The sequence below is a fragment of the Collinsella sp. OM08-14AT genome (assembly GCF_003438115.1).
Lineage (GTDB): Bacteria > Actinomycetota > Coriobacteriia > Coriobacteriales > Coriobacteriaceae > Collinsella.
Genome location: NZ_QSTE01000001.1, coordinates 8,713 through 124,055 on the forward strand (window position 1 = coordinate 8,713; position 115,343 = coordinate 124,055).

98 protein-coding genes, 4 tRNA genes, 1 other RNA gene and 1 riboswitch (1 of these 104 running past the window's edge) are annotated in these 115,343 nt (G+C 59.3%); of the genes, 83 read left to right on the plus strand and 20 right to left on the minus strand.

Annotated features, from left to right (window positions below):
* Positions 1-136 precede the first annotated feature (136 nt).
* The 23 genes from DXC18_RS00035 (at position 137) to DXC18_RS00145 (ending at position 23,754) form a co-directional block, all read left to right on the plus strand.
* Positions 137-571, plus strand: a complete 435-nt coding sequence (locus DXC18_RS00035) for a division/cell wall cluster transcriptional repressor MraZ (protein WP_117715966.1) — start codon at positions 137-139, stop codon at positions 569-571.
* Positions 572-591: 20 nt separating this feature from the next.
* Entirely contained in the window at positions 592-1,557 is a 966-nt protein-coding gene (rsmH, locus tag DXC18_RS00040) for a 16S rRNA (cytosine(1402)-N(4))-methyltransferase RsmH (protein ID WP_117584231.1), read from the plus strand.
* Between the two features lie 90 nt (positions 1,558-1,647).
* On the plus strand, positions 1,648-2,118 hold the full coding sequence (locus tag DXC18_RS00045) for a hypothetical protein (protein ID WP_117584230.1): 471 nt from the start codon (positions 1,648-1,650) through the stop codon (positions 2,116-2,118).
* Positions 2,119-2,378: 260 nt separating this feature from the next.
* Positions 2,379-4,001, plus strand: a complete 1,623-nt coding sequence (locus tag DXC18_RS00050) for a penicillin-binding protein 2 (RefSeq protein WP_117584229.1) — start codon at positions 2,379-2,381, stop codon at positions 3,999-4,001.
* 128 nt (positions 4,002-4,129) lie between these two features.
* On the plus strand, positions 4,130-5,554 hold the full coding sequence (murF, locus tag DXC18_RS00055; RefSeq protein WP_117715967.1) for a UDP-N-acetylmuramoyl-tripeptide--D-alanyl-D-alanine ligase: 1,425 nt from the start codon (positions 4,130-4,132) through the stop codon (positions 5,552-5,554).
* A 3-nt stretch (positions 5,555-5,557) separates the two neighbouring features.
* Positions 5,558-6,577, plus strand: a complete 1,020-nt coding sequence (gene mraY / locus DXC18_RS00060; protein WP_006234262.1) for a phospho-N-acetylmuramoyl-pentapeptide-transferase — start codon at positions 5,558-5,560, stop codon at positions 6,575-6,577.
* Between the two features lie 9 nt (positions 6,578-6,586).
* Positions 6,587-7,993: a UDP-N-acetylmuramoyl-L-alanine--D-glutamate ligase gene (murD, locus tag DXC18_RS00065; protein WP_089571580.1), complete on the plus strand. Its 1,407-nt coding sequence runs from the start codon at positions 6,587-6,589 to the stop codon at positions 7,991-7,993.
* Between the two features lie 36 nt (positions 7,994-8,029).
* Positions 8,030-9,523 (plus strand): putative lipid II flippase FtsW, encoded by a 1,494-nt coding sequence (gene ftsW, locus DXC18_RS00070; RefSeq protein WP_117715968.1) that lies wholly within the window; start codon positions 8,030-8,032, stop codon positions 9,521-9,523.
* A complete protein-coding gene (gene murG, locus DXC18_RS00075) occupies positions 9,513-10,628 on the plus strand; it encodes an undecaprenyldiphospho-muramoylpentapeptide beta-N-acetylglucosaminyltransferase (protein WP_117584227.1) in 1,116 nt (371 codons plus the stop codon). The genes ftsW and murG overlap by 11 nt, the downstream gene beginning before the upstream one ends.
* Positions 10,629-10,725: 97 nt before the next feature.
* Positions 10,726-12,144, plus strand: coding sequence for a UDP-N-acetylmuramate--L-alanine ligase (gene murC / locus DXC18_RS00080; RefSeq protein WP_117584226.1), 1,419 nt, complete (start codon positions 10,726-10,728; stop codon positions 12,142-12,144).
* Between the two features lie 5 nt (positions 12,145-12,149).
* The gene (murB, locus tag DXC18_RS00085) at positions 12,150-13,061 is read left to right on the plus strand and encodes a UDP-N-acetylmuramate dehydrogenase (RefSeq protein WP_117584225.1); all 912 of its coding nucleotides are present in this window, start codon (positions 12,150-12,152) and stop codon (positions 13,059-13,061) included.
* Between the two features lie 370 nt (positions 13,062-13,431).
* Positions 13,432-14,274, plus strand: coding sequence for a cell division protein FtsQ/DivIB (locus DXC18_RS00090; RefSeq protein ID WP_055251672.1), 843 nt, complete (start codon positions 13,432-13,434; stop codon positions 14,272-14,274).
* A gap of 199 nt (positions 14,275-14,473) precedes the next feature.
* Positions 14,474-15,628 carry a cell division protein FtsZ gene (gene ftsZ, locus DXC18_RS00095; RefSeq protein WP_055251674.1) on the plus strand — a complete coding sequence of 385 codons (1,155 nt, stop codon included), beginning with the start codon at positions 14,474-14,476 and terminating at the stop codon, positions 15,626-15,628.
* Positions 15,629-15,838: 210 nt separating this feature from the next.
* Positions 15,839-16,639, plus strand: coding sequence for a polyphenol oxidase family protein (locus tag DXC18_RS00100; RefSeq protein WP_117715969.1), 801 nt, complete (start codon positions 15,839-15,841; stop codon positions 16,637-16,639).
* Positions 16,636-17,472 (plus strand): phosphate ABC transporter substrate-binding protein, encoded by an 837-nt coding sequence (locus DXC18_RS00105; RefSeq protein WP_099431531.1) that lies wholly within the window; start codon positions 16,636-16,638, stop codon positions 17,470-17,472. Before DXC18_RS00100 ends, DXC18_RS00105 begins: the two co-directional genes overlap by 4 nt.
* Before the next feature lies 1 nt (position 17,473).
* Positions 17,474-18,400 (plus strand): phosphate ABC transporter permease subunit PstC, encoded by a 927-nt coding sequence (pstC, locus tag DXC18_RS00110; protein WP_117584223.1) that lies wholly within the window; start codon positions 17,474-17,476, stop codon positions 18,398-18,400.
* Positions 18,401-18,403: 3 nt separating this feature from the next.
* On the plus strand, positions 18,404-19,309 hold the full coding sequence (gene pstA, locus DXC18_RS00115; RefSeq protein WP_055251684.1) for a phosphate ABC transporter permease PstA: 906 nt from the start codon (positions 18,404-18,406) through the stop codon (positions 19,307-19,309).
* Between the two features lie 12 nt (positions 19,310-19,321).
* Positions 19,322-20,125: a phosphate ABC transporter ATP-binding protein PstB gene (gene pstB, locus DXC18_RS00120; protein WP_089571588.1), complete on the plus strand. Its 804-nt coding sequence runs from the start codon at positions 19,322-19,324 to the stop codon at positions 20,123-20,125.
* A 92-nt stretch (positions 20,126-20,217) separates the two neighbouring features.
* Positions 20,218-21,075 (plus strand): PhoU domain-containing protein, encoded by an 858-nt coding sequence (locus DXC18_RS00125; protein WP_117584222.1) that lies wholly within the window; start codon positions 20,218-20,220, stop codon positions 21,073-21,075.
* 119 nt (positions 21,076-21,194) lie between these two features.
* Positions 21,195-21,932, plus strand: coding sequence for a YggS family pyridoxal phosphate-dependent enzyme (locus DXC18_RS00130; protein ID WP_117584221.1), 738 nt, complete (start codon positions 21,195-21,197; stop codon positions 21,930-21,932).
* 60 nt (positions 21,933-21,992) lie between these two features.
* Positions 21,993-22,715 (plus strand): cell division protein SepF, encoded by a 723-nt coding sequence (locus DXC18_RS00135; RefSeq protein ID WP_089571591.1) that lies wholly within the window; start codon positions 21,993-21,995, stop codon positions 22,713-22,715.
* Positions 22,716-22,772: 57 nt separating this feature from the next.
* Positions 22,773-23,018: a YggT family protein gene (locus DXC18_RS00140; protein ID WP_227790178.1), complete on the plus strand. Its 246-nt coding sequence runs from the start codon at positions 22,773-22,775 to the stop codon at positions 23,016-23,018.
* A gap of 61 nt (positions 23,019-23,079) precedes the next feature.
* A complete protein-coding gene (locus DXC18_RS00145; protein ID WP_006234242.1) occupies positions 23,080-23,754 on the plus strand; it encodes a DivIVA domain-containing protein in 675 nt (224 codons plus the stop codon).
* A gap of 165 nt (positions 23,755-23,919) precedes the next feature.
* On the opposite strand, the gene DXC18_RS00150 is transcribed toward DXC18_RS00145, so the two are convergent.
* The 3 genes from DXC18_RS00150 to DXC18_RS00160 form a co-directional block, all read right to left on the minus strand.
* Entirely contained in the window at positions 23,920-24,450 is a 531-nt protein-coding gene (locus DXC18_RS00150; RefSeq protein ID WP_117715970.1) for a nitroreductase family protein, read from the minus strand.
* A gap of 283 nt (positions 24,451-24,733) precedes the next feature.
* Positions 24,734-25,357 carry a DUF47 domain-containing protein gene (locus tag DXC18_RS00155; RefSeq protein WP_117584219.1) on the minus strand — a complete coding sequence of 208 codons (624 nt, stop codon included), beginning with the start codon at positions 25,355-25,357 and terminating at the stop codon, positions 24,734-24,736.
* 67 nt (positions 25,358-25,424) lie between these two features.
* A complete protein-coding gene (locus DXC18_RS00160; protein ID WP_117584218.1) occupies positions 25,425-26,474 on the minus strand; it encodes an inorganic phosphate transporter in 1,050 nt (349 codons plus the stop codon).
* 286 nt (positions 26,475-26,760) lie between these two features.
* Between DXC18_RS00160 and DXC18_RS00165 the strand changes: the two genes are divergently transcribed.
* The 4 genes from DXC18_RS00165 (at position 26,761) to DXC18_RS00180 (ending at position 29,862) form a co-directional block, all read left to right on the plus strand.
* Positions 26,761-27,063, plus strand: coding sequence for a hypothetical protein (locus DXC18_RS00165; protein WP_117584217.1), 303 nt, complete (start codon positions 26,761-26,763; stop codon positions 27,061-27,063).
* Positions 27,064-27,147: 84 nt separating this feature from the next.
* The gene (locus DXC18_RS00170; RefSeq protein WP_117584216.1) at positions 27,148-27,843 is read left to right on the plus strand and encodes a Bax inhibitor-1 family protein; all 696 of its coding nucleotides are present in this window, start codon (positions 27,148-27,150) and stop codon (positions 27,841-27,843) included.
* Between the two features lie 141 nt (positions 27,844-27,984).
* The gene (locus tag DXC18_RS00175) at positions 27,985-29,124 is read left to right on the plus strand and encodes a TIGR02452 family protein (protein ID WP_117584215.1); all 1,140 of its coding nucleotides are present in this window, start codon (positions 27,985-27,987) and stop codon (positions 29,122-29,124) included.
* Positions 29,125-29,202: 78 nt separating this feature from the next.
* The gene (locus DXC18_RS00180; RefSeq protein ID WP_117584214.1) at positions 29,203-29,862 is read left to right on the plus strand and encodes an SGNH/GDSL hydrolase family protein; all 660 of its coding nucleotides are present in this window, start codon (positions 29,203-29,205) and stop codon (positions 29,860-29,862) included.
* A gap of 252 nt (positions 29,863-30,114) precedes the next feature.
* On the opposite strand, the gene thiD is transcribed toward DXC18_RS00180, so the two are convergent.
* Together thiD and thiC are read right to left on the minus strand one after the other, a co-directional pair.
* On the minus strand, positions 30,115-30,945 hold the full coding sequence (gene thiD / locus DXC18_RS00185; RefSeq protein ID WP_117584213.1) for a bifunctional hydroxymethylpyrimidine kinase/phosphomethylpyrimidine kinase: 831 nt from the start codon (positions 30,943-30,945) through the stop codon (positions 30,115-30,117).
* Between the two features lie 178 nt (positions 30,946-31,123).
* Complete coding sequence (gene thiC / locus DXC18_RS00190; RefSeq protein ID WP_099431544.1) at positions 31,124-32,458, minus strand: phosphomethylpyrimidine synthase ThiC; 1,335 nt, start codon at positions 32,456-32,458, stop codon at positions 31,124-31,126.
* A riboswitch (TPP riboswitch) is annotated at positions 32,451-32,566 on the minus strand. (Overlaps the previous gene by 8 nt.)
* 63 nt (positions 32,567-32,629) lie before the next feature.
* On the opposite strand from thiC, the gene DXC18_RS00195 reads away from it, so the two are divergent.
* The gene (locus tag DXC18_RS00195; protein WP_117584211.1) at positions 32,630-33,151 is read left to right on the plus strand and encodes a hypothetical protein; all 522 of its coding nucleotides are present in this window, start codon (positions 32,630-32,632) and stop codon (positions 33,149-33,151) included.
* A 23-nt stretch (positions 33,152-33,174) separates the two neighbouring features.
* Here the strand turns inward: DXC18_RS00195 and DXC18_RS00200 are convergent, their stop codons facing one another.
* Positions 33,175-33,984: a YaaA family protein gene (locus tag DXC18_RS00200; RefSeq protein WP_117584210.1), complete on the minus strand. Its 810-nt coding sequence runs from the start codon at positions 33,982-33,984 to the stop codon at positions 33,175-33,177.
* 103 nt (positions 33,985-34,087) lie between these two features.
* Positions 34,088-35,485 (minus strand): aminopeptidase, encoded by a 1,398-nt coding sequence (locus DXC18_RS00205; protein WP_117715972.1) that lies wholly within the window; start codon positions 35,483-35,485, stop codon positions 34,088-34,090.
* 166 nt (positions 35,486-35,651) lie between these two features.
* Between DXC18_RS00205 and polA the strand changes: the two genes are divergently transcribed.
* Positions 35,652-38,402 (plus strand): DNA polymerase I, encoded by a 2,751-nt coding sequence (gene polA / locus DXC18_RS00210; RefSeq protein ID WP_117715973.1) that lies wholly within the window; start codon positions 35,652-35,654, stop codon positions 38,400-38,402.
* Positions 38,403-38,613: 211 nt separating this feature from the next.
* Here the strand turns inward: polA and DXC18_RS00215 are convergent, their stop codons facing one another.
* Both DXC18_RS00215 and DXC18_RS10505 read right to left on the minus strand, forming a co-directional pair.
* A complete protein-coding gene (locus tag DXC18_RS00215) occupies positions 38,614-39,441 on the minus strand; it encodes a Cof-type HAD-IIB family hydrolase (RefSeq protein ID WP_117629407.1) in 828 nt (275 codons plus the stop codon).
* On the minus strand, positions 39,401-39,859 hold the full coding sequence (locus tag DXC18_RS10505; RefSeq protein WP_199412147.1) for a hypothetical protein: 459 nt from the start codon (positions 39,857-39,859) through the stop codon (positions 39,401-39,403). Before DXC18_RS10505 ends, DXC18_RS00215 begins: the two co-directional genes overlap by 41 nt.
* 136 nt (positions 39,860-39,995) lie before the next feature.
* Between DXC18_RS10505 and DXC18_RS00220 the strand changes: the two genes are divergently transcribed.
* The 4 genes from DXC18_RS00220 (at position 39,996) to ndk (ending at position 43,964) form a co-directional block, all read left to right on the plus strand.
* A complete protein-coding gene (locus tag DXC18_RS00220) occupies positions 39,996-41,222 on the plus strand; it encodes an argininosuccinate synthase (RefSeq protein WP_055251721.1) in 1,227 nt (408 codons plus the stop codon).
* 233 nt (positions 41,223-41,455) lie between these two features.
* Positions 41,456-41,626: a hypothetical protein gene (locus DXC18_RS10370; RefSeq protein ID WP_158551645.1), complete on the plus strand. Its 171-nt coding sequence runs from the start codon at positions 41,456-41,458 to the stop codon at positions 41,624-41,626.
* A gap of 118 nt (positions 41,627-41,744) precedes the next feature.
* Positions 41,745-43,175: an argininosuccinate lyase gene (gene argH, locus DXC18_RS00225; protein ID WP_117715974.1), complete on the plus strand. Its 1,431-nt coding sequence runs from the start codon at positions 41,745-41,747 to the stop codon at positions 43,173-43,175.
* A gap of 384 nt (positions 43,176-43,559) precedes the next feature.
* Positions 43,560-43,964, plus strand: coding sequence for a nucleoside-diphosphate kinase (ndk, locus tag DXC18_RS00230; protein ID WP_117715975.1), 405 nt, complete (start codon positions 43,560-43,562; stop codon positions 43,962-43,964).
* A gap of 175 nt (positions 43,965-44,139) precedes the next feature.
* Here ndk and rpiB read toward each other — a convergent pair whose 3' ends face one another.
* The gene (gene rpiB, locus DXC18_RS00235; RefSeq protein WP_117629409.1) at positions 44,140-44,607 is read right to left on the minus strand and encodes a ribose 5-phosphate isomerase B; all 468 of its coding nucleotides are present in this window, start codon (positions 44,605-44,607) and stop codon (positions 44,140-44,142) included.
* Positions 44,608-44,877: 270 nt separating this feature from the next.
* On the opposite strand from rpiB, the gene DXC18_RS00240 reads away from it, so the two are divergent.
* A complete protein-coding gene (locus DXC18_RS00240) occupies positions 44,878-46,197 on the plus strand; it encodes a serine dehydratase subunit alpha family protein (protein ID WP_117629410.1) in 1,320 nt (439 codons plus the stop codon).
* Here the strand turns inward: DXC18_RS00240 and DXC18_RS00245 are convergent.
* Complete coding sequence (locus DXC18_RS00245) at positions 46,194-47,105, minus strand: HAD family hydrolase (RefSeq protein ID WP_370445782.1); 912 nt, start codon at positions 47,103-47,105, stop codon at positions 46,194-46,196. The two genes, DXC18_RS00240 and DXC18_RS00245, sit on opposite strands and share 4 nt — an antisense overlap.
* Before the next feature lie 162 nt (positions 47,106-47,267).
* Between DXC18_RS00245 and rpsA the strand changes: the two genes are divergently transcribed.
* The 3 genes from rpsA (at position 47,268) to DXC18_RS00260 (ending at position 49,971) form a co-directional block, all read left to right on the plus strand.
* Positions 47,268-48,434, plus strand: coding sequence for a 30S ribosomal protein S1 (gene rpsA, locus DXC18_RS00250; protein ID WP_022095232.1), 1,167 nt, complete (start codon positions 47,268-47,270; stop codon positions 48,432-48,434).
* Between the two features lie 323 nt (positions 48,435-48,757).
* An RNA gene (gene rnpB / locus DXC18_RS00255) (RNase P RNA component class A) lies at positions 48,758-49,119 on the plus strand.
* Positions 49,120-49,332: 213 nt separating this feature from the next.
* Positions 49,333-49,971: a YigZ family protein gene (locus DXC18_RS00260; protein WP_195403962.1), complete on the plus strand. Its 639-nt coding sequence runs from the start codon at positions 49,333-49,335 to the stop codon at positions 49,969-49,971.
* A 67-nt stretch (positions 49,972-50,038) separates the two neighbouring features.
* On the opposite strand, the gene DXC18_RS00265 is transcribed toward DXC18_RS00260, so the two are convergent.
* Entirely contained in the window at positions 50,039-50,485 is a 447-nt protein-coding gene (locus DXC18_RS00265; protein ID WP_117715976.1) for a C-GCAxxG-C-C family protein, read from the minus strand.
* Between the two features lie 233 nt (positions 50,486-50,718).
* Here DXC18_RS00265 and DXC18_RS00270 point away from each other — a divergent pair, with 233 nt between their 5' ends.
* The 4 genes from DXC18_RS00270 (at position 50,719) to DXC18_RS00285 (ending at position 54,648) form a co-directional block, all read left to right on the plus strand.
* Complete coding sequence (locus tag DXC18_RS00270) at positions 50,719-52,002, plus strand: O-acetylhomoserine aminocarboxypropyltransferase/cysteine synthase family protein (protein ID WP_117715977.1); 1,284 nt, start codon at positions 50,719-50,721, stop codon at positions 52,000-52,002.
* Positions 52,003-52,143: 141 nt separating this feature from the next.
* Entirely contained in the window at positions 52,144-53,448 is a 1,305-nt protein-coding gene (locus tag DXC18_RS00275) for an MFS transporter (protein WP_117715978.1), read from the plus strand.
* Between the two features lie 157 nt (positions 53,449-53,605).
* Positions 53,606-54,184, plus strand: coding sequence for a xanthine phosphoribosyltransferase (locus DXC18_RS00280; protein ID WP_117715979.1), 579 nt, complete (start codon positions 53,606-53,608; stop codon positions 54,182-54,184).
* Positions 54,185-54,267: 83 nt separating this feature from the next.
* Positions 54,268-54,648, plus strand: a complete 381-nt coding sequence (locus DXC18_RS00285; RefSeq protein ID WP_369831813.1) for a peptide chain release factor-like protein — start codon at positions 54,268-54,270, stop codon at positions 54,646-54,648.
* An 87-nt stretch (positions 54,649-54,735) separates the two neighbouring features.
* On the opposite strand, the gene DXC18_RS00290 is transcribed toward DXC18_RS00285, so the two are convergent.
* Positions 54,736-55,698, minus strand: coding sequence for a diacylglycerol kinase family protein (locus DXC18_RS00290; protein ID WP_117715980.1), 963 nt, complete (start codon positions 55,696-55,698; stop codon positions 54,736-54,738).
* A gap of 86 nt (positions 55,699-55,784) precedes the next feature.
* On the minus strand, positions 55,785-57,206 hold the full coding sequence (locus DXC18_RS00295; protein WP_199412150.1) for a chloride channel protein: 1,422 nt from the start codon (positions 57,204-57,206) through the stop codon (positions 55,785-55,787).
* 196 nt (positions 57,207-57,402) lie between these two features.
* On the opposite strand from DXC18_RS00295, the gene glp reads away from it, so the two are divergent.
* From glp to DXC18_RS00430, 28 genes are all read left to right on the plus strand, one after another.
* Positions 57,403-58,680 (plus strand): gephyrin-like molybdotransferase Glp, encoded by a 1,278-nt coding sequence (gene glp / locus DXC18_RS00300; protein ID WP_233508955.1) that lies wholly within the window; start codon positions 57,403-57,405, stop codon positions 58,678-58,680.
* Positions 58,681-58,690: 10 nt separating this feature from the next.
* Positions 58,691-59,170: a molybdenum cofactor biosynthesis protein B gene (locus DXC18_RS00305; protein ID WP_117715981.1), complete on the plus strand. Its 480-nt coding sequence runs from the start codon at positions 58,691-58,693 to the stop codon at positions 59,168-59,170.
* A gap of 202 nt (positions 59,171-59,372) precedes the next feature.
* The gene (gene modA, locus DXC18_RS00310; RefSeq protein ID WP_117715982.1) at positions 59,373-60,245 is read left to right on the plus strand and encodes a molybdate ABC transporter substrate-binding protein; all 873 of its coding nucleotides are present in this window, start codon (positions 59,373-59,375) and stop codon (positions 60,243-60,245) included.
* A 245-nt stretch (positions 60,246-60,490) separates the two neighbouring features.
* Positions 60,491-61,756: a molybdate ABC transporter permease subunit gene (gene modB, locus DXC18_RS00315; RefSeq protein ID WP_233508956.1), complete on the plus strand. Its 1,266-nt coding sequence runs from the start codon at positions 60,491-60,493 to the stop codon at positions 61,754-61,756.
* A gap of 3 nt (positions 61,757-61,759) precedes the next feature.
* Entirely contained in the window at positions 61,760-62,830 is a 1,071-nt protein-coding gene (locus DXC18_RS00320; RefSeq protein ID WP_117715984.1) for a sulfate/molybdate ABC transporter ATP-binding protein, read from the plus strand.
* A gap of 429 nt (positions 62,831-63,259) precedes the next feature.
* A complete protein-coding gene (locus DXC18_RS00325; RefSeq protein ID WP_117584066.1) occupies positions 63,260-64,543 on the plus strand; it encodes a double-cubane-cluster-containing anaerobic reductase in 1,284 nt (427 codons plus the stop codon).
* A gap of 150 nt (positions 64,544-64,693) precedes the next feature.
* Complete coding sequence (locus DXC18_RS00330; RefSeq protein WP_117715985.1) at positions 64,694-65,857, plus strand: double-cubane-cluster-containing anaerobic reductase; 1,164 nt, start codon at positions 64,694-64,696, stop codon at positions 65,855-65,857.
* A gap of 154 nt (positions 65,858-66,011) precedes the next feature.
* The gene (locus DXC18_RS00335) at positions 66,012-66,776 is read left to right on the plus strand and encodes an acyl-CoA dehydratase activase (protein ID WP_117715986.1); all 765 of its coding nucleotides are present in this window, start codon (positions 66,012-66,014) and stop codon (positions 66,774-66,776) included.
* Positions 66,777-66,846: 70 nt separating this feature from the next.
* Positions 66,847-67,896, plus strand: coding sequence for a selenide, water dikinase SelD (selD, locus tag DXC18_RS00340; protein WP_255413447.1), 1,050 nt, complete (start codon positions 66,847-66,849; stop codon positions 67,894-67,896).
* A gap of 59 nt (positions 67,897-67,955) precedes the next feature.
* Positions 67,956-68,582, plus strand: coding sequence for a sulfurtransferase-like selenium metabolism protein YedF (gene yedF / locus DXC18_RS00345; RefSeq protein WP_117715988.1), 627 nt, complete (start codon positions 67,956-67,958; stop codon positions 68,580-68,582).
* A 19-nt stretch (positions 68,583-68,601) separates the two neighbouring features.
* Entirely contained in the window at positions 68,602-68,853 is a 252-nt protein-coding gene (locus DXC18_RS00350) for a DUF3343 domain-containing protein (RefSeq protein ID WP_022095212.1), read from the plus strand.
* Complete coding sequence (locus tag DXC18_RS00355) at positions 68,850-69,989, plus strand: aminotransferase class V-fold PLP-dependent enzyme (RefSeq protein ID WP_117715989.1); 1,140 nt, start codon at positions 68,850-68,852, stop codon at positions 69,987-69,989. The genes DXC18_RS00350 and DXC18_RS00355 overlap by 4 nt, the downstream gene beginning before the upstream one ends.
* 76 nt (positions 69,990-70,065) lie before the next feature.
* Positions 70,066-71,424 carry a branched-chain amino acid transport system II carrier protein gene (gene brnQ, locus DXC18_RS00360; protein ID WP_117655109.1) on the plus strand — a complete coding sequence of 453 codons (1,359 nt, stop codon included), beginning with the start codon at positions 70,066-70,068 and terminating at the stop codon, positions 71,422-71,424.
* Between the two features lie 91 nt (positions 71,425-71,515).
* A tRNA-Pro gene (locus tag DXC18_RS00365) sits at positions 71,516-71,592 on the plus strand.
* A 6-nt stretch (positions 71,593-71,598) separates the two neighbouring features.
* Positions 71,599-71,672: transfer RNA gene (locus DXC18_RS00370), tRNA-Gly, on the plus strand.
* Between the two features lie 316 nt (positions 71,673-71,988).
* Complete coding sequence (locus tag DXC18_RS00375; RefSeq protein WP_117715990.1) at positions 71,989-72,825, plus strand: formate/nitrite transporter family protein; 837 nt, start codon at positions 71,989-71,991, stop codon at positions 72,823-72,825.
* Between the two features lie 184 nt (positions 72,826-73,009).
* The gene (gene selA / locus DXC18_RS00380) at positions 73,010-74,467 is read left to right on the plus strand and encodes an L-seryl-tRNA(Sec) selenium transferase (protein WP_158551901.1); all 1,458 of its coding nucleotides are present in this window, start codon (positions 73,010-73,012) and stop codon (positions 74,465-74,467) included.
* On the plus strand, positions 74,464-76,434 hold the full coding sequence (gene selB, locus DXC18_RS00385; RefSeq protein WP_117715992.1) for a selenocysteine-specific translation elongation factor: 1,971 nt from the start codon (positions 74,464-74,466) through the stop codon (positions 76,432-76,434). The genes selA and selB overlap by 4 nt, the downstream gene beginning before the upstream one ends.
* Before the next feature lie 214 nt (positions 76,435-76,648).
* Positions 76,649-76,745 (plus strand) — tRNA-Sec (locus DXC18_RS10375).
* Positions 76,746-77,007: 262 nt separating this feature from the next.
* Positions 77,008-78,363 (plus strand): NADP-specific glutamate dehydrogenase, encoded by a 1,356-nt coding sequence (gdhA, locus tag DXC18_RS00390; RefSeq protein WP_117715993.1) that lies wholly within the window; start codon positions 77,008-77,010, stop codon positions 78,361-78,363.
* 167 nt (positions 78,364-78,530) lie between these two features.
* Positions 78,531-79,433: a xanthine dehydrogenase family protein subunit M gene (locus DXC18_RS00395; RefSeq protein WP_199412151.1), complete on the plus strand. Its 903-nt coding sequence runs from the start codon at positions 78,531-78,533 to the stop codon at positions 79,431-79,433.
* A complete protein-coding gene (locus DXC18_RS00400; protein ID WP_117715995.1) occupies positions 79,433-82,264 on the plus strand; it encodes a molybdopterin cofactor-binding domain-containing protein in 2,832 nt (943 codons plus the stop codon). Before DXC18_RS00395 ends, DXC18_RS00400 begins: the two co-directional genes overlap by 1 nt.
* Before the next feature lie 140 nt (positions 82,265-82,404).
* Positions 82,405-82,488: transfer RNA gene (locus tag DXC18_RS00405), tRNA-Leu, on the plus strand.
* An 88-nt stretch (positions 82,489-82,576) separates the two neighbouring features.
* Positions 82,577-83,878 (plus strand): trigger factor, encoded by a 1,302-nt coding sequence (gene tig / locus DXC18_RS00410; RefSeq protein ID WP_233508957.1) that lies wholly within the window; start codon positions 82,577-82,579, stop codon positions 83,876-83,878.
* A gap of 163 nt (positions 83,879-84,041) precedes the next feature.
* Positions 84,042-84,662 (plus strand): ATP-dependent Clp protease proteolytic subunit, encoded by a 621-nt coding sequence (locus DXC18_RS00415; RefSeq protein WP_022095182.1) that lies wholly within the window; start codon positions 84,042-84,044, stop codon positions 84,660-84,662.
* A gap of 1 nt (position 84,663) precedes the next feature.
* Positions 84,664-86,070 carry an ATP-dependent Clp protease ATP-binding subunit ClpX gene (clpX, locus tag DXC18_RS00420; RefSeq protein ID WP_117715997.1) on the plus strand — a complete coding sequence of 469 codons (1,407 nt, stop codon included), beginning with the start codon at positions 84,664-84,666 and terminating at the stop codon, positions 86,068-86,070.
* Positions 86,071-86,357: 287 nt separating this feature from the next.
* On the plus strand, positions 86,358-89,054 hold the full coding sequence (locus DXC18_RS00425) for a valine--tRNA ligase (protein WP_117715998.1): 2,697 nt from the start codon (positions 86,358-86,360) through the stop codon (positions 89,052-89,054).
* 279 nt (positions 89,055-89,333) lie between these two features.
* Positions 89,334-90,677, plus strand: a complete 1,344-nt coding sequence (locus DXC18_RS00430; RefSeq protein WP_117715999.1) for a folylpolyglutamate synthase/dihydrofolate synthase family protein — start codon at positions 89,334-89,336, stop codon at positions 90,675-90,677.
* 349 nt (positions 90,678-91,026) lie between these two features.
* On the opposite strand, the gene DXC18_RS00435 is transcribed toward DXC18_RS00430, so the two are convergent.
* The 4 genes from DXC18_RS00435 to DXC18_RS00450 all read right to left on the minus strand — a co-directional run bounded on the left by DXC18_RS00435 (position 91,027) and on the right by DXC18_RS00450 (position 95,815).
* The gene (locus DXC18_RS00435) at positions 91,027-92,115 is read right to left on the minus strand and encodes a Xaa-Pro peptidase family protein (RefSeq protein WP_117629441.1); all 1,089 of its coding nucleotides are present in this window, start codon (positions 92,113-92,115) and stop codon (positions 91,027-91,029) included.
* 467 nt (positions 92,116-92,582) lie between these two features.
* Positions 92,583-92,981 (minus strand): DUF1667 domain-containing protein, encoded by a 399-nt coding sequence (locus DXC18_RS00440; RefSeq protein WP_117629442.1) that lies wholly within the window; start codon positions 92,979-92,981, stop codon positions 92,583-92,585.
* Positions 92,982-92,985: 4 nt separating this feature from the next.
* Complete coding sequence (locus tag DXC18_RS00445) at positions 92,986-94,335, minus strand: NAD(P)/FAD-dependent oxidoreductase (protein WP_370445783.1); 1,350 nt, start codon at positions 94,333-94,335, stop codon at positions 92,986-92,988.
* Between the two features lie 16 nt (positions 94,336-94,351).
* On the minus strand, positions 94,352-95,815 hold the full coding sequence (locus DXC18_RS00450) for an NAD(P)/FAD-dependent oxidoreductase (protein WP_117716001.1): 1,464 nt from the start codon (positions 95,813-95,815) through the stop codon (positions 94,352-94,354).
* Positions 95,816-96,601: 786 nt separating this feature from the next.
* Here DXC18_RS00450 and DXC18_RS00455 point away from each other — a divergent pair.
* From DXC18_RS00455 to wecB, 13 genes are all read left to right on the plus strand, one after another.
* A complete protein-coding gene (locus tag DXC18_RS00455; protein WP_055251579.1) occupies positions 96,602-97,033 on the plus strand; it encodes a zinc ribbon domain-containing protein in 432 nt (143 codons plus the stop codon).
* A gap of 252 nt (positions 97,034-97,285) precedes the next feature.
* Positions 97,286-99,049 (plus strand): threonine--tRNA ligase, encoded by a 1,764-nt coding sequence (gene thrS, locus DXC18_RS00460; protein ID WP_055251577.1) that lies wholly within the window; start codon positions 97,286-97,288, stop codon positions 99,047-99,049.
* A gap of 326 nt (positions 99,050-99,375) precedes the next feature.
* Complete coding sequence (locus DXC18_RS00465; protein ID WP_117716002.1) at positions 99,376-99,966, plus strand: hypothetical protein; 591 nt, start codon at positions 99,376-99,378, stop codon at positions 99,964-99,966.
* 99 nt (positions 99,967-100,065) lie between these two features.
* Positions 100,066-100,848, plus strand: coding sequence for a sugar transferase (locus DXC18_RS00470; RefSeq protein ID WP_233508958.1), 783 nt, complete (start codon positions 100,066-100,068; stop codon positions 100,846-100,848).
* On the plus strand, positions 100,841-101,485 hold the full coding sequence (locus tag DXC18_RS00475) for a sugar transferase (RefSeq protein WP_117716003.1): 645 nt from the start codon (positions 100,841-100,843) through the stop codon (positions 101,483-101,485). Before DXC18_RS00470 ends, DXC18_RS00475 begins: the two co-directional genes overlap by 8 nt.
* Positions 101,482-102,600 carry a glycosyltransferase family 1 protein gene (locus DXC18_RS00480; RefSeq protein ID WP_199412152.1) on the plus strand — a complete coding sequence of 373 codons (1,119 nt, stop codon included), beginning with the start codon at positions 101,482-101,484 and terminating at the stop codon, positions 102,598-102,600. The genes DXC18_RS00475 and DXC18_RS00480 overlap by 4 nt, the downstream gene beginning before the upstream one ends.
* Positions 102,600-103,826 (plus strand): glycosyltransferase family 4 protein, encoded by a 1,227-nt coding sequence (locus tag DXC18_RS00485; RefSeq protein ID WP_117716004.1) that lies wholly within the window; start codon positions 102,600-102,602, stop codon positions 103,824-103,826. The genes DXC18_RS00480 and DXC18_RS00485 overlap by 1 nt, the downstream gene beginning before the upstream one ends.
* Positions 103,819-104,940, plus strand: a complete 1,122-nt coding sequence (locus DXC18_RS00490; RefSeq protein WP_158551903.1) for a glycosyltransferase — start codon at positions 103,819-103,821, stop codon at positions 104,938-104,940. Before DXC18_RS00485 ends, DXC18_RS00490 begins: the two co-directional genes overlap by 8 nt.
* 221 nt (positions 104,941-105,161) lie before the next feature.
* A complete protein-coding gene (locus DXC18_RS00495) occupies positions 105,162-106,265 on the plus strand; it encodes a hypothetical protein (protein ID WP_199412153.1) in 1,104 nt (367 codons plus the stop codon).
* Complete coding sequence (locus tag DXC18_RS00500; RefSeq protein WP_117716007.1) at positions 106,228-107,202, plus strand: nitroreductase family protein; 975 nt, start codon at positions 106,228-106,230, stop codon at positions 107,200-107,202. Before DXC18_RS00495 ends, DXC18_RS00500 begins: the two co-directional genes overlap by 38 nt.
* A 44-nt stretch (positions 107,203-107,246) precedes the next feature.
* Entirely contained in the window at positions 107,247-108,362 is a 1,116-nt protein-coding gene (locus DXC18_RS00505) for a polysaccharide pyruvyl transferase family protein (protein ID WP_117716008.1), read from the plus strand.
* Between the two features lies 1 nt (position 108,363).
* Positions 108,364-109,662, plus strand: a complete 1,299-nt coding sequence (locus tag DXC18_RS00510; protein WP_158551905.1) for a flippase — start codon at positions 108,364-108,366, stop codon at positions 109,660-109,662.
* Positions 109,662-110,756 (plus strand): non-hydrolyzing UDP-N-acetylglucosamine 2-epimerase, encoded by a 1,095-nt coding sequence (gene wecB, locus DXC18_RS00515; RefSeq protein WP_117716010.1) that lies wholly within the window; start codon positions 109,662-109,664, stop codon positions 110,754-110,756. The genes DXC18_RS00510 and wecB overlap by 1 nt, the downstream gene beginning before the upstream one ends.
* 193 nt (positions 110,757-110,949) lie before the next feature.
* On the opposite strand, the gene DXC18_RS10380 is transcribed toward wecB, so the two are convergent.
* A complete protein-coding gene (locus tag DXC18_RS10380) occupies positions 110,950-111,456 on the minus strand; it encodes a transposase (RefSeq protein WP_158551907.1) in 507 nt (168 codons plus the stop codon).
* Between the two features lie 1,125 nt (positions 111,457-112,581).
* On the opposite strand from DXC18_RS10380, the gene DXC18_RS00525 reads away from it, so the two are divergent.
* A complete protein-coding gene (locus DXC18_RS00525; protein ID WP_199412155.1) occupies positions 112,582-114,687 on the plus strand; it encodes a hypothetical protein in 2,106 nt (701 codons plus the stop codon).
* 382 nt (positions 114,688-115,069) lie between these two features.
* Here the strand turns inward: DXC18_RS00525 and DXC18_RS00530 are convergent, their stop codons facing one another.
* On the minus strand, positions 115,070-115,343 hold the 3' portion of the coding sequence (locus tag DXC18_RS00530; RefSeq protein ID WP_158551909.1) for a transglutaminase domain-containing protein. Its footprint extends 1,160 nt past the window's final position; only the last 274 of its 1,434 coding nucleotides appear in the window; the start codon falls outside the window, past its right edge; the stop codon is at positions 115,070-115,072.

Sequence of the window (115,343 nt, forward strand, 5' to 3'; positions counted from 1 at the left end):
AATGGTGGGGAGGGGTGGGGGAAGGGGTGGGGAAAGGTGTTGAAAAATGGGGCGGTTCCCCATATTATTGATGACGTCGACAGGCGGGGTGGTTCCCCGCGTACGTGCCATCTGAGTAACCGAGGGGAGGGCGCACATGGGAATGACTGGTGCATATGAGCGCAATCTCGATGCAAAAGGTCGTCTGTCCCTGCCTGCACCCCTTCGCGAGGAGCTTGGAGAGCACGTTCGCGTGTTCAAAGCCCTGGATGTCGATGCTCTGTACGTGTTCTCTGCCGAGGCCTTCGATAAGTGGGTCGAAGGACTCTTCGCGGGTCGTGAGGGCCACGAGGGTTTTAACCCGCGCGACATCAACGACCAGAAGCTCATGAGGGCGATCAACAAGCGCACCACGTCGATGGACGTGGACAGCGCCGGTCGTATCTGTCTTTCTGAGTCTCTCCGCAAGCAGGCGAACCTCGACCGCGAGGTCACGGTTGTGGGCAACTACGACCACCTTGAGGTTTGGGATCGCGCCGCGGCCGATGAGGACGATGACGATGAGGCCCTGCTGGACCTCTTCTTCTCGTAAGGGCAAGGCACGGGTAACGGATGGAGCGTGGGATCTTGACACAAGAATATCGGCATGAACCTGTCATGCTCGGCGAAGTGCTTGAGTCGCTGCAGCTAAAGAGCGGCTCCGTCGTCTGCGACTGCACCCTTGGCGGTGCCGGCCATTCGGTAAAGATGGCCGCGCAGGTGGGGGAGACCGGCCTTTTGCTCGGCGTCGATCAGGACGACATGGCCCTCGAGGCCGCTGGCGCCCGTCTGGACCGCGAGGTTCCCGGCGTACCGCACCAGCTGCTGAAGGGCAACTTCGGCGACTTGGACGAGCTGCTTTGCTCGGCCGAGGTGCCCGGGGTCGATGGCTTCCTGTTCGATTTGGGCGTTTCGTCACCGCAACTCGATATCCCTGGCAGGGGCTTTTCGTATAACGAGGACGCCCCATTGGACATGCGGATGGATCCGGGCAATAACACCTTAAACGCAGCTGAGGTCATCAACACCTATAACGAACACGACCTCGCCCGGATTCTACGCGTCTACGGCGAAGAGAAGTTCGCCTCGCAGATCGCGCGCGAGATCGTGCGCCGCCGCGAGCAAGAACCGATCGAAACCACCGGCCAATTTGTCGAGATCATCAAGGCGGGTATCCCAGCTGCCGCTCGTCGGCATGGTGGACACCCGGCCAAGAAAAGTTTCCAGGCCATTCGCATCGAGGTCAATCACGAGCTCGATGTGCTCGAACGAGGGCTTGATGCCGCCACCAGGTGGCTCAACCCGGGCGGACGTATCTGCGTCATTTCGTATCACTCGCTCGAGGACCGTATCGTAAAGAACCACTTTAAGGAGATGAGCCAGGGGTGCACGTGTCCGCCGGAGATTCCGGTGTGCGTGTGCGGCAACGTGCCGATACTCAAGGTCATCACCCGCAAACCCCTGGTTGCCCAGCCTGATGAGGTTGAGCGCAACCCTCGGGCGAGATCAGCCAAAATCCGCGTGGCGCAGCGTCTGTAGGCGCGACCGCGCGATATTGGACCTCCCGCTCGCACCATAAACGAAGCTTAAACACACTACCAACGTACTCGGGATGGGAGGCGGCATATCATGGGCTACAACACTTCAAACGCAGCACTCGCCTATGATATGAACGCCATGCCCGCCTATCGTGAGACGCCGCAGGCCCCAGTTGCTCCCCGTGAGCAGCGCACGCCGCGCTTTGATGTCTACACGGGCGCGGGCCGTCAGGCAAACCAGGCGGTAAGCCCGGTTTTCATGAGCGTTCTTAAAACGTTTTGCATCATTGCGGCTATCTTCATGACGATCGGCGTCGCCCGCGTGGCGCTCGCCGGCGTTACGGCCCAGGTGCTCAACAGCAACGCCGAGCTTACCAACACGCTCGAAAAGGCGACCGATGAGAGCTCCGACCTGGAGGTCATGCATTCGGTCTATGGCGCCGACACGCGCATTCGCGACCTTGCGGGCGCTTATGGCATGGTGGAGCCCAGCGAGAGCGTTACACTTGACTTTTCGCAGGATGCAGCCGCGGGCGCCAACGCGACCGCGACCGCTCAGTAGCAAGACGGTAGCTGAGTATGACAAATGACTATCGCCGCGGTTCCGATGGGGGCCGCGGTTCTGGACGTCCCTCGTCGCGGGGACGTTCTGGTTATCAAGGAACGGGTCGGCAATCTTACAACGCCGGGCAGTCCCGTGGCAACGACCCGGCGTCGCGACTTCGCGGCTCGGGCGGCCCTCAAGTGCATAACACTAGGTCGCGCAAGAGTTCGTCGACCGAATGGCTCACAGGCACGCCGCTGCCTCGCCGCAAAGCCGTCATGGGATTCATTGGGCTTGGCTTGGGCTTGGGCGTCTTTCGCCTTGCCGACTATCAAATTGTCGAAGCCGATAAACTGCGCGAGCGTGCCGATGCGCGTCGCCTGCTTGCGCAGACCCTCTATGCCAAACGTGGCACCATCTACGACCGCAACGGTAACGTGCTGGCGTCGTCGGTCGAATGTCGCAACATCGCTGTGAACCCGCAGCTTGTCGAGGATGTTGACAAGACGGTGTCGGCGCTGGTCAAGGCAACTGGAATCGATAAAAAGACCTGCCGCAAGCTCGTTGAGTCCGATGGAACCTGGGTGTATATCAAGCGCCAGGTGGACGAAGACGATGCTGTGGCGCTGGAGAAGAAGAACCTGCCCGGCGTGCTTTTTGAGCAGGCCATGAAGCGCGTATATCCATACGGCAATCTGGCATCGCAGGTGCTGGGTGTAGTGAATGTAGACAACGACGGCTTGACTGGTCTCGAAAAGCAATACAACAAGCTTCTAACCGGCACGAACGGTTCTCTCGTACGCGAGCGCGCGAGGGACGGCAGCTATATCGCGGGCGGTGCCTATAAAAAGGTGGCTGCGGTCGACGGCGTTGATCTCGTGACGACGCTCGACGTCAATATCCAGCGTGCGGCCGAGGATGCCCTGGCAGAGGCTGTCGAGAAGACAAAGGCCAAGAACGGCTCGGCGCTGGTCACCGATCCTACGACAGGCGAGATCTTGGCAGCCTGCTCGTATCCGACCTACGACCAGACCAATTTGGAAAACGCCAAGACCGAGGATATGAACCTGCGCCTGGTCACCGACGCCTACGAGCCCGGCTCGGTCTTTAAGACGCTCGTGGCGGGCGCCGGCTTCGACTTGGGTGTCGTGCGGTCGAGTACGTCGTTTGAGGTGCCGGCGAGCATCAAGGTGGGCGACGATACCGTCACCGATGCCGACAAGCGCGACTACGCCATGACCATGGATGTGCGCGAGATGATGCGCCGTTCGTCCAACGTGGGATTTGTCCTGGTGGGGCGCAAGATCGGTGCCGACGACTTTGCCGCCTATGTGGACAAGTGGGGCATCGGTCACAGCTCTGGTGTCGATTTTCCGGGCGAGAGCCTGGGCATCGTCAAGGAGCGTGACCAGTATGACGGCGCCACGCTGGGCTCGATGAGCTTTGGACAGGCGCTGTCTGTCTCACCGATTGAGATCGCACGTGCCGTGGGCGGCATCGCCAACGGCGGCGTGATGATGACCCCGCACTTCTATAAGTCCAGCAAAGGCGACGAGAAGGACTGGGGCGAAGGCGAGCGCGCGATTTCGGAGGACGCCGCATCCCAGGTGACATCGTGCATGCAGACGGTCGTGTCGGAGGGAACGGGCGTTGGCGGCGCGGTTGACGGCTATGACGTGGCGGGTAAGACCGGTACGGCCGAACGTGCCGACGAGAACGGCGGCTACCTCAAGGAGAACTACATGTCGTCCTTTATGGGCTTTGCACCGGCACAATCGCCCAAGGTGCTGTGCTATATCACGCTCGACGGAACGCCGAGCGGCTCAGATGCCGCTGCGGTGCCGTTCCAGTCCATTATGGCCAACGCGCTCGACGTGCTGGGTATCCCACACACGAAGTAGGGGGTTACAATCTTTGGGGCGTGGTTTGTTGTCCCATATGAGGGGTGTTCACATGCCCTGCACCACGCATGCGCGGCGCTGGGATACAATACGCCGATAGCATTATTTAGGTTTACAGGGGAGCTGCAATGATAGAGATCGCCGTCAACAACCTCGCGGCCGCAACAGGGGCCCGAACCGTGACGGGAGAAGTCGATCGGGTATGCCGCGGGTGCGTTATCGACTCGCGCCAGGTCGAGGAAGGGACGATTTTCGTCGCCTTTCCCGGTGAAAACGTCGACGGCAATGATTTTGCTTCCCGTGCCGTCCAGTCGGGTGCCGGCGCCGTCGTGATGACGCGTGAGCCCGAGGCCGAGCTGGTCTCGCTGGCGCAGGACAAGGGCTGTGCCATCTTGCTGACCGATGATCCCGAGGAGTTTCTGCTGCGTTTGGCGCACGCGTATCGCCTGGAGCTTGGCTGCCTGGTCGTTGGCATTACCGGTTCCATCGGCAAGACGACGACCAAGGACGTTCTCGCCGCTGTGCTCGCCAAGCGCTATCGTGTCTGGGCCACCAAGGGCAATTTCAATAACCTGATCGGCATGCCGCTCACGGTGCTTTCCGCTCCGGCCGATACCGAGGTCCTGGTGCTCGAGATGGGCATGAATCATTTCCACGAGATCGAGCGCCTGTCCCAGTCCGCCAATCCCAACCTTGCCATCGTGAGCAAGATCGGCACCTCTCATATCGGCATTTTGGGCAGCCGCGAGAACATCGCCCGCGCTAAGGCCGAGATTGTCCAGGGCATGTGCGCCGCCGGCGACTATTTGCCGCTGCTGGTTTTGGGCGGCGAGGACGATTTTACGCCGTTCATTCGCGATACGTTCGCCCAGCCTGCTGGTATCGACGTGATGCTGGCCGGTGTCTCTGACGATGATGAGGTCCGCGCCCGCGACGTTCGCGTTGATGACGAGGGCCGTCCGGTCTTTACGCTCGATTTTGGTCAGGGCGAGACAATCGATACCATGCTTGCCATCCACGGCGTGCAGTCCGTTCCTAATGCCGTTAAGGCCGCCGCGGTTGCCTATCGCCTGGGCGTGACGCCCGAGCAGATCGATGCTGCCTTTAGGGGTCTTACGATCACCGGGCACCGCCAGGAGATCAAGCGCGCCAAGAGCGGTGCACGCATCATCGACGATTCCTATAACGCCAGCGCCGAATCGATGGCAGCCGGCCTCGATCTGCTGTGCTCGCTTTCATGCACGGGGTCTCGCATGGCGATCCTGGGCGAGATGGGCGAGATGGGCGATGAGGCTCCTCGCATGCATGAGCTCGTGGGCGCCTATGCCGCCGCCAAGAAGCTCGACATGCTGGCGTGCGTGGGTGGTGAGCTGGCCCAGCTTATGGCCGATGCCGCGCGCATGATGGGCATGGACGAGGACCGCATCCAGGTGTTCTCCGATTATCAGCAGGTGCTCGACCGCATGGGCGGCGCGCTTGAAAAACATGATGTTGTACTGGTCAAGGGTTCCCGCTTTGTTGAGCTCGACCGCTTTGTGGAAGGTGTGTGCTAGCCCATGTTCGGCAATCCCTCGTATCCAACGTATCAGGCTTTTTTGGGGCTTGGCATCGCCGCAGCCATTGCGCTGCTGCTCATGCCGTGGTGGATTAAGCTGCTCAAGGTCGAGGGTATCGGCCAGCAGGTTCGTGCCGACGGCCCCAAGCGTCATTTGGTTAAGCAGGGAACGCCCACCATGGGTGGCGTTGTCATCCTCGTCGCGATCTCGCTGACCTGCCTGCTGATGGGCAAGCTCACCACCGAGCTCGTGCTCGTGCTGCTCGCCACGCTGGCGACCGGCGTGCTGGGCCTGATCGACGATCTGACCTCCGTTACGCATGGGCGCTCGCTCGGTCTGACGCCGCATGCCAAGATGATCGGCCTAACCATTATCTGTGTCACCTTTACGGTGCTTGCCGTCAACTGGTGCGGCGTCGCCCCCGAGATTCGTTTTCCCGGCGGCCTGACGATCGACCTTGGCGTGCTTTCGACCACCATCTGCGGCCTTTCGTTCCCGTGGCTCTATATTGTCTTTTGCTGGCTGATGATCGCTGGTCTTTCCAATGCCGTGAACCTGACCGATGGCCTTGACGGTCTTGCTGGCGGCACCTCCATGATTGCCATGCTCGCCATGGCTGCCATGGCGTTTTTGCACGGAGACGTGAACCTGTCCATCTTCTGCACCGCGTGTGCCGGTGCCTGCTTGGGCTTTCTGTGGTTCAACTGCTATCCGGCGAGCATCTTTATGGGCGATACCGGCTCGCTTGCTCTGGGCGCCGCGTTTGCCTGTACGTCCATCATGACTAACACCGAGGTCGTCTCCCTCATCATCGGCGGCCTGTTTATCGTTGAGACTCTGTCGGTCATGATTCAGGTTGTCTACTTCCACTTTACGCACAAGCGCGTCTTCCTTATGGCGCCCATCCATCATCATTTCGAAAAGAAGGGCTGGGCCGAGACCAAGGTCGTCATCCGTTTTTGGATTATCGCTGCGGCCTTTGGTGCCGTTGGCCTTGCTCTGTTCTTCCAGTTGGGATAGTGGTCTTTCATGCCTCTTGCTGATGTCTTTAGCCTGCTCGTTTTGGGTCAGGGCAAATCCGGTCTCGATGTCGCCCGCTGGGCGCTGGCACATCCAGAGCGCGTAAGCGCCGTTACCGTGTATGGCGGCGGCACCTCTGAGCCCAATGACGCCACGCGTGCGCTCGAGGCTGCTGGCGCGTCGTTTGTCTATGGGACCGAACAGGTCGAGGGCGCCTATGACGTATGCGTGACGTGCCCGGGCATCTCGGAGTTCTCGGGCTTCTTTAAGGCCGGGCGCGAGCATGCCGCCCAGATTATGGGTGAGCCCGAGTTTGCCTATCGCCTGTCGCCCGATAACTGGATTGCCATCACGGGCACCAACGGCAAGACGACCACCACGTCGCTGACTGATTATCTGCTCAAGGCTGCCGGCGAGGCCAGCGTAGCTGTCGGCAACATCGGCGAGCCGCCGGTCAACGAGATTGACGGACGAGCCCACAACGAGTGGTTTGTGGCTGAGCTCTCGAGCTATCAGATTGCTACGACCACCGAGCTCCACCCTCGCGTGGCGGTGCTGCTCAACATCACTCCCGACCACTTGGGCTGGCATAAGAGCCATAAGAACTATGCGCTTGCCAAGATCAAGCTGTTTGACAATATGGTCGATGACGATCTGGTGGTTGTCGACGTCGAAGACGCCGGCATTCACGAGTTCGATGAGTACATCTATACGCCGGGTCGCCGCATCTGCAAGGTCGCTTTTGACGAGCCCGAGGGTGCAGATGCCGCCTTTGTGCGCGACGGCAAAATGGTCGTGCGCCTAAAGGGCGTCGAGACTCAGCTTGTCGCCACGTCCGAGCTCAAGATCTCGGGCCATCACAATGTCATCAATGCCTTATGTGCCGCCACGGCTGCTCTGGCCGTCGGTGCCGATGTCGATGGTGTCCGCCGCGGTCTGGCCTCGTTCCAGCCGCTCGAGCATCGCGTGGAGCCGTGCGGCGAGATTGACGGTGTGCGCTACGTCAACGATTCCAAGGCGACCAACACCGACGCGGTCGAGAAGGCGCTGACGGCATTTCCCGATGACGACGTGATCTTGCTGCTCGGCGGCCACGATAAGGGCACGCCGCTCACGGACTTCGCGCGCGTTGTCATGGATAACGTGCGCTCGGTCGTCTGCTTTGGCGATGCGCGCGAGCGCTTCACCGCCGCTATGGACGAGGCCGATGTCGATGGCGATGTGGATATCGCCCAGGCGGATGACCTACGCGATGCCGTGGACGTTGCTCGTTCGCTGTCGAGCCGTGGCGACGTGATCTTACTTTCTCCTGCCTGCTCTTCGTTCGATGAGTTCTCGGGCTATGAGGAGCGCGGCCGCGTGTTTAAGGACTATGTGGCCCAGCTTGCCGCTGCAGCGAAATCGCAAATGGAATAGGGGTTGCCGGTGAGAGAGGAGAGCCCCCGACAAGGTATGAGGAGGCCCGACTCGGACCGTGCTTCCTCGCGGCGTAGCACACCGCGTTCCGGTCGCGGCGGGCAGTCGTTTAGCGAACGCTATATTGCCGGCGTTCCCGCCCGCATCATGCGCCCCCGTCTGATATTCATGGCCTGTCTGTTTATCTTGGTGTGTTTTGGCCTGCTGATGGTGTACTCGGCGTCTTCGGTCGAGGCGCTGCACGAGAATGGCTCAGCGACGTTTTTTCTGGGTCGACAGGATGCGTTTGCCGTGGTCGGTGTTCTGGCGCTGATTGCCATCGTGCGCGTTTTGCCGGACAGCTGGTTTGGGGAGGATGTGCTCAGGATCTTCCTCATAGGCATGATAGGGCTACTGTTTCTGGTGTTCTTGGTGGGCAGCGGCAGCCGTGGCGCCACGCGCTGGCTCAACATCGCCGGCATTCAGTTCCAGCCTTCCGAGTTTTTAAAGCCATTTGCCATTGCGTATTCGGCCATCATGCTTGATCGCTTTTTTTCGCCCGGTGGCAACATCAACGAATTCCTTCGCAAGATGGGCATCTACCTGGGCATTCCGCTCTTTCTGATCTTTATCCAGCCCGATTTCGGTACCGTCCTGATCATCCTGCTGACCCTCATGTGCATGGCGTTGTTTGCGGGTCTCGACCCCAAATTTATCATCGGCGTGATAATCTTCGGCATTCTCGTGATCGTGATTGCGCTTGTTGCAGAGCCGTACCGTATGGTGCGTATTCAGGTTGCCTTGAACCCTTGGGCCGACGAGTATGGTGACGGCTATCAGGCCACGCTTGCCATCATGGCCTTTGCCTCGGGCGGTCTGTTCGGCCGTGGCATCGGCAACTCAACCATGAAGTACTCGTATCTGCCCGAGGCGCACAATGACTACATCCTGGCCATCATTGGCGAGGAAGTCGGTTTTGTCGGAACCGTGCTGTTCTTCTTGGTGTTTGCGATGCTGATCTACTCGGCGTTTCGCATTGCCGAGCAGGCGACCGATCGTCGGGGCGCGCTCATGGCGTCTGGCTCCGCGGTCATTCTCGCGGTGCAGTTTTTGATCAATGCGCTGGGCATCCTCAACGTGTTTCCCATGACGGGCAAACCGTTGCCGTTTATTAGCTACGGCGGTTCGTCGATTATTGTGTCACTTATGCTTGCCGGTCTGATCCTGCGCGTTTCGTACGAGAGCGCCCGTCGCGATGAGTACGACCGTCGCCGCGAGAGCTTTGCCGTTATGGATGAGAGTACCGCCGGCGTGCCCCACGTACGCGGCGAGCGATCTTCGCGTAACGGCTTTACCGTTCTGGATGGCTCTGCGACCGAGCCGGCAGCCCGTCCGCGTCAGCGAACGGCGCCGCAAGGTCGTCCGCAGCGCCCCAGCCCTCGCAGCGCGGGCGGCGGATATAATCGAATCGATTTGAACTCGGACCCGTCGGCGCGTTTGCGCACCGACGACCAGGGACCGCGTGTACGAAGGGACTACCATGACCGATAAGATGACCGTTGCTATTGCAGCCGGCGGCACGGCAGGACACATTAACCCCGCGCTCGCTTTGGCCGAGGAGCTGCATGACCGTGGCCACCACGTTGTGTTCGTGGGCCAGTCGCGCAAGCTCGAGGGTCGTCTGGTCCCCGAGGCTGGGTTTGATTTTGTGCCCATTACGGTCACGGGCTTCGACCGCTCCCGTCCCTGGACGGCGCTGACCTCGCTGTGGCGTGTCAACAAGGCCAAGCGTGCGCTCGCCAGTCATTTCTCAAAGGTCGGCAAGCCCGATGCTGCCATCGGTTTTGGTGCCTATGTCGAGGTTCCGCTGCTGGGGTGGTGCAAGGGCGCAGGCGTTCCGTATCTGCTACATGAGCAGAACTCTGTTCCGGGCCTGGCCAACAAGATGATGAACTCCCACGCCGCTCGCGTGTGCATCTCGGTGCCGGCAGCGCGCTCGGTCTTTGAGCGCGAAGGTGACCCTGACCACGTGCTCATGACCGGCAACCCCGTACGTCGCTCGGTGATCGAGGGCGATCGCGCTCGCGGCCGCAAGGCACTTGGCGTTCCCGAGGACGCTACGCTGCTGCTCGTCTTTGGCGGTTCACTCGGCGCCCAGCACCTCAACGAGCGCGTGGCTTCGCTCAAAAACGAGCTGCTTTCGCGCAAGAACCTCTATGTGTTGCATTCGACGGGTGCCGACGGCTTTGAGGAGACCGAGCGCGCTTTGGCGCTGACGCTCGAGGAGGCGAAGCGTTACCGCGTCCAGCCTTACATCGACAACATGGGCGACATGCTGGCTGCTGCCGATTTGGTGCTATCGCGTTCGGGAGCATCGAGCGTGGCCGAGATCGCTGCGCTCGCCGTGCCTTCGGTGCTCGTGCCGTACCCGCATGCGACGGCCGACCACCAAACCACCAATGCCCGTTATCTGGTCGACGCCGGGGCCGGCGTGCTCTGCGCCGATGCCGATATCGACGGTTCTGCCTTTGCCGATGAGCTGCTGCACCTGGTCGATGACGCGGCGGCGCGCGACGCCATGCGTCAGGCGGCGCGTGGTCTGGCTCAGGATAGAGCCGCCGCTCTTCTGGCGGATGCAGTAGAGGGTTTGCGTTAGTTAGACGGGATATCTTCGGTCGCCCTCGCGCTGATGCGGTAGGTGCGGTACAGTTAACGGGTTACAGGCAGTGTTTACGCAAGGAGTACACGAGCACATGGCTGATTCCCAGACTGCAACCTCCGCGCCCGAGTTTAAGAGCGCCCACTTTATCGGTATCGGCGGCGCCGGCATGAGCGGCATCGCCCTCGTTCTGCACGAGCGCGGTTATGCCGTTACCGGCTCCGACCTTAAGACGTCACGTTATATCCGCCAGCTTACCCGCGCTGGTGTGAAGGTGCATGTGGGCCATGAGGCCGCCACGATCGACGAGGTCAAGCCCGACGTGGTTGTTGTCTCCACCGCTATTCCGGAGTCCAACCCTGAACTCGTGCGCGCTCGCGAGCTTGGTATTCCCGTGTGGCCCCGTGCCAAGATGCTCTCTGCTTTGGGTCACGGCTACACCACCGTCGCTGTTGCCGGCACGCATGGCAAGACCACCACGTCTTCGATGTGTGCCACCATGCTCGACCGCATGGGTCTGGATCCGAGCTTCCTGATCGGTGGCATCGTCGAGGGCTATGACACGAACGGCAAGAACGGCTCGGGCGACTACTTTGTCGCCGAGGCCGACGAGTCCGACAGCTCCTTCCTGTTCCTGAACCCCAACGTAGTCATTGTGACCAACGTCGAGGCCGACCACCTCGATCACTACTCGGGTATCGAGGAGATCGAGGCAACTTTCGCCAAATTCATGAGCCTGGTGGGCGAGGACGGCACCGTCATCGTCTGCGGTGAGGACCCGCATCTGGTCGAGCTCGCCAAGTCGACGGGCCGTCACGTGCTTTCCTACGGCTTTGCCGAGAGCAACGACATCGTCTGCATGCACCCGGATGTCAAGGGCATCCAGAGTGACTTTATCGTTCGCTTTGAGGACGGCACTGAGCGCGCTGTGGAGATCAAGAGCAATCCCGGTCGCCACAACATGCTCAACGCCACGGCGGTGCTCACCGTCGCCCATGTCCTGGGCCTTGACATCGACGCCGCCGCCAAGGCGCTCTCGAGCTTTGAGGGCGTCCGCCGTCGCTTTACCCACGTGGGCGATATCAATGGCATCACCGTGGTCGATGATTACGGCCATCACCCCACCGAGATCAAGGCGACGCTTGCTGCCGCTTCGTCGCTGGGTTACAAGCACGTCGACGTCGTGTTCCAGCCGCACCGCTATTCGCGCCTGCAGGCCCTGTGCGAGGACTTTGCCGATGCATTTGCCAATGCCGATAAACTGCTGCTGATTGATGTGTTCTCGGCTGGCGAGATGCCCATTCCGGGTGTCACCTCTAAGATGCTCGCCGATACCGTGCGCGCCAAGCATCCTGGCAAGGAGGTCGTGTACTGCTCCAGCCGTCTTGAGCTCAATCAGGAGCTCGAGCAGATGGTGGGCGAGGGCGACCTGCTGCTCACCATGGGTGCCGGCGACGTTACGACCGTCGGTCCCGAGTTCATTGAGTATCTGACTGCCAAGAAAGACGCTTAAGTCTAATGGGTCTGTTTAACGCCGTCATGGCGCTCTCGGGCATGATCGACACGGATGTGATCGAGGACGAGCGCCTTGCGCGTCATACGAGCTATCGTATCGGCGGCAAGGCCGACCTCTTTGTGACGTGCCATAGCTATCATGCCCTCCGCCGCGCCGTGGCGGTGCTCGATCGCGAGCAGGTGCCGTGGGTCATCATCGGCAAGGGCTCCAATCTGCTGGTTGCCGATGGCGGTTATCGCGGTGCCGTCATTTCGCTCGGACGTGAGTTCCAGCGCACGGTTGTTGCCGATGACGGTTGTACGCTGACGGTCGGTGCGGGCGTGATGTTTGCGCGCCTGGTCAACGATGCCCTGTCGCGTAGCCTCTCGGGCCTTGAGTTTGCCGTTGGCATTCCTGGTTCGGTCGGCGGTGCGATATCTATGAATGCCGGCACGCGGACCGAGTGGATTGGCTCGCTGGTTGAGGATGTCGTAACGTTTGACCCGGCATCCGGTATCAAGCATTATGCGGGGTCCGAGATCTCTTGGGGCTACCGCGAATGTAGCCTTCCCCGCAATGAGATCATCCTCGAGTGCGTGCTCAAGCTTAAACCGGCGCCCAAGGCCGACATTCGCGAGCGCATGGAGCGGTACCTTACAAGGCGCAAGCGTACGCAGCCCATGGGTCGCGCATCCTGCGGGTCTGTCTTTCGCAACCCGCCCGATGCGAGTGTGGGCAAGCTTATCGAGGATTGTGGATTAAAGGGTTTTTCGATTGGCGGCGCGGAAGTTTCGCCCGTTCACGCTAATTTTATCGTTAATAACGGAACTGCCACGGCCGATGACGTTGCCGCGGTTATCAGACATGTGCACGGAAAGGTGAGGGAGGCGTATGGCATCGAGCTCAGACCGGAAGTTAAATTCCTCGGCTTCTAGAGCATCGAAACCCACCTTCCGCCGCGCCGGAGGGCGTTCCGGCGCGCCTGCCAAACCTCAACGCAATACCGTCGCGCACTCTAAGTCTGTCAGGCATGCTCGACAGACCAGTCGTCCGGTCGTCGGCTCGCAGCTCGGTAATCGTCCGGCCGCAAAAAAGTCCTCGCGTCCCTCGGTGACGTCAAAGCCTGTTATGGGCGCCAAGCCTGCCCGTCCCATGGCAGCTCCCAAGCCCTCGACGGGAACTAAAGCGGCGCGTCCAGGTCTCACGCTGGGCGCATCGAAACCGCGCTCGCTGACATCGGTGCCGGCTACCGCCAAGAAGCCTTCGAGTAAAAAAGGTTTCAACCCGTTATCTTCACTTGGAGCGATGGCAAATAAAACATCAGATGCCGCTTCTGTCGTTACAGGCAAAGGCAAAATCGTGGGCGGCGTTCTGGCCGTCTTGGCCGTGCTCGTCGTCGTTGCCATCGTGGTGATCAACTCTGGACTGTTTACTGCCACTGATATTCAGATTCAAGGCAGCGAGCATGTGACGAAGCACGATGCTATCCAGCTGATCGACTTGCCCGAGGGAACGTCGCTTTTTAACGTCGATCCCGACCAGATTACCGAGGATCTCAAGCAGAACCCGTGGGTTTCGGGCGTGGATGTCCAGCGCCAGTTTCCCCATACGCTTATCATCACGCCGACGGAGCGTAAAGTTATCGCCATTGCGTATATCAGCTCCGACGACCTTGCCTGGGCTATCGGAGACGATGACACCTGGATCGCCCCGCTGTCGACGTCGGTCGAAGTGGACGACCAGGGCAACGTCATCACGACAGGGCAGGGCTCAAATACCTTGACCGGAATCGATGCCGCGCTGGCGCTCGCCAAGCATTATGGCGCGGTGTTATTGACTGATGTCTCGGCGGATGTCGCTCCGGTTTCCGGCCAGGCGGTGAACTCCAAAGCCGTTAAGGCCGGCCTGGATTATGTGCGTGGTTTTTCGAGCGAGTTCTTGGGACAAGTCAAGGATATTTCCACGCCTTCGGTCGAAGCCATCTCGGCAAACCTCAATAACGGCATTGAGGTGTCGCTGGGCGATTCGGACGATATCGCCAAGAAGGAACGCGTAGTCACCAAGTTGCTTTCGCAGGTAGAGGGCGTAACGTATATCAATGTGCGCTCTCCGGGCAACTACACATTTAGGAATGCTCCGACCTCGTAGCGCTGGTTGATGCTTTGTTGAGGGGCCATACCACGCCGTTTATCTGGTTTGTTTGGTTTTCACGGTCAATTATTTGACTGATACGTTCATAATGTGCAAACATAATACGGTTTACCTTTGCATTTACTTTCAACCTGAAGGTTAATGTGCGCAGGGGTCGACCCATGCTATGGCTATAACCTTTGTTCGGAGGACCGACATGCACGAGACAGAGATCAACAACTACCTTGCCGTCATTAAGGTGGTCGGCGTCGGCGGCGGCGGTACCAACGCGGTCAATCGAATGATCGAAGAGGGCATCCGCGGCGTCGAGTTTGTTGCCATCAACACCGATGCTCAGGCACTCGCGATCTCTGATGCCGATATCAAGGTGCACATCGGCACCGACCTTACCCGCGGCCTGGGCGCCGGCGCCAATCCCGAGGTTGGCCGCAAGGCTGCCGATGAGTCCCGCGACGACATCGCCGAGGCGCTCGCTGGCGCCGACATGGTGTTTATCACCTGCGGCGAGGGCGGCGGCACCGGTACCGGCGCTGCTCCCATCGTTGCCGATATCGCGATGAACGAGGTCGGCGCACTGACCGTCGCCGTCGTGACCAAGCCCTTCACCTTCGAGGGCCGCAAGCGTAAGAAGAGCGCCGAGGAGGGCATCAAGACCCTCTCCGATTGCGTCGACACCATGATCGTCATTCCTAACGATAAGCTGCTCGACATCGCCGAGAAGAAGACCACCATGCTCGAGGCCTTCGCGATTGCCGATGGCGTCCTTTCCCAGGGCACCCAGGGCATCACCGACCTCATCACCGTCCCCGGTATCATCAACCTGGACTTCGCCGATGTTAAGACCATCATGAAGCAGGCCGGTACCGCCATGATGGGTATCGGTACCTCTTCTGGGGATACTCGTGCCGTCGACGCTGCCCAGCAGGCCATCTCCAGCCCGCTGCTCGAGAGCTCCATCGATGGTGCCACGCGCGTGCTGCTCTCCATCGCCGGTTCCAAGGACCTGGGCATCCAGGAGATCAGCGACGCCGCCGACGTTGTCGCCAACGCCGTCGACCCCGAGGCCAACATCATCTTCGGTACCGTTGTCGACGAGTCCCTGGGCGATCAGGTGCGTATCACCGTCATCGCTACGGGCTTCTCCGACTCCAACGTCAACCGTCAGGATGAGCTCTTTGCTGCTCAGCAGTCTCAGAGCAAGGCCGCTGCCTCCGCTGAGCCGCAGCGCACCGCCCCGGCTGCCAGCCCGGCTCAGGCAGCTCCGACCCGCAACGTCGGTGGTACCGAGCTGCCCAACTTTGGCAACGACCAGTTCGAGCTTCCCGACTTCCTGAAGCGCGGTAGCTTCTAGTTCGTTTTTCTCAACGACCTGCACGGGGTGTGTCCATTTGGATGCACCCCGTTTTGTTTCTCGTTTGTAAACGAAAGCCTCCAATCTCCTTACGTTCCCTTTACGTTTGGTCCCTACCGCTGCGGGTATCCTTTTAAGGAAGTATGACAGCCGTATAAACGCGGACTGCGCGGCGACGCCGCGGTACTTGTGTTATTAGGAGGCTTTAGTATGGCAGCACGTGCGGACAACGTTTCGCGTGTCGACCATGATGGAGTTACGTTGGTGGAGGGCGCGACATCCGATGTCCGCTTTGCCTTTACCGAGCGCACCGGTGGCGTTTCTGAAGATGCGTACTCCTCGCTCAACCTGGGCTCGCATGTAGGCGATGACCCCTTTGCTGTTCAAGAAAATCGTCGTCGAGCGCTCGAAGCTATGGGCGCCACTGAGTGCGAGCATAATCTGCTCGTGCCCAATCAGGTACATGGTGACCATATCGTTACGGTGACTTCGAACGGTGCCGACGATCTTGAGGCTGTTCGCGAGCAGATTGCCGAGGGCTGCGATGCCATCGTCTGTACGGCTCATGACGTGCCCGTGCTGCTCTGCTTTGCCGACTGCGTTCCCGTGGTGCTGGTGGCCCCTGGCGGATTTGCCGTGGTGCACTCCGGTTGGAAGGGCACGATTGCACGTATTTCTGCCAAGGCGTGCCAGGCGCTTTGCGATGCTGCCGGCTGCGATGCGAGCGACGTTTCCGCCTATATCGGCCCCCATATCTTGGCTGACGAATATGAGGTATCCCAGGAACTCATGGACCGCTTTGCCGCCGAGTTTTCGTGCATCGATGCGGGCGCTTCTCGCATGCTCGATCTATCTGCCGCCATTCGTGAGGCGTTGGTAGATATCGGTGTGGACGCGGATATTATCGTGGATACCCAGCTTTCGACTGTGCGTCAGAACGACCGCTTTTATTCCTACCGTAACGAGGACGGCACCTGTGGGCGCCATGCTGCGATCGGCGTGATGCTATGAGAAAGATCGTATCGGTCCTGAGCGCCGCTGTGCTTACGCTTACGCTGTGCGCCTGTTCTTCGGGATCTTCTACCTCTTCCATTACCGTGGCCGGCTCCACGACCTGCCTTCCTATCGCCGAGATTGCGGCAGAGGGCTTTAAGGAGGAGACCGGCATCGACGTGCTCGTTTCCGGTTTGGGCTCTTCCGCTGGCATCGAAGCCGTCAGCGCTGGCACGGCCGATATCGCCAGCTCCTCCCGTGGACTCAATGCCGACGAACAGGATCTGGGCCTGACTCCCATCGTCATTGCCCACGACGGTATCGCGGTCATCGTGAACGACGATAACCCGGTCGATAACCTCTCGACCGAGCAGCTCCGCGATATCTATGCCGGCAAGATTACTAATTGGAAAGAGGTCGGTGGCGAGGACCTGAAGATTCAGGTCATCAACCGAGACGAGGCGTCTGGCACGCGTGAAGCATTCCGCACCATCGTGATGGACGGCACCCCGTTCGATCGCCGCTCCGCCGTTCTTTCGGGCACGGGCCAGGTGCGCGACGTGGTATCTCGTTCGCGCGGTGCCATTGGCTACATTTCGCTGGGCTTCGTCGATAGCCTCAACGCCAAGACCTCGGTCAAGGCCGTCTCGGTCAATCATGTTGAGGCGTCCGAGAAGACGGTCGCGAGCGGCGGCTATCCCATCTCACGCGACCTTTACTTCTTTGTGAAGGGTGCGCCTTCGCAGCAGGCGCAGGATTACATCGACTATGTGACGTCCGAAAAGATGGACAAGCAGATTCGCGAGGCGGGCTTTATCCCCGTCACCAACGACGAGAAGGGGAGTGAGTAGCATGGAAGCACAGGAAAACTCCCAGACTGAGCGGAATGTTCAGACGCCCAAGAAGCGCGAGCTGGCGCTCGTATCGCGCAGTACCTATATCAAGGAGAAGGCGCTGCAGTGGATCTTCTTTGCCTGCGCGTTCTTGGCGGTCGTTACCGTCATCCTGATTTTTGTCTTTACCACGTACTCGGCGCTGCCCGTCTTTACCGACATCGGTCTGGCGGACTTCTTTAGCTTTACGTGGGCGCCCTCTGAGGGTCACTACGGCATCGTGTCGCTGCTTGCCGGCTCGGGTCTGGTGACCGTCGGTGCACTCGCCATGGGTGTGCCCCTAGGCGTGGGCACGGCCGTGTATCTGGTCGAGATCGCCAGCAAGCGCGTGCGCAAGCTCATCAGCCCTGCCGTTGACCTGTTGGCCGGCATCCCTTCTATCATCTATGGCTTCTTTGGCATGATCATCATCCGCCCGTTTATCGCACAACTGACCGGCGGTCTTGGTTTTGGCGCGCTGACGGCGTGGTTCGTGCTCGCCATTATGATCGTGCCCACCATCACGACGCTTACCATCGATGCTCTCAATTCCATTCCCATGGGCATTCGCGAGGCATCGTATGCCATGGGCGCCACCAAGTGGCAGACTATCTATAAGGTCGTGTTACCTGCCGCCAAGCTGGGTATCGTGGATGCCATCGTGCTGGGTATGGGCCGTGCCATCGGCGAGACCATGGCCGTGCTCATGGTCGTGGGTAACGCCCCGGTTATTCCCGACAGCATTGCGAGCCCCATCTCGACGCTCACGAGCCAGATTGCGCTCGACATGAGCTATTCCTCGGGTCTGCATCGCTCGGCGCTGTTCGGCATGGGCGTGGTCCTGTTTATCATTTCCGCCACGCTGGTGGGCATCGTCCGCCTGGTTTCCAAGAAGAAGAGGGGGTAGGCTATGTCCGATTCCGTTGACACGACGGTCGATACGACCTCGTCGCGCGAGCGCATCAAGCGTGCCCTTTCCCACGGCAAGAAGGGTCGCATCAACAAGGACCTGTCCAACAAGATCATGCTCGGCGTATTCCGCGCGGCTGCCTACATCACCACGCTGGTGCTGGTCGCTATCATTGCCTATGTGGTCATTAACGGCCTGCCGCATATCTCGCTCGACTTTATCTTCGGTTGGCCCCAGGGCGTCAACGCCGAGGGCGGTATTTGGCCCACGATCGTCTCGACCGTCTATGTGACGGCGCTCGCCATGCTTATCTGCACGCCGATCGCTGTGCTGGCAGCCGTCTATCTGGCCGAGTACGCCAAGCAGGGCAAGATCGTCGAGCTCATTCGCTACGCTGCTGACGCTTTGGCCTCGGTGCCCTCCATCGTTATGGGCCTGTTTGGCTACGCCTTGTTTGTCGAGGCTATGGGTCTGGGCCTTTCGATGGTCTCGGCCGCTCTGGCGCTTGCGCTCTTGATGCTTCCCATCGTCATGCGCACCACCGAAGAGGCCATTCGCGCCGTTCCGCGCTATATCCGTTGGGGCGCGTATGGCCTGGGCGCCACCAAGTGGCAGGTTGTCTCCAAGATCGTGCTTCCTTCTGCCTTTGGCCGTATTGCCACGGGCATTGTCCTTGCCATCGGCCGTGCCATTGGCGAGACCGCCGTGGTGCTCTACACCATGGGCCAGGCCATCAATCTACCTATCTCGCCGCTCGATTCCGGCCGCCCCATGACCGTTCACCTGTACCTGCTTGCCAACGACGGCATCAACATGAACGCAGCCTACGGCACCGCGCTCTTGCTGATGGTGATCATTCTGGCCTTCAACCTGTTTGCGCGCTTCCTGTCGCGCAAGCGTCGCTAGTTAAGGAGTCCCATGTCCGTTTATCAGTCCGCTCCCACGCTGGAGCAAGCGGCCATTACGGCCAAGGATTTCAACTTTTGGTACGGTGACTTTCATGCGCTGACGGGGCTCGACCTCAACATCGCCAAAAACGCCATCACCTCCTTCATTGGCCCTTCGGGCTGCGGCAAGTCGACGTTTTTGCGCTGCATCAACCGCATGAATGACCTGATCGAGGGTACGCGCGTCGAGGGCACCATGACGCTCGACGGCAACGATATCTATGCCGAGGGCGTCGACCCGGTCGACCTCCGTCGCCGCGTGGGCATGATTTTTCAGCAGCCCAACCCGTTTCCCAAATCCATCTACGAGAATGTCGCCTTTGGCCCTCGTCTGCAGGGCGTGACTAGCAAAAGCGACCTCGATGACATCGTGGAAGAATCGCTCAAGCGCGCGAACCTCTGGAAAGAGGTATCCAATCAGCTCAACAAGGATGGTTTGGCGCTCTCGGGCGGTCAGCAGCAGCGTCTGTGCATCGCGCGCGTGCTTGCGGTGCAACCCGATGTCCTCCTGATGGACGAGCCCTGCTCCGCCATCGACCCCACGTCCGTCTCTAAGGTCGAGGATTTGATGGCCGAGCTGGCGCCCGAGATGACGATCATCATCGTCACGCATTCAATGCAGCAGGCAGCTCGTATCAGCGACTACACCGCATTCTTCTTGCAGGAAGTTGCCGGTGAGCCTGCCACGCTCATCGAGTATGGTCAAACCGACGCGATCTTCACCAGCCCGGTGGACTCGCGGACGGAAGACTATATCACCGGCCGCTTTGGCTGATCGGTGCGACTAGTCCCAAGCCGATCGGACCTGGTCCGGTGCGTATTCACTGTGCGGGCGGCATGACCGCACCCAACTGATTGGAGTGAACCATGCGTAAACTGTTTTCCCGTCAGCTCATCGAGGCCCGCCACGAGATGCTGAGCATCTACGAGGCCGTCGATCTGGCCCTCCACGATGCCGTTAAGGCCTATGTGACCGACGACCGCAAGCTCGCCACCAAGACCAAGAAGCGCACGCTTTCGATTGACGCACGCTGCGCCAACCTGGAGGCCGTCTGCTACAACCTGATTGCCACGCAGTCACCGGTCGCCTCCGACTTCCGCCTGCTTCAGACGATCATCTACGTCGACTTTAACCTGCAACGCATGACCGATAAGGTCCGTCAGATCTGCCGTGCCACGCGTCATATGATCAAGGCCGACATCTCGCTGCCCAAGGAGCTTGTCGGCACGGTCGAGGCCGAGGCTGAGGCCGTCTACCAGGTGCTGGGCTCTTCGCTTTCTGCGCTCGTCACCAACGACATGTCCATCATCTGCAACTTGGCCGTCGAGGACGAGCCAGTGCACGCCGCCTACGAGAAGTTCTTCCGCACCTTTAACCGTATGGATACGGGCGACTTTATGGACGACGACAGCAACTATGACGACCTGCGCCGCGCCATCATGGTTTCGCGCTACCTCGATCGCATCGCCTCGATTTCCATCGATGCCGCCTGCCGCCTGACCTTCCTGCTGACTGGTCAGCGCATGAATGCCGGCGATATCGCCCGCACGGACGAGGACGAGCTCGAGAGCATGCGCGTGCCTTCGGGCGAGGGCGTCATCATGAGGCCCGCCGTCGATGCGCGCTACGTTGCCAAGGTGCCCGTTAACGAGGTCAGCGAGGGACTTCGCTACCTGCTCGATCATCTTGAGGACGAGGACGATGACGAGGACGACGAGGAGTAAGTAATCCCGTTCGTCGAAAGATTGTAAATACCTAAGTGAGCGCGGCCTTGCACATGCGGGGCCGCGCTCTTGCGTTAGCATGGGACTACTTGTTTGGCCGTCAGCGGAGGCGATTGGCAATGGATAACTATTTGGACTTGATGCGCGCTCGCCGCGAGCAGATTCTGGAACGTTTTTATGCGGCGCTCGATCGCGCAGGCCGTCCCCACGACGCCGCGAGCCTCATTGCCGTGTCCAAGACCGTTGGTGTCGATGAGACCGTTGCCGCCATCCAGGCGGGGTATCGCCATTTTGCCGAGAACCGCCCGCAGGAGCTGGTTCGCAAGCTCACGGGTCTGGCGGAGCATCCGGAGCTGCCCGAGGTGCGCTTCGATATGATCGGCAACCTGCAGACCAATAAGATCAATGCGGTGCTGGGCTCAGCCGAGCTGATTCACTCGGTGGGTTCGCTGCATCTGGCGCAGGCGATCTCGAGCCGTGCTGTCCGCAAGATTGAGGCAGGCGAGCTCGCCGGCCCCCAGCGTGTGCTCATTGAGGTCAATGTGAGTGGTGAGGAGTCGAAGGGAGGCTTTTCGCCCGATGAGATTCGCGCCGCCGCGGGTGAGCTTGCGGAACTTGAGGGAATTTGCGTGCAGGGGCTTATGACTATGGCGCCCCGGGGGAATAAGGATGTGGCACGCCGCACCTTTGCGGGGCTTCGTGAGCTGAGGGATGAGCTGGAGGCGGCGCATCCCGATTTGAACCTGCCTGAGCTTTCCTGCGGCATGAGCGAGGACTTTGAGCCTGCCCTTGAGGAGGGCTCTACGCTCGTTCGCCTGGGCAGGGTAGTATTTAGCCCGGAGTTTGCAGTAAAATAAGGCTCTGAAGTGCGCACTGATTATCGGGGCGCCTGCACTAAACCGCGAGAGGACACAACCATGGGCTTCCTTGACGAGATTAAAAATAAGATGCACCTGGGCGGCCAGCAGGGTTACGACCAGGGTTATGGCCAGGACGACGACTACGGCTACGATGACGGCTATGACGATAGTTATCAGGGCAACGGCTACGGCGGTGCTTCGGGCGAGGGCTTCTACACCCAAGACGAGCCGAGCAACGGCCTGCTTGGTCAGACGCGCCGCGGTGAAGCTGAGTCGGTTGCCGTGTATACGCGCTCCGGTCAGCTGGTCGGCGATGACTCCCGCCATGCCACGACGTATAACCCGCCTTCGCGCTCGCAGGACAGCGTTGCGAGCGGTTATCGTCCTGGTGCCTATGACACGCCGTCGAGCTACGCCGAGAACACCCGCGCCCGTGCCGCCGCTGCACCCGCGCCTGCACCGAGCGATGCCTCGGCCTATGCGAGCAATATCATCAACGCCACGCCGCAGCTGCCGGCCTATGTCCTGCGCCCCGAGAGCTATGACGACGTGGAGACCGTGGTGCGCCGCGTTCGCACCAAGCAGCCTGTCGCACTGATTTTTGTGGGCGTACGCACCGAAGTTGCCAAGCGCGTCTTGGACTTCTCTTACGGCTTTGCCTGCGGTCTGGGCGCCACGGTCAAGGAGGTGGGCGACCGCGTGTTCATGGTGCTGCCCGCCGGTTGCGAGGTCAAAGATTCCGATCTCAAGAAGCTTCGTGCCGACGGCTACCTTAAGTAAAGACAAGACGAGGAGATTCCCATCAACATCTACACTATCGTCCAGCTGGTCAACACGCTGTTCAACTTCTATTCCACGCTCATTGTCGTCTACTGCTTTATGACGTGGATTCCCATGAAGCAGGGTGGTTTGCTTCAGGATATTGCTGCGGTGCTCGATAGCGTGTGCGGTCCGTGGCTCAACCTGTTCCGTCGTTTCATCCCGCCGATGGGCGGTATCGATTTTTCGCCGGTCGTTGCGATTATTGCGTTGCAGTTGGTGCAGAGGCTGGTTCTGCAGCTTCTTATAGGTATACTCGTATAGAACTGACTTAGTAACTTACGTCGGGCGTGTAGCGCCGAGGCGATGAAAAAGGAGACTTGTTATGGCTATTACCCCTGCAGACATCCAGGCTCAGACTTTCTCTGAGGCCAAGCGTGGCTACGATCCCGCCGAGGTCGACGTCTTCTTGGAGACGCTGTCCTCCGAGGTTGACGCTATGCTCGCTAAGATCGTCGACCTTAAGGGTCGCCTGACTGCTACCGAGCAGCAGCTTGCCGATGCGCAGGCTCAGCTTGCCCAGGCTCAGGATGCCACCGCCCAAGCCGTTCCTGCCGCCCCCGTGGCTGCTCCCGCCCCTGACTTCTCCGCTCAGGAGCGCCAGATTTCCGCTGCCCTGATCGCTGCCCAGCAGACCGCTGAGACCATCGTCAACGATGCCAACGAGAACGCTGAGCGTATCCGCAACGAGGCTGACGCTAAGGCCCGCGAGGTTATCCGCCAGGCTCTGACCGAGAAGCAGGCCGAGCTCGAGGAAATCGATCGTCTCAAGGCTTCCCGCGAGGAGTTCAAGGCCGAGTACCTCAAGCTCATCCAGCACTTCATGGACGATGCCCAGAACTCCTTCCCGGCCGACCTCATGGCCTCCACGCCGGTCGGTTCTGCCGCTTCTCCTGCGGTGACTGTTCCCGCTGAGCCGCTGCCCGTCGCTGACCCGGTTGTCCCCGTGGCCGATCCCTTTGCCCCGATCGACAACTTTGCTGCCGACGACCTGGACTAACATTCGGCCTACAATTTAGTGCCTAGAAAGGACCCGCAGCTTGCGGGTCCTTTTTTATGACTGTGCCGGGGTGCGTAACATAAAAAAACCGAGCCCTGCACATAGTGGCGCAGAACTCAGCGACGGGTGAGCGGTCAAGGGTAGATTTTAAGGTATGTCCAAAAACTACTTGAGGAGGAAGTTGGAGAGGGGAACAGTGCGGGCCTCGCGATGCTCGGGATCGGCGATGTGGTCGGCGGGATAGCCACAGACGAGCATGTGATAGGGATAGACGCCCTTGGGCAGATTGAACTGCTCCTGTGCCACCTCAGGCTTAAAATGGCATACCCAGCACGTTCCTAGGCCCTGCTCGGTGGCCTCCATCATCATCTGATCACACACGATGGACGTATCGATTTCACTGGAATTCATCTGGTCATACGGGCGTACCCAAGCATCATCGGTAACGCAGCAAATAAGGAAGATGAGCGGAGCGCCAAAGATAGACCCATCACGAGCAAACCGAGGCTGACAAGCAGCAGCCTTCTCCAACAGCTCAGGCGTATCCAGCACCATCACACGGGCTGGATGATTATTACAAGCAGAAGGAGCAATACGCCCAGCCTCAACAATGGCATCCACCACAGCCTGCTCAACAGGACGGTCCTCAAAAGAACGACAAGAATACCGACCACGAGCCAGATCCAAATAAGACATACAAGCCCTCCTAAAATTAAAAATCAAACAAACCAAAAGTAACCCAAAGAGTACCCAAAGCAGCAATCAGCCAAACGCTCATCAAGGGCCAAAGTGTCCGAACGGATACCAAAGGTCCCTTCAGCCAAACCCCCATCGCGCTAAATCTATCAGCCAAAGTTCCCAATGGTGGTACGTAAGGCGAAGGGCCGGCCACGGTTTACTTTCGAACGACTCTGCAAAGCAGCCGGAGTGAGAAAGCAAACCGTGGCCGGCCCTTCGCCGCCGGGACACGTACCCCCAATTAACTGTTCTTCATGACAATCGAATCCACGACATCGGCCACATTCTCGCAGCAGTCGGCGCAGTACTCCAGGAAGGCGTACACGTCACGCCAAGCGATGACCTCGAGCGGGTCCTTGCCGTTAACGTGCAGGTTACGCATGGCGTTGATATAGAGCTCGTCGGCCTCGGACTCGATGGTGTTGATCTGGATGACGAGCTCGCGCAGCGTTTTGGACTTGCGGTAGTTAGGCAGCTCGACCATCAGGTCTTTCATGGCGCGGCAGGCGTCGGTCACCTTGTGGGCGATCACGATGGCATCGGGATGGATGCTCTGGATGTTGGTGAAGTAGACGCGCTGCACGACGCCCTCGATACGGTCGAGCACGGTGTCGAGCGAGCAGCTCATCAGGTCCAGATCCTCGCGCTCAAGCGGGGTGATAAAGGCGGTGAGCAGGGCGTCCTCAAGCTCATGGTGCTTCTTGTCGGCCGCATGCTCGATCGCATGCATCTTGTCGAGCATATCGTGAATCTTTGCGGGATCGAAGTTCTCGAAAATCTTGATGAGCAACTCTGCGGCCTGGACAGCAAGGTCGGCGCAGGCGACGTAGTTGTCAAAGTAGAACGAATCGGGTTTCTTTGCCATGGGTGGGTCCTTTCGAGGTGAAGACGGGTGGGCGAAGTGTTGCGGTCCAGATGGACGTTCGGTTTGACTAGAGGAACATCATGAACAGCTTGGCCATGACAAAGCTGATGAGTCCGCAGGCGGGGAAGGTGAAGAACCAGGTGAACATCATGTCCTTGACGACGCCGAAGTTGATGGCCGAGAGGCGCTTGACGGCACCGACGCCCATGATGGCGCAGGTCTTGATGTGTGTGGAGGACACGGGGATGCCGGTAAGGGTGGCAAGCAGCAGGTTCGCGGCGCCCGCCAGGTCGGCGGAGAAGCCCTGGTACTTTTCGAGCTTGACCATGCTCTGGCCAACGGACTTGATGATGCGCTCGCCGCCCACGCTGGTGCCGATGCCCATGGTGGCCGAGCATAGCAGCATAATCCAGATGGGGATGCCGGCATCGCCGACGCTCGTCTGGCCGCTGGCAAAGGCCACGCCTAAAAAGAGCACGCCGATGAACTTCTGTCCATCCTGCGCGCCGTGCATAAAGCTCATGGCCGCAGCGCTCGCGATCTGAGCGTATTTAAAGAAGACATTGGCACGTCGCCTGTTGGCGGCGGCGAAAAGAATCGAGACGAGCTTGCACAGGACCCAGCCCATGACAAAGCCCAGACCGATGGAGAGCGCCAGGCCGTAGATGACCTTCATCCACTCGTGGACGTTGACGCTGCTCGCACCGCCGAGGGCGATGGCGGCACCGGTCAGGCCGGCGATAAGGCTGTGGCTTTGCGAGGTGGGGATGCCAAAACGCGACGCTGTGGCGCCGTAGACGACGATGGAGAACAGCGCCGCGCACAGACAGGCGAGCGCCATGGTGCTGTTTCCTCCAAAGTCGACAATATGGGAGATGGTGTTGGCGACGCTCGCGTTAAAGTGCGTCATGATGAGCACGCCAAGGAAGTTGAATGCGGCACTCATGAGAATAGCGGCGCGGGCGGGCATGCAACGCGTAGTGACGCAGGTCGCGATGGCGTTGGGTGCGTCGGTCCATCCATTGACGAAGATGGCGCCGAGCGCGAGGATCACGGTGACGGCAAGGACTGGGTTCGACACAAGTTGGCCGAGGAAGGTTGAGAACGTTACGTCCATATATGGGCTTTCTCGAAGTTTGCAGGCACGTTACAGAAACATGATAAATCGTATCACCTCCTGCGGGTTTCTTTACCGAGTTCTGATGGGAGCAGTGAATTTTTTGGCACTAAAAATGAATATTAGCCCTGTTGACCGTGGGTGTTCTTTTTGCTAACACACCATGAGGACACGTGCGCGCGCCCCAACACCCCAAAACCACAGCCTGTTCGCTTTACAACATGCAAACATGCGTTCGATAATAGGAGGCATGGAATATCGACAGACAGATGGCAAAACTCGGCGCGTGCACAAGCAGTATGTGGACGTCGTGGCTCGCATCCTCGCGGGCGGACAGGTCGTGCCGGTCACCGTCTGCTGGGTCGACGGTCGTTGCTTTACGATTGACGAGATTGTCTCGACCACTGGGTTTGGCCTGACGGTTCACGGCATTCGTACGGCAACCTATAAGGTGCGTTTTGGCGGGCACGCGACCGAGTTGTATCTGGAGGACCAGGCGCGCGAACGGCCGGACGGCTCGCAGGCCCACGTGATGCGTTGGTGGGTCTGGGCGTTTGACCGCACGCTCGAGGGCGAGCGCCGTAGGTAGGGACGCACGGCGTTCGGGTACAATGGTAGGAATCTTGTCATCTGCTGCGCCGTCATTCGCGGCGCTTTTTGAAAGGACGAAGCTATGAACGATATCCAGGGCTATCAGAACGGCCCCGTCGAGACCGGCGCAAGCCGCGCCAAGGAGATGTCGCCGCGCGCGTACAATCTCGCCATGTCTGCCCTGATCTTCTTGGGCTTTTGCGCCATGGGCGCCGGCGCCTACTTTACGAGCACCATGTCGTTTGCGCGCATGATGATGAGCGGGGCCGCCCTGCCGCTGGTTTTTGGCTCGTTTATCCTGACCATTGTCGGCATCGTCATGATGTCAGCTGCCGCCAGCAAGCAGTCCGTGGGCCTGTCCCTTGTGGGCTACGTAATCTTTGCGAGTACCTTTGGCCTGACCGCGTCGTTTGGCCTTGCCAACTACGACCTGCCCACCATCAACACTGCCTTTATCGCCACGGCCGCCATCACCTTTGTCTTTGGCGCCTTGGGCGTGACGTTCCCCAAGTTTTTCCAGCGCGTATATGGCATCGGTTTTGGCATTCTGCTCGCCACGATTCTGGTTGAGATCGTGCTGATGTTCATGGGCGTCTCGCAGACCATCACCGACCTGATCGTGATCGTGGTGTTCGCCGGCTTTATTGGTTACGACACCTATGTTGCCACGACGGTGCCACCCACGCTGCCCAATGCGGTGCTCATGGCGTCCAACCTGTTCGTGGACATTATCAACGTGTTCCTGCGCATCCTGAACATCCTCGGTCGTCGCGACTAGCGCGGGGGATTGCAGCGTTTCTTGTCGGACGCGGTAAAACGATGCGAAAGGCGGTCCTGCGGGGCCGTCTTTTTTGTGCGCGGCGGGGTATCATGGATGGGAAAAAGCCGATAGCGGCAGCGACAGGAAAGGTGGCCACGTATGGCAGACGTCGACAACAGGAACCGTAACCGCAGGCCCAACCGCGCGGGACAGCCCAACCCCAAGCGCGAGGCCCGCGCCAAGGCCGCCGAGCGTCACGTGGCAACTGTGTCCGAGGCGTGTGCCAAGGATATCGAGCGCTCGCTTGCCGGCGTTCGCGAATTCGACGGTATGCCTGCCGGCTTTGTCGCGGCGATGAAGGCCAAGGCCCAGAAGGCTGCGGCTGCCGAGGAGCCGGTTGCCGAGGAGTCTGAGTCCGCTGAGGTTGCGTCCGCCGAGGCTGAGGTTGCGTCCGCCGAGGCTGAGGTTGCGGCTGAACCTGCGCCCGCAGAGGAGACCGACGAAGTCGAGTCCGCGCCTGCTGCTGAGGAGCCCGCTCCGGTCCTGCCCGAGGTCACTGTGCTTGATGCCTCCGCCACGCAGGCAATCCTCGATAACGGTCGCGGCTATGCGCAGTTCTGCGACATGGCCGTGCTCGCCTTTGCCTCGTTTACCAATCCGGGCGGTGGATATATTCAGGGTTATCTGGGCCAGGAGGCCACGCTGTGCGCCGATTCGTATCTGTACAACGTTCTCGATAAGCAGCGTAAGTGGTACGGCGAGAACCGTCGCCGCAACATCAACTGCGAGCTCTACCGCAACCGTGCGCTGGTGGTGCCTGCGGTGCGCTTCGACCGCAACCACGTGCATGCATACGCCGACGTGATCGTGGCCGCCGCGCCCAACGTTAGGCGCGCCCGCCAGGAGTATCGCGTGAGCGACGATGCTCTGCTGGATGCCCTGCGCGACCGCATCCGCTTTGTCCTTGCCATCTGCGATGAGCTTGGTCGCGAGAAGCTCGTGCTGGGTGCTTGGGGCTGCGAGAACAACGGCTTTGATGCCGAGGCCGTGGCCGAGCTCTTCCGCAAGGAGCTCGCGTCGGGCGACTTCAAGGTCAAGCAGGTCTTCTTTGCCGTGCCCTCTACGCGCTGGGATGAGGACTTTGCCAAGTTCGAGCACGTGCTGGCAAACTTCCCCGAGCGCAACGAGGAGTCCTATGCCCAGGTTGCCGCCCGCGCCGCAGCCGCTCGCGCCGCCGAGCAGGCCCAGACAGCGGTCGAGGATGATGAGGACGAGGATGACTGGCGCAAGTACCTGTAAGCGGTGCGCGCGATGTGATATGCCAAGCCGACGGGAGGGGTTGCCCCCGTCGGCTTTTTACTGAATGAGGAGCTCAAGATGAAAAACGTTCTGTGCTTTGGTGACAGCAACACCTATGGCTATGATCCGGCGGGCATGCGCGACGGTACCGCGGTGCGCTATGCGCAGGATGTGCGCTGGTGTGGCGTGGTCCAACGTGACTTAGGCGAGGGCTGGCATGTAATTGAAGAAGGCCTCAACGGCCGCACGACGGTACGCGACGACATGTGCCATCTGGACACTAACCTCAACGGCATTCGCGCGCTTCCGATGCTGCTCGAGGCCCATAAGCCGCTGGACGCCATTGTGATCATGCTGGGCACCAACGACTGTAAGACGGTCTTTAACGTGACAGCTTCCGATATCGCCCGTGGCGCCATGGCGCTGATTCGCGCCGTCCGCGCGTTTCCGTGGACCGACGCTGCGCCTTGCCCGCGCATCCTGCTGATGGCTCCTATCAAGATCAAGCCGCAGATCGCCGATGTATATATGACCGATTTTGACGAGCGTTCCGTCGAGGCGTCTGAACATTTTGGCGAGTACTATGCGCACGTGGCCGAGCAGTTTGGCTGCGACTTTTTGAATGCCGCCGAGTTTGCCGAGCCGGGCGATATCGACTATCTGCATATGATGCCCGAAAGCCACGAGAGCTTGGGACATGCCGTGGCAGCCAAGCTCCAAGAGATGCTCGGTGAGTAGCACGGCCCCAAACCACCACAGAGTTCCCCTTGCGGGGGCTTGTTTCGTTTGTTTGTCTTGATCTGTAACAGTTCCAAGGCCGAAAACGGGCTAGATGTTACAGATTAAGATTATTTAGGTCGATATCGATTGTTTGTCTTGATCTGTAACATCTAGGGTCGATTTTGCCGAGTTACTGTTACAGATCGAGATGTTTGTGGGAGCCACCGCAAAGGTGCCTGTCCCCTTTGCGGCGGTTTTGGGCTGCGAATCTTAATATTGCCACATGTGATTGACGGGGCCGGAGCCTTTGCCCATGTTCAGGCCGGCGGCCAGAGCGCCGGTTAGGTAGGCCTTGCCGCCGTTGACGGCGTCGGCAAGATCCATGCCCTGGGCCAGCGCGCAGGCGATGGCGGACGAAAGCGTGCAGCCGGTGCCGTGTGTGTTGTCGGTCTCGATGCGCTTGTGGCGGAACCACGTGGTGAGCGGATCGCCCAGATGGTTGCCCTCGTCATCGAGTGGCGCGGGTTCGGCCAATACATCGTTAGCCTCGTTGACAAGATGCCCACCCTTAACGAGGGATGCGCAACCAAAGCGGCGGGTGAGGAGCATGGCAGCATTTTGCTGTGTGCGCTCGGAGTCGACCTCGTAGTCAAGCAGGGCCATGGCCTCGGGAATATTGGGCGTGATGACGGTTGCTAGTGGGAACAGGCGGCGGGTGAGCGCCTCGGCGGCATCTTCGGTAATCAGCCGTGCGCCCGAGGTGGCTACCATGACGGGGTCGACGACCACGTTTGTCGCGTTCCAGGCGCTCAGGCGGTCGGCGATAACCTCGATAATCTCGGCAGAGGAAACCATGCCGATCTTGACGGCGCTGGGGCGGATATCGTCAAATACGGCGTCGATCTGCGCAGCGACGATATCAGGGGAGATATTCTGCACGGCGGTGACACCGAGCGTGTTTTGTGCGGTGATGGCGGTGATGGCCGTCTCGGCATACAGGCGGTGCGCCGTGATGGTCTTGATGTCGGCCTGAATGCCGGCGCCACCGCTGGAATCGGATCCTGCGATGGACAGGACGGCAGGTACCTTACTGCGATCCATGTTTGCTCCCTTGTTCGGTCGGAATCAAATGGGTCTTTAAGCCAGCATTATAAAGATGCCCGGGCCGACTCTATGTCGAACCCGGGCGGGCGATGCAATCTTTACGCAAATGTAAGCAAATGTTCACACGTCAACAATTGACGAACACCATGTTACCGATTGTGGCTCCGGTGACGAGTTAGTCCTCCATGCCGAGGTCGATCGTCGTGCCTTCGAACACCTTGTTAACGGTGCGGACGGCGCACATCTTGCCGCACATGGTGCAGGTGCCCTCGGTGGCGGCGGGGGATTCTTCGTAGCGTTTCTTGCCGGTGACCGGGTCGAGAGCACACTTCCACATGGCATCCCAGTCGAGCTTGCGGCGTGCCTGGCCCATCTTGTCGTCCATGTCGCGGGCGTGCGGTACCTTCTTGGCGATATCGGCGGCGTGCGCGGCAATCTTAGTGGCCATGAGGCCATCGAGCACGTCCTGGGCGTTGGGCAGGCACAGGTGCTCGGCCGGCGTCACGTAGCACAGGAAGTCGGCACCGGAGCTGGCGGAGATGGCACCGCCGATGGCAGCGGTGATGTGGTCGTAACCCACGCCGATATCGGTCACCAGCGGCCCGAGCACATAGAACGGGGCGTTGTGGCACAGGCGCTTCTGCAGTTTCATGTTGGCGGCGATCTCGTCGAGCGCCATGTGACCCGGGCCCTCGACCATGACTTGGACGCCGGCGGCCCAAGCGCGCTTGCACAGCTTGCCCAGCTCGATCATCTCGGCGGTCTCGGTGGCGTCGTTGGAGTCGTAGAGGCAGCCCGGGCGGCAGGAGTCGCCGAGCGAAATCGTCACGTCGTACTCGTGGCAAATCTCGAGCAGCTCGTCAAAGTACTCGTAGAAGGGGTTTTCGTTGCCGGTGACCTCCATCCAGCCAAACAGCAGCGAGCCGCCGCGGCTCACGATGTTCATCAAGCGGCCGGTCTCCTTAAAGGTCTTGGTGACCGACTTGTTGATGCCGCAGTGGATGGTCATAAAGTCCACGCCGTCCTCGGCGTGCGCGCGCACGACCTCGAACAGGTCATCCTTGGTAAGCTTGACCAGCGGCTTTTCCATGTAGCCGATGGCGTCGTACATGGGGACGGTGCCCACCATGAGCGGCGTCTCGTCGATGAGCTGCTGGCGGAACTGGCGCGTCTTGCCCGAGTTGGAAAGGTCCATGATGGCGTCGGCGCCAAAGTCCTCGGCGATCTTGACCTTCTTCCATTCCTCGGCGGCATCGGCTTTATCGCCCGAGATGCCCAGGTTGACGTTGACCTTAGTAGACAGGCCCTCGCCGACACCAAAGGCGCGCATGCCTTTTTTGATGTGCACGATGTTGGCGGGAATGGCGATGCGGCCGTCGGCCACGCGCTCGCGGATGTACTCGGGGTCGCGATGCTCGCGCTCGGCGACTTCCTTCATCTGCGGCGTGATCTGCCCGGCGCGGGCGAAGTCGATTTGCGTGACGAGCTTGGGCTCGGTCTGTGTGCTCATTGGCACGGCTCCCTTCGTTGGCATTACCCATATCAGGTTTGCGGGTCAGGGCGGGCGCGCCCAGTCTCAGCCTGCCGTCTTGTCCTGCAAGCTCCCCGTTTATGTAATGGGCTCAAGTATAGCTCGAATGGGTACGATTGGCCTAACGAGCGTGCCTGTGGGGAGGCGAACATGGAAGACAAGCATCTATATCGAGAGACGCAATGGGATGTATCGGCCGAGGAAAGCCGTGCGCACCATGGCCTTGTCGCGATTGGTTTTGCGGTGCTTGCCGTGCTGGTGATTGCCTTTTGTATCTGGACGTTTGGCGGTCACGGCGGCGCTGCATGGGAGTTCGAGGCTGATGATAGCCTACCGATTATGACGGTGAGGAGTACTGGCGGTAATGCCAATACGCTCGCCGTTCCAGGCGACTATTGGTATCCGCGCGACGAGTTTGTGCAGCTGCAGTTGAGTGGTGGGTCGATTCCTGGTGAAGAAATCGAACGCGTGACTTACGACGTGGCGCTTAAAACGCTGACGGTGCAGCTCAAAGACCGGGGAGACGTCCCCACGACCATGGATATCGCCCTGACGGAATGGCGTCTGGAGCCTCCTGCGGGTGTTACGGTGTCCGAGGTCGAGCACGTAAAGATTACTTATCAAGATGGCTCGACGAGCGAGATTGCAAAGGCCGATGGCTTGGCGGAGTAACGGGGTGTTTGGAAACGGTGGGCCTATTGTGCCCGCGCGTTCATGAAAACCAGGGAGTCTTTGTCTGAAAGCTCGGGGATGTGACGATAGCCGATGTTGAATGCGGTAAGTTCGCTTGTATCCTCGAGCTTGTTTTCTGCCATCCACCGCACCATGGCGCCGCGCGCCTTTTTGCTGGCGGTCGAGCGCTGGATGGGCTTGCCGTTGCGGATGCCTTCGCCAAAGAGGCATGTGACGACCGTGGCGTCGCCCGCGAGGTGGGGCAGAACGGCTTTGGCATACTCTACGCTGGCGAGGTTGACGATCGTGGTGTTTGAGCCTGCCGGGGCGATAGCCCGCGCGAGCTTGTCGCTCCAAAACGCGTAGAGGTTTCGGGCATCGTCGACGGCGAGCTTCGCGCCCATCTCCAGTCGATACGGTTCAACGGCATGAAAGGGGCGTGCGCATCCGTAAAGGCCCGAGAGGATCCACAGATGGTCTTGCAGCCATGCGAGCTGTGCGGCATCCATGACCTCGGGCGCCATGCTCTGGTATTGAATGCCGTGATAGGACATGACGGCAGGGGAGAGGTGACGGGCGAGTGCGGGATTGTCAAGATCGCCGTTATTCAGGATGGGCCGGAACTCACGCAGGGTGTTGAGGCAAGGTCCCAGCAGTTTGTCACTCACGTTCCACAGCGCCTGCAGGCCGCCGCTGCCTTCATTCCGCTCGATATCTAGCAATGCGCGGTGGAGGCGAGCCGTCTCGTGCGCAGAGGGTGGAATGCCCTGGACTTCAAAAGCATCTTGGGCCGCGCGCATTTGCTTGGCGGGCGAAATGATGACCTGCAGCATGGACTCTCCTCTGCCAAGAAGGAAGTTGCGGTGGAATACGGTCTGTCTTGGCCGTTTATGGGCCAGTTTAGTCCGTATTTCACCGCAACTGATGAAGGGTCGGTTAGGCGCGCTCGAGGAAGGCCTTGTAGCCGCGATAGGCCTCGTAGATATCGGCCTTGTTAGCGACCTCCCACAGGGCGTGCATGGACAGGACGGCAACGCCGGAGTCGATGACGTTCATGCCGTACTCGGCCATGATGTAGGCGATGGTGCCGCCGCCGCCCGCGTTGACGCGGCCGAGCTCGCAGGTCTGGAAGTCAACGCCCGCCTCGTCCATGATGTCGCGGATGAGGGCCACGTACTCGGCGTCGGCGTCGTTGGAGCCGCCCTTGCCGCGGCTGCCCGTGTATTTGTTAAAGCACAGGCCGCGACCCATAAAGGCTGCGTTCTTGGTCTCGAACTTGCCGGCGTAGCCCGGGTCAAAGCCGGCGGACACGTCAGAGGAGAGCATGCGGCTGCGGGCGAGTGCGCGGCGCAGGGCCAGCGGGCTGCTCTCGCCGGCGAGCGTCATGATTTCGGCGACGGTGTTCTCGAAGAAACGGCTCGTCATGCCGGTGGCACCCACGGAACCGATCTCCTCCTTGTCGACGATGAGTGTGATGCTCGTGCGCTCCACGTTGGCGACGTTGATCTGGGCGAGCATGGACGGATAGGCGCAGACACGGTCGTCGTGGCCATAGCCCAGAATCATGGAGCGGTCGAGGCCCATGTCACGGGCGGGGCCGGCGGGCACGACCTCGATCTCGGCGGAGAGGAAGTCCTCCTCCTCGACGTCGTACTGCTCCTTGAGGATATCCAGGAACATCTGCTTGACGGGCTCCTTGGGAGCGTCCTTGTCGTCCTCGTCAAACTTGACGGGGCGGCCGCCCACGATCACGTCGAGGATCTCGGCGTCGACGGCGTCCTTGGCGGGCTTGGCCATCTGCTCGCTCGAGAGGTGGATCAGCAGGTCGGAGACGGTAAAGACCGGGTCGTCGGCCTTGTCACCGATGTTGATGTCGACGGTGGTGCCGTCCTTTTTGCAGATGACGCCCACGAGTGCGAGCGGGGAAGCGACCCAGTGGTAGCTCTTGACGCCGCCATAGTAGTGCGTGTCGAGATAAGCCATGTCGCCGGCCTCGAAGGCGGGGTTCTGCTTGAGGTCCAGGCGCGGCGAGTCCACGTGGGCGCCCAGGATGTTAAAGCCCTGCTCGAGCGGGGCGGTGCCCAGGTTGACGAGCATGAGGTCCTTGCCGTGGTTGGCGGCGTACACCTTGTCGCCGGCCTTGAGCGCGCGGCCCTCGGCGATCACGGTCTCCAGATTGACGTAGCCCGCCTCCTCGGCCATCTTGATACCGGCCTTGACGCACAGGCGCTCGGTCTTGTTCTCACTCAAAAACTGCTTGTAGCCGCGGCAAAGCTCCTCGAGCTCCTCGATCTGCTGTGGCGTGTACTTTTTCCATGCGCAGGGACGCTCCATGACGCAGGCTCCTTTCGGATCGATCGTGCTGGTTGATGTACCGTGAGCCATCGTATCACGCGCGGGCCCGCGGCGGCAGGGAAGCCTGATGTGCGGTGGCCGCGGGGCGGGGAGCGTGTAAACTGGTGTGAGCAAACCGTGCCCAGCCCAAAGCGAGGTATTCAATATGTCTGAAAAGCGCCGTACCTTTGCCGTCATCGACGGCAACTCGCTCATGCATCGCGCCTTCCACGCCGTGCCGCCGACCATGAACGCGCCGGACGGTCGCCCCACCAACGCGATCTTTGGTTTTCTGAACATGTTCCTCAAGATGATCGATGCCTTTAATCCCGACGGCGTTGTCGTGGCGTTTGACAAGGGCAAACCGCGCGTGCGTATGGAGATGCTGCCGCAGTACAAGGCGCAGCGCCCGCCCATGGACCCCGACCTGCACGCGCAGTTCCCCATGATCAAGGAGCTGCTCGCCGCGCTCAACGTGCCCATTTTGCAGTCCGAGGGCTGGGAAGGCGACGATATCCTGGGAACCATGGCGCGCCTGGGCGAGGAGGCCGGCTGCGACATGCTGCTGGTGACCGGCGACCGCGACATGTATCAGCTCGTGACCGAGCACGTCAACGTGGTCTCGACTCGCAAGGGCCTGTCCGACGTGGCGATCATGACGCCCGAGAGCGTGGACGACCTGTATCACGGCATCACGCCGGCGCTCGTGCCCGATTTTTACGGTCTGAAGGGCGATACGTCGGACAACATTCCCGGCGTACCGGGCATCGGCCCCAAAAAGGCGAGTGCGCTCATTGCACAGTACGGCAGCCTGGACGAGGTCATTGCGCACGCTGACGAGGTCAAGGGCAAGATGGGCGAGAACCTGCGTGCACACATCGACGACGCGCTGCTGAGCCGTAAGGTGGCGACCATCCGCACCGATGCGCCCGTCGAGCTCGACTTTGACGCAACGTCCTTCCCGGCGTTTTCTGCCGACGAGGTGTCCGCGGCGCTGGGCACGCTCGGCATCACGGCCATGCAGAACCGTTTCCTCTCGCTGATTGGCGGCGAGGGTGGGGCTGCGGCCGCTGGCAGCGCGTTTGAGATGCCTGCCGTTTCGCGTGCCGCCGCCGGCGATGCCGACGCGCTTGGCGCCGTTGCGGCTGAGGTCTCCCGCGCGATTGATGCCGGCGAGTGGGTCGCCGCCGTGGTGGACGACGACAAGGAAGAGGGCGCGCTCTTTGGACTGACGCGCACGCTGTGGCTGGCGACGTCCAAGGGCCTGTTCGCGCTCGAGGAGGGCGACAGCGGTGCGGCGGCTGAGGTTGAGGGCTTCAACTTCGTCCGCGGCGTGATCGCTGGCGTGCTCGCGCGCCTGTTTATGGAGGGCCGTGTGGCGAGCCCGGATATGAAGGCGCTGCTGCATGAGCTTTCGCCCATTGATTCTTCTGAGCCCGAGCTTATGGATCCGCTGGCCGTCGATTCCACGCGCATCTTCGATACCGTGGTCGCCGCCTACCTGCTGGATTCCGACCGCTCCGAGTTTGATGAGGCGTATCTGGCTGATACCTATCTGCAGATGGCGCTGCCTGCGGCGCGCGGCGCGGAGGGTGCCGGCGAGCACGCTCCTGTTCCCGCTGCCCGCACTGCGGCCCTGACGCTGACGCTCGTGGCGCCGCTGCGCGACCGCATGGCCCGTGAGAACGCTGCCAACGTGTTCGATGGCATCGAGATGCCGCTCGTGCCGGTGCTTGCCAAGATGGAGCGCGCGGGCATGCTCGTGGATCCCGACCGCCTGCGTAATCTGTCCGAGGGCCTGGCGACCCAGATCACCGAGGTCGAGCGCAGCATTCGCGACCTAGCGGGTGATGAGACCTTTAATATTGGCAGTCCCATGCAGCTGTCGCATGTGCTCTTTGATGTGATGGGGCTTCCGACCAAGGGCCTCAAGAAGACTAAGCGCGGCTACTATTCGACCAACGCCAAGGTGCTGAGCGACCTTGCGCGTGACCACGAAATCGTGCGTCTGATCTTGGACTGGCGTGAGAAGTCTAAGATCAAATCCACCTATCTGGACACCCTGGGCCCGCTGCGCCGTGGTGACGGCCGTGTGCACACCACGTACAACCAGACCATCACGGCGACGGGGCGTCTGTCTTCGAGCGACCCCAATCTGCAAAATATTCCGACTCGCTCGGAGCTGGGGCGTACTGTCAAGACGGCGTTTTCGGCAGGCGAGGGAAGCGTCTTTTTGGCGGTGGACTACTCGCAGATCGAGCTGCGTCTGCTGGCACATCTTTCGGGTGACGAGCACTTGGTGCGCGCCTTTAACGAGGGCGAGGACTTCCATGCCGAGACGGCCGCGCGCGTGTTTGGCGTGCCGGTGTCCGAGGTGACGCCCGACTTGCGCAGCCGCGCCAAGGCCGTGAACTTTGGCATCGTGTATGGTCAGCAGGCCTACGGCCTGTCGCAGTCGCTGCATATCTCGATGGCCGAGGCACGCGACATGATCGACCGTTACTACGAGGCCTACCCGGGCGTGCGCACGTTCCTCGACAATGTGGTGGCACGTGCCAAGCAGACGGGCTACGCCGAGACCATGTACGGCCGCCGTCGCCATATTCCTGAGCTCAAGGCCAAAAACCCGCAGCTCCGCGGCTTTGGTGAGCGCACGGCCATGAACCACCCCATGCAGGGTACCGCCGCCGACATCATCAAGATTGCGATGGCCCGCGTGAGCCGCCGTCTGGAAGAAGAAGGCTTTGCCGCTCACATGATCCTGCAGGTACACGACGAACTGGACTTTGAGTGCCCCGTCGACGAAGTCGAGCGCCTAACCACCATGGTCCGCGACGTCATGGAACACGTCGTAGACCTCCGCGTACCGTTGATCGCCGAAGCCAGCACCGGCATAACCTGGGCCGACGCGAAATAGGGAAGCACTCCGTAAGGCAAGCTCGCCCAAGACGCAAGCCCCCACATACTTAAGATTTGGGACAAACACTACTGATTAATTTGTCCCACAGTAACCAAAACAGAGGGGAGCCCCTCCCAACAAGGAGCTCCCCTCTGCTCAAATCATTTCAGCTAAGTATCTAGACACTCAAGACGCCATCTTGGCGCCCGGCTGGGTCCGACGAGCCCCGTTAACGAGCCGCCAAGATGGCGTCGATGAGCGTCAGTACGCCCCCGTCGTTGTTGCTCGGAATGCGCCATTTGGCATGCGCGTTCATGTGCTCCTCGGCATTGTCCACGATAAAGCTATGCCCGACGCGCTCCAGCATGGGGATGTCGTTGTACGTATCGCCCACGGCAGCGGCGTCGGCGATATCGATGCCCAGGCGCTCGCAGAGATGTGCTACGCCCGACCCCTTGTCGACGCCCAGGTTCATAAAGTCGATCCACTCGCGGCCAGCATTGGTGACATAGAGTCGGTCCGAGAATGCCGGGCTGTAGTCCTCGCGAAACGCTGGCTCGGCATCGTAGGCGGGGAAGAAGATCGAAATCTTGTTAGACTCGATGTCAATGCCCTCAAAGCTATCGACGTAGTTGATCGTGTTGTAGTAGACGCTGATCTCGTCGTGGTATTGATGATCGCGGGCAAGTACATAGAACTCGTCGAAGCAGCACAGGACGGGGACAGCGCGCGAATCCTCCGAGGCGCGGCTCAAGACCTGCTGATACAGCGCCACGTCGATAGTGCTCTTATAGATATAGTTGCCGCGGTAGATAACGCACGCGCCGTTATCGGGGCAAAAAGCGATGCGGCTCTTGATGTCCTCAAACATCTCCTCGAGTTTGGGGGCGGGGCGTCCGCTGGCGGGGCAGAACACGATGCCAGCCTCGGCGAGCTTGTCCAGGCGCTCGTCGAGGCCTTGAGGCAGCACGCGCTCGTCGGTCAGTAACGTCTTGTCCATATCGACAGCGAGAATCTTAATGTTGCCGATGTTGGCGTCTGATTCGTAAGTCTGCATAAAACGCGCCTTTCGGTTTCCAGAATGTTTCGGGTGATTGACCCTCTACTTGATAGTCGGGCGTATTTTCGCAGGATTGGCGCATATTTGCATCATCATTCACAAAGTAATGAAAAAACTTTTCAGAAATTTGAATTTGTCGCTTGTACAGCAGGCACTTTAGCGTAATATAGCGACCATCGAAAACGGAGACGGAAAAACAACCGCTTACCGAGGAAAAGGTACCGTTTACGATATTAGAATTGCGCCCGGCGATAGGTGAAAGGAGAGGCAGATGCAGTTCGTAAAGATTATCACTACTGCAGACAATGCCATCCGACGCCAGCGCGCAATTTCCCGACGACGATAACAATCGTCTCTGTCCGCATGGGGCTAAATGCCCCAACAGAGTCATTTTGAGGTCGTTGGGTTTTAGCACGACATTGCTGCATGTTTCTAGGGCATGCTGTGCCGCTTTTTGCTATTTAACCTGATATTGCACGGTTTTTTGACCTCGAAATGACTTGCAACTGACCGATGTTCTAACTAGCTACCAAGGGCGAAAGGAAACAGCCATGAGCAAGGAAAAAGTCGTTCTCGCATATTCCGGTGGTCTTGATACATCCGTATGTGTCAAGTGGCTCCAGGACGAGAAGAATCTCGATGTCGTTTGCGTCTGCGGCAACGTGGGCCAGGAGGAGACCGGCTTGGATGCCAAGAAGCAGAAGGCGCTTGACCTGGGCGTTCTCGATTGCCAGGTGCTCGACCTGCGCGACGAGTTCTCCGATGAGTTCCTGACTAAGGCCATCGCCGCAAACTCCATGTACGAGAACAAGTACCCGCTGCTCTCCGCGCTGTCTCGCCCGCTGCTCGCCAAGAAGCTTGTCGAGGTCGCTCACGAGTTTGGCGCGACCTACGTCGCCCACGGCTGCACCGGCAAGGGTAACGACCAGGTTCGTTTTGAGGCTGCCGTCAAGGCCCTCGACCCCGAGCTTAAGGTTATCGCCCCGGTTCGCGAGTGGGATCTGAAGTGCCGTCCCGATGAGGTTGCCTATGCTCACGCCCACAACGTGCCGGTTCCCGAGGGCGCCAACGACAACCCCTACTCCATCGACGACAACCTGTGGGGTCGCGCCATTGAGTGCGGTCACCTGGAGGATCCCTGGAACGAGCCGCTCGATGACGCCTGGGTTATGACCAAGAACCCCGAGGACGCGCCCGACACCCCGACGTATACCGAGATTGAGTTTGAGGCCGGCAAGCCCGTCGCCGTCGACGGCAAGAAGATGAAGCTCTCCGAGATCGTCATCGCCCTCAACAAGATCTCTGGTGACAACGGCTTTGGCCGTCTCGACCTGGTCGAGGATCGTCTGGTGGGCCTCAAGAGCCGTGAGTGCTATGAGGTTCCCGGCGCCCTGACGCTCATCACCGCCCACAAGGCACTTGAGGACATTTGCGTCGAGGGCGACCTGCTCAAGACCAAGATCAAGCTCGAGCAGGATTGGGCCACCGCCGTGTACAACGGCCAGTGGTACAGCCCGCTCAAGAACGCGCTCGATGCCTTTATGGCCGATACCCAGAAGTTCGTGACCGGTACCGTCCGTCTGAAGTTCTTTAAGGGCAACTGCCATGTCGTCGGTCGCAAGAGCCCGTTTAGCCTGTATGACTACGGTCTGGCTACCTACGACCGCGACACCACGTTTGACGAGAAGGCCAGCGCCGGCTTTATCGAGATCGATACGCTGTCGCTCAAGACGTGGGCAAAGGTCCAGGGTCCCAGCTCCGCTGCCGCCCAGGCCTAGCGCCTCCTTCCCTTGGTATCCGCGCGGCCCATCCGCGTGATACATAACGGGCGCACGGGGTCCCTACCTTTCGTTATGCTTGCTGACACTTCTTAACATCGGTGGCCCCTACGTTCCGCCCGCATAAATGATGCCGCGTCTACGGCTGAGTCCGAGCCCCGCCGGGGTTGTCCAGCGGGGCTCCTTCTATCAATTTGGCGGCTCTGTGCCTATATATATGAGGAGTATCCATTATGTTCAACGCTATCGCGCATGCCTTGCTTGCCCTCGCGCCCGAGTTCGATGCTGCAAAGGTCGAGGATGTTCCTATGAGCCTGAAGGCCTGGATCGATGGTTCGCAAGGCAACATCCGGAGGGAGACGTTGGGCACCAAGTGCCTCGTGCGTCACTTCTTTGCATATTAGCTACATGGCCCCGTGCACGGTGGGGAATGTGTAAAACTTGCGGTTGAAAAATCGCTTTAGCGACATGGCTCATTGCTTTGGGCGCTTGTTTTGGTATTTGGAGAAAGGGGACGGTTCCATGGCTCTTTGGGGCGGTCGTTTTGAGGCGGGAGTGGCCGAGGTCACGCAGGAGTTTGGCGCGTCGCTGCCGGTTGACAAACATCTCTATAAGCAGGATATCGCCGGTTCTAAGGCGCATGCCAAGATGCTGGCGGCCCAGGGCATCATCAGTGCCGAGGACGAGCAGGCGATTGCCGAGGGCCTGACCGGAATCGAACAGGATATCGATGCCGGCAACTTCACCTTCGATATCAACGATGAGGACATTCATATGTCCATCGAGAGCGAGCTGACGCGCCGCATCGGCGAGGCCGGTAAGCGCTTGCATACCGGGCGTTCGCGCAACGACCAGGTGGCGACCGATACGCGTCTGGGCGTCAAGGCGCTGGCCAAGGAACTCATGGAGGCCAATCTTGAGCTGCGCCATGTGCTGGTGGATGCGGCCAAGAAGTACGACAAGGTGATTCTGCCGGGCTACACGCACATGCAGCATGCTCAGCCCGTGCTGCTGTCGCATCATCTGCTGGCGTATTCCTGGATGTTCGCGCGCGACTTTACACGCCTGAAGGCTGCCTTTGATGCCGCTGACAACTGCCCGCTGGGTGCTGCCGCTCTTGCCGGTACGAGCTATCCGCTCGATCGCCAGATGACAGCTGCCGAGCTTGGCTTTGCGGGTGTGATTCCCAACTCGCTCGATGCGGTTTCCGACCGTGATTTCCTGCTCGATTTGCATTACGCCGGCTCCGTCATGGCCATGCACCTGTCGCGTCTTTCCGAGGAGATCGTGGTGTGGTCGAGCTCCGAATTCGGCTTTATCACGCTTTCCGACTCGTATTCCACCGGCTCGTCCATCATGCCGCAGAAGAAGAACCCCGACTTTGCCGAGCTTATCCGCGGCAAGAGTGGCCGAGTCTATGGCAACCTGGTGCAGCTGCTTGTGACCATGAAGGGCCTGCCGCTCGCTTATAACAAGGACTTGCAGGAGGACAAGGAGGGCGCGCTCGATACCGCTCACACGCTCATGCAGTGCCTGTCGGTTATGGCCGGCATGATCTCGACCTGGACTGTCAACGAGGACGCCATGGCGCGCGAGTGTGGTGTGGGCCACTTGGCAGCCACTGATGTTGCCGATTACCTGGCAAAGCGCGGCCTGCCGTTCCGCGAGGCACATGCCGTGGTGGGTCATCTTGTCCTGATGTGTGAGAAGCGCGGCAGCAATCTTGAGGACCTGCCGTTTGAGGTGTTTCAGGAGGCAAGTCCGCTCTTTGAGCGCGACATTACCGAGGCACTCGACATCCCGTCGATTGTCGCCGCGCGCACGACCGAGGGTGGTACCGCCCCTGCTGCCGTTGCCGTGCAGTTGGGAAGCGCCGAGGCGCAGCTCGCGGCCGATGAGGGTGTGTTTGGCTCGTTATCCAAGGTCGTCGAGATGGGCCACGGGGCAAAGTAGAGGTTTGGCTGAAGACGTATTGTCCATTTATTGATAAATCGTTTTAGCTTTACGGGCGTCTGCTGATGCGGGCGCCCCTATTTTGCTGCTATGGGGGAGGGGCTTGTCGAGAACTTCTGTAGGACCTTTGGGCAGGTTGTGAAGGGGGTACGTTCGCGGGTGGCAACCGACCGCCCGCTCTGTTCCATGTGGTTGATGAGCGGTCGGATGGTACTCTAATCGGGCTTCGAAACAGAAGTGACATATATGGAGCGCTTTAATAAATTGCAGCGTTTCAATAAACAGCTTTTTGTTTAACTGCAGCTAAAACTCTGTTACGATGCAGTACAGGCGGGTGCCGGAATGGGACTTGGGCACGCGCGAACCTACTTGAAAGGCTACCTTATGGCTATCGAGAAGACCTTCATCATGATTAAGCCCGACGCGGTGCGCGATCGCAAGATCGGCGAGATCGTTGCTCGTATTGAGCGTAGCGGCCTTGTCATCGAGCGCATGGAGATGACCACGCTCGAGCGCGCTACCGTCGAGGAGCACTACGCCCATCTGGCCGACAAGCCCTTCTTTGGCGGTCTCTGCGACTTTATGACGAGCGGTCCGGTCGTCAAGATGGTCGTTTCCGGTCTCTCCGCTGTTTCCAAGATGCGCACCCTTATGGGCGCTACCAACCCGCTTGATGCTGCGCCCGGCACCATTCGCGGCGACTTCGCTGTCGATGTCAACGCCAACGTGATCCACGGCTCCGACTGCCTGGAGAACGCCGAGATCGAGATCAAGCGCTTCTTTGACTAAACCAGCTTTGACTCCTTAAAGCTGTTAGCGTGTGGCTTGGGCGCCGCGGAATTCCAACCGCGGCGCCCTTTTATTCCGGTAGATTTTTGGTAAACGCATAGAAAACTACTAAAGAGCCCCGTCCGGATGTTTCTTCCGGGCGGGGGCTGGCGCTAGCGTATGGCTTTGTAAGTCTTTAGGCCTCGTCGACAATCTTTAGTCCGCGGGTCTGGTCGATCTCGTTGAGGAGATTGACGCGACGCTCGTGGCGGCCGCCCTCAAACTCGGCGTCGAGCCATTCGTCGACAATCATCTTGGCGAGCTCGGAGCCCACGACGCGGGCGCCAAAGGCCAGCACGTTGGTGTTGTTGTGCATACGGGAGAGCTTGGCGCTGAAGGGCTCGGAGCACACGACGGCGCGTACGCCCTCGACCTTGTTGGCAGCCAGGCTAATCCCGACGCCGGTACCGCAGATCAAGATACCCAGGTCGACGTCACCGTTGGCCACGGCCTTGCCCACCTTGTAACCGGCGATGGGGTAGTCGAAGCTCTCGGAGGTGTCGGTGCCATAGTTCACGACCTCGCAGCCGCGCTCCTTCAGGTGCTCGGAAATGATGTTCTTGAGCTCGACGGCGGCGTGGTCGTTACCGATACCGATCTTCATGAGTGGTTCCTCTCTGGTCCGTGCGGCGGAATTGCTAAAGGTTTTACCGCGTTCGACTGCATGATAGCGCGACTTTTGTGTAAACGCTCGGGCGTTTTTTGGTCAAACGCTTTAGCATGCAACAAGACCTGCTTTTCATGAATGAATGCCGCCAGTTTGTGCTTGAGCGCCGTCCGCCGGAACCGTGGTTGCGGTTTTTGATGCATTGTTATCAAATAAAGGAGCTAACTTTTTTGAGAGTCCAGCCCGTTATGCAAGCAGGAGATACCTATGCCTACCGATTCCATCCGTGATGCCGCGTTTTGCGATGTTTTGAACCGCGAGCTTGTCTGTGCACTCGGCTGCACCGAGCCCATTGCCGTTGCCTATGCAGCGGCGCTGGCGAGCCAGACGCTCGGTTGCGAACCCGATCATATGGATGTTGCCTGCTCGGGTAACATAATCAAGAACGTTAAGAGCGTGACCGTGCCCAACTCGGGCGGTATGCACGGTATTGAGGCCGCGGCCGTGCTGGGCGCCGTGGGCGGTGACGCCAAGAGCGCGCTCGAGGTGCTCGAGAGCGTTAACGATGAAGACCGCGCTCGTGTGGCCGAGCTCCTCGCCGACGCTGGCTACTGCGATGTGTCGCTTGTCGAGGGTGTGCCCAACCTCTACATCAAGGTGACTGCGACGGCCGGGGGCCATACCGCGGTCGTCGAGATTACCGATCACCACACTAATGTCACGTGCCATACGCTCGATGGTATTCCGGTATGCGGCAAGTCGGCGGGGGAGTGCGCCGCCTGCGCCGAGCGCGTGGTGGCCGAGCGTGCGGCAGATAACGCCGATACGCCCATGTCCATTGATTCCATCATCGACTTTATCGAGGACGGTGACATTGAGGGCGCCCGCGCTGCCGTTGAGCGTCAGATTGAGCTGAATGGCGCAATCAGTGCCGAGGGCCTTGCGCACGCTTGGGGCGCCGAGGTGGGTCGTACGCTGCTAGGTGCTCGTGCCGATGACGTCGCCTGCCGTGCCCGTGCCCGTGCGGCCGCCGGGTCCGACGCCCGCATGAACGGTTGCGCGCTGCCGGTCGCCATTGTGTGCGGCTCGGGCAATCAAGGCATTACCTGCGCATTGCCCGTCATGGAGTATGCCGAGTACCTGCGTTGCGACCACGAGCGTCTGGTGCGCGCCGTGATGCTGTCCGATCTTATCGCCGTGCATATCAAGAGCTATATTGGTGCGCTTTCGGCGTTTTGCGGTGCTATTTGCGCCGCGTGCGGCGCCGGCGCTGCGATTACCTGGCTGTGCGGTGGCACGCGCGAGCAGATTGGCGCGACGGTCTCGAATACGCTCGGTAACGTGGGCGGCATCGTGTGCGACGGCGCCAAGGCGAGCTGTGCCGCCAAGATCTCGGCTGCCGTCGATGCAGCGATTCTGGGCCATGATATGGCCATGCAGGGTCGCGGCTTCCGCGCCGGCGAGGGCCTGATCCAAGATACCGTTGAGCAGACAATCGCCAGTATGGGCTACGTAGGCCGTGTGGGCATGAAAGATACCGATGTCGAGATCCTCAACATCATGATCGGCAAAACCCAAGTGTGCTAGGACAGTTCGTCGGCTACTTGGTGTTCGTAGAAGGCTTCTACTACGGCGTTAAAGTCGCGGGCGAAGCCTTCCATGGTTCCGCGCCAGGTGACTCGGTTGGGCTTGCCCTGGCCTACATAGGCAGTCTGAATGCCGCAGGCGGGACTAGGGAAGTCGCGTTTGGGATCGTTGCCCACCATAAGGACCTCGTGCGGTTCGAGTCCCATCACCTGAAGCTGCTCTAGATAGTAGGTGGCATCAGGCTTGCAGCGGGTGGCGTTTCCCATGTGCGTGACGAGCTCAAAGGGGGCGTCGGCCAGGTCGCCCCAACCCATGCGGCACTCGATGGCCCCCTGCGGAAAGCTGGGGTTGGTAAAGAGCGCGCAGCGCAGCCCTGCGTCCTGTACGGTCTGAAGCGCGGCGTGTGCGCCCGGCATGGCATGGGCGTTGATGAGTTCGTCATTCTTGTACGGAAGAACTTCGCGGTCGTAGTAGGTAAACGCCTCGTAGATAAGTGGGTCCGAGAGGCAAATGCCGCATCGGCGCTCGACCTCTTCTTGGTAAAACTCAAGATTGGTGCGATTGTCCGTGCTGCTGCGGCGATTGGCGTTGAGGTCGACCAGGATGGTGCCGAGGCGTGCCATCGTGCCACCGCGGCTGCGGCGCCCGATATCCGCGAGCATCGAAGAGACATCCTTAAAATATCGAAGGATGAACGCGTTGAGGTTGATGCTAAGAAGCGTTTCGTCCATATCGAAAACGACTGCTTTGAGCACGCGGGCACCTTTCTCGAAAAATCGTTCCAGAATCGTTGGCTTGGGATACTTTACTCCAAAGCCGTATGCCCAACTGCTTATCGTCAGCTTGTGGAGACAGTCGTTCACAAGATTGCGAAAAAGTCTCCATACGAGTAAAAAATGGCAGTTCACGCTTGAAATCGAACTCATTTCCCCGTAACCTATACGAACGTGATTGCATAAGCGTCACATTAGTATCTGTCGGCTCCCGAGTGTTCCTAAACGTTGTGTGCTTGTCGCACCCTTCTGTAGGTCCTAGCAATCGGGGCCCCGTAGTTCGAAAGGGGTCCACCTTTGAGTGAGATTCAGAACTCGTCCATTTTCTCTCTTGACGATGTCAACGAGGAGGAGATGAACAACCTCATCGACGGTACGATTACCGACTTTGATGAGGGCGATCTCGTTAACGGCACTGTCGTTAAGATCGAGCATGACGAGGTGCTCGTTGACATCGGATTCAAGTCCGAGGGCGTTATCCCGGTCCGCGAGCTGTCCATCCGCAAGGACGCTAACCCTGCAGACATCGTTGCACTCGGTGATCCCATCGAGGCTCTGGTTCTCCAGAAGGAGGACAAGGACGGTCGTCTGGTCCTGTCCAAGAAGCGTGCCGAGTACGAGCGTGCTTGGAACCGCATCGAGGAGAAGTTCAACTCCGGCGAGAACGTCGAGGGCGAGGTTATCGAGGTTGTCAAGGGCGGCCTGATCCTCGACATCGGCCTGCGTGGCTTCCTGCCCGCTTCCCTCGTCGACCTCCGTCGCGTCAAGGACCTCACCTCCTACATGGGCACCCGCATCGAGGCCCGCGTCATCGAGATGGACCGCAACCGCAACAACGTTGTCCTCTCCCGTCGCGTCGTGCTCGAGGAGTCCCGTAAGGCCGAGCGCTCCGAGATCCTGTCCAAGCTCAAGTCTGGCATGCGTCTCCAGGGCACCGTTTCCTCCATCGTCGACTTCGGCGCCTTCGTCGACCTCGGCGGTATCGACGGCCTCATCCACATCTCCGAGCTCTCCTGGAACCACGTCAACCATCCTTCCGAGGTTGTCAAGGTCGGCCAGGAGGTCGAGGTCGAGGTTCTCGACGTCGATCTCAACCGCGAGCGCATCTCCCTGGGTCTCAAGCAGACCACCGAGGATCCGTGGCGCGCACTGGTCAAGAAGTATCCCGTCGGCGCTATCGTCGAGGGCACTGTGACCAAGCTTGTCCCGTTCGGCGCTTTCGTCGATCTGGGCGAGGGCATCGAGGGCCTGGTGCACATCTCCGAGATGGCCAACAAGCACGTCGATCAGCCTTCTCAGGTCACCCACGTGGGCGACAAGGTTCAGGTCAAGGTCATGGAGATCGACCTCGACCGTCGTCGTATCTCCCTGTCCATGAAGTCCGCTGCTGAGACTCTGGGCGTCGAGATCGAGGTTACCCCGCTGCCTTCCGAGAAGAAGGACGAGGAGACTGACGCCGAGTAAATCGGTTTGACGATCACTTGTTTTAAGGGATCCGTCCGTAATGGACGGGTCCCTTTTTGCATTTGGCACCGAGATGCGCAATGCTGCCGGGCTGTCCACAGGCTATTGAATTGTCGGTGCATGAAAAAGCCGACATCCCGCCTCGGGGAGGAGGCGGGAACGCACCGAGTAGACGGAGGGGTGCGGAGCGCGGTCGCGTCTCGACTGACAACGTTGCCCATCGACGGGATTATTGTAGCGCATGGGCGCTTCTTGGTTTATCGTGTCGAGCGCTTGTGTTGTGCCGTTGCCTGTGGCGGCGGTGTGCTACACTCTTGCACTGCTGAGTGGGCCAGACGGTCGCGCGATGTACTGCTTGCGGTACGCGTGAGGAAAGTCCGGGCTCCAGAGGGCGGGATGCCGGCTAACGGCCGGGCGGAGTGATCCGACGGAAAGCGCCGCAGAAAAGAAGACTCCCACCTGCGTCGCAAGGCGTAAAGGGAAAAGCTGAAACGGTGGTGTAAGAGACCACCAGCGTCGTGGCAACACGGCGGCTTGGCAAGCCCCATCCGGAGCAAGCGCGAATAGGAACGCTATGGGCCGGCCCGGTCCGCGTTCGGGTAGCGTGCGTGGAGCTGCACGGTAACGTGCAGACAAGATAAATGACCGTTCACGACAGAACCCGGCTTATCGGCCCACTCGGCACTTTGTTGACGCTGCGAACCCGTCAGCGCGGCAATCTGCCTTTCAAACCTTCGGGCATGACCATAAGGTCAATGCCCTCGGCTTTCAAGGCACCTTGCTCGCGCTGACGGGTTCTCGCTTTCGTTGACGGAATCATCGGCGTTGCCATTCTTTTTACTAGGGTTATCGTATTATTGAGGCTGTTTGTTGCTGCGCTTTATTTTGTTGAGGGGCTTTGTTGGACAGCTATTTTACTCTGCAATCGAATATTGAGGTTTCGGGCGAGTTTGTGGACCGCAAGAGCCGGTTTATTGCCCAGCTGGTCCATATTGAGTCCGAGGACGAGGCGAATGCCTTTATCGAGATGGTTCGCAAGCGTCATTATGACGCTCGACACAATGTTCCCGCGTGGATTTTGGTCGATGGACGCGAGCGCCAGAGCGATGATGGTGAACCGAGCCGCACGAGTGGTATGCCGACGCTCGAGGTGCTGCGCGGTGCGGGGCTCAAAAATGTTTGCTGCGTAGTGACACGCTATTTTGGTGGCACGCTGTTGGGGCCTGGTGGTTTGGTGCGCGCCTATACCGCGGCGACGCAGGCGGCGGTGGCCGCGGCTCAGGAGGCCGGGCAGATCGTCGAGATGACGAGCGTCGTGCCGGTTGATGTGCATGTGGCCTATCCACAGTATGAGCAGGTGCTTCGCTTGGCGCAGGATTCGGGTGCCAAGGTTTCGGATACCGATTACGCGGATGCTGTGACACTTCACTTGGTGTTTAAAGCGGGGGAGCAAGAGCCGTTTTGCGCTAAGATGCGCGAGCTTATGGCGGGGCGCGAGGAGATTGAGGTCAGCGCTCCCGAGTTTGCTGAGTTCTAACGACGACGGCCGTCGTGCATTTGGATGAATCCCAAGCGCGCCGGCTGTCGTTTTATGTCGCTGCCGTTTACTCGGCGAGCTGCTTTAGTACATCGCAGGCGATTTCGACGGCATCGTCGATGCAACCGGGGCAGCTGCGGAGCGGACCCTTATCCGATCCGACGCCCTTGAGCGTGCCGCAGACGGTCGTCGTGTTCTTCTCGCCAAAACGTTTGGCGATCTCGCGCGACAGTTTGTAGGTCTGGCCCTTGGTCTTGGGGTTTTCCATGCCATCGCTCATTACAAAGCCCATGATGGCCACGGCGCCCGAGATGGCGCCGCAAGTTTCGGTCATGCCGCCCATGCCGGCGCCAAAGCCCTCGGTGAGGGTAAAGGCGACCTGGGGGTCGAGCCCGACGGCGGGCGCGAGCGTGCAGGCGACGGCCTGCGCGCAGTTAAAGCTGCTGGCGTGGTATTCGGCAGCCTGAGCCTGGCAGGTGGCAGTGTTGAGCTGAGTGGTATCAATCTGCTTCATCGGTGTCTCCTTGATTGCGGTGTACCCGCCTATGGTACCCTTGCTGGCGCATTCGCTTATCGAGACCGCAGTGCATATCTCATTGTTTTTCGCCATCGAACACTTTCTTAAGATTTGGGACAAATAAACCTGATTAATTTGTCCCATAACCTATCGGCGGGATGGGTTGAGAGGGGTGCGGGGTAGCGGTATTGTGAACCGAATAAAACAAAACCCAAGTAAGGGAGTTGGATATGTGCGAGCAGACTATCGGTACCACGTGCGTTCAGGGCGGCTATCATCCGGGCGATGCGGAGCCGCGCCAGGTGCCCATCTACCAGTCCACCACGTGGAAATACGACACGTCCGAGCACATGGGCAAGCTGTTTGACCTGGAGGAGTCGGGCTACTTCTACAGCCGTCTGCAGAATCCCACGTGCGATCTGGTCGCCGCCAAGATCTGCGAGATGGAGGGCGGCACCGCTGCGATGCTCACGAGTTCGGGCATGGCCGCGAACTTCCTCGCGATCTTTAACGTGGCCGGTGCCGGTGATCACGTGGTCGCGAGCTCTGCTATCTACGGCGGTACGTATAACCTGCTCGCCCACACCATGGGCCGCATGGGCGTGACTTGCACGTTTGTCGCCCCCGACTGCACCGATGAGGAGCTGGAGGCAGCCTTTGAGCCCAATACCAAGCTCGTCTTTGGCGAGACGATTGCCAACCCCGCCCTTGCCGTGCTCGATATTGAGCGCTTTGCCAAGGCCGCGCATGACCACGGCGTGCAGCTGATGGTCGACAACACCTTCCCGACGCCCGTGATGTGCCGTCCCTTTGAGTGGGGCGCCGACATCGTCACGCACTCTACCACCAAGTACATGGATGGGCATGCGGCCTACCTGGGCGGCGTGATCGTTGACCACGGCCAGTTTGACTGGATGGCCCATGCAGACAAGTTCCCGGGTCTCACCACGCCCGACGAGAGCTATCACGGCGTGACCTATGCCGAGAAGTTCGGTCGCGAGGGTGCCTTCATTACCAAGGCAACCGCTCAGCTCATGCGCGACCTCGGCCCCATGCAGAACCCGCAGGCGGCGTTTTTCCTGAATAGCTCGCTCGAGAGCCTGCATGTGCGTATGCCGCGTCATTGTGAGAACGGCCTGGCCGTTGCTAAGTTCCTGCAGAGCCATCCCAAGGTGCGCTTTGTGAGCTATCCGGGCCTGGAGGGCGATAAGTACTATGACCTGGCTCAGAAGTACATGCCCAACGGTACCTGCGGCGTCGTGAGCTTTGGCTTTAACGGTGGTCGCGCGGCGGCCGAGACCTTTATGAAGAGCCTTAAACTCGCCCAGATCGCCACGCATGTGGCCGATGCTCGCACCTGCTGCCTGCATCCCGCTAACGCCACGCACCGTCAGATGAACGATGAGGAGCTCATCGCCTGCGGCATCTCCGCCGACATGGTGCGCCTGTCGTGCGGCCTCGAGGACACGGCCGATCTGATTGCCGACCTTGAGCAGGCGCTCGAGCAGTGCTAGGCTAGCTTCTCGTATGAAGCGACGGAGCCTCTTGGGGTTCCGGTGACATATAGTTCCGATTCCGTAGGCGGGGCCCCAATCGCGGCTGTTTGCAGGCGATTGGGGCCCCGTTTTTGTGTTGCGCCACTCGAAAGGATGGATATGGAGAAAACCGCAGAGCAGCTGCGCCGCGAGCACATTGCCCTAGAGGGCGATACCCATGGCAAGAACAAATGGGCGATTCTGTTTACCGTGCTCATCATGACGTTTATGGCGTGTCTGGATTCGACCGTCGTGACCGTGGCACTGCCCGTGATGCAAAAGGAGCTGGGCGTGGGCCTCGACCGCATCCAGCTGGTGAGCTCGGTGTATCTGCTTGCGACATGCGTGGCTATGCTTCCGTTTGGCCGTCTGGGCGACGTGCGCGGCAAGGTGGGCGTATTCCAGCTGGGCGTCATCGTCTTTACGGTCGGCTCGCTGCTGTGCGGCCTTTCGGCCTCGCTCGAAGTTCTTATCCTGGCACGCATCGTTCAGGGCGTCGGTTGCGCGGCGGCCATGGCTAACAACATGGGTATCATCACCGAGTCGTTTCCGGCGCGCGAGCGCGGTCGTGCTATGGGTATCCTCGCGACCTTTGTGGCCCTCGGCATGACGTGCGGCCCCGTGCTGGGCGGCATGCTGGTGGCAAGCTTTCCCTGGGAGAGCATCTTCCTCATCAACCTGCCCATTGGCGTCATCTCGTTTATCGTGGGGCTTTACACACTGCCGCATGTTAAGCCGGAGGCCGGCGAGCGCCCCATGTCGCTGGCGGAGGCCGCGCGTCGCTGCTTTGCGAGTTCGGCTTTTACGATTAACTTGGCATGCATGCTTATCGTGTTCATCGGCATCGGTGCATCTGAGTTTGTGCTGCCGTTCTATTTCCAGGATGCCCATGGCTTTAGCTCCGATATTTCCGGACTGCTCTTTTTGGCGCTGCCGATGGTGAATGCCTTTATCGGCCCGCTTTCGGGTACGGTTTCGGACCGTGTTGGCTGCGAGGGTCCCACGGCGGTCGGCCTGGGTGTGTACGTATGCGGTCTCTTTGCGGTAAGCACGCTCAACGAGCATTCCTCCATCCCTGTGATCGTGTGCTGTGTCGCGTTTATGTCGTGCGGCACGTCGATTTTCCAGAGCCCCAACAACTCGCTGTACATGGGCTCGGCTCCGCGCGAGGCACTTGGCTTTGCAGGTAGCTTGGGCAGCTTGGCGCGCTATGCGGGCATGGCGCTGGGTATTACGGCAGGTTCGCATATCCTTTATGGGCAGATGAGCGTGGCGATGGGCGAGGCCGTGACCAGTTTTGTTGCAGGCCGTCCGGATGTGTTCCTATTCGGCTTTCGCTCGGTGTTCTACGTGCTTATGGCTGTGGCCGCTGTGGGCTTTGCGCTTGCCATGGTGCGTTTGGTGAAGATGCGCGCCCGCCATTAGCGTGTTGGGAGGCTGTCTGCCACGATTCGCGCCGTCCCAAAAAGACTGGTTTGTGGTGCGATGCGGCTTGTGGGGCGGGCGGGGGTCGGTCCGTGGTAGACTATCGAACAACGTTTATTAATCGCGCGGTATCGTTGCCGCGAGAAGGGGTTGCGCCATGCAGGAGCTTGAGGATCGTATTCGCCATGACGGCATCGTAAAGGCCGGTAACGTCCTTAAGGTTGATGCCTTCCTCAACCACCAGTGCGACGTTGAGCTGTTCGACCACATGGGCGCCGAGTGGGCCCGTCTGTTCAAGGATGTCGAGATCAACAAGATCCTGACGATTGAGGCTTCGGGCATTGGCATGGCTTGCATCGCAGCTCAGCATTTTGGCGGCGTACCGGTGGTCTTTGCTAAGAAGGCACAGTCCATCAACCTCGATGGCGAGCAGTATGCCACGACCATCTACTCCTTTACCAAGCAGAAGGAGTACCCGGTCATCGTTGGCAAGCGCTTCCTGTCCGAGGTCGACAAGGTCCTGATTATCGACGACTTCCTGGCCAACGGCTGCGCACTCGAGGGTCTTATCAAGATCTGCGAGGCTGCGGGTGCCGAGGTTGCCGGCATTGGCATCGCGGTGGAGAAGGGCTTCCAAGGCGGTGGCGATAAGCTCCGCGAGCGCGGCTTCCGCGTTGAGAGCCTGGCCCGTATCGCCGATATGGACTGCGATACCGGCGAGATCACCTTCGCTTAAGCGCGCAACACAAGCGATTGGTATGCGATGTGACAAAGGGACTGTCCCTTTGTCACATTTTTTGTATGAGGGGAGGTGTTGATATGGATGAGAACAAGATGGGATGGCGCGAGTATGCGCGCTATGCCGAGATGTCGGTTGAGGGGTTGGCACGCGACTGCGAGGTTCAGGTGTTTCGTGCGACGGGCCCGGGCGGCCAGGGTGTGAACACGACGGACTCGGCGGTGCGTATGAAACATATCCCTTCGGGAATTACCGTGACGGCGCGCGAGAGCCGTAGTCAGTTTCAGAATCGCGCGAGCTGCCTGCGTAAGCTGCGTGCAGAGCTTGAGCGTCGTGGCCGTCCGCCGCGCCGTCGCGTCAAGACCAAAGTGCCCCAGCGATCGCGCCAGCGCAGGCTCAACGACAAGCACTTCAATGCGATTAAAAAGGCTAACCGTCGCAAGCCGGGCGGGGAGGAATGATCTTCTCAATAAGTTGCGGTGAAATAGGGACTGTTTCGCGGCTTTAACTGCATAAACAGTCCCTATTTCACCGCAACTTAGGTGGGGTTAGCGGGTTGGGTGCCAGACTTGGAGGGCGCCGGGTAGGATGTCGACTTCGATGCGCGAGGCGACGATGGGCTCGCCGTCGGCCTGGATGGGGTAGTCGGGCTCCTCAAAAGTTAGCTCGGCATGGCGGCAGCGGCGCATGCGAACCGGTGGCAACTTGGTATGGTGGCCGTCCTTGGCCGAAAGGAACATAGGCAGGGCTACCGCGCGAGGGACGGGGCCGCAGGCGTAGCAGACGTCGAGCATGCCGTCGCAGGGGTCGGCATCGGGGCAGATGCGATAGCCCGAGCCATAGGTAGGACCAAGCTGAATCGCCATGATGATCGCCCTCACGCGCTCGGCGGGCGCGCCGTCAAAGCTGACTGTCATAGGATAGTTGCGATAGCGTAGGCCAAACTGCTCAAGTCCCGAGAGGGTGTAGAGCGGCGCGCCCGTCAAGCCGGTCTTTTTGCGCAGCTCGGTGGTGCTAAGGCCGATGGCAGCATCGATGCCGACCGAGAGCGTCTGGTCGTAGTACTCAACGGTAGCCTCGCCGCTGCCGCTCGCAGGGCTCCACGAGCGAATGCGCCCGATATCCTGACGCTGCAGCTCGCAGGTGAGCAGCGCGCCAAAATCCTTGCCGGAGAAATCGTCGATGCCGAGCGTCTGGGCAAAATCGTTGCCGGAGCCCACGGGCAGGACGGCAAGAGCGGGGCGGGCGTCCTCCTTTTGCGTCATAAGCCCGTTGACGACCTCGTGAATCACGCCGTCGCCGCCGAGTGCGATAACGGTGCGATAGCCCTGAGCCTGTGCGGCCAGCTCCTTGGCGTGTCCCATACGCTCGGTCAACACCAGGTCAAACTGGGATGCGCGTGCAGTCATGTCCAAAAAGCGTTGCAGGCGCTCGGCAACTTCGCGTGCCGCACCCGACTGGGCGGCTGGGTTGGCGATGATGAGCGTGCGACCAAAATCAGTTGCGTGCATGGGGCGACTCCCGGCGTGTGACATGACAGTGCGGTCGCGCTCAGGTCGAATTAGCCCCGATTGTGGCTGCACGGCGATTATTACATCTACTCTATCAGGTCGTTGTGGCGCTCGATAGCATCCGCTACCGTACCTCCCTCATCCACAATAAGCGAGCGGCGCTTGGGTGAGATGATGCGCTGGGCGGGGTACACGCCGCGGTGTCCGCCGGTTAGGTAGCTGATAAAGGCCACGATGACAAAGAACCCGGCGGCCGTGCCGTGGAACAGGTCGATGGCCATCATGCAGGTGGTGATGGGCACGTTGAGGCCGGCGCAGAACACGCCGAGCATGCCGAGAGCCGCCAGAAAACTGGGGTCAAGCCCGGTAAGGCAACCGATCCAGCCACCGAGTGCCGCACCGATGCCAAACAGGGGCGTGACCTCGCCGCCTTGGAAGCCCGCGCCCAGGGTAAGCGCTGTGACGACCAACTTGATGGCTGCGTCCGCCAGGGTGGCGTTGCCTGCAAATCCGGCGCTGGAAAGCCACGTGGAAAGGCCGGCGTAGTCCCAGGCGTCAAGGAGGGCATAGGCGGCCAAAACCACGAGTGCGCCCACGAGTGCGCGAGTAAGGTAATTGGTGATAAAGCGACCGTAAAGGCTTTTGACGGTTCGAACCGACCAGGCAAAGAGGCGTGCCGTCAGACCGAAGATAATGGCGCTGATAACAACGATGACAACCGTCCGTGGTGTCATGTTGGGAACGCTGGCGATGACATTCGCCTCGTACTCGGTTCCCAAGGCAAGTGACGTAAAGTAGCCGGTAAACGAGGCGACCAGGCAGTAGATGCCCGCGGTGTAGTCGATCTTGCCGATAAAGCACATCTCCATGCCAAAGAAAGCTCCAGCAAGGGGCGAGCCGAATACGGCGCCAAAGGCCGACGAGATGCCGGCGAGCATGAGGTCGTGGTGGTCATGTTTTTTGAGGTGGGCGAGGTTCGAGATGTTGCTGGCGATGGTGCCGCCAATCTGCACCGCGGCCCCCTCGCGACCGGCAGATCCGCCCGTTAGGTGCGTGAGCGTGGAGCAGACGAAGGTGAGAACGGCCATGCGCATATGGATGAGGCGTGTGCCCAGAGCGGAGTCGATGACCAGGTTGTTACCGCGTTTGGCGGCAAGGCCGTGGTTTTTGTACACCCATGCGGTGGCAACGCCCACAACGGGAAGCAAGGCGTAGACCCATGCATGGTGCTCGCGATAGTCGGTCGCGATATTCAGCGAGGTCAAAAACGCCCAGGCGGCAACGCCCATGGCGAGCGAGACGATGACGACGAGTGTGAGCAACTTGGCGCTCGCGAGTAGGTTGCGGGCGTTGCGGCGCGTGTCGGCGGCCAAGAGATGCTCGGAGCGGGTGAGCTGATGCCTGCCGGCCATGATGACGTCGTTCAGGGAGAAAAAGCCGCCGTCGTCGAGCGACTGAGAATGATCCTGCGCTTCGTTTGCGCTTTCGGGTTTGTCGGTAAAAGTCATACGTTCCTCTTTTGGGTTGCAACACGAGCATTATAAAACGCGGTAAACGCGACGAGCCGGTGGGTTGGTTTTGGTTTTGTTTCGCGGCTTGCGGCCGACAGATGTATTTGCGGGTACAGGCCAAGTCGCGGTCGCGCGTCGAGGGATTATACTGAGAGAAACATAAAGAATCGGCGCTTTTGTTGCGCGCCGCAGCATGCTAGAGGTGTATATGGCTGAGAAACTCATTCCGTTGGAGGACGCGCAGGCGATCGTCTTGTCGCACGTGAATCGCACCGAAGTCGTCGAGGTTCCCGTGTGGCAGGCCGCCGGTCTTCCCTTGGCAGAGGATACGGTGGCCGATATCGACATCTCGCCGTATGCCAACAGCGCTATGGACGGATATGCCGTGCGCTCGTCGGACTTGGCGCAGGCATCTGGCGAGGCGCCGGTGACGCTCGACGTTATCGGACACGAGGCTGCGGGCCATGTGTTTGAGGGCACAATCGGCGCGGGCGAGACGGTCCGCATCATGACGGGCGCGCCGGTACCCGAAGGTGCCGATGCCGTGGTGAAGTATGAGATCGTCGATGTGCTCGTCGGTGACGGCAACGAGGGTTCGCGTGTGAGGTTCTCGGTGCCTGCCAAGGTAGGGGAGAACGTTCGCTCTGCCGCCGAGGAGGCCCATGCCGGCGATGTTGTGATGCACGCCGGCGAGGTCGTGGCTCCGGCGGGCGCCGGCTTGTTGGCGAGCGCCGGGTATGCGAGCGTGAAGGTGCATGCCGCGCCGCGTGTGGGCATTATCTCGCTGGGCACGGAGCTGGTCGCGCCCGGCCAACTGCCGGCGCGTGGGCAGATTCGCGATTCCAATTCCTCGGCGTTAATGGCCGAGGCACTCGATGCTGGGGCCGACCCGGTGTTCTACGGCATTGCGCCCGACGACGAGCGGGCGATTGCCGAGCTGGTGCACCGCGCCGCGCAAGAGTGCGATTTTGTCATTACGAGCGGCGGCGCCTCGGCTGGCGACTACGACTACGTGACGGCGCTGGTTCGGCGCGAGGGCGAGGTGCTGTTCGATCGCATTTCGTTGCGTCCCGGCAAGGCCATTACGTTTGGCCTGCTCGGCGGCAAGCCCTATCTGGGGCTTTCGGGCAACCCCGCGGCGGCCTATGTGGGCTTTGAGATGCTCGCCCGCCCGGCGATTCGCAAGATGCGCGGCTTTGCCGAGGGTGCGCGTCCCGTGCAGCAGGCGGTTCTTACCCACGGCGTGAAGAAGCGACAGGACCGACGCTTCTATGATCGCGCCACGGTTGCGCGCGATGCGCAGACGGGTGAGCTTACGGTCACCGAGGCGCACAGCCAGAACTCGGCGCTGCTCGGAACCATGCAGCGTGCGAACTGCCTGTTGCGCATCAACGAGGGTCCGTGCGATCTTGAGCCGGGCGACGTCGTGGATGTCGTCCGAGTCGATCTGCCCGAGGGCACCGTGCTGTAGGAGGAGTGCTATGGAGTTGAAGATTTCAATCGTGACGTGCTCGGATACGCGCGATCTTGCCCAGGACGAGGCAGGCGCTGCACTCGAGGAGCTCATCGCGGCGCAGGGCTGGACGGTTGCCTCGCATACGGTGGTGCATGACGATGTTGACGAGATCGGTGCTGCCATTGTGGCTGCGGCCGACGATTGCCAGGCCAACGTGGTCATCACCTGCGGCGGCACGGGGCTTTCGATGCGAGACGTGACGCCCGAGGCGACGCGTGCCGTCTGCGACCGCGATGTGCCGGGTATTGCCGAGGCGATCCGTGCATACTCTATGACCAAGACGCGCCGTGCCATGCTTTCGCGCGCCGTGTGCATGCAGCGTGGGGCTGCGCTTGTCATCAACTTTCCGGGATCCACGAAGGCGGCTCGCGAAAGCTGGGAGGCCGTGAGCGACCAGCTGGAGCACGCGGCCCACATGGCGGCGGGCGGTGGACACGCTCGCTAAACTGCTTGCCTGTAGCGGAGTGACCTTATGGGTCGCTCCGCTTTTTTAAGCGGCGACAACGCGAGCGTCTTGCGGCTATCGGTATAAGAAATTATCAAACGATAATTTCTTATCACAAGCATTATTCGCGCTAAAGTATAATTCAATTACAGGATAAAGCCCGCGGCGGGGTGCCCGGGCGTAGCGCTCGAAAGGGTTGAACATGTTCGATATGGTTTCTCGCCGCGGATTCGTCTCGCTTTCTGCTGTCGCCGCTGCCGGCCTTGGCCTTGCTGGCTGCTCGGGCAACAAGACGTCTGAGCCGGCCGGCTCCGATGCGGGTTCTGCCAAGACTTCTTTCAAGAAGGCTGTCGAGCTGCAGGTATTTGCCGCCAACTCGCTCGAGAAAGCTCTGCCCGAGGTTCAGAAGCTCTACACCGATCAGACCGGTACCACCTTTGCCGACACGCAGTTTAAGGCGTCCGGCGACCTTGTCGAGCAGATGCGCGCCGGCGCTGCGGTGGACGTGCTCATCACGGCCTCTAAGGGCACTATGGATAATGCCGAGGCCGCCGAGCTCGTCGATGCCGACACGCGCGAGGACATGTTCGTCAACGACCTCGTGATTATTCGTGCCGAGGGCTCCGACACCAAGGTCGAGGCTATCGCCGACGTCGCGAGCCTGGACGGCAAAATCGCCATCGGCGACGCCAAGACCGTTCCCGCCGGCAAGTATGCCAACCAGGCGCTGGCTTCTGTTGGGCTCTACACCGGTACCGAGGGCGACGACGGTGAGTATGCACCCGAGCTCGCCGACAAGGTGGCTTTGGCCGACAAGGTCGGCACCGCCGCAGCTTACGTCTCTACGGGAGACTGCGTGGCCGGCTTTGTCTACAGCTCCGACATCTTCCGCTACGACGGCATCGAGGAGGCCTTCGTGTGCCCCGAGGATTCGCACAAGCCCATCGTGTATCCGGGTGCCGTTGCCGAGAGCTCCGAGCACGCCGACGAGGCCAAGGCGTTCATCGACTTCTGTCTGACCAACAAGAAGGCGCAGAAGATTTGGGCTAAGTACGGATTTGAGCTTTCCGCGTAGTGCGGCCTGGCGCGATAATTCCATCGTTTTGTGTTTAACTCCGTCCTTGTATTCTCTTGGAGCTTTTCGTGCTTAATAGATTCCGCATGCTTGTCGCCTGTGCTTTGACCTTCGCGCTTTGCTGGGTGCCAGGATTTGCGTTTGCTGGGGAAGCTGAGGACGGGGCTCAGGTTGCTGCGACCGCTCATGGGCTTTCCTATGGGATCGAGGGTTTTGAGCGGTTGGCCAGGGGGACCGCTCGTGCCATGGAGGGCCAGCCTGAGGGCTACCGGTTTCCCGTTGACGAGGACGTGGACCTTGTAGTGGCGCCTGCTGCCGATCGCGTTGTGGTGTGGGTATCGCCCAAGGCGGTCGAGAAGTACGGATTGGATCCGCAGGACAACGAGTGCGCATCGGGTCTCAAGGCTCTCGTCTGTGAACTCGACAGCGCAAACTGCATGGGAGGCGCACGGCTGGAAGACATGGATCTTCCTTGGTATGCCACGACGGAAGCGGCGTTTAATGTCGGTGGGTATACCTATGCCTTTGATGAGCGCGGTGCGAATGGGGACCGCTATGTGGTCATCGCATCAGCCTCGGGTGATGCCAAGGGCGGCGCGCGTTGGCTTGATAGCGCTCAAATCGTGGTAGCATCATCTGTTATGATGCAAGATGAACAGGAGCCCTTGGCGTCCCTTGTCGCCTTTTTGACCGGCATCGACTATCGCCCGCTTTGGGTGTCTATCAAAACGAGTGGCCTTGCCCTGGTGATTGCCTTTGCGCTGGGCCTGTTTGCCGCATGGAAGACTATGGGCACGACGAGCCGCGTGAAGGGCCTGCTCGACTCGGCCTTTACCATCCCCATGGTGCTGCCTCCCACGGTGTGCGGCTTTCTGCTCCTCATGCTGTTTGGCCGCTCGACCGGGGTTGGCCAGTGGCTTATCGCGCACGGCATCTCGATCGTCTTTACCTGGCCAGCGGCGGTGATATCTGCCGTGGTGGTGTCGTTTCCCCTGGTCTACCGCACGGCGCTCGGCGCCTTTGAGAGCCTGGACACGCAGATGCTCGACGCCGCGAGAACCCTGGGGTGGTCCGAGCGCCGTATCTTTGCCAAGCTTATGATGCCACTCGGCTGGCCCTCGATCGCCGCCGGTACGGTGCTCGCCTTTGCCCGTGCGATGGGTGAGTTCGGTTGCACCCTCTTCTTTGCGGGTAACTATGCCGGTATTACGCAGACCATCCCCATCGCTATCTACTTTGAGTGGATGGGTGGCAACATCCCAGTTGCCCTCTTTTGGGTTGTCGTCGTGATTGCGTTTAGTTTCCTGGTCATCCTGTTTATCAACATGTACACCGCGCATTCGCAAAAGTATCGCGAGCGGGGCCTTTCCCGTGCGGAGCGCAAGCGGGCCAAAGAACTCGCCGATACGGACGATTCGCTCGACCCGGTGGGCGGCGATGCCCTGCGTATCGATCGCGAGGCGCTGGCCGAGCTCATGCGCGATGATGCCACTCTGCAGGGAGGTCGATAGGCCATGTCGATCGTTCTGGATATCAAAAAGCGCTATCCCGGGTTTACGCTCGATATGCAGCTTGAGGCTGGAGAGGAGCGCGTGGCGCTGCTGGGCGCCTCGGGGTGCGGCAAGAGCTGTACGCTACGCTGCATTGCCGGTGTGGAGACGCCCGACGAGGGCAAGATCGTCGTCAACGGCGTGACCTTTTTTGATTCGGCGGCGGGCATCAACCTATCGCCCCAGGAGCGTAAATGCGCCCTGCTGTTCCAAAACTATCAGCTGTTTCCCAATATGACGGTGGCCGATAACGTGTGCGCCGGCGTACAGGATGCGGGTGACGTCGCTGCACGCAAAAAGCTCGCCGAGCGCTATCTGGGCATTTTTGGTCTGTCCGATTTTGCCGACCGCTATCCCGCACGCCTCTCGGGTGGTCAGCAGCAGCGCGTGGCGCTTGCGCGCATGGTGGCGGCACACCCGGGCATTTTTATGTTCGACGAGCCCATGAGCGCGCTCGATGCCTACCTTAAGAGCGCGCTCGAGCAGAACATGCTCGACCTGTTCGACGTGTGCAACCGCACCGTGCTCTACGTGAGCCACGATATCGACGAAGCGTGTCGCCTGTGCCAGCGCATTTGCGTGATGCATAACGGGCATGTGGAGGAGATCGGCTCCGTCGAAGATGTGGTCCGCCGGCCGCAAACCTTGGCCGCGCTGCGCTTGACGGGCTGCAAGAACACAAGCCGGGCGTGCAAGATCGGCGACGAAGAAGTTGAGGCTCTCGACTGGGGCATGACCTTTAATGTGGGTCGCGAGGTTCCTGATGATGTGGCGTACCTGGGGATTCGCGCAAGTTACTTCCATGTTGACAACCGTGCCGAGCGGGGTCGTAACAGCTACGACTTACACGTGGCCCGGGTGAGCGATTCGCGCTTTGAGCGGCTGGTGCTGTTGGACGTGCCACGTGTCGATGCACCCACGCGTCTGCAGTGGAAGGTCAACAAGGTGAGCGTGGCTTTCGACGAGCTGCCGCAGGCCGACGAGACCTTGCGCATGCATTTTGATGCGAGCAGGATTCATTTGGTTTGTCGATAGCGCCGGGTAATGCCGTCGGGGATATAGGCCTCGGCGGCTTCGTCTTGCCGTTCGCCGAATGAGGGATGACAAACTCCTATCAATCAAGATAATTATTTATTAAACGACGGCACACGATGCTGTCGTACGAATGTCAACGGTGTTCGCATGGTCGATGACCGTTGATATAGTTGACCTTAACTTGTAAAGGAGGGTGCGCGCATGCCACAGACGACATACATTCGCCGCGTTGCCGCGCGTGCCCTATATATCGCTCGGAGCCGCATATGAGCAGGTATGTTCACGGCTCCGGGAGAGACGACGCACAACTAAATAGTCAACCGCAAAGCAGGTTCCCCAAAATTCCGGGTTTGAGCACGGCAGGGCAATCGCCGCCCGTCGTGCACCGATACCGCTGTTATCCGTTTTTGGTTCGAGAGGGGAACCGTCATGGCTGAAGAATTCGATTTCCATCCGATGTGGGAGAGCCTCGGCATGAATCTTGCCGACCACGACATGCTGCTGGGCGCCGTGGGCCAGATGTACGGCGATATGTTCTTGACGCAGAACAATCGCCCCAAGTCCACGTCCTACCTGGACTTTGTGGCCACCAACATCCACAGCGGCCGTATTAAGGAGATGCTCGACAAGAAGGAGGCCGGCGAGGCCACCAAGATCGTGGGCTCGTTCTGCGTGTACGTGCCCGAGGAGATCGTGCTTGCCTGTGACGGCATTCCCGTTGGTCTGTGCTCGGGCGCCGATTGGGCAACGGATAAGGTCGAGGAGCATCTGCCGCGCAACACCTGCCCGCTTATCAAGAGCTTTGCCGGCTTTAAGCTGGGCGAGGTCTGCCCCTACATTGAGTCGAGTGACTTGGTGGTAGGCGAGAACACCTGCGATGGCAAGAAGAAAGCCTACGAGTTTTTTGCCACGCAAAAGAACATGTACGTCATGGATATTCCCAACGTACACGACGAGTCAACGCTCGTGACCTGGAAGGCCGAGGTCAAGAAGCTCGCCGCCAAGATCGAGGAAGAGTGCGGCGTCACGATTACGCCTGAGCGTCTGAAGGCCGCCATCCACGCCGTCAATGAGAAGCGTCGCGCCCTGCAGCGCCTCGCTGCCACGCGCGCTGCCGACCCTGCGCCCATCAGCGGTCTTGACAGCCTGCTGACCGTTCAGGCCGCCTTTATGGACGACACGCCACGTCTGACCGGAGCCATTAACGATATGGCGGCTGAGTGCGAGCAGCGTGTCGAGGCCGGCGAGGGCGTGGCGCCCAAGGGGACCAAGCGCATTCTGTACACCGGCACGCCCATGGCCGTGCCCAACTGGAAGCTGTTCAACCTTATCGAGAAAGCCGGCGGCGTTGTGGTAGGCGAGGAGTCCTGCACGGGCTCGCGCTACTACAAGGACCTGGTCGACGAGTCCGGTGAGACGGTGGACGAGATGCTCGATGCCATCGCCGAGCGCTACTTTAAGATCAACTGCGCCGTCTTTACGCCCAACGACCAGCGTATGAAGGACATTGTCCAGATGGCCAAGGACCTGCATGCCGACGGCATCGTCGACGTGGCCCTGCAGTTCTGCACGCTCTATGAGATGGAGTCGTTTGCCGTGGAGAAGGCCGCCGAGGAAGCCGGCATTCCGTTTATGCACATCACGACCGACTACGCCGGTGAGGATGCAGGCCAACTGCAAACCAGGATCGAGGCCTTCTTGGAAACCATTTAGGGCTATCCGTCCCGGCGGCTTTCCCAGGCACCCGATCTTGCCGTTCAAACCGTCGCTTGCGTGCGAAAGTACGCGGCGCGCCTCTTTCACGGCAACCTCGGGCACCTGGGAAAGCCGCTTCCTTGGTTGGTTAAAAGGTTTAGGAGTTATATGTCGGAAAATATTGAGCAGCCGTTGCCCAGCACGTTTGAGGAGTTCAACGAGCAGCGCAAGGCCGCGTTTATTCGCGTTAAGGATTATAAGCAGGCGGGCAATCGCCTGGTCGGCTTTTTGTGCAGCTATACGCCGCTCGAGATTATCGATGCCGCGGGGGCCGCAAGTGTCGCTCTGTGCGGTACGTCCGATGAGGTGATCCCCGAGGCCGAGAAAGTGCTGCCGGCAAATCTGTGTCCGCTCATCAAATCGACGTACGGCTTTGCCTACTCGCAAAAGTGCCCGTTTACGTACTTTAGCGACATGATCATCGGTGAGACCACCTGCGACGGCAAGAAGAAGATGTACGAGCTCTTAAACGAGCTTAAGCGCACGCACATTCTGCATCTTCCGCAGGGTCGCGACCGCGCCTACGAGCGCGAGGGCTGGTACGAGGAGTGCCGCCTGCTCAAGGAGGAACTCGAGGGCTTCTACGGCATCACGATTACCGACGATGACCTGCGCGCTGCCGTCCGTCGTCGCAACCGTTTGCGTGCGGCTCAGCTCGAGATGTTTGCGCTGCAGGCCAACCAGCCGGCGGCCATGAGCGGCGTCGACCTGATGAGCACCATGTTCGCTGGTACGTTCAGCTTTGATATCGAGGCCTATACGCAGCAACTGGAGCAAAAGGTTGCCAAGCTGCGCGAGGCCTACGACGCGGGCGAGCGCCCGGTTGCGGCGGATGCCAAGCGCATCCTGATCACCGGCTGCCCCGTGGGCGGCGTGATCAACAAGATCGGTCGCACCATCGAGTCCAACGGCGGCGTGGTCGTGTGTATGGATGACTGCTCGGGTGAGCGCACGGCGGCCATGATGGTCGACCCGGATGCGCCCGACATCCTGCGTACGATCGCCGACCGCTACCTGGATATCAACTGCTCGGTTATGACGCCCAACGACGGTCGTATGGAGAACACGCTGGCCATGTGCGAGAAGTATCACGTCGATGGCGTAGTGGAGAGCGTGCTCCAGGCGTGCCACACCTTTAACGTGGAGAGTGCACGCATGCAGGAGGCCGTCGAGGGTGCGGGTATTCCGTATATGAAGATCGAGACCGACTACAGCAACGGCGACATGGGCCAGATTGAGACCCGCATCGCTGCCTTCATCGAGACCCTCTAGCTTCCTCAGGCACCGGATCTTGCCCCTCAAACCGTCGCTTGCGTACCAAAGTACGCTGCGCTCCTCTTTCGGGGCAACCTCCGGCACCTGAGAAACCTAGAGCTAAGGCGCCTGAATGCGCCGCTGTCTTTGATGTTTGGATTAGGAGAGAGCCATGATAGGGATCGGGATCGATATCGGGTCTACGGCGGCTAAGGCTGCTGTGGTCGATGGCGCGGGTTCGGTGACGTGGACGTGCGTGCAGCCAACCGGGTTCTCCTCGGTCGATGCGGCCGAGCGTCTGCGCGGTGAGCTCGCCGCAGCCGGCTATGACGTGGCGGGCGACGATGCTCGCGTGGTCGCGACTGGCTACGGCCGTGTCGCCGTGCCCTATGCGCATAAGGTCGTGACCGAGATTACCTGCCACGGTACCGGTGCCGTGCACCTGTTTGGCGATCACGGCACGGTGATTGACGTGGGCGGCCAGGACACCAAGGTCATTCAGCTTAAAAGTGGCCGCGTGGCCAAGTTTGCCATGAACGACAAGTGCGCCGCCGGCACGGGGCGCTTTTTGGAGATCATGGCCGACCGCCTAGGCATTTCCCAGCAGCAGATGGCAGACCTCGCCCGCACCGGCGAGCCTACCAAGATCAGCAGCATGTGCACGGTGTTTGCCGAAAGCGAGGTTATCAGCCTGATCGGTCGCGGTGAGCCGCGCGAGAACATTGCGCGTGGCGTGATCGATAGCGTTGTCTCGCGCGTGGCGACCATGGCCGGGCAGGCCGCGGGCGCCCCGTACTACCTGACCGGTGGCCTGTGCGAGAACGCCTTCGTGGTGGAGCGGCTGGCAGCGCTGCTGGGGTCGCCGGTCACCACCTCGCCCCAGGCCCGCTTTGCCGGTGCCATCGGTGCGGCGATTCGCGCACAGGCGCTCAATTAATGCATCCGCTGCAGGCTCGCATTCATGCGTATACTGGGAGAAAATGATTGACCGATGAGAGGAGGTATCGATGGCTGACGATCAGATTAAGCTCACGTCTATGACTGCCGCGAGCGGTTGAGCCGCTAAGTTGGCTCCCGGAGCCCTCGCCCAGGTCCTGGGCGACTTACCCAATGTGCATAACGACAACCTGCTCGTGGGGTTCGATACCTCCGACGATGCGAGCGTTTTCCGCGTTGGCGAGAACTTGGGTCTCGTGCAGTCCATCGACTTCTTCCCGCCGATGGTCGACGATCCCTATCTGTTCGGCCAGATCGCCGCGGCCAACTCGCTGTCGGACATCTACGCCATGGGCGGGCGGCCGAGCCATGCCATGAACTTGCTGTGCATTCCCAATTGCCTGGGCGTTGAGGTTGCCGGGCAGATTCTGGCGGGTGGCGCCGACAAGTGCGTCGAGGCCGGCTGCTCCATCGCGGGCGGTCATACCATCAACGACGACGAGCCCAAGTATGGCCTGTCCGTGAGCGGCTTTGTCGCGCTCGACCGCATGCTCGCCAACAGCGGCGCGCACGTGGGCGATGTTCTGCTGCTGACCAAGGCGGTCGGCTCGGGCATCATCACCACGGCCATTAAGGGCGAGCTCATCGAGCAGGACGAGGCCGCAGCCATGTTTGACTCGATGCGCACCCTCAACGAGGCGCCGATTCGTCTGGCCGAGGGACTTGAGCTTCACGGCTGCACCGATGTCACGGGTTTTGGCTTGATCGGGCACGCGTGCGAGATGGCCGAGGGCTCGGGTGTGCAGATCGAGCTTACGTCGGGGGCGGCGCCGCTCTTTGATCAGGTGCTCGACATGGCACGTCTGGGCATTATCCCCGCGGGTTCCTACCGCAACCAGGACTTCTTTGGCCCGCGTGTGGCTGCCGACGAGGACCTGGAGCCGGGTATGTTAGATGCGCTGTACGATCCGCAGACCTCGGGTGGTTTGCTCATCGCGGCGCCTGCTGCCGATGTGGATGAGCTCGCGCACCGTCTGCATGCTGAGGATCGCATCGCTGCCGTTATCGGTCGCGTATGCGAGGCGGTGCCGGGCGGTCCTGCCGTTCGTGTTGTTCATTAAGGAAAACCGTTTATGCGACCGTCCGTTGTTCTGGGCGGTCCCTTTTGAAAGGAAAAACTATGTCTACCAAAATTGAAGTTAATACCATGGGCGATGCCTGCCCGCTGCCCGTCGTCAAGACGCTCAAAGCTCTGAAGCAGCTTGATGGCGAGGGCGCTGTGGTGACCTCGGTCGACAACGAGACCGCCGTCAAGAACATCTCCAAGATGGCGCAGGAGAAAGGCTGCACGGCCTCGGTCGAGAAGGTTTCTGACGCCGAGTGGCACGTGACCGTGGCGACCTCTGGCGCCGTTGCCGTTGCCGATCCCGAGCAAGATGGCGCTGCCTTCTGTGATGCCAGCGCCGGCAAGGGCAAGCTCGTCATTTCCGTCTACACCGACTGCATGGGCCGCGGCGACGACGAGCTGGGCCACAAGCTCATGAAGGCCTTCATCTTTGCCGTGACGCAGCAGGAGGAGCTGCCCGCGACCATGCTGTTCTACAACGGCGGCGCCAAGCTCACCGTCGAGGGCTCGCCGGTACTCGACGACCTGAAGGGGCTGGCTGAGCAGGGCGTCGAAATCCTCACCTGTGGCACCTGCCTCGACCACTATGGCATTAAGGACCAGCTTGCCGTGGGCGAGGTCACGAACATGTATGTGATCGTGGAGAAGATGGAACAGGCCGTGCGCGTCGTGCGCCCGTAGCGTATTGGTTGGAGTTGCCATGAGGGAGAAGCGCCCAGCGCTTGTCATCACGTTTCCCACCACGGCTGCCGCCATGGGCTGCGAGTCCCTGTGCATCGAGCGCGGCCTTCCCGGGCGAACGATTCCCGTGCCCGGGGAGGTCGCTGCCGGCTGTGGTCTGGCGTGGAAAGCGTTGCCTGCCGATGAGGAGCTGCTGCGCGGCGAACTCGCCGCGGCGGGCGTTCCCACCGAGGGCTATACCGTGATTGATATGTGGGAGGTCGTGCGATGATCTACCTGGATAACGCGGCGACGACCATGCACAAGCCGCAGACGGTCATCGATGCCGTGACGCAGGCGATGTGCTCGCTCGGCAATGCCGGGCGCGGCGCCACGTCGGGTGCCCTCGATGCCGCTCGTACGATTCACGCTTGCCGTGCCAAGCTCGCGCGCCTTTTAGGTTGCCCGAGGGCGGACCATGTGTGCTTTACGTCCAACTCTACGGCGGCGCTCAACACCGCCATCTGTGGCGTGGTGCGCCCCGGCGACCGCGTGGTCACGACGGTGCTCGAGCACAACTCCGTGCTGCGTCCGCTCAACCGCCTGGCAGCGGAGCGGGGTGTGACCGTTGAGCATGCGGGCTGTGACGTAAGCGGCGTGCTCGACTATGACGAGCTCGAGCGGCTGGTCACGCCCGGTACGCGTGCCGTGGTGGTGACGCATGCCTCTAATGTGACCGGCAACGCGGTCGACATTGCGCGCGTGGCGGCCTTGGCACATGCCGCGGGTGCGCTTGTGATCGTCGATGCCTCGCAGTCTGCCGGTACGGCGCATATCGATATGCAGGCCATGGGGCTCGACGTGGTGTGCTTTACCGGCCACAAGGGGCTCATGGGCCCGCAGGGCACCGGCGGCCTGGCCGTGGCGGAGGGCGTCGACGTGGCGCCCTGGGCCATGGGCGGCACGGGCGTGCACAGCTTCGATGCGTTACAGCCCATGGAGTGGCCCACGCGGCTCGAGGCGGGCACGCTCAACGGTCACGGCATAGCGGGCCTTTCCGCAGGCCTTGATTTTATCGAGGCACAAGGCGGGGTGGAGACGATTGCAGCTCACGAACGCGCACTCGCCGAACGTTTCCTCTCCGGCGCTCGCGAAATCCCCAGCATTGTACTTTACGGTGCGTTTGACCAACCTGCGCGCTCGGCGATCGTGTCGCTCAACGTGGGCGATATCGACTCTGCCGAGATCTCGGACGCGCTCATGCAAGGGTGGGGGATTGCGACGCGCTCCGGTGCCCATTGCGCTCCGCTCATGCACCGCGCGTTAGGTACCGAGCGCCAGGGTGTCGTCCGCTTCTCGTTTGGGTATTTCAACACGACCGAAGAAGTCGACACGGCTATCGATGCTCTGCGCAATTTAGTCTGCTAAAGCTGCTGGACCGTTTATACTTGCGGGACGGGTATTTTGCCCGTCCCGTTTTTGTTTCGACCCGAAAGGTGTGCCTATGCCCTCATCTGCACCGCGCGGTCTGCGCTCCGACCATGTCGTCACCGTCGGCATCGCCCTGTTCTCGATGCTCTTTGGCGCCGGCAACCTTATTATCCCGCCGCTGCTGGCGCTGCAGGCAGGCTCTGCCACGCCGGTTGCCATGCTTGGCTTTCTCATTGCCGCCATCGGCCTGCCCGTCATGGGCTTTATCGCCGTTGCGCTTGCCGGAACGGCGCGCGAGCTTGCCGGCCGCGTGCACCCCAAGTTTGGCGAGTTCTTTGTTGCGGCGGTGTATCTGGCCATTGGCCCGTGCCTGGCCATTCCGCGCACGAGCTCCACGGCCTTCGAGATGCTGGTGCCGCTGCTGCCCGAGGGCGTCTCGCTCAGCACGGCACGCCTGGTGTTTGCCGTTGGATTCTTTATCATCGCGTTTGCGCTCACGCTGCGCCCCGGCGTCATCACGCGCGTGCTCGGCCGCATTACGGGCCCCGCGCTCATTGCCCTTATCGTATTGGTCGTGGGTGCCGCTGTGGTCTCGCCGCTGGGCTCCGCTGCCGCGCCGCAGGCTCCCTATAATGCTGGCGCTGCCGTACAGGGCTTTTTGACCGGCTATCAGACCATGGACCTGCTCGCGTCGCTCGCCTTTGGCATCATCATCGCCGAGACCATCCACGAGCTGGGTGTTACCGATGACAAGCGCGTTGCCTTCGAGATTTCGCGCTCCGGCGTGATCGCCGGTGTGCTCATGGCCATCATCTACTGCGGCTTGGGCCTTGCCGGCGCGCAGCTCAGCACCGTGATGCCCGATGCCACCAACGGTGCCGCCATCCTCGCCCGTTCCGCCTCTATGCACTTTGGCCTCGCCGGCACGGTCGTGGTCTTTGCGATCTTCTTCCTTGCTTGCATGAACGTGTGCATCGGCCTTATCAGCTGCTGTTCGCGCTATTTCTGCGAGACGTATGTGGTCAAAGGGGGAGCGGAGGCTTCCGAGGAGGCCATGCGCCGCCCCTTTGCGGCTCTCGCCTTTGTGTTCGCGGCGTTTTCGTGCGTGCTTTCCAACGTGGGCCTCGACGTGATTCTTATGTTCTCGGTGCCCATGCTCAACGCCCTGTACCCCGTCGCCATCGTGCTGGTGCTTATGGGTCTGGTGCACGGTTTTTGCGACGCGCATCCGCAGGTGTGGGTCTGGGTCGGCGGCGTTGTCGCAGTGCAGAGCGTGATTACCTCGGTCCGCGACGCGTTCTTTGCGGGCGCGTGGCTGCCGTTCGATGCGTTGCCGCTGGCGGATATCGGTGCCGCGTGGGCGCCGGTTGCCGTGGTTGCCTTTGTGATCGGTCTGCTCCATAGTCGTTTTGTCGCACATTCGAGGAGCTAAGGCATCAATGCTTGCACAGGCGGGGAGTCTCCCCTATAATTTCCTTCGCTTTGGGACACGCAAGGTTTAGACCTTAGCTGCTCAACACCTTCGGGACGTGGCGCAGTTTGGTAGCGCGCCTGCTTTGGGAGCAGGATGTCGCAGGTTCAAATCCTGTCGTCCCGACCATATCTTGCGGGCGTAGTTCAATGGTAGAACCCCAGCCTTCCAAGCTGATGACGCGGGTTCGATTCCCGTCGCCCGCTCCATAAGATTGGCTAACGGCTTTGACCCCTTTTGGGACCAAAGCCGTTTTCGTAAACGTGTCGGGTGACGGGGATCGAACCCGCCAGGGTGCGAAGCTGAGAAAATGCGTGAGCATTTTCCAGCGCAGCACGCAAGGGCCGAAGGCCCGCAGCGAAACAAGGATTTGTGAAGCAAATCCTTGGACTTCCCGTCGCCCGCTCCATGTAATTTGCAGGTCAGAGGTACGTTTACTTCTGACCTTTTTTGTTTTTGACCATCCGTCGCGGGACACATCCATTGGCAATGCCGGTCCCAAGTCGTAAGAAAGAAGTGGTTGCTATGGCACAGAGCAAGGTAGAATATCCCACCCCCGATTGCCTGGCACCTGCCGCGATCGAGGCCAAGACCGAGGCCGCCGGCGTTACCAAGGCCAACCTGCCGGTCTCGAAGACCTTTTTGCTCGCCATGTTCGCCGGCGCGTTCATCGCCTTCGGTGGCCTGTTCTTCACGGTCTTTCTGAGCGATGCGACCCTCGGTTGGGGCGTTCAGCGCTTATTGGGTGGTCTTTGTTTTTGCCTGGGGCTGGTGCTCGTGCTCATTTGCGGCGCGGAGCTGTTTACCGGTAACTCGCTGATGGTCTGCGCGCTTAAGAGCAAAAAGATCACGCTCGTCAAGATGCTCAAGGCCTGGGCCATTGTGTGGATCGGCAACTTTGTCGGTGCCCTGTTCGTTGTCTTTTTGATTTACATGGCAGCCATTTACAAGCTCAACGGCGAGGCGGTCGCCAACACCATGGTGAGCGTCGCCGCCGGTAAGGTTGCGATCGATGCCGTCACCATCTTCTTTCGCGGTATCCTGTGCAACATCTTTGTGTGCCTGGCCGTATGGACCGGTACCGCCGGCAAGACTGTGGTCGACAAGGTCGTGGGTATTCTGCTGCCCATTGCCGCCTTTGTTGCCTGCGGGTTTGAGCACTGTGTCGCCAACATGTACTTTTTGCCCATGGGTATTTTGATGCGCTCCTGCGGCTATGGAGCCGATGTCTCCGGCGCCGACGCTCTTAACGCGGCGGGCGTGGCGCTCAACCTTTCGGTCGCCACACTCGGCAATATTGTGGGCGGCGCCCTGATCGTGGCGCTGGGCTACTGGTTTATCTACGCCAACAAGGAGGCCTAAAGGTCCCAAGCCATAACCGACCAAAAGGGACAGGTTTATTTTGGCAGGTTTTGGACGAGGCGCTGCGCCGCCTTGCCACGAGCTGCCATAATGGACCTGTCCCTTTTGCGTGCGCGTCGTCATTGTTTGGCAAATGACGACCATGGGGGACCTGCTATTTATTGAATATGTCGAAAGGCTTTCCATGAGCGACTGCGAATCCATGCCCGCCGAGGTGCGCGACCGCCTGCGCTCCATTCCCGCCGTTCATGAGCTGCTGTCCGAGTGGCCGGTCATGAAGGCCGCCGGCGATGCGGGCGACACGATCGTGCGCGAGGCGATTGATGTTGAGCTCGATGCCGAGCGCGCGGCGATTCGCTCCGGCGCCCCCGCAAGGAACAAGCGCGAGCTCGCCCTGGCCATCGAGCGGCGGTGCCACCGCCTGTCGCTGCCGACCCTGCGTCCCGCCGTCAACGCGACGGGCGTTGTGATTCACACCAATCTGGGCCGTGCTCCGCTCGCTCCCGCAGCGGTGCAGGCGGTGACCGACGTTGCCCGCAGCTACAGCACGCTCGAGTATGACGTCGCGACTTGCGCTCGCGGGGGCCGTAAGGAACATGCCGCGCGCCTGCTGCGCACACTCACGGGGGCGCAGGACGCCTTGGTTGTCAACAATAATGCCGCGGCGGTGCTGCTGGTGCTTGCGGCCCATGCGGCTGGTAAAGAGGTCATCGTGAGCCGCGGCGAGCTTGTCGAGGTGGGCGGCAGCTTCCGCATCCCCGACATCATGGCGGCTTCGGGTGCCAAGCTTGTCGAGGTTGGCTCTACCAACCGCACACATCTGGATGATTATCGAAACGCCATCACGCCCAACACGGCGATGATCCTCAAAGTCCATCCTTCCAACTACCGTATCGAGGGCTTCCACGAGGAGGCTTCCGTGGCGGAGCTTTCTGCGCTGGCGCATGAGCATGGGCTGTTGCTGTACGAGGACCAAGGCTCAGGCGCTTTGCTTGCAGACGGGGTGCTCGCCGATGCGGGGGAGAAGCCCACGTCCGCATCCCTTTGCGCCGGCGTTGACGTCGTCTCGTGCTCGGGCGACAAACTGCTCGGTGCTTCGCAGGCGGGCATCATCCTTGGCAACGCCCAGGCAATCGCCGCCTGCGCCTCTCATCCGCTTATGCGCGCGCTTCGCCCCGGTAAGCTCACGCTCGCGGCGCTCGAGGCCACCCTGCGTCTGTATGTGGCCGGTCCCGATACGGCACATCGTGAGATCCCGGTGCTCAACATGCTTTCCGGCGCGCCGGTTCCGCTTGATCGTCAGGCCAAGCGCCTGCACGACCGCATGCTGCGCAAGCTTCGCGACTCTCAGTTCGAGGAGGCGGTGGAGCTGCAGGTTGTCGAGGGCGCCTCTGCCCCGGGCGGCGGGTCGCTGCCGACCGTCGAGCTCCCAACTTTTTGCGTTGCCGTTTGCCCCGTCGATGGGCGCCTGTCCGCCGATGGCCTAAAGCGCGCTATGGTACAGGAGCCCGATACGCCGGTCGTGACGCGCGTGCAGCATGGTCAGGTACTGTTTGACGTTCGCACGCTTTTGCACGATACCGACCTTGATCTGTGCGCGTCCGCGTTGGCCGATGCCGTGCGGGCGGGTTTGCATCGATGACTGCGCGTGAGCTTGTCGAGTGTCCCGTTGTCGTTGGAACAGCAGGACACGTCGACCACGGAAAGTCGGCCCTTATCGAGGCGCTGACCGGCAAAAATCCCGACCGTCTGGAGGTCGAACGCCGCCGAGGCATGACTACGGAGCTCGGCTTTGGCGAGCTCGAGCTTCCCAGCGGCAAGCTTGTCGGCCTGGTCGACGTGCCCGGGCATGCGCACTACCTGCGCGCGATGGTACAGGGTGCCACCGGCGTGGGCGTTGCGTTGCTGGTGGTTTCTGCCGTTGAGGGCGTGATGCCGCAGACGCGAGAGCACGTGTACGTGTTGGAGCTGTTGGGCGTGAGGCACCTCGTGGTGGCGCTCACGATGCGCGATCTGGCCGATGACGAGACGGCGGAGCTCGCCGAGCTCGACGTGATGGACTTCCTCAGCGATACCGTCTTTGCCGATGCGCCCGTGGTGCCTGTTTCCTCGCGCACGGGCGTGGGCATCGAGGACGTTCGCCTTGCCCTCGATGCCGCCATCGACTCTTTCCTGGCCGATGCCGCATCCCGCCCGGTGCGCCCCGGTCTGGCCCCGCGCCTGCCCATCGACCGCTGCTTCACCATCAAGGGATCCGGGACGGTCGTCACGGGCACGCTTCACGATGCCCCCGTAGCGGTGGGCGACGAGCTCGTCTCATGTCCCGCGGGCGTGTGCTGCCGCGTGCGCGCGATTCAGGTGCATGGTGATACTCCTCGGGCGTTGCCCGGACAGCGCGCGGCGCTCAACATCGTGGGCGACGGTGCGGGCGACCTTCCGCGTGGCGAGGTCCTCTGCGGGTCTGGTGCTGAGGGCTCGACGCTCAGGCTCATCGCCCGCTTCACGTATCTGGGGCGCGAGGGCACCAAGCCCGCGCCCTTCGAGTCCGGTACGCGCGTTCATGTGATGGTGGGCACGGCGGAGGTCCTCGGCCGAATCATGCTCATGGAGGGTGAGGGACACATTGAGGCTGGCGAGACCCGCATTGTGCAGGTCCGTCTGGAGGAGCGCCTTCCCGTGCGATCGGGCGACGGCCTCATTGTGCTCGCGTTCTCGCCGGTGGTGCTTATCGGCGGCGGTCGTGTTCTTCTTTCGCGGTGTCGCCGCTCGCGCGTCCTCTCCGCGGGCGAGTGCGCGCTGCTCGGGGCCCTGGATGCCGACGACCGCGCCGCCGCCGTTGCCGCATGGTTGGGGCTGCAGCGCCTGCCCGTGCCTGCCGCGGCCGCAGTCCGTGCTCTCGATCTTTCGGGTGCCGAGGCGGCTGCGCTCCTGCACGGGGCGGTTTCCTCGGGTGACGCCGTGGCGCTTCGTGCCGAGCGCTCGACCGAGGAGCTCTATGCCGCCCCCGCTGTGCTCGATGCCGCCCTCGCCACGCTCTCCGTCGCGCTGGCCGCCATGCACGGGGCCGCGCCCAAGCAGACGGGTTTCACGCCGGGCGAGGTCGCGGGTGCCGCCTGGCCGACAGCGGGCGAAGACATCGCGTCCGCGCTCGTTCTCGAGGGCTGTGCGCGCGGCGTGTGCACCGTCGACGGTGCCGAGGTGTTCGACCCGCACTCTGCCGCTGCGGCGATACGTGTGGTGCGCGAGGCGAGCCAGCGCATCGTGGCCGCCCTCGACGAGGCGGGTCTCGGTGCGGCGACGCTGACCGAGGTGGGTGAGCGTCTGCAGCTCGATCGCGACACCATGACGCGTGCCCTGCGCGAGCTTTCGCTCAACCGCGCGATCGTTAAGATCGAACGCGACGTTGCCTTGTCTGCCGCCGCCGAGGCCCATGCGCGTGAGGTCGTCGCCGCGGCTATCGAGGCCGACGGCGGCGCTGCCACGACGAGCGTGCTGCGCGAGGCCCTAGGCGTGTCACGCAAGCGCGCCATTAGCATCCTGGAACACCTGGATGCGATGCGTTTTACGACGCTCGACAAAGAGGCCGGCGGCCTCAGATCCCTGCGCTAGGGCTCCGAATCGCCGTTCGCCACAAAACCGGCCTATCTACTACGTTTAAGTGACTACCCTCGACCATTTCAAAAACCGCAAAAACAAAACCGCAGGTAGATGACTTGCCGATGTTACGAAAAAGTGGGTATGGCTAACCCTTGCTGGTTAAACGTAGTAGATGGGCCGTTTTCGTGGCGCGACACTGCGCGTTTGGTAAAATACCGCCACGTTTGGGAACGGATGGGCTCCGGTGGGCCCCGCGGTCCTCAAAACCGTTGTGAGGCGTGCAAAACGTCTTGGATGTGTTCGATTCACATACGTTCCCGCCAACGCATCCTGCCAACCACCACAAAGGTGCCTGTCCTCTTTGTGGTGGTATGGACCATGTGGACGAAACAGCTTCGAAACACGCGATTTGTACGCCGGGTGCTCAAAAACGCTTCTACCTGCATCGTAATCAAAACGAAACATCTGCTCGTCGGCTTATGCGAAACTTTGCTGCAACAGTGCGATATTATCCATACTCGATAAAGCTCGCGGCGTATGAGGCGCCGCGAACGACACCTTTCTTTTCCATCAATTGGAGGAAGCATGAGCTACACGCAGAAAGTTCTCGACGAGCTCAAGGCCCGCTATCCCGAGCAGCCTGAGTTCATCCAGGCCGCGACCGAGATTCTCGGCACCATCCAGCCGGCGCTCGACGCCCATCCCGAGTACGAGGAGGCCGCCCTGCTTGAGCGCCTCGTCGAGCCCGAGCGCATCGTTATGTTCCGTGTCCCCTGGGTCGATGACCAGGGCAAGGTTCAGGTCAACCGCGGCTATCGTGTCGAGTTCAACTCTGCCATTGGACCCTACAAGGGCGGCCTGCGCTTTAACCCGACGGTCACCCTGGGCATGCTCAAGTTCCTGGGCCTGGAGCAGATCCTCAAGAACAGCCTGACCACCCTTCCCATGGGCGGCGGCAAGGGCGGCTCCGACTTTGACCCCAAGGGCAAGTCCAACAACGAGATCATGCACTTCTGCCAGTCCTTCATGACCGAACTCTATCGCCACATTGGCCCCAACACCGACGTTCCCGCTGGCGACCTGGGCGTTGGCGGCCGCGAGGTTGCCTACATGTTCGGTCAGTACAAGCGCCTGACCAACGAGTGGACCGGCGTCCTCACCGGCAAGGGCCTCTCCTTTGGCGGCTCGCTCGCCCGTACCGAGGCCACCGGCTACGGCCTGGTCTACTTTGTGGACGAGTACCTCAAGAGCCGCGGCGAGTCCTTCGGGGGCAAGAACGTCGTCGTTCACGGTTCCGGCAACGTTGCTATCTATGCCGTCCAGAAGGTCTCCCAGCTCGGCGGCAAGGTGCTGGCCTGCTCCGACACCCACGGCTGGGTCGAGGATCCCGACGGCATCGACTACACCGTGCTCGAGCACGTCTACAACAAGAAGCGCTCCGGCCACGACAAGGGCGTTACGCTCGCTATGTACGTCGACGAGAAGCCCAATGCCGTGTGGCACGAGGGCGACGGCCGCGGCGTGTGGCAGCTTCCCTGCGACATCGCGCTGCCCTGCGCTCGCGAGAACACGCTGCTGCTTGAGGACGCCCAGGCGCTCGTCGCCAACGGCTGCAAGGTGGTCGGCGAGGGCGCGAACATGCCCACGACCATCGAGGCCACGACCTACTTCCAGGAGAACGGCGTCGTCTTTATGCCCGGTAAGGCTGCCAACGCCGGCGGCGTGCTCGTGTCCGGCCTGGAGATGAGCCAGAACGCCGAGCACCTGTCCTGGACCTTTGAGGAGGTCGACGGCAAGCTCGAGCAGCTCATGCGCGGCATGTTCCACAACGTTGACGACACCGCCAAGGAGTATGGCCAGGAGGGCAACTTTGTCATGGGCGCCAACATCGCCGGCTTCCTGAAGGTCGCCGACGCCATGCTCGCCCAGGGCGTCTGCTAAATCTTCGCTCGATATAGCATCGCAGAAGGCTCCCAGTCATCTTGGCTGGGAGCCTTTTTTGATCCGCATGCGACGGAGGAAAACGGTTCATTTTGTCCCGACACGAGCTATGCCCCCTCGTTTGGTACACTTAAAGGTACTGGACAAGTGAAGAGATGGGGGAGAACGTGCTCAAGTTCGGTACCTACGTCCGTGTTGGAAACGCGGCCGAAGCCTATGAGCTCTTGCAGAAGAACCGCAACAACAAGATTGTGGGCGGCGGCATCTGGATGCGCCTGGGTTCGCGTCGTGTGGCGACGGCGATTGACCTTTCGGCCTGCGGACTCGATCAGATCGAGGAGACCGAGACCGAGTTTCGCATCGGTGCCATGTGCACCCTGCGCCAGCTCGAGCGCCATGCCGAGCTCAACGCGCTTGTCAACAATGTCTTCGAGTTCGCCGTTCACGATATCGTGGGCGTGCAGCTGCGCAATACCGCCACGGTGGGCGGCAGCATCTACGGCCGCTTTGGCTTCTCGGACGTGCTCTCGGCTTTCCTGGCGCTCGATTCCTATGTTGAGCTGACGGGCGCCGGCCGCGTACCGCTTGCCGAGTTCGTGGATATGGGCTACGTGCGCGACGTGATTGAGCGCGTCGTGGTCGTTAAGCACGAGTACCGCGTAAGCTACGAGGCCGTGCGCAAGGCCGCGACCGACTTCCCCTCGTTGAACGTCACCGCCGCCTGGTGGAACAACACTTGGCACGTCACCGTGGGCGCCCGCCCGCTGCGCGCAACCCTGCTGCAGGGCGAGGCGTGTGGTCTCACCAACGAGCAGCCTTCCGAGGACGAGCTGCGCGCCCTGGCTGCGTCCGTGCGCGCGCTGAGCTACGGCACCAATATGTGGGGCTCGGCCGACTACCGCCGACGCATCTCGGCGCCGCTTGCCGTGCAGGCCGTTCGCCGCGCCGCCGGCATCGAGCTTTCGGCCGCGCTTGCCCGCGAGCTCGAGACCGTGCAAGTGCCTAAGTTTGCCACGGACGAGTATTCCTGCCGCCGCGTGCCCGGCGTCGATTCTAGCGAGGTGCGCTAATGGCTGCCAAACTCATCGATCTTTCCTTTACGCTCAACGGCCGCAAGGTCAAGGTTCAGATTGCCCCCGACACCATGCTCTTTGCGCTTTTGCGTGAGCAGGGCTGCGCGTCGGTGCGCTGCGCCTGCGAGACCACCAACTGCGGTCTGTGCACGGTGTGGCTCGACGGCGACCCGGTGCTGAGCTGCTCGGTTCCCGCCGCCCGTGTAGAGGGCCACACCGTCACCACGCTCGAGGGCCTCAAGGCCGAGTCCGAGGCGCTGGCCCGTGCGATGGCTGCCGAAGGCGCCGAGCAGTGCGGTTTTTGCGCCCCCGGCCTCATCATGAACGTGCTGGCGCTCGCCCGCGCCGCCAAGGAGGACCCGAGCCTCGTCGCCACGCGCGAGGAGCTCTCGCGCCAGCTGGCCGGCAACCTCTGCCGCTGCAGCGGCTACGAGAGTCAGCTGCGCGCCATCGTCCGCTTCCTCAACGAGTCCGGCGTGCAGGTGGGCTTTGAGATGCCCAAGCTGCCGGTCAACGACACGAGCTCCGACGGTGTCGTCTACAAGCAGATTACCCACAAGCAGCCCAAGAAGGACTCGAAGGCGCTGCTCGAGGGCCGTCCCGTCTACACGGGCGATATGGTGCCCGCCGGCGCGCTCATCGTCAAACTCAAGCGCAGCCCCTATGCCCGCGCCAAGATCCGCTCCATTGATACGTCGCGCGCCCTGAAGGTGCCCGGCGTGGTGGGCGTTTACACCTATGAGGATGTGCCCAAGCGCCGCTTTACCATCGCCGGTCAGAGCTATCCGCAGCCGAGTCCCTACGACCGCTTGATCCTCGAGAACCTCGTCCGTTACCAAAACGAGGAGGTGGCGATTGTCGCCGCCGAGACCGAGGAGGCCGCCGACAAGGCGCTCAAGCTCATCAAGGTCGACTACGAGGTGCTCGAGCCGCTGCTCGACTTTACCCAGGCACTCGATAACGACATCGTGGTCCACCCCGAGGGCGACGTGACCTTTATGTTCCCGCAGGGCGGCGACGTCCCGCGCAACCTGGTGTGCAGCGGTACCAGTGATTACGGCGATCTGGACGAGGCCTTCGCCCAGAGCGACATCGTCTTTGAGCGCACCTACACCAGCCAGGCCACGCAGACCGCGCCCATGGAGACCTTCCGCGCCTTCGCGACGACCGACGCGTTCGGCCGCATCTCGGTGACCACCTCTACGCAGGTGCCCTTCCACGTGCGCCGCATGGTCGCGCAGTCGCTCGACATTCCGCAGTCGCAGGTGCAGGTCATTAAGCCGCGCATCGGCGGCGGCTTTGGCTCCAAGCAGACGGGCTGCTGCGAGATCTTCGTGGCGTTCGTCACCCAGCAGACTGGCCGTCCGAGCTACTGCTGCTACACCCGCGAGGAGACCATCACTGCGGGCAACTCGCGCCACCAGATGCAGATGACCGTTAAGCTGGGCGCCATGAACGACGGCACCATCACGGCCATCGACCTGCACACGCTGTCCAACGCCGGAGCGTACGGCGAGCACGTCACCACGACGATCGGCCTTTCGGGCCACAAGAGCCTGCCGATTTACAACCATGTAAAGGCGAGCCGCTTTAGCTGGGACGCTGTCTACACCAATACCAACCGCGGCGGCGCGTATCGCGGCTACGGTGCCACCCAGGGCCAGTTTGCCGTGGAGAGCGCCGTCAACGAGCTCGCCGACATGCTGCACATGGACCCCGCCGACCTGCGCCTTAAGAACATCGTGCGCGAGGGCGAGATCATGCCGCAGTACTACAACGAGAAGCTCAACGCCTGCGCGCTCGATCGCTGCCTGCTGCGCGCGATGGACATGATCGGCTGGCGCGACAAGCCGTTGGCCGTGGACCTGGGCGACCGCGTGCGCGCCCTGGGCTGTGCGCTCACCATGCAGGGCTCGGGCATCTCCAACGTTGACATCGCCGGCATCGACATGCGCCTGGAAGAGGACGGCTTCATTACCATCGGCACCGGCGCCACCGATAACGGCATGGGCGTCGACACGATCCTGGCGCAGATTGCCGCCGAGGAGCTGGGCGTTGAAAGCTCGCTGATCGTGGTGCGCGGCGTGGACACCGACGTGTCGCCGTTCGACGCCGGCTCGTACGCGAGCTCGGGTACGTACGTGACGGGCTTGGCCGCCAAGAACGCCGCGACCGAGCTGCGTGAGAAGATTTGCGCCAAGGCCGCCCAGATGTGGGACGTGGACGCCGCCGACGTGGTCTTCGACGGCCAGTACGTGCGTCTGTCCGATGAGCGTGCCGCGCGCGAGCAGAACCGCTACCTCACGCTGCGCGACTTTGCCAACCTGTGCGTCAAGAACATCGCGGGCGGCGACGCGCTGACCTCGCATGCCTCTGCCTGCCTGCCCGTTTCGCCTCCGCCGTTTATGGCCGGCATTGCCGAGGTCGAGGTCGACAAGGCCACCGGCAAGGTGACCGTGGTGGATTACGTCGCGGCCGTCGACTGCGGCACCGTGATCAACGAGGCGCTCGCGCGCGTCCAGGCCGAGGGCGGCATTGCCCAGGGCATTGGCCACGCGCTCTACGAGATTGTTGAGCACGATGACCGCGGTCGTCTGCGCACCGACAACTTTATGAGCTACAAGCTGCCCACGCGTCTGGATATCGGCAGCATTCGCGTGGCCTTTGAGCCGAGCTACGAGCCGACGGGCCCGTTTGGCGCCAAGTCGATCGGCGAGGTCGTCATCAACACGCCGCTCGCCGCCGTGGCCTCGGCCGTGGCACACGCCACCGGCCACCAGGTTCGCTCGCTGCCGATCACGCCGGAGAAAGCGCTGCTGGGGGAGTAGCGGGTCAGCGAACAAGTCGTAATTGGCGGGGCAGGGCAACTCGTCCCGCCTTTTGCACTCGTGGTGAGGTCGTGAGCCTGTAAAACGTGTGCGTGCGCTTGTCGCTCGTATCTGCTATCATTCCTAGTCTGTGCGCTCATGCGGGCGTGGCGGAATTGGTAGACGCGCCAGATTTAGGTTCTGGTGGGATTCCCGTGAAGGTTCGAGTCCTTTCGCCCGCACCAACGCACCCGCGTCGGCTTATGCCCTCGCGACTCTTTGTTGCATAAAGGTACCAGCACCTCAGATAAGCTGGGCAGTATGAGGAGGAACGTGTTGAACATCACCGCTTCTGACGTCAAGGACGCCAAGCTCACCGCTACGGTCACCATCCCGGCCGCCGACGTCGACGCCGCGATCAAGAAGGCCTACAAGGACACCGCCAAGAAGTACCGCTTCCCGGGCTTCCGCGCCGGTAAGGCTCCCCGTCCGGTCATCGACTCCGCACTTGGCGCCGAGGCTACCCTCGCTCAGGCCACCAACGACCTGATCGCCGCCAACGAGCCCGCCGTCCTTAACGAGCTGGACATCGTCCCCACCAAGAACGGTGACTACAAGGAGCTCGACCTCGCCAAGGATCACGAGGACTACACCTACACCGTCGAGTTCTCCCTGCGTCCCGCCGCTGAGCTCTCCTCCTTCGACGCCGTCGAGATCGAGATGCCTCCCGCGGAGGTCACCGAGTCCGAGATCAACAACCAGGTCGAGATGCTCCTCAACTACCGCGCCACCTTCGAGGACGTCGAGGGCCGCGCCGTCGAGGCTGACGACTATGTGACCGTCGACCTCAAGGCCGTCGAGAACGCCGACAACTTCGCCGCCGAGGGCCGTATGCTCATCGCCGGTAGCGACAGCAACCCCAAGGAGTTCAACGAGGCCCTGATCGGCGCTAACGTTGACGACGTCAAGACCGTTACCTGGACCGACGAGGTCGAGGAGGGCGAGGAGGCCGAGACCCACACCGTCGAGGTCACCGTCAAGGGCATCAAGGTCCGCAACACCCCTGAGCTCACCGATGAGCTCGTCAAGTCCGACTTTGGCTTCGACAGCATCGACGCTATGCGCGACGCCATCAAGCTCGAGATCGAGCAGGACAAGGCTTCCCGCCTCCCGGCCGAGAAGGAGAACCGTTGCGTCTCCGCTCTCGCCGAGCGCCTGCAGCTCGACGAGATGGACGCCGACTACGAGCAGTCCGTCTTTGAGGAGCTTGGCCAGAACTTCCTGTCCAACCTCGCTGCCCGCGGCATGACCCTGGACACCTGGCTGCCCGCTTCCGGTCTGACCATGGAGCAGTTCATCGGCGACCTGCACAAGCAGGCCAACGACGTTGCCCGTGAGTCCCTAGCTCTCGACGCCCTCGCCCGTGAGCTCAAGATCGAGGTCACCGAGGACGACGTCAACGCCGAGTTCGAGAAGGCCGGCGTCAAGGACGTCGAGGCTTCTAAGGCCGAGTTCATCGCCGATGGCCGCATGCCCGCCGTCCGCGAGTCCATCCGTCGCTCCAAGGCCGTCGATCACCTGGTCGAGAACGCTAAGGTGACCGAGGTCGACGAGACCGCCAAGGACGCCGAGTAATTCTCGCCACCTTGCCCGCGAGCGCATGCGTGCGTCCGTGATGGGGTAAAGTTATACACCGGTTATCCGGTTGCTTCGTACGGTGCCAGCCAATGCATAGCATGCGGGCACCGTACGTTTATCTAGAACCAATTTGGTCCGCAAGAGAGAAATGGAGATGCGTATGATCGCTAAGTTCGATTCCGCCCTCGTGCCATACGTTATCGAGCAGACGCCGCGCGGCGAGCGCAGCTACGATATCTATTCGCGCCTGCTCAACGACCGCATCATCTTTTTGGGCGAGGAGATCAACTCCGTCAGTGCCAACCTGGTCGTTGCACAGCTGCTGCATCTTGAGAGCCAGGATGCCGAGAAGGATATCTCGCTCTACATCAATTCGCCCGGCGGCGAGGTCTACTCCGGCCTGGCGATTCTGGACACCATGAACTTCATCAAGCCGCAGGTCTCCACCATCTGCGTCGGCATGGCCGCGTCTATGGCCGCTGTGCTGCTTTCGGCTGGCGCCAAGGGCAAGCGCTTCTGCCTGCCGCACTCCAAGGTCATGATTCACCAGCCCAGCGGCGGTGCCCAGGGCCAGCAGACCGAGATCGAGATCGTGGCCGAGGAGATCAAGAAGACCCGCCGCGAGCTCAACCAGATCCTGTCCGATGCCTCGGGCCAGCCCATCGAGAAGGTCCAGGCCGACACCGAGCGCGACAACTACCTGACCGCTGCCGAGGCCCTCGACTACGGCCTGATCGACCGTATCGTCACCTCGCGCGACCTCGCCGCGAAGGACGCCTAGGATGGCCGGTAACATGCAGGACAACTTTGACGAGAACGGCAACCCCATTCGCTGCTCCTTCTGCGGAAAAGAGCAGGGTCAGGTCCGTCGCCTCGTAAAGGGCCCGACCAACATCTTTATCTGTGACGAGTGCGTCGCCGCCTGTTCCGAGATTCTGGAGGAGTCGCTGGCTTCGGACTTTATGGATGCTGCCCGCAACGGCAAGCTGCCGGGCTTCCTCAACGACCACGGCCAGACTGCATCTCAGCCCGCCGTGGACCCCGAGACCGAGGGCTTTGAGCTCGAGGACGACCGCCAGGTCATCACGCACGTGCCGACGCCGCATGAGATCTATGACGAGCTTTCGGCCTATGTCATGGCTCAGGAGGACGCCAAGCGCGCCATGTCGGTGGCCGTGTACAACCACTATCGCCGCGTGATCGAGGGCGGTGCTGCGCTTTCAGCCTTTGACGACGGCTTGGACTCGCAGCTCGACGACGATATGGACGAGGTGGAGCTCGCCAAGTCCAACATCTTGCTGCTCGGTCCCACCGGCACCGGCAAGACCCTGCTCGCCCAGACGCTCGCGCGCATCCTCGAGGTGCCGTTTGCCATCGCCGACGCCACCGCGCTCACCGAGGCCGGTTACGTGGGCGAGGACGTGGAGAACATCCTGCTAAAGCTCATCAACGCCGCCGATGGCGATATTGAGCGCGCGCAGGTGGGCATTATCTATGTGGACGAGATCGACAAGATTGCCCGCAAGGCCGAGAACCTCTCCATCACCCGCGATGTTTCGGGCGAGGGCGTTCAGCAGGCGCTGCTTAAGATCCTTGAGGGCACGGTGGCAAGCGTTCCGCCCACCGGCGGCCGCAAGCATCCCCAGCAGGAGCTGCTGCAGATCGACACGACCAACATCCTGTTCATCTGCGGCGGTGCCTTTGTGGGCCTGGATAAGATCATCGCCGACCGTGTTGGCAACAAGGGCGTGGGCTTTAACTCCGAGATCGCCGGCCCCACTTCGGTCGACGAGAACGACCTGCTGCGTCAGGTGCTCCCGCAGGACCTCAACGCCTTTGGCATGATCCCCGAGTTTGTGGGCCGTACGCCCGTCGTCACCCAGACGCAGGCGCTCGACGAGGACGATCTGGTGTCGATCCTGACCGAGCCCAAGAACGCCGTGGTGCGCCAGTACCGTAAGATGTTCCAGCTCGAGGACGTTGAGCTTGAGTTTGAGGACGCCGCCCTGCACGAGATCGCCCGCATGGCGCTTGCCCGCAAGACCGGCGCCCGCGGTCTGCGCTCCATCTGCGAGGACGTGCTGCAGCAGACGATGTTCGACCTCCCCAGTGAGGAGGGCGTTACCAAGGTCGTCGTGACCGAAGCCTCCGTAAAGGGCGAAGAACAGCCCCAACGCATCTACGGCTAGACCTGCCTAAAACGTGCTTGCAAATAGCCTCCGACCACCCGCGGTCGGAGGCTATTTTATATAAACGCAATAACCCCAACTACCTGTGTTATTCTGTGTGTTTGTTTAAGCCTCAGCGAAGTCAATTCAGACTGAAGTAATCGATACCTAAGGGGAGGAATGTAGGCCCGATTTTCGTAGATTCCGCACGAGCCGAAGACCACTTAATGTGGTCTTCGAGCGAGCCCAGGACCTGACCGAGCGAAAATCGGGCCTACATTCCTCCCCGACGGGCAAGGGAGAGATATATGGAAGAAATGCCCAAGAACTACGATCCGTCGACCAACGAGCCGGCGATCCTGCAGAAGTGGCTCGACGGCGGCTACTACAAGCGCCGTGAGGGCGTGGGCGACTGCACCGTCACCATTCCGCCTCCCAACGTGACCGGCAAGCTTCACATGGGCCATGCCACCGACGACTCCATCCAGGACGCCATCATCCGTATGGCTCGCATGCGCGGTAAGTCCACGCGCTGGGTGCTCGGCACCGACCACGCCGGCATCGCCACGCAGACTAAGGTCGACAAGAAGCTCAAGAGCGAGGGCATCAGCCGCCTGGAGATTGGCCGCGACAAGTTTGTCGACGCCTGCTGGGACTGGACTCACGAGTACGGCGGCATCATCGTCGAGCAGATCAAGCGCATGGGCTGCTCCGTCGACTTCGACAACGAGCGCTTCACCATGGACGAGGATTACGCCCAGGCCGTGCGTAAGGTCTTCTGCGACTGGTACCACGACGGCCTGATTTATCGCGGCAAGCGCATCGTCAACTGGTGCCCCAACTGCACCACCGCCATCTCGGACGACGAGGCCGAGTACAAGGACGAGAAGGGCCACCTGTGGCACCTGCGCTACCCGCTGACCGAGCCGGTCAACGGCCAAGATTACATCGTCGTCGCCACCACGCGCCCCGAGACCATGCTTGGCGACACGGGCGTCGCCGTTTCCCCGAAGGACCCCGAGAAGGCCGCCTTTGTGGGTAAGACCGTCAAGCTCCCCATCGTCGACCGCGAGATTCCCATCTTTGAGGATTGGCATGTCGACGCCAACTTTGGCTCCGGCTTCGTTAAGGTCACCCCGGCCCACGACCCCAACGACTACGCCATGGGTCAGGCCCACGACCTGCCGCAGATCAACATCTTCGACGAGCACGCGGTGGTCGTCGAGGGCTACGGCGAGTTTACCGGCATGAACCGCGATGAGTGCCGCGAGGCGGTCGTCAAGTGGTTTGACGAGCACGGTCTGCTCGACCACGTCGAGGAGCTCGACCACTCCGTCATGCACTGCTACCGTTGCGACTCCGCGCTGGAGCCGTGGCTGTCCGAGCAGTGGTTCGTCGCCGTCGACAAGCTCAAGGGGCCGGCGCTGGACGCCGTCAACTCCGGCAAGGTCACCTTCCACCCCGCGCGCTGGACGCAGACCTACACCACCTGGATGGAGAACCTCAAAGACTGGTGCATCTCGCGTCAGCTGTGGTGGGGCCACCGCATCCCCGTGTTCTACTGCGAGGACTGTGGCTGGGAGGACGCCCTTACCGAGGACACCGACGTGTGCCCCAAGTGCGGCGGCCATCATGTGCACCAGGACGAGAACGTGCTGGACACCTGGTTCAGCTCGCAGCTGTGGACCTTTGCCACGCAGGGCTGGCCGCAAAAGCCGGAGCTCCTCGAGGGCCATCACCCCACGACGGCGCTCGTCACCGCGCGCGACATCATCGCGCTGTGGGTCGCCCGCATGGTCATGAGCTCGCTGTATTTCTTGGACGAGGTGCCGTTTAAGGACGTCGTCATCTACCCGACGATTCTTGCCAAGGACGGCAGCCGCATGTCCAAGTCCAAGGGCAACGGCGTTGACCCCATGGACCTCATTGGTATGTACGGTGCCGACGCCATGCGCTTCAACCTGCTCACGCTGTGCACCAACAACCAGGACGTCAAGTTCGACGCGAACATCGACAAGAAGACCAAGAAGCTCATCGACAGCCCGCGCACTGACCAGGCCAAGTCGTTTGTGACCAAGATCTGGAACGCCAGCCGCTTCCTGCTTATGAACATGGAGGGCTACACGCCCGGCGAGCCCGTCGTGGAGACGCCTGCCGACGCGTGGATGTTCAGCCGCCTGGCCAAGGCTGTCAAGATGGTTACCGAGGGCATCGAGCAGTACACCTTTGGCGATATGGCCCGCGGCGTGCAGCAGTTCTTCTGGAACGAGGTCTGCGACTGGTACGTCGAGGTCACCAAGGCCCGCCTGAAGGGCGAGGGCCGTCTGCAGGCGCAGCGCAACCTGATCTTTGTGCTCGATACCTCCATTCGCCTGATGCACCCGCTTATGCCGTTCGTTACCGAGGAGATCTGGGACAACATGCCGGCGAGCGTGCTCGATTTGGATGCCGAGGGCAACGTGGACCGCGCCGAGGCGCTCATGATCGCCAAGTGGCCCGAGCCCGCCGACTACGTCAAGTACGTTGACGAGCCCGCCGAGCGCGCGTTTGAGCTGTGCCGTACCGTCGTGTCTGCCGCCCGCGCCACGCGTTCGCGTTATCGCTTGAGCCCCAAGGCCGAGCTCGACGTGGTCGTGCGCGCCGGTGCCGAGGACATCGAGAAGCTCGAGAGCTTGCGCTCCACGATTGAGCCGCTGGCAAACACGGCTTCGCTGGTCATGGGTACCGACGTTGAGAAACCGGCCGCGAGCATTGCCGTGGTCGATAGCGGCGTCGAGGTCTTTGTGGTGCTCGAGGGCAAGGTCGACCTTTCGGCCGAGAAGGCGCGCCTGGAGAAGGAGATCGCCGCGGCCCAGAAGGAGCTTGCCGGCTGCGAGAAGACGCTCGCCAACGAGGGCTTCGTGGCCAAGGCCGCGCCCGCGGTGGTCCAAAAGAAGAGGGACCGTGCGGCTGAGCTCAAGGAGATCCTGGCGGCGCTGACCTCGCAGGTTGCTGACTTCTCGTAAGCGGTACTGGGGGCGCGTCCCGACGCTTTGCTCTCCGCTGCGGACAGTCCTGCGCAAGACGGACAGCACATTAAGTGCTGTCCTTTGCGTGCGGAACTTGCGGCGAGCAAAGCGTCGGGCCGCTCCTAGTGCGGTTACGTGGTTGTTTGCATCTGGCGTGTTAGGGCCACTTGGTTGTGGCCTTGATCTCGCTGCAAGCGGATAGAGGCTGATATTGTCAACGCGAGGGGCTCATTCTTTTTGGTGGGCCTCTTTTTCTGTTATGGGGGACTTTGGGTTATGGCTAAGCGTTCTGGGTCGTATGTCGTTCCTTTCTCGTTTGAGTTGCTTTCGTTTGATGAGGCTGTTGGGCTGGCTGCTGATACGGGGCGGATTTCTGGGGATGCTGGTCCTCTGCTCGAGACGGTTGTCGATATGCTCGATGAGCTGGGGCGTCCGGACGAGTACTTTGATTGCATTCAGGTTGCCGGTACTAATGGCAAGACTTCGACTACGCGTTTTTCGGCTGCTATTCTTCGCGGCGAGGGGCTCAAGACCGCGCTGTATACGTCGCCGCAGCTGGTGCGCTATCCCGAGCGCATGGAGGTCGATGGGCGCGTCGTGAGCGATGAGGCCTTTGCTCGTGGCGTTTCTGCCGCCGTCGAGGCGGGGCATCGCGTGAATGCCCGTCGTGTGGCGGCGGGGGAGCGCGCCTATACCATCACGCCGTTTGATCTGTTGACGGCCGCCGCGCTTGTAGTGTTTGCCGAGGCTGCGGTGGATGTTGCCGTGCTTGAGGTTGGCATGGGCGGACGCTGGGATGCTACGAGTGCGACCGATCCCGTGGCCGTCGCCATTACGGGCATTGGACTCGACCATACGAAGGTCCTGGGCGATACGCTCGAGGCCATCGCGGGGGAGAAGGCTGCGGTTATTAAGCCTGGGCGCCTGGTTGTTTTGGGCGAGGGTACGCATGAGGCGAGCGTTCAGCGCGTGATGGATGCCCGTTGCCGTGAATGCGGTGTGGTGCCGCTCGTGGTGAGTCACGCCACGACTAAAGTGCCGGCGCATGTGGGCGACACGGTTGAGTTTAGCTGCACCACGCCGCGTGCGATTTATACGTCGAGCATGGTCAAGCCGGCCTATCAGCCGCAGAATGCCGCGTGCGCGATTATGCTTTGCGAGGGGTATCTGGGTCGTGAGCTCGACCACGATGCGCTGGATGAGTCGCTTATGGGTTGCCCCACACCGGGTCGCTTTGATGTGCTGGGAACCGATCCGCTTAAGTTGATTGACGCCTGTCATAATCCCCAGAGCTGCGAGAACTTTGTGAGCGCGCTGGACGAGATCGATCCGTGCGTGGAGAACCGCCCCACGCTGCTGTGTGCCGCGCTGGCCGATAAGGACGTGGCGGGTATCGTTGACGTTCTGGTTCCGGCATTCCCCCGCGTGGTCGTGACCCAGACCGATTCCGATCGCGCCCTGCCGGCAGAGGAGCTCGCCTCCCTGGTGGACGCCGACAAGCTCGCGGGCGTGTACCCCAGTGTATCCGAGGCCCTCGCGGCTTTCGATGCCGCGGGCGAGCCTTTCGTAGCAGCCGGTACCATCACCCTAGCCGGCGAAGTAGCGTGGCTGCTCCGTTAACCCATCCCCTCATCAGTTGCGGTGAAATACGGACTGTTTTACAAGCCAGAAGCCTCAAACGGTCCGTATATCACCGCAACTCAAAAGCAGTCAATTTGGGACGGGGCTTTTTTGGCTGCCCTGCGCCTCGAGTTGACTTGCTCGCCACGAAATGGGCCTATTTACTACGTTTGACCGGTAACCCTCGACCATACCGAGAATTGCGAAATCAAAACCGCAGGTAAAGGGCTTGCCAGTTTTGCGAAAACACGGGTATGGTCGACCCACGCGGGCTAAACGTAGTAGATAGGCCGTTTTTGTGGCGGCATTCATGTGATGCGGCAAAGGGACAGCCCCTTTGCCGCATTGCCTAGTCTAAGCGGACCGGATCGTGGGGGTAGGCGTTGAGAATCTCGACGCCGTTCTCGGTCACCAGGGCTAGGTCCTCGATGCGGACGCCGGTGTGACCGGGGAGGTATATACCCGGTTCGATAGAGAACGTCATGCCCGGCTCTACGACCTGCTCGTTGGCGAGCGAGACATCGCCCGGCTCGTGGTCTTGCAGACCGATTGAGTGACCCAGACGGTGCGTAAAGTACTGCCCATAGCCCGCATCCTCAATCACGTCGCGTGCGGCGCGGTCCAAGTCGCACATACGAACGCCCGGCGTGATGAGCGCCTCGGCGGCCTCGTTGGCGCGGCGCACGATGTCGTAGACGTGCGCGGTCTCCTCGTCCGGCTGGCCCCAAAAGAACGTGCGTGTCATGTCCGAGCAGTAGTTGTGACGGCGTCCGCCAATGTCGAACAGCACCACGTCGCCATGCTTGAGCACGGTATCGTCGGGTTCGTGATGCGGGTCGCCGGCGTTGGCGCCAAAGCTCACGATGGGCGGAAAGCTAAAGCCCTCGCAGCCGTGCTTGCGGTACAGGCCGAGCATCTGGTCGGCGATTTCGCGCTCCGTCACGCCCTCGTGGACGAGTTTGATGGCATCGGCCATCACGGCGTCGTTGGCGGCCGAGGACACGCGCATAAGCTCCTGCTCGGCGGCATCCTTGTAGGTGCGCGCGGCGGTGACGGCAAAGTCACCCAGGAAAAACTCGCTTGCGGCGTGGTGCTCTATGAGCGGCATCAAAAAGCCGGAACGCATGACAGTGTCGACGCCAAGCGGCTTGGCTGGGTCGATCTCACTCGCGATGGCGTCGGTCACGACGTCGGTGTCGTTGTGGTAGGCCACGCGGGCATTGTCGTACTCGGGCAGCTGATGCAGGGCGTTAATCAAGATTACCGGCTCGGCATCGCGTGCGAGCAGCACGCCGCAAAAACGCTCGAACATATCGGCATAAAAGCCGGTCAGGTAATAGATCGACCACGGGTCGTTTACGAGCAGCTGCGCGCCGGGGTGCTGAGCCTCGAGCGCATCGAGCACGCGCGCCACACGCTGGTCATCGACATGTGCCATACATCGTCCTTTCGCTAGGTTGCCACCATGGTATCCCCAATGCCGGCGTAGTCAATTTGGGACGGGGCTATTTTAGCTGCATCAAACATGCGGAATGATAGGTAAAAGTAGTCATAAGAGGGTCGTCCCAAATTAGCTGCTTTCAAAACTATGGCGGATTACGGGGCTGGACCTGTATTACTTGACCATGGGAAAAATCGCGAAATTAAAACCGCAGGTAGACGGCTTATCAAAAATCGAAAAATGCCGGTATGGATGGGGGTCTCCGAATCAGCCCCGTAATCCGGCATAGTTTTGAAATGGCACTAAAGTAGGCACAATCTAAATATCGATCCCAAGGCAAGTTGCGGTGGAATAGTTCCTGGATGCCGGGGTTTTGGCGGAAATCAGGAACTATTTCACCGCAATTGAGGAGGGGCGGGGTGGATGGCGGGGTAGCTAAAAGAGCCCCGTCCCAAATTAGCTGCTTAGGCTGGGTCGATGTCCATGCTGGCGATGAGGTCGATGCCCGTGTTGAGGGGGTCTTCCAGAACGACGTCGCCCATGCGGATGGGGGCCTCGACGACCACGCCGCGGATGAGGTCCATCGCCTGGGCATGGAGTGCCAGCGGGATGGCTTCGGCCGTGCGCACGGGCAGCAGCGCCTCGTCGCCGCCGGATACGGCAACGGTGGTGGTGAGCACGCGCATGGGACAGGTGAGCTCCTGATGTGCAAACTTATCACCGCGCGGGCAGCTGTTGCCGGTTACGGAGCGTACCTCTACCACGGCGCCGTCTGCGCTGCGCTCGACCTCCACGGTCAGGAGGCACTCGGAGGGGCAGGTGGTGCAGTTGAACTGCAGCGTTTCAATCGCGTTTGTGCTCATGACTCTACGCCTCCTCAACGGGGTCGACGGACAGGACTATCTCGCTAACGCCCAGGTCGAGTGCGCGCTGAATTACCTTTGCCGGTAGTGGGAAGCTCTCCATTACGCTCGGTTTAAACGGGCGGACCTTGCCTGCAAACAGCTCCTCGTCGCCTGCCAGAATGCGCACGCGGGCAGCATCGACCGGCCGACGTACGCGGAAGTTGAGCTTAGTGAGTGACACGGCCGTGATGCGTCCCGGCAGTGCGTAGCCTGCGATGCCAGCGGGGGAGACCGTGAGCTGGCAGCCCACGCCCGCCACTCCCGCCGCGGTGCCGACAGCCCCCAACGCCCACGCCGCCGCAGCCGCACCGGCACGTTCGGACTCGGTCGTCACGTTGTCGGCCAGGTCGTGCACGTGCAGCACGTTGCCGCAGGCAAATATGCCCGGCACGCCCGTCTGCAGGCTCTGGTCCACCACGGCACCGCGCGTACGTGGGTCCAGCTCCACACCCGCGGCAACCGAAAGCTCGTTTTCGGGAATCAGGCCCACCGAAAGCAGTAGCGTGTCGCACGGAACAACACGCTCGGTCCCCGGAATGGGTGCTAGGTGCTCGTCGACCTGACTCACCTCGACGGCCTCCACACGATCGTGCCCGATCACACGCGTGACCGTGGTAGACAGATGCAGTGGAATGCCAAAGTCTTCTAGGCAGTTCTTAACATTGCGACGCAGGCCGTTGGCGTACGGCATGAGCTCGTACACACCCTCGACGGAAATCCCCTCGAGCGTGCAGCGGCGCGCCATGATCAGCCCGATGTCGCCCGAGCCCAAAATGACGGCGCGCGAGCCGGGTTTGAGGTTCTCGATATTGATGTATCGCTGCGCTAGGCCGGCCGTAAACACGCCGGCGGGTCGGCTGCCGGGGATCTTGATCTCGCTGCGCGTGCGCTCGCGGCAACCCATGGCAAGGACGACCGCGCGCCCGATGAGCTGCAGCATACCGGTGGGGCTCATGAGCGTGACGGTGTGGACCGCGGCGTCTTCCGCGGACTCGCCCGAATCAACCCCTATCACCATGCTGTCCAAGAACAGCGCAATGTTGGTCGCGCGCACCTGGTCGATAAAGCGATGCGCGTACTCGGGACCGGTGAGTTCCTGCTTAAAGTGCGACAGTCCAAAGCCCGGGTGAATGCACTGTCGCAGGATGCCGCCCAGATGCTGCTCGCGCTCCACGATGGCCACGTGCGCGCCGGCCTTGTGCGCGGCAAGCGCGGCTGCCATACCGGCGGGGCCGCCTCCGATGACGACCACGTCGAAGGTCTGCGTCGACACTGGCGCTGCGGTTCCGGTCTCCGCGCGTTCGTCGCGCATATCAAACGTCGCCATCCTAGCGCACCCCCTTTAGCGGTCCCTCGACCAGCCAAGATCCGGCATCCTCCAACAGCACTTCGCTGGGGTCGCAGCCCAGCTCGCGGGCAAGGATCGCAACCACGCGGCTCTGGCAAAAGCCGCTCTGGCACCGACCCATGCCCGCACGGCAGCGCCGCTTGACGCCCTCGACCGAAACCGCACCCGGGCGGCGTCGAATCGCGGCCACGATCTCGGCCTCGGGCACCGTCTCGCAGCGGCAGACGATCTGCCCCCATGCGGGGTCGGACTCAATGAGCTCCTCCTTGCGTGCAAGCGGCGCACGGTCGAAGTCGTCCGGCGCGTGTCGAATCGGATCCCAATCGGCCCGTTCGCGCAAAGCAACGCCCGCCTCGCGCATCACGTGCTCCATGCGCTCGGCAATGGCCGGCGCGCTCGCCACGCCTGGCGACTGAATGCCCGCCGCCTGGAACAGGCCTGGCACCACGGCGGACTGCCCAATAAAGAAGTCGTTTGTTCCCTTGATGACCGGACGCCCGCCGGCAAATGCGCGTACCACGCGACGCGTGTCCAGATCGGGCACCAGCTTGCGTGCTCCCGTCAGCAGCGCGTTCACATCGCTTGCGTAGGTCTGCGTGTCGCCCGGCTCGCGCACGGCAGCCGTCGCGGTGATCACGGTGTTGCCGTGGACCGTGCCCGTGACGATTACGCCCTTGGACACTGGCGTGGGCACGGGGTAGAGCGGCATGAGCGCGCGCGGCTCCTTGTCCAGCACCACGATGTTGCCCTGGCGCCAGACCATCTGGAACTCCTCGGCGCCCGCCATATGCGAGATGTCCGCTGCACCGTTGCCCGCGGCGTTGATCAGATAGCGGCAGCGCACATCGCCGACAGGCGTCACCAGCGTAAAGTGCGCAGCCCCGTCGGTAGCCTCGCCGCCGGCAACCTCAATTGCTTCCACCGGAGCCGACCGAATAAACGTCACGCCGTTGGCCACGGCGTTCTCCAGCGCAGCGATGGCGACCTCAAACGGATCCACAAAGCCAGTGGAGGGACACCACAGCGCGCACGTCGCCTCGGCACTCGCGCGTGGTTCCAGCTCGCGGATGCGCTCGGGGCCGATAATCGACAGTTCGGGCACGCCGTTGGCCACGCCATTCTGGCGCAGCTTCTCCAGGTGTGCGCGGTCTTCGTCGTTAAACCCCAGCACCATCGACCCGGTGCGGCGGAACAAAAATCCAAGCTCCTGGGCCCACGTGCCATATAGCTCGCAGCCGCGGGCGTTGACCTGCGCCTTTACGGTGCCCGGCGCCGGATCGTAGCCGGCGTGTACCAGGCCGCCGTTGGCCTTCGATGCGCCCAGGGCGACATCGTTGGCCGCCTCGACCACGCAAATGGTCAGGTCATAGCGCGCGAGTTGCCGCGCAATGGCACACCCGGTGATGCCCGCGCCCACAACCGCGATATCAAACGTTTCTGTCACAGTGCCTCCCAGACAAGTTGACAGGCTGTCAATAGGACTATGCTACGGTCTGCAGACCCCCAGTGCAGCGGCAATGCGGCGAACAGCCCCACTGCATCCGCCAACGGCAGGCGTGGGCCGGCTCAGCACGGATGCCGGCCACGTTAGAACGCGAGATCTTCCCGCCCAACCTCGCGGTCTGCGCCGTTACCTGTTACAGATTGAGATGTTGAGTCCACAGGCGCACGTTCTTCTCGATCTGTAACAGTAAGAACTGTTTTTGGGTTCCAGATGTTACAGTTCGAGATTTAAGTTGGGGAGAGAATGGTTTGTCTCAATCTGTAACATCTGGGACTGTATTTGCCGAGTAACTGTTACAGATTGAGACATTCGGTGCGGACGGTTTTCTTTGTCTCGATCTGTAACAGTTAGCTGAGGATTTGGGTTCTAGATGTTACAGATTGAGACAAACCTTCCGACGGATTTTGAAGGTCTCGATCTGTAACAGTAAGAGAGGAAATTCGGCCTCAGTTGTTACAGATCGAGATTGAAGCCAGCGAGGGGATGTTTTGTCTCGATCTGTAACATTTGGACCCGATTTTGCCGAGTAACTGTTACAGGTCGAGATTGAAGTCGGGGAGGGGCCCCTGTGTCTCAATCTGTAACATCTAGACCCGGATTCCGCCTCCATCTGTTACAGATTGAGATGTTTGTGTCCGCACCAGCCCCGCCCCTAGCCGTGGTCCCATATAAACAAACCCCGTGGTAAACTTGACCGGAGTGTTAATATCCCGAAAGGTACCCGTAATGTCCAAGTACATCTCCGAGCTCATGTCGCCGCAGCTTATGGGCGTCGTCTACGCCTTCGTTGGCTTTATCATCGCCCTGTATGTGCTGTCGGTCGTCTATGTGTTCATCGACGCTCGCCGCCGCGGCGCCAGCGCCTACGTGGCATGGGGCATCATCGCCCTCATCCCGTTTGTGGGCCTCATTGCCTACCTGGTCCTGCGCCCGCACTCCTACGCGTCCGATCGCGAGGAGCAGGAGCTGGACATGGCCCTGCGCGAGCGCCAGCTTGCCCAGTACGGCACCTGTCCGCAGTGCGGCGCGCCCATCGAGAAGGACTTCGTCGTCTGCCCGGTGTGCGATACCCAGGTTCGCAACGTGTGCCCCAGCTGCCATCGCCCGCTCGATGCGCACTGGAAGGTCTGCCCCTACTGCCGAACTCGCATCCAGTAACGCATCCATCGCCGGGCCGGCCGCAAGCTAGGGGCACCGCGCGTCCCGCGCAAGCCACGGGCACGCCGCAAGCCACGCGCGTCCCACACCCCGCGCCCACACGATGAAGCATGCGTAGAAAATCGCCCGCCGTGCCATTAAGGTGCGGCGGGCGCTTGTATACCAAGGTAACCTGCCTATAATGATGCAAGTTAAAACGCCGAGCGCATCGCACGCACTTGCATCAGGCATCCGAGAGGAGAAAACATACCCATGAAGGCACTCTACAATGACGGTTCGGTGGCCGAGCTCCCGCAGGACGAGGTCACGCACGTCATCCGCCACTCCGCCGCGCACATCATGGCGCAGGCCATCAAGCGCCTGTACCCCGAGGCCGACTTTGCCTACGGCCCCGCGACCGACAACGGCTTCTACTACGACGTCGACCTGCCCGAGGGCGTCAAGATCAGCGAGGACGACTTCCCCGCGATCGAGGCCGAGATGAAGAAGATCGTCAAGGAGAACCTCAAGTTTTCCGTGTACGAGAAGCCCCGCGCCGAGGCCATCGCCCTTATGGAGGAGCGCGGCGAGAAGTACAAGGTCGAGCACATCGGCGACCTGGACGACGACGCCCGCATCACCTTCTACCAGCAGGGCGACTACATCGACATGTGCGTCGGCCCCCACATCTGCTACACCAAGGCGCTCAAGGCCTTTAAGCTCACCGGCGTCTCGGGCGCTTACTGGAAGGGCGACAAGGACAACAAGATGCTCACCCGCATCAACGGTGTCGCCTTTGCCACCAAGGAGGAGCTCGACGAGCACATGCACATGCTGGAGGAGGCCAAGAAGCGCGACCACCGCAAGATCGGCCGCGAGATGGACCTCTTTATGATGCGCGACGAGGCCCCCGGCTTCCCGTTCTTCCTGCCCAACGGCATGATCCTTAAGAACACGCTGCTTGACTACTGGCGCGAGATTCACCACAAGGCCGGCTACGTGGAGATCTCCACGCCGCTCATCATGAACAAGCAGCTGTGGAAGACCTCGGGCCACTGGGACCACTACAAGGACAACATGTACTCCACCGTCATCGACGACGAAGAGTACTGCATTAAGCCTATGAACTGCCCGGGTGGCGTGCTGGTGTACGCTTCCAAGCCGCACTCCTATCGCGAGCTGCCCATCCGCGCTGGCGAGATTGGCCTGGTGCACCGCCACGAGCTGCGCGGTGCCCTGCACGGCCTGTTCCGCGTGCGCTGCTTTAACCAGGACGACGCCCACCTGTTTGTGCGTCCCGACCAGCTGACCGACGAGATCGTGGGCGTGGTCAACCTCATCGACTCCGTGTACCAGAAGTTTGGCTTTAAGTACCACGTTGAGCTTTCCACCCGCCCCGAGGACTCCATGGGTTCGGACGAGGACTGGGCTCGCGCCGAGGAGGGCCTGCGCACCGCTCTGGAGAAGCTGGGCATGGACTACGAGGTCAACGAGGGCGACGGCGCCTTCTACGGCCCCAAGATCGACTTCCACCTGGAGGACTCGCTCGGCCGTACCTGGCAGTGCGGCACCGTCCAGCTCGACTTCCAGATGCCGCTCAACTTTGACCTGGAGTACGTGGACGCTGACGGCACCAAGAAGCGCCCCATCATGCTGCATCGCGTATGCTTTGGCTCCATCGAGCGCTTCATTGGTATTCTGATTGAGCACTTTGCGGGCAAGTTCCCCACCTGGCTGGCTCCCGTGCAGGTCAAGGCGCTTCCCGTGTCTGAGAAGAGCCGCGACTACGCCCACGAGGTGTGCGCCAAGCTGGAGGAGGCCGGCATTCGCGTGGTCTGCGACGATCGCGACGAGAAGATCGGCTACAAGATCCGCGAGGCCCGCAGCATCGACCGCGTGCCCTATATGCTCATCCTGGGCGAGAAGGAGGTCGAGGCCGGCAACATCTCCGTCCGCGATCGCTCCAACGAGACCGTTCAGATGAGCGTTGACGAGTTTGTTGCCAAGGTGACCGAGGAGATCAAGACCCGCGCCTAAGGCAAACTTCACAACAATTAATAAAGGCGACCGTCCACAAAGGGCGGTCGCCTTTTTTCTTACCAAAATAAGAAAAGCCGCTGGTTGAGCGGCTTTTTTTGTTGCACAAAAAGGTACAGGTTTTTATAGAGGGGTATGGAGATGTACCTACTAGCAGTACATTTTGAGTAATCTGGGCAAACGCTGATTAATTGCTTGTATAATGTCATCTGTCGAAAGATACAAAAACCTGTACTTTTGCGACTGCGCCTAGCTGCGAGCGAGAAGCCTGTTCTAAACGCCCCTGCATTTGCGTACATCGCAAAGCCAAAAGAGGGGGCGAGAACATGGAACAGATGGCACGGCGCCAAGAGCAGCTGCCTGGCGCATTTAACGGCGCCACCACCAAAAGCCAGCACGACCGCGTCCGCTGGTATCTGATCCACACCCCCCATGGAAAAGAGCGCGAGACCTGCGAAAAGGTTCGCCGCATTATCCCGCACAACTTGATGCAGGACGCTTTTGTGATGCAAAAGGAGTTCTGGTTTAAGCGGGACGGTGCATGGTCGCTCCAAACCAAACCCATGTACAAGGAATATTTCTTCGTCGTCACGCACGATGCCGCCGCGCTCGATAGAGCTTTGGCCCAGTTGAGCTTTGGCTGTCGCATCGCCGGCAGTAGGGAGCGGGCGTACATGCCCATGCCGGACGATGCGCAGGATTGGTATTGCAGCGTGCTCGACGACGACGGCGTGGTGCGCAACAGCGTCGCCCGCATAGAAGGCGGCGTGTTGCACATAGAGCAGGGCCCCTTGGTGGGGCAAGAGGCACGTGTTAAAAAGATCGACCGCCATAAACGCTGGTGCCTGGTAGACGTGGGCGAAGGCGACTCCGCATTTAGGGAGTTACTTCCGCTCGACGTGCCCAGCAAAACGTAAGGGAGACGTTGCACCGGCTAATCATTCGTTTTTTGAATTCATGGACGGGGGGTTCCTGGGGACAGGGACGTATGTTTTATCGTGACTGCTAATAAAGAAGTGACAGAGAGCAATGCGCCCGCAGGGGCGGCGTTGATTGCTCAGGCCATTGGCCGGCGCGAGGGCGCCGGCAGCTACAAGGCTATGCAATCCATCATGGACTGGGACAACTCGCGCCTGGCCTATCGCTCTATCAAGCGCGCGTTCGACATCGTGTTCAGCGGCTGCGCGTTGGCCGTCATCGCCGTGCCCAGCTTGGTGCTGGCCGCGGCCATCCGCCTGGAGAGCGAGGGCAACCCGTTCTACAGCCAGATTCGCGTGGGCCAGACCCACCGCGACGGCAGCCTGTCCACCTTCCGCATGTGGAAGTTCCGATCCATGTACAAGGACGCCGATGAGCGCCTCGCCGAGCTCAAGGGGCAAAACGAGATCGCCGGCGCCATGTTCAAGATGAGGGAAGACCCCCGCGTCACCAAGATCGGCAAGTTCATCCGCAAGCACTCCATCGACGAGTTCCCGCAGTTCCTGAATGTGTTCCTGGGTCAAATGTCCGTCGTGGGCCCGCGCCCGCCGCTGCCCAACGAGGTGGCCGAGTACACGGAGTTCGACCTGCAGCGCCTTGCCGTCAAGCCCGGTATCACCGGCTGGTGGCAGGTTACGGACCGCAACGACACCGACTTCGACGGCATGGTCCGCCGCGACCTTGAGTACATCGCCAAGCGCGGGGTGGCCACCGACTTGAAGATCGTGGCGCTCACGGTCGTCGAAATGATAACGGGGGGGGTGCCTGCTAGAGGCATCTCCCGAGACTTTTCCGTTGGCGGGGTGCTAGCCCATGCCTAGGAAACCAACGGGAACCCTCTTCTATCGCATATGCAAGAGAACGTTCGATATAGCCTTCAGCGCCGGGTGCACCGCGGTGCTGGCGATTCCCATGGCCTGTGTCTGCGCCGCAATCTGCGCGGAGTCCCCGGGCTGCCCGGTCTACACGCAGGAGCGCGTGGGCAGGGGAGGCCGGGTGATCCGTGTGCTTAAGCTCCGCAGCATGGTCTCTGATGCAGGTGATGTGCAGAAGTACCTGAGCCCCGAGCAGCTGCACCAGTGGGAGTTGGAGCGCAAGGTCGATAACGACCCACGCATCACAAAGGTGGGCCAGTTCATCCGCAAGTGCTCCATCGACGAGGTGCCGCAGTTCCTCAACGTGCTCAAGGGCGATCTGTCGGTCATCGGCCCGCGCCCAATCACGCGCGACGAGCTGGAGCAGCACTTCACCGACGAGGAGAGGGAGGAGCTGCTGAGCGTCACCCCGGGCATTACGGGCCTGTGGCAGGCCACCGACCGCAACGCCGCGACCTTCGAAAGCGGCCAGCGCCAGAAGATCGAGCTCAATTATGTGCGGAACCGCTGCTTCCGCATGGACTGGAAATGTTTCACCGGCACCTTCGGTGCCATGTTTGGAAAAAGGAGGACCGGGCGATGAGTCAAGGAGAACCCATCCGCGTCGCCCAGGTCGTGGGCAAGATGCTTGGCGGTGGCGTTGAGGCCGTCGTCATGAATTACTACCGCCATATCGATCGCGGCAAAGTGCAGTTTGACTTTCTTGTTGATTCCGATTCGACGCTTGTTCCGCGCGAAGAAATTGAATCCCTCGGTGGCAGGGTCTTTGAGATTCCGCCCTATCAGCATGTAGCCGAATACCAACGAGAGCTCCAGCGCCTCTTCAAACAAGAGGGATGGAAGATTGTTCACAGCCACATTAATGCGCTTTCAGTCTTTCCTCTCCGTGCGGCAAAGAAGGCTGGCGTTCCTGTACGTATTGCCCATAGCCACTCTACGAGCGGCAAGGGTGAGTATGCCAAGAACGCCCTTAAGGCTGTGCTGAAAACTCAATCAAATCTGTACCCGACCCACCGTTTTGCGTGTAGCAAATTTGCTGGTGAATGGTTATTCGGTAAAGCTGCACACTTCGAGGTCGTGTACAACGCAATCGATTTGGACCGCTTCCGCTTCAATGCGGAGGCTCGCGCGCAAGCGCGAGCCGACCTGGGCCTCGTCGGTAACCAGTTCGCCATTGGACATGTGGGACGTTTTACTGCTCAGAAGAACCATGCGTTTTTGATCGACGTTTTTACTGAGGTCGCAAAACGCCGCGACGATGCTGTCCTGTTTCTTGTCGGCACCGGCGAAGCCGGGGCCTCCGTAAAGGCCTTGGTGGACGAACGCGGCCTTACCGATCGCGTTAAGTTTTTGGGACAGAGAAACGATGTCAATCGTTTGTACCAGGCGTTTGATGCGTTCGTTCTGCCAAGCCTTTACGAAGGCCTGGGCCTCGTCGGCGTCGAGGCACAGGCCTCTGGCCTGCCGTGTCTGCTGAGTGATGCGATTACGCGCGAAGTGGACGTAACGGGGGAATGCAAGTTCTTGTCGATTGACAGCCCTGTTGTGTGGGCCGATGAGATTTGCTCTCTTTCAAAAAAGCCTGATGAGGAGCGCGATTCCACTCTTCCCGGTTCATTTGCAAATTACGACATTGAACAGCAGGCCGATTGGCTTTTGAGGCGATATTTGCATCTAGCAAACGGAGACATAAATTGATGGACAAAAGAGTCAAAAACGTCATTATTGTTGATGATACGGCTGATAATTTTGGCGGTACCGCCCAAATCGCTTACATCACCGCCGTGGTTCTCCGTGACCGCGGGTATAACGTTGTTTACTTTGCTGGTTGCGGGCCAATTCATAGTCGACTTGACGATTTCAAGGTTGTTGTTGCAAATGAACAGCCTTTTCTCGAGTCAGTTAACAAGATTGCCGGTGCCCTTAGTGGCCTGCACAGTAAAAAATCTTACGATAGGTTTTGCGCCTTATTAAGCCAATTCAATCCTGATGACACTGTCGTACATGTTCATTCCTGGACCCATGCTCTTTCATCTTCAATTTTTGATGCTATTGCCGATTCTGGCTTCAAGGTCCTCGTGACGCTTCATGAGTATTTTCTTGTATGTCCTAATGGTGGGTTTTACGATTACAAGAAGCATAGAATCTGCCATTTGAAAGCATGCTCCGCAAAGTGCATTCGATGCAATTGCGATAAGAGGAGCTATGCGCAGAAGCTGTATCGAGTGGTTCGCATCGCTCTTCAAAATCGTTCAATTAAGCGTGCCCATCCAAAATTTTGTTATCTTTCGGATTTTACCTATGGCATTATGCGTGGCAGTGAATTTGATGATGGCATGCCGTGCATTCTTCCCAATCCTATTTCTGTTGAAGGGGAGCTTTCGCTTGGTGTGCCATCTGAAAAGAACGGCTATTTGTTTGTGGGCCGTTTTGATAAGGAGAAGAATCCCGAGCTGTTTTGTAAGGCGCTTTCTTCTCTGGGCTTGCCAGGAACATTATGTGGATCCGGTCCTGAGTTCGAGAGACTAAGAGATGCTTACCCAAACCTAAATTTTTTGGGTTGGTGTGATAAAGATGTACTCGCAAACCAGTTCAAATCAAATAAGGCTTTGGTGATGACTTCATCCTGGTACGAAGCTTCTCCTTTAGTATGCCTTGAAGCCATGTTTGCCTCTGGCATTCCATCAATTGTTCCCGAGACCTGTGGAGCTATTGCATATATCAGGGATGGCGTAAATGGTCTTCTATTTAAAAATGGCGACGTTTCCTCTCTTTGTGAGGCGATTTCTAAACTAGAAGACAGTAATTATTACGAAATGCTTTGCGAGTCAACCAGACGCTTGTTGCCTTCTCTTCAAGAAGACCGAAGCTATGAGACTTACGCAAATCGAGTTAGCAATCTTTACGAGGAGCTTTATGTTTAAGAGGGTTATATATATTGTTAAGTCCGACTTGGCGTTCTATCCCCCCTGTATGTCACAAATAAGAATGATTAAAGATTTGGGCGTACAGATTGAAGTTTGGTTTGGTTCCAGCAAGGATACGGCTAAGGAAATACTAAAAGGCGAGGGTATTCCTTTTGCGGAGCTCGTTGATCCGCATCTGAGCGTTGGCGGAAAATTGGATACATTGAATAACTGGTCTCATTTCCGCAAAGCCGTTCTCACTCGACTAAAAAAAGAGCCAATGGATTACCTTATCTGGTTTGGAACTGCTGAATCTGTGCTTCCGCTTTACGGGGCACTTTCCGGTATTCCTTATGTGGCCACGGCGCTTGAGCTGTGTGATGATCAACCGACAAAAGAACGACTATTTGCGGCGGTTTGTCGCAAGGCTCTTGCAGTTACGTGCTGCGAGTTAAATCGTGCCTACTATATGAAAATTAAATGGGGTCTGAATTCGCTCCCCTCAGTTTTTCCGAATAAGCCATACGGGCTTAAAGCAGGTGAAATCCCCTCTGTTTCAACAAACGATACAAAGCAGATTTTAGATGAACTTGACGGAAGAAAGATCCTTCTTTACCAGGGGCTATTCCAGCGTCCTGAATATGTTGCGCCCATTGCTGAGGCTCTCCGTATGATGGAGTCTGATTACGCTTTCGTTCTTATGGGAAAAGATCGCTACGGTACGACTGAACGAATGAAGGAGATTTACCGGGATACTTTTGTGTATGGTTTTGTTCCAGCGCCAAAGCATTTGGAAATTACAGCTAGGTCGCGAATTGGCGTTGTGCTTTATGATGACACATCGCTTAATAAAGCCTTTTGCGCGCCTAATAAAATATATGAGTATGCAGCATTTGGCCTCCCTACGCTTGCCAATCGTTTGCCGGGCTTGGTTTCAACTGTTGAGGCCAGCGGCAGCGGTAAGTGCGTTGACTTTGAACCCGAATCAATAGCCGACGCTATTAAGCAAATCGATCATGAATATAGTCAATTTAGATCCTGTGCATATGATTTCTTTAATGGAACAGATAATCTTGCTGTTATGAAATCGCTGCTGCAGAGTCTTGGTGCATTTGACGAGGCGGACGATTAATGGAGCTTTGGCGAGTTGCCCTTGACTGGATGCTGATCCTGCTTTCTTCATTTTATTTGTGCGTAATTTATAATCGATTAATTATGAAGTCACAGGTTTCTATTGCAAACTATGTATATTTAATTTTATGGGCGTTCTGTTGCCTACCTATTTTGCTCGATTATGCAATTGGTAGGCCAAGTTACCAGACAGTTTACTGGTATAAACCTTTTATAGCCCCAATGGCCAATGACTATGTGTCGGCCATTTATGACCTCTTGCTTATATCGGCCTGCACTTCATTGTTTTTCTACTCAAATTACTATCAAAAAAAGAAGATTAAAGTTCAAAAACAATGGGGAGGGGCGTTATTTGACAATAAAGTTGTAATGTGTCTGTTTATTATCTCTCCATATTTATATATTTTGCTTACCGGCAATGTCAGCTCTTATCTAACTTATGGTGACTCGGTTTCTCGTGGAGTTGCGTCTAGCGGCGTAAGTATGATCGTTGCGGAACTGCTTCTGTTAAGTGTAATTTCTTTTTGCTCCCTGTTCTTTCGTCAGGACAGGTTGGGGACGGTCGCCAATTTAGTTCTTATTGTCTGTTACTCGATTGTTACTGGTTGGATTTCTGGCAAACGATTCATGCTTGCGATATTAATTGTCCTGTATCTGTTTTTCTATCTAAGAAGAAATCCTGCTCTTGAACAGAGAAAAAAGTTGAGGGTCTTCTTTCCGCTCGCGCTTTGCGCGCTCCTTTTCTTCTCATCCTTTTATCTAATTGTTGTTCGACCATTGCGGGATACGGGTTTCAATAGCGTCTATGAGATGCTCCGCGTTGATTTTGGCAGAGATGATGTTACAAAATATGTAATCTATCATGAGTTCTTTTTAGGTGATCATATACTCGATTATTACGGTCAGTCGTTTCTCTCGACACTATTTATTTGGGTCCCTAGATCATTTTGGCCTAGCAAACCATATCAGGATTACCAATACTTAACATCTTCAATTCTAGGATTGCCAATATCCGAGCTTCCGGCTGGCACAACGCCATGCTGGTTCGAGATGTGCATCATTAACTTCTCATACTTTGGTCTTCTCTTGAGCTGTGTGCTGATCGTTGCCCTTTGCCATCTTACGGACTGTGTAAAAAGCGCTTCGACAGAAGCGATGCTATTCGTTGTGATTCTTGCCTTGCTCACGCAGAGTATTGATGTATATCTCGTTTTTGTTTTCCTCATTGTCCTCCAAAAAGTAATTAGTTTCGTTATACCGACAAACAACACGCGTCTTAGGAGTGGGTATGGACATAAAGACTGCAGTACTGCCTGCATACAATAAAATTCGAAGATTGTCGTTTGCTGTTAAATCGAATCGCTTGCTTGCTTGCGAAGACTTTAGGTCTTTAGACACCTTGTACAGAGACTCTCTTCTTATTGCTCATTCTTTCGAGAAGGCTCTTTGTATCGAGGGCTGCCGCAATGATTTTGGAACACAAAAGGCCGACCGTCTCCTTGATTATTTAACACTTGCAGCAAAAGATCCTTCTTTTGATAATCATTCATATGCTTTTACCGAGTCCATGGCGGCACTTGAGAACTGGCTTGTTCGTCGAGCTCAGCTTGGACTTGATTGCTCTAAATGGCAGCCTGGTTTTGAATCGCTCGCTGAACAAACTTCATATGAAGTTGGCCGAATTGACTTGAGTGATAGGGCTGGAATTGTTTCCGATTCTTTTGCTTCTGTCTCTGATTGCGATAAGAATGCGATCAATTTTATTAACGGGAGACATAGTGTTCGGTCATTTGATTCGGCCCCTGTTCCTCAGGAAACGCTGACGCAAGTTGTTGAGCTTGCGCAGAGCGCGCCTTCGGCGTGCAACCGCCAACCAAGCCGTGTGTATTTTTCCGGAACAAAATCTGCTCAGGTTGTCTCCGCTGCCGTGCGTGGCAATAAAGGGTTTGAGCAATCAATTTTCCAATGGGCAGTTATTACTGCTGATACTTCCCTGTTTTCCTGTGCCGAATATGACCAATGGTTTATCAACGGCGGCATCTATCTCCAGTCCTTTGTTTTGGCTTTAAAGGCCTATGGGATTGGTTCATGTATTTTCCAGTGGGTTGTTGGTGACTCGGGAAAAGAGATGCGCTCGTCCTTAGGCATTTCAGCAAATGAAGTGATCATTGCGGTCGTCGGATTTGGCTATCCAAAAGAAACGTTCGCGAGACCCGTTGCTTGGAGAATGCCTGTTTCCGAAGTCGCGTGTTGGGCAGATTAACGTTGGAATGCTCGCTGGAGTAATATTTGATTGGGAATTATTAAATGAAAATTGGAATTATTACCTACCATTTTGCCCGCAACTACGGTGCGATCTTGCAGTGCTACGCACTGCAAGAGCAGCTTTGCTCCATGGGTCATGATGTTTGGGTGCTTAACTATCAAAATGTTCGTCAGGAGCGCAATAACTCCCTTCATCACAAAAGGGATGGTTTTCTATCAAATTTAGCGGTTAATGTCGCGTTGCTTCCTTTTGAACTTAAAAGGCGCTCTAAGGAGCGTAAATTTGCTGAATACGAGTCGTCTCACCTTCACTTGACGCCTCGGTTTTACGCTATTGAAGAGATGCGCGACTTTGTTAATAAGGAAGGTTTTGACCTTCTTATCTCTGGCAGTGACCAAGTTTTCAATCCTAATATTGCGGATTTCGATGAAGCATTCCTATTTCCCTTTGAAACGTCGGCTCGTAAGGGCAGTTTTGCGGCAAGTCTCGGCAGCGCTACTGAAACTGAATTAGCTCCCTTTTCAGATGACCTAGCTTCTTTCGATGTCCTCTGTGTAAGAGAGAATACTGATGCGCCCGTGGTTAATCGCTTATGTGGGCGGTCGCCCGAGGTGGTTGACGACCCCGTGTTCCTTTTGGATTCAAAGCGTTGGGCTCAAGCTGTTGATACTTCGGTTGAAGACCGTGGGTATGTTTTGGGCTACTACATTAATAAAGAGGCTTCTGTTCGATATTTGGAGCTTACTGAGCAGGTTGCATCTGAGCTTGGATTGCCCTTGAAGGTTATAAATGTGCGTTATGGGCGGGACTCATTTAAGCCCGAGATGATTACTGATGCTGGCCCTGAGGATTTCCTTAAGCTATTCGCGGGCGCTTCTTTTGTCTGTACGGACTCTTTCCATGGAACGGCGTTTTCACTGCTATTCGGAAAGCGTTTTGTGTCTTTTGAACCCAAATCAAATTCTAGCGACTTCCGCAAGAGGGATCTATTAAGCAAGGTAGGAGAACCTTGGAGAAGCGTTGCGGTCGATTCTACTTCTGCGAGCGCCCTTGTCAGTGAGTTGTGTGGGCGTTCTGCTCCCGCTGCTCAAGATGGAATCGGGCGTGTTCGCGAGGCACAACTGCTGTTCCTCGAGAAGATGACGAAGGAGAATTAGTTTGGCATTTAAAGAGAAAAAGCTTCTCCAGAATACTGGCTGGTTGCTTGCGCTGCAGGCAATTAACATAGTGTTGCCTTTTGTTACGGTGCCTTACGTTACCCGCGTGTTTGGCGCTGAGCGGTATGGCGTATTCTCTATTGCTCTTAATTGGATAACTTATTTTCAGCTTGTTGTTGAGTTTGGTTTCAACCTGAGCGCAACGAAAAAGGTCGTTGAGGTTAAAGATGGGGAAGAGCTTAACGACCTCGTGTCCGCTGTCGTTATTGCTCGACTGGGACTTGTTGCCGCCTGCTTTGTCGTAGTAATAATTCTCGGTATTACGTCGGCTGCAACCGGGGACCAGCTATCCTGTATGCTTGCGTTATTTTCTATGCTTGTTGGCATTGCTTTACAGCTCAACTGGCTTTTTCAGGGTTTGCAGGACATGAAGGTCATCACTATAGCCACGGCGGCTGCGCGAGGGCTTTCTGTCATTCTGATTTTCCTCCTTATAAAAAACCCCGGTCAATTGATGCTTTACTCGTTCCTGTATTCAATTACTTTCCTTGCTTCGGGTGTTATTACTCATGTATTTGCTTGGAAGCGCTATGGGATCAAAATGGGTTTTGCATCTATAAAGCAGATACTTGGTGAGATGCGAGACGGAATGCCGATTTTTCTTTCATCTGCCGCCGGCAAGATCATTGGAAATGTTGGCGTTACGGTGCTCGGCGGTTGCCAGCCAAGTGCGGTCGTTGGCTCGTATGCTGCCATTTTGAAGGTGCCGCAAATGGCGAGCCTGATGTTTACTCCTGTTGGCCAAGCGCTGTATCCGCGTGTAAACGAAGAACGAATGAAATCTCGGCGCTCCGCGGCGCGGCTTGTTGCTAAGTTTGGTATTCCCGTGGTCGTATTGTTTGCGGCTGGTTTATTTGGTATGGCGATCCTTCGCAATCCGGTAGTCGAGATTCTCTATGGCAAAGAGTATCTAGTTTGCGCCGATACGCTCATTCCGCTTGCTATTTGGGTGTTGCTGGGCATCGTAAACAATTTTCTCGGTGTTCAGCTTCTCATTCCTTTTGGATATCAGTCCCTATATAGCTTGCTTATGATTGTCGATTCCGTTCTTTCGTTGGTGCTTAACGTTTGGCTTGGCCATGCTTGGGGCGCCATGGGTGTTGCGTCAGCTATTGCGATATCCGAGGCTGTCCTTACGGTAGCTTTGTTTTTGGCTCTTCTTTCTGTAGTGAGGCAATCGTCCGCTGTTTCTTATAGCTCTCATGCCCATAAGGCTCAGCACATGAGAAAGGACCGATAATGAAAAAAATCATGCTCGTCTTCGGCACCCGCCCGGAGGCGATCAAGATGTGCCCGCTCGTCAACGAGCTGAAGGCGCGCAGGGATGAGTTCGAGACCGTCGTGACCGTGACGGGCCAGCACCGCGAAATGCTCGACCAGGTGCTGCGCGTCTTCGACGTGACTCCCGACCACGACCTGGCGATCATGAAGCCGGGCCAGACGCTGTTCGACGTGACGTGCGACGTGCTGCTCAAGCTCAGGGCCGTCCTCGAGGACGAGAGGCCCGACGTCGTCCTGGTCCACGGCGACACCACGACCAGCTTCGCCGCTGCGCTCGCGTGCTTCTACCTGCAGATCCCCGTGGGGCACGTCGAGGCTGGTCTGCGAACCCACGACATCTACAGCCCCTGGCCGGAGGAGTTCAACCGCCAGGCGGTCGATATCGTGAGCGAGTACTACTTCGCCCCGACGGAGGCGAGCAAGGAGAACCTGCTCGGCGAGGGCAAGCCCGAGCCCAGGATCTGGGTCACCGGCAACACCGGCATCGACGCCCTGCGCACCACCGTGCGCGAGGGCTACTCCCACCCCGAGCTCGACTGGGCCGAGGGCTCCCGCCTCATCCTCATCACGGCTCACCGCCGCGAGAACCTGGGCGAGCCCATGCACCGCATGTTCCGCGCCATCCGCCGCGTGATGGAGGAGCACCCCGACACCAAGGCGATCTACCCCATCCACATGAACCCACTCGTCCGCAAGGCGGCGCACGAGGAGCTCGACGGCTTCGACAGGCTCCACATCATCGACCCGCTCGAGGTTCTCGACTTCCACAACTTCATGGCCGCGAGCCACCTCATCCTCACCGACTCGGGCGGCATCCAGGAGGAGGCGCCGAGCCTGGGCAAGCCGGTGCTCGTCATGCGCGATACCACCGAACGCCCCGAGGGCGTTGCCGCCGGCACGCTGAAGCTCGTCGGCACCGAGGAGGACGTCATCTACCGCGAGTTCAGCCGCCTGCTCAGCGATCAGGCCGAGTACGAGGCCATGAGTCATGCGTCGAATCCCTACGGTGACGGACATGCAAGTGAGCGCATTGCGGACGTACTGGCGCAGTAGTTTTCTCCGAGCTGTTTTATGAAGCTGCTCTATTTGAACATAAACAAGAAAGACAATGCCGACCTTGTCGTCACGCGCATGCGTGAGGATGAGGTCGGCATTGCGGTTTATGCTGAGTTTTGGAACTGACTTTTCAAATGAGCTGTTAAATAGAACTGGTTGAGGTGCCGTCAAAAATCTTTCGAAAGGTGATTTAGCCGTCCTCGGCCCCGTCTTCTTTTAGCCCTCCGTCTTTCCCTTCAGTTCGTTCATCTCCTCCACCTTCGATATATCCAGGTATTTCCTCTTGCTTCACTTTGTGCTTCAGCCTCGCCGCCACCAGCATGAGGACCGAGTTGCCGTCCGGGAAGATCCCGACGACCCTCGTCCTCCTCCTGATTTCGCGGTTGATGCGCTCGATCCTGTTGTTCGTCTTGATTTGGCGCCAGTGCTCAGACGGGAATTCCGTGTAGGCCAGCGTCTTGGCAAACCGGTTGCGCATCGTCCTCGCGGCCGTCCTGAGCCGCATCGACTCCAGCTTCTCCGCCACCTCCTCGGCCTTTCTGGCGCATACCTCGCGCGATTCCTGCGCGTGGATCGCCTTCAGCATGCGCGCCGCGGCTTTCCGCCTGGTCACGGGAACCCTTCCCAGCGCGTTGCGGTAGAAATGCACCGTGCAGCGCTGGTAGCGGGCCCCCGGGGAACACCTCCTCGAGCGCACCGAGCATCCCCGCAAATGACGTCGGTGACGAGCCGCATGCCGGAGAAACCGCGCCCCTGAGCTAGGAGAAAAACTCGCCCGTGGCGTACATCCCGGCCACGGCGGCCACGAGGGCTCAGTCGACGTGCTGGTAGCGCTCGAGCTCGTTCTCCGGGAAGAAGCTACCGATGCGCAGCTTGGGATGCGCAGCGTAAGCATGCCCACGCATGCGGCGGGGCTTTGTTCGCAGCGGCCGTTGCGGCTGTTCGCCCCGCCCCCCCCGCACAGTTGGTCGGCCTCGGCGTCCATCACGTCGTTCGCGACCTACTCGGCGAGGCGCCTGAGCAGCTCCTGCATATCGATGGCGCCGTCGTCGAAACGGGGCTTGGCGAGCATGTCTGGCGTCGGGTCTGACAAGATTTCCGTAGCGGTCTTCGTCCTTTCCCAGAACTTGTTGTTATGGTGATTTCGGATTCTATGACGAAGGCCGTTCTTCGTTAAACGGACGCTGCGGCGTCATCCTTAGACCTACATTTTCGACGCGATCTCCGAAACCAAAAAACCAGTTCCGCGTATTGGTAGTCGGAAATAGGACAACATCCTAAAAAGAAAGCCCTTGTACAGCGCCTATGCTATTGATGGAATCATCGGCCGCCTGTGTGGGCATGTCCCTCTACCTTTCAGTTGCGTTAACACTGTCTGTGATCCCATTAGATTCAGCCTCGATTTGCTATCTTTACTTCGGTAAACGGTATGGCCTTCGAAATTCGGAGGCTGCCATGTGGGTACATCGAGCAGGCTCCATGTGACGTAATGATAGTCAAACCTGATTTGTCGTATTTCGTTCTGAAAAGATGCAACGCCTGTCGTTTGGGAGCGCATGCGACTAGTTGAGTGCATAACTTGGGCACGCCCAATTTGTGCCTTGCAGTCTGATTATTCGGCTATCGTTTGAAGAAAGATCACGCTGCCGCTTTCTTCATATGTGCCAGGAGGTACTATTGCTATAAGCGTTCACTGTCTGGCGCATGACGTTATCATCCGCTTGTTGATCTCTCAATTTGGTTAACTGATGATTGGGGTTGTTATGCTGCTTGACTATCGTTTTGTTAAGTTCAGTGCATCCTTGCTAGGCTGTGTGAATTCATGAAACAATCTATGGCAGCAACTGTACCCGATGACAAGTCGATGTCACCTTATCTAGATGATTTGCATTTTATATTTACATCAGATCGGGTGCGAAATGCTGCGGTTACTGGTCCATTTGGAAGTGGTAAATCGTCCCTTATAAACTATGTGATGCACTCGGATAAATTTAAAAGCACAAAAATCGCTGTTCTATCAACGATTAATTTTATAGACCCTACCCATCGCGGTTTAAAAAATACTAATGAATATCGGAATTCAATTGAGCTTGGAATATTGAATCAATTGATTCAATATTCCAAAGAGTTTGATTTGGCAAGCGCAGGAGTTGGCTGCTTATCCGTTCCTATTAATAAGAAAAGGAAATTATTCGTTGCCATCTATCTGTCAATAATGTTCCTAATCGGCACCCTTGTATATTCAGAGTCGCTATTCGAGTCCATTGTCATTAGAGTATCGCTGTTGCTTCTTTTTAGTCTCATGGTCGGCATGGTTGGCTATTTCACATTGAGCTTCCTGGGCGGAATTAACACAATCAAGAAGTTGTCAGTTAGTGAATTCGAAATTGAACTTGACAACAACGGTGTTTCCGTTATTGATCAAAATCTGCAGACCATAATCAATTTGATTATTTCATCGAGTTGCGACTGCTTTGTGTTTGAGGATTTAGATAGGGCACCAGATGTCGCCCCGATGATAATTGAAGAGCTGGTGTTCTTAAATAGGTGTGTCAATCTAAGAAAAGGCGAGAGTGAGAACCCAGTTAAGTTCATCTACTTGATTTCTGATGATTTATACATCTCTGACGAACGAGTTAAATTATTTGATTTTATTCTTCCGGTGGTTCCCTACGTTGACCTTTTCTCAGCTAAAGAGCATTTAATTGATAACGTAGTCAAATATAAGTTTAATATCTCAAATGAGCTGATTAATGCAATTGCCCCAGGTTTTTCAGAGGCAAGACTAGTGGTTGATTTCTTTAATGAAATTATGTCGTATAAGAGTGTTCTTGGATTAGCCAATGAAGAAGACGATGACGGATTAGCTGCTGTTGTTGCTTATAAAATATTCTTTCCGGATGATTTTGCCTTATTTCAACAGCAAAAAGGTTTTTTATATTCGTTGCTTGTTGAGGCAAATTTACTTTCAGCGCTTGTTGGGTTAAAGCCAATTCCGATTGTCTATAAATATAAAGAGGGTTCGAAGCGACTAGCGCTACTCTCGCGCATTTTTATGAACAATGAAGAATTGCATCTTATAGATGAGCTGAATATTGACAATTCGACTATCGTTGATGACCGTCGTTACCCTGTTATCAAAAATCTTATTATCCAGCAGAGTCTTTCTCCTGGTTTAATAAACTATATTAGTCACGGTTCTTCGTCACTCTCTTGGAGGGATGCTTGGTTTTTGTCCTCAATTTCATCTGGCAATAACGGACTTGGGTGGGAATATCAAATCGATTCATGCCCTTCCATCGTTTCTCTTCTTAGCGATGTAGACTTTGCAACCAAAAAATCATTAGACAATTTCTATTTATTTGACTTTCTCCTGCGTTCTCCAGAGAATAAGGTTGCCGCTAAACTTGAATCGGAACTCCATAAACTACAATTTAAAAACGATTTCTCTTTTATTTTGAATTACTTAAATAGCGAAATTTATAATTCGGGTGAACGCATTGAAAAATTTGAAGCCAGCATTTCCAACTACCTTTTAAGCCTTCTTCAAAATAGTGAATCTATTGATATTGATCCCGAGGCTTTAGCTCTCCTTTTGTTCATAGATGCACCATTTTTGCTTGCATATAATGAGGAACTTTTTAATCTTAGCTGTCCCTTGGTAATTGATGCTATGGAGTGTATCGACTGGCGACTTGATGTCAAACAAAGGAATAAACTGCTTGAAGTTATATCGGATAATAATGCCTATATTGATGATTCCAGGTTGCCCGAAATCAATCTATTTGATAAGTGTTATGAAGTGGACCTTTCCGGAGAATTATCTGAGAGGGAATATCTTGTCATCAACTCCATATCAAAAAACAATGATGCGAGTCCACGCATCATTGACAGACTTAATTCTATTAATACTGACAATAAATACTGACAATAGTTGATATTTTACAGGCCTTTTCTTTGAAAGAGTTACGGATTCGTTAGCGTGTTCACGGGTATAAAGCTGCTAAATAGGTGCATGATAGGTGCATGCCGGCGGGTGACGTTTGTGGCTAAGTAAAGATGTCGCTCACCTTATAAAAGGGGAATTCCTACTGATAAGGTTGTAGATGCTGGTGTTTTGCTAGCACCGGAATAATTTAGGCATATATAGTCGGCCGAGATTGACCAATCCCGGCCGACCCATTTTAGCCAACGCGCCCGCATCTATGACTTTCCTATCGCATTCCTACATCCCCTCGGGCTGGATCCCCCTCACCTTCGCCGCCTGGGGGACGGCATCCACCGAGCAGGTGTCGAGCCCCTGCCGCGGTTCAGCTGCTGCTCGACGTCATCTCGACCTTCGACTCGGCCGATAGATAGTCTTTATTTCCAGCGGTCTTCCGGTCTATTTGATTCATCGCATACGCAACAATCCCATTCTGAATTCCCGAGATGCTCGGCGGGAAAGACTGATTATCAGCATCAATGGAAAAGCTCTCTTCCTTGGCGTCCAGATGCTGCTGAATGCGGTCGGCATAATTCTCGGCCCATTCATCGGCCTTGCCATTTCGCACAAAGTAATTGTTGGACAGGTCGGTCGAGCGG

Bases quoted from the DNA above. Each gene is read 5' to 3' on its own strand.
- DXC18_RS00035 (WP_117715966.1), top strand. From the start codon at position 137: ATGGGAATGACTGGTGCATATGAGCGCAATCTCGATGCAAAAGGTCGT.
- rsmH (WP_117584231.1), top strand. From the start codon at position 592: ATGGAGCGTGGGATCTTGACACAAGAATATCGGCATGAACCTGTCATG.
- DXC18_RS00045 (WP_117584230.1), top strand. From the start codon at position 1,648: ATGGGCTACAACACTTCAAACGCAGCACTCGCCTATGATATGAACGCC.
- DXC18_RS00050 (WP_117584229.1), top strand. From the start codon at position 2,379: ATGGGATTCATTGGGCTTGGCTTGGGCTTGGGCGTCTTTCGCCTTGCC.
- murF (WP_117715967.1), top strand. From the start codon at position 4,130: ATGATAGAGATCGCCGTCAACAACCTCGCGGCCGCAACAGGGGCCCGA.
- mraY (WP_006234262.1), top strand. From the start codon at position 5,558: ATGTTCGGCAATCCCTCGTATCCAACGTATCAGGCTTTTTTGGGGCTT.
- murD (WP_089571580.1), top strand. From the start codon at position 6,587: ATGCCTCTTGCTGATGTCTTTAGCCTGCTCGTTTTGGGTCAGGGCAAA.
- ftsW (WP_117715968.1), top strand. From the start codon at position 8,030: ATGAGGAGGCCCGACTCGGACCGTGCTTCCTCGCGGCGTAGCACACCG.
- murG (WP_117584227.1), top strand. From the start codon at position 9,513: ATGACCGATAAGATGACCGTTGCTATTGCAGCCGGCGGCACGGCAGGA.
- murC (WP_117584226.1), top strand. From the start codon at position 10,726: ATGGCTGATTCCCAGACTGCAACCTCCGCGCCCGAGTTTAAGAGCGCC.
- murB (WP_117584225.1), top strand. From the start codon at position 12,150: ATGGGTCTGTTTAACGCCGTCATGGCGCTCTCGGGCATGATCGACACG.
- DXC18_RS00090 (WP_055251672.1), top strand. From the start codon at position 13,432: ATGGCAAATAAAACATCAGATGCCGCTTCTGTCGTTACAGGCAAAGGC.
- ftsZ (WP_055251674.1), top strand. From the start codon at position 14,474: ATGCACGAGACAGAGATCAACAACTACCTTGCCGTCATTAAGGTGGTC.
- DXC18_RS00100 (WP_117715969.1), top strand. From the start codon at position 15,839: ATGGCAGCACGTGCGGACAACGTTTCGCGTGTCGACCATGATGGAGTT.
- DXC18_RS00105 (WP_099431531.1), top strand. From the start codon at position 16,636: ATGAGAAAGATCGTATCGGTCCTGAGCGCCGCTGTGCTTACGCTTACG.
- pstC (WP_117584223.1), top strand. From the start codon at position 17,474: ATGGAAGCACAGGAAAACTCCCAGACTGAGCGGAATGTTCAGACGCCC.
- pstA (WP_055251684.1), top strand. From the start codon at position 18,404: ATGTCCGATTCCGTTGACACGACGGTCGATACGACCTCGTCGCGCGAG.
- pstB (WP_089571588.1), top strand. From the start codon at position 19,322: ATGTCCGTTTATCAGTCCGCTCCCACGCTGGAGCAAGCGGCCATTACG.
- DXC18_RS00125 (WP_117584222.1), top strand. From the start codon at position 20,218: ATGCGTAAACTGTTTTCCCGTCAGCTCATCGAGGCCCGCCACGAGATG.
- DXC18_RS00130 (WP_117584221.1), top strand. From the start codon at position 21,195: ATGGATAACTATTTGGACTTGATGCGCGCTCGCCGCGAGCAGATTCTG.
- DXC18_RS00135 (WP_089571591.1), top strand. From the start codon at position 21,993: ATGGGCTTCCTTGACGAGATTAAAAATAAGATGCACCTGGGCGGCCAG.
- DXC18_RS00145 (WP_006234242.1), top strand. From the start codon at position 23,080: ATGGCTATTACCCCTGCAGACATCCAGGCTCAGACTTTCTCTGAGGCC.
- DXC18_RS00150 (WP_117715970.1), bottom strand. From the start codon at position 24,450: ATGTCTTATTTGGATCTGGCTCGTGGTCGGTATTCTTGTCGTTCTTTT.
- DXC18_RS00155 (WP_117584219.1), bottom strand. From the start codon at position 25,357: ATGGCAAAGAAACCCGATTCGTTCTACTTTGACAACTACGTCGCCTGC.
- DXC18_RS00160 (WP_117584218.1), bottom strand. From the start codon at position 26,474: ATGGACGTAACGTTCTCAACCTTCCTCGGCCAACTTGTGTCGAACCCA.
- DXC18_RS00170 (WP_117584216.1), top strand. From the start codon at position 27,148: ATGAACGATATCCAGGGCTATCAGAACGGCCCCGTCGAGACCGGCGCA.
- DXC18_RS00175 (WP_117584215.1), top strand. From the start codon at position 27,985: ATGGCAGACGTCGACAACAGGAACCGTAACCGCAGGCCCAACCGCGCG.
- DXC18_RS00180 (WP_117584214.1), top strand. From the start codon at position 29,203: ATGAAAAACGTTCTGTGCTTTGGTGACAGCAACACCTATGGCTATGAT.
- thiD (WP_117584213.1), bottom strand. From the start codon at position 30,945: ATGGATCGCAGTAAGGTACCTGCCGTCCTGTCCATCGCAGGATCCGAT.
- thiC (WP_099431544.1), bottom strand. From the start codon at position 32,458: ATGAGCACACAGACCGAGCCCAAGCTCGTCACGCAAATCGACTTCGCC.
- DXC18_RS00195 (WP_117584211.1), top strand. From the start codon at position 32,630: ATGGAAGACAAGCATCTATATCGAGAGACGCAATGGGATGTATCGGCC.
- DXC18_RS00200 (WP_117584210.1), bottom strand. From the start codon at position 33,984: ATGCTGCAGGTCATCATTTCGCCCGCCAAGCAAATGCGCGCGGCCCAA.
- DXC18_RS00205 (WP_117715972.1), bottom strand. From the start codon at position 35,485: ATGGAGCGTCCCTGCGCATGGAAAAAGTACACGCCACAGCAGATCGAG.
- polA (WP_117715973.1), top strand. From the start codon at position 35,652: ATGTCTGAAAAGCGCCGTACCTTTGCCGTCATCGACGGCAACTCGCTC.
- DXC18_RS00215 (WP_117629407.1), bottom strand. From the start codon at position 39,441: ATGCAGACTTACGAATCAGACGCCAACATCGGCAACATTAAGATTCTC.
- DXC18_RS00220 (WP_055251721.1), top strand. From the start codon at position 39,996: ATGAGCAAGGAAAAAGTCGTTCTCGCATATTCCGGTGGTCTTGATACA.
- DXC18_RS10370 (WP_158551645.1), top strand. From the start codon at position 41,456: ATGTTCAACGCTATCGCGCATGCCTTGCTTGCCCTCGCGCCCGAGTTC.
- argH (WP_117715974.1), top strand. From the start codon at position 41,745: ATGGCTCTTTGGGGCGGTCGTTTTGAGGCGGGAGTGGCCGAGGTCACG.
- ndk (WP_117715975.1), top strand. From the start codon at position 43,560: ATGGCTATCGAGAAGACCTTCATCATGATTAAGCCCGACGCGGTGCGC.
- rpiB (WP_117629409.1), bottom strand. From the start codon at position 44,607: ATGAAGATCGGTATCGGTAACGACCACGCCGCCGTCGAGCTCAAGAAC.
- DXC18_RS00240 (WP_117629410.1), top strand. From the start codon at position 44,878: ATGCCTACCGATTCCATCCGTGATGCCGCGTTTTGCGATGTTTTGAAC.
- DXC18_RS00265 (WP_117715976.1), bottom strand. From the start codon at position 50,485: ATGAAGCAGATTGATACCACTCAGCTCAACACTGCCACCTGCCAGGCT.
- DXC18_RS00270 (WP_117715977.1), top strand. From the start codon at position 50,719: ATGTGCGAGCAGACTATCGGTACCACGTGCGTTCAGGGCGGCTATCAT.
- DXC18_RS00275 (WP_117715978.1), top strand. From the start codon at position 52,144: ATGGAGAAAACCGCAGAGCAGCTGCGCCGCGAGCACATTGCCCTAGAG.
- DXC18_RS00280 (WP_117715979.1), top strand. From the start codon at position 53,606: ATGCAGGAGCTTGAGGATCGTATTCGCCATGACGGCATCGTAAAGGCC.
- DXC18_RS00285 (WP_369831813.1), top strand. From the start codon at position 54,268: ATGGATGAGAACAAGATGGGATGGCGCGAGTATGCGCGCTATGCCGAG.
- DXC18_RS00290 (WP_117715980.1), bottom strand. From the start codon at position 55,698: ATGCACGCAACTGATTTTGGTCGCACGCTCATCATCGCCAACCCAGCC.
- DXC18_RS00295 (WP_199412150.1), bottom strand. From the start codon at position 57,206: ATGACTTTTACCGACAAACCCGAAAGCGCAAACGAAGCGCAGGATCAT.
- glp (WP_233508955.1), top strand. From the start codon at position 57,403: ATGCTAGAGGTGTATATGGCTGAGAAACTCATTCCGTTGGAGGACGCG.
- DXC18_RS00305 (WP_117715981.1), top strand. From the start codon at position 58,691: ATGGAGTTGAAGATTTCAATCGTGACGTGCTCGGATACGCGCGATCTT.
- modA (WP_117715982.1), top strand. From the start codon at position 59,373: ATGTTCGATATGGTTTCTCGCCGCGGATTCGTCTCGCTTTCTGCTGTC.
- modB (WP_233508956.1), top strand. From the start codon at position 60,491: ATGGAGGGCCAGCCTGAGGGCTACCGGTTTCCCGTTGACGAGGACGTG.
- DXC18_RS00320 (WP_117715984.1), top strand. From the start codon at position 61,760: ATGTCGATCGTTCTGGATATCAAAAAGCGCTATCCCGGGTTTACGCTC.
- DXC18_RS00325 (WP_117584066.1), top strand. From the start codon at position 63,260: ATGGCTGAAGAATTCGATTTCCATCCGATGTGGGAGAGCCTCGGCATG.
- DXC18_RS00330 (WP_117715985.1), top strand. From the start codon at position 64,694: ATGTCGGAAAATATTGAGCAGCCGTTGCCCAGCACGTTTGAGGAGTTC.
- DXC18_RS00335 (WP_117715986.1), top strand. From the start codon at position 66,012: ATGATAGGGATCGGGATCGATATCGGGTCTACGGCGGCTAAGGCTGCT.
- yedF (WP_117715988.1), top strand. From the start codon at position 67,956: ATGTCTACCAAAATTGAAGTTAATACCATGGGCGATGCCTGCCCGCTG.
- DXC18_RS00350 (WP_022095212.1), top strand. From the start codon at position 68,602: ATGAGGGAGAAGCGCCCAGCGCTTGTCATCACGTTTCCCACCACGGCT.
- DXC18_RS00355 (WP_117715989.1), top strand. From the start codon at position 68,850: ATGATCTACCTGGATAACGCGGCGACGACCATGCACAAGCCGCAGACG.
- brnQ (WP_117655109.1), top strand. From the start codon at position 70,066: ATGCCCTCATCTGCACCGCGCGGTCTGCGCTCCGACCATGTCGTCACC.
- DXC18_RS00375 (WP_117715990.1), top strand. From the start codon at position 71,989: ATGGCACAGAGCAAGGTAGAATATCCCACCCCCGATTGCCTGGCACCT.
- selA (WP_158551901.1), top strand. From the start codon at position 73,010: ATGAGCGACTGCGAATCCATGCCCGCCGAGGTGCGCGACCGCCTGCGC.
- selB (WP_117715992.1), top strand. From the start codon at position 74,464: ATGACTGCGCGTGAGCTTGTCGAGTGTCCCGTTGTCGTTGGAACAGCA.
- gdhA (WP_117715993.1), top strand. From the start codon at position 77,008: ATGAGCTACACGCAGAAAGTTCTCGACGAGCTCAAGGCCCGCTATCCC.
- DXC18_RS00400 (WP_117715995.1), top strand. From the start codon at position 79,433: ATGGCTGCCAAACTCATCGATCTTTCCTTTACGCTCAACGGCCGCAAG.
- DXC18_RS00415 (WP_022095182.1), top strand. From the start codon at position 84,042: ATGATCGCTAAGTTCGATTCCGCCCTCGTGCCATACGTTATCGAGCAG.
- clpX (WP_117715997.1), top strand. From the start codon at position 84,664: ATGGCCGGTAACATGCAGGACAACTTTGACGAGAACGGCAACCCCATT.
- DXC18_RS00425 (WP_117715998.1), top strand. From the start codon at position 86,358: ATGGAAGAAATGCCCAAGAACTACGATCCGTCGACCAACGAGCCGGCG.
- DXC18_RS00430 (WP_117715999.1), top strand. From the start codon at position 89,334: ATGGCTAAGCGTTCTGGGTCGTATGTCGTTCCTTTCTCGTTTGAGTTG.
- DXC18_RS00435 (WP_117629441.1), bottom strand. From the start codon at position 92,115: ATGGCACATGTCGATGACCAGCGTGTGGCGCGCGTGCTCGATGCGCTC.
- DXC18_RS00440 (WP_117629442.1), bottom strand. From the start codon at position 92,981: ATGAGCACAAACGCGATTGAAACGCTGCAGTTCAACTGCACCACCTGC.
- DXC18_RS00445 (WP_370445783.1), bottom strand. From the start codon at position 94,335: ATGCGCGACGAACGCGCGGAGACCGGAACCGCAGCGCCAGTGTCGACG.
- DXC18_RS00455 (WP_055251579.1), top strand. From the start codon at position 96,602: ATGTCCAAGTACATCTCCGAGCTCATGTCGCCGCAGCTTATGGGCGTC.
- thrS (WP_055251577.1), top strand. From the start codon at position 97,286: ATGAAGGCACTCTACAATGACGGTTCGGTGGCCGAGCTCCCGCAGGAC.
- DXC18_RS00465 (WP_117716002.1), top strand. From the start codon at position 99,376: ATGGAACAGATGGCACGGCGCCAAGAGCAGCTGCCTGGCGCATTTAAC.
- DXC18_RS00475 (WP_117716003.1), top strand. From the start codon at position 100,841: ATGCCTAGGAAACCAACGGGAACCCTCTTCTATCGCATATGCAAGAGA.
- DXC18_RS00480 (WP_199412152.1), top strand. From the start codon at position 101,482: ATGAGTCAAGGAGAACCCATCCGCGTCGCCCAGGTCGTGGGCAAGATG.
- DXC18_RS00485 (WP_117716004.1), top strand. From the start codon at position 102,600: ATGGACAAAAGAGTCAAAAACGTCATTATTGTTGATGATACGGCTGAT.
- DXC18_RS00490 (WP_158551903.1), top strand. From the start codon at position 103,819: ATGTTTAAGAGGGTTATATATATTGTTAAGTCCGACTTGGCGTTCTAT.
- DXC18_RS00495 (WP_199412153.1), top strand. From the start codon at position 105,162: ATGGCCAATGACTATGTGTCGGCCATTTATGACCTCTTGCTTATATCG.
- DXC18_RS00500 (WP_117716007.1), top strand. From the start codon at position 106,228: ATGGACATAAAGACTGCAGTACTGCCTGCATACAATAAAATTCGAAGA.
- DXC18_RS00505 (WP_117716008.1), top strand. From the start codon at position 107,247: ATGAAAATTGGAATTATTACCTACCATTTTGCCCGCAACTACGGTGCG.
- wecB (WP_117716010.1), top strand. From the start codon at position 109,662: ATGAAAAAAATCATGCTCGTCTTCGGCACCCGCCCGGAGGCGATCAAG.
- DXC18_RS00525 (WP_199412155.1), top strand. From the start codon at position 112,582: ATGAAACAATCTATGGCAGCAACTGTACCCGATGACAAGTCGATGTCA.